The 115343-nt window shown below is 44.0% G+C and carries 94 protein-coding genes, 5 tRNA genes and 1 pseudogene (1 of these 100 only partly in view); 48 read left to right on the top strand and 52 right to left on the bottom strand.

Features of this window, described 5'->3' with window-relative positions:
• Window positions 1-17: 17 nt before the first annotated feature.
• From ACWYU8_RS05225 to ACWYU8_RS05205, 5 genes are all read left to right on the top strand, one after another.
• Complete coding sequence (locus tag ACWYU8_RS05225; protein ID WP_457517737.1) at window positions 18-902, top strand: LysR family transcriptional regulator; 885 nt, start codon at window positions 18-20, stop codon at window positions 900-902.
• Window positions 903-943: 41 nt separating this feature from the next.
• The gene (gene fdhD / locus ACWYU8_RS05220; RefSeq protein WP_457517736.1) at window positions 944-1774 is read left to right on the top strand and encodes a formate dehydrogenase accessory sulfurtransferase FdhD; all 831 of its coding nucleotides are present in this window, start codon (window positions 944-946) and stop codon (window positions 1772-1774) included.
• Between the two features lie 195 nt (window positions 1775-1969).
• A complete protein-coding gene (locus ACWYU8_RS05215; RefSeq protein WP_457517735.1) occupies window positions 1970-3232 on the top strand; it encodes a hydroxymethylglutaryl-CoA reductase in 1263 nt (420 codons plus the stop codon).
• A 278-nt stretch (window positions 3233-3510) separates the two neighbouring features.
• Window positions 3511-5070 (top strand): DUF1800 domain-containing protein, encoded by a 1560-nt coding sequence (locus ACWYU8_RS05210; RefSeq protein ID WP_457517734.1) that lies wholly within the window; start codon window positions 3511-3513, stop codon window positions 5068-5070.
• Window positions 5071-5079: 9 nt separating this feature from the next.
• A complete protein-coding gene (locus ACWYU8_RS05205; RefSeq protein WP_457517732.1) occupies window positions 5080-6405 on the top strand; it encodes a DUF1501 domain-containing protein in 1326 nt (441 codons plus the stop codon).
• Window positions 6406-6692: 287 nt separating this feature from the next.
• Here the strand turns inward: ACWYU8_RS05205 and ACWYU8_RS05200 are convergent, their stop codons facing one another.
• Window positions 6693-7787: a beta-ketoacyl-ACP synthase 3 gene (locus ACWYU8_RS05200; protein WP_457517730.1), complete on the bottom strand. Its 1095-nt coding sequence runs from the start codon at window positions 7785-7787 to the stop codon at window positions 6693-6695.
• A 167-nt stretch (window positions 7788-7954) separates the two neighbouring features.
• Here ACWYU8_RS05200 and trxC point away from each other — a divergent pair, with 167 nt between their 5' ends.
• Both trxC and ACWYU8_RS05190 read left to right on the top strand, forming a co-directional pair.
• Window positions 7955-8389 (top strand): thioredoxin TrxC, encoded by a 435-nt coding sequence (trxC, locus tag ACWYU8_RS05195; RefSeq protein WP_457517728.1) that lies wholly within the window; start codon window positions 7955-7957, stop codon window positions 8387-8389.
• A gap of 172 nt (window positions 8390-8561) precedes the next feature.
• The gene (locus ACWYU8_RS05190) at window positions 8562-9722 is read left to right on the top strand and encodes an MFS transporter (RefSeq protein WP_457517727.1); all 1161 of its coding nucleotides are present in this window, start codon (window positions 8562-8564) and stop codon (window positions 9720-9722) included.
• A gap of 71 nt (window positions 9723-9793) precedes the next feature.
• Here ACWYU8_RS05190 and ACWYU8_RS05185 read toward each other — a convergent pair whose 3' ends face one another.
• Window positions 9794-10168 carry a nitrous oxide-stimulated promoter family protein gene (locus ACWYU8_RS05185; RefSeq protein WP_457517725.1) on the bottom strand — a complete coding sequence of 125 codons (375 nt, stop codon included), beginning with the start codon at window positions 10166-10168 and terminating at the stop codon, window positions 9794-9796.
• Between the two features lie 174 nt (window positions 10169-10342).
• Between ACWYU8_RS05185 and ACWYU8_RS05180 the strand changes: the two genes are divergently transcribed.
• Window positions 10343-10534, top strand: coding sequence for a DUF2986 domain-containing protein (locus tag ACWYU8_RS05180; RefSeq protein WP_457517724.1), 192 nt, complete (start codon window positions 10343-10345; stop codon window positions 10532-10534).
• Between the two features lie 22 nt (window positions 10535-10556).
• On the opposite strand, the gene ACWYU8_RS05175 is transcribed toward ACWYU8_RS05180, so the two are convergent.
• Window positions 10557-11261 (bottom strand): siderophore ferric iron reductase, encoded by a 705-nt coding sequence (locus tag ACWYU8_RS05175; RefSeq protein ID WP_457517722.1) that lies wholly within the window; start codon window positions 11259-11261, stop codon window positions 10557-10559.
• Between the two features lie 400 nt (window positions 11262-11661).
• Here ACWYU8_RS05175 and ACWYU8_RS05170 point away from each other — a divergent pair, with 400 nt between their 5' ends.
• The gene (locus tag ACWYU8_RS05170) at window positions 11662-12993 is read left to right on the top strand and encodes an anaerobic C4-dicarboxylate transporter (RefSeq protein ID WP_457517721.1); all 1332 of its coding nucleotides are present in this window, start codon (window positions 11662-11664) and stop codon (window positions 12991-12993) included.
• A 353-nt stretch (window positions 12994-13346) separates the two neighbouring features.
• On the opposite strand, the gene ACWYU8_RS05165 is transcribed toward ACWYU8_RS05170, so the two are convergent.
• A complete protein-coding gene (locus ACWYU8_RS05165) occupies window positions 13347-13835 on the bottom strand; it encodes a LabA-like NYN domain-containing protein (protein ID WP_457517720.1) in 489 nt (162 codons plus the stop codon).
• A 119-nt stretch (window positions 13836-13954) separates the two neighbouring features.
• Here ACWYU8_RS05165 and ACWYU8_RS05160 point away from each other — a divergent pair, with 119 nt between their 5' ends.
• Window positions 13955-14395 carry a DUF4174 domain-containing protein gene (locus tag ACWYU8_RS05160; protein WP_457517719.1) on the top strand — a complete coding sequence of 147 codons (441 nt, stop codon included), beginning with the start codon at window positions 13955-13957 and terminating at the stop codon, window positions 14393-14395.
• Window positions 14396-14425: 30 nt separating this feature from the next.
• On the opposite strand, the gene cobA is transcribed toward ACWYU8_RS05160, so the two are convergent.
• From cobA to nirB, 4 genes are all read right to left on the bottom strand, one after another.
• Window positions 14426-15199, bottom strand: coding sequence for a uroporphyrinogen-III C-methyltransferase (gene cobA, locus ACWYU8_RS05155; protein WP_457517718.1), 774 nt, complete (start codon window positions 15197-15199; stop codon window positions 14426-14428).
• A 156-nt stretch (window positions 15200-15355) separates the two neighbouring features.
• On the bottom strand, window positions 15356-16201 hold the full coding sequence (locus tag ACWYU8_RS05150) for a formate/nitrite transporter family protein (protein ID WP_457517716.1): 846 nt from the start codon (window positions 16199-16201) through the stop codon (window positions 15356-15358).
• A gap of 182 nt (window positions 16202-16383) precedes the next feature.
• Window positions 16384-16707 (bottom strand): nitrite reductase small subunit NirD, encoded by a 324-nt coding sequence (gene nirD / locus ACWYU8_RS05145; RefSeq protein ID WP_457517714.1) that lies wholly within the window; start codon window positions 16705-16707, stop codon window positions 16384-16386.
• 13 nt (window positions 16708-16720) lie between these two features.
• Complete coding sequence (gene nirB / locus ACWYU8_RS05140; RefSeq protein ID WP_457517712.1) at window positions 16721-19285, bottom strand: nitrite reductase large subunit NirB; 2565 nt, start codon at window positions 19283-19285, stop codon at window positions 16721-16723.
• Window positions 19286-19740: 455 nt separating this feature from the next.
• Between nirB and rnk the strand changes: the two genes are divergently transcribed.
• A complete protein-coding gene (gene rnk / locus ACWYU8_RS05135; protein ID WP_457517710.1) occupies window positions 19741-20148 on the top strand; it encodes a nucleoside diphosphate kinase regulator in 408 nt (135 codons plus the stop codon).
• A 293-nt stretch (window positions 20149-20441) separates the two neighbouring features.
• Here rnk and ACWYU8_RS05130 read toward each other — a convergent pair.
• Window positions 20442-20515, bottom strand: a tRNA-Cys gene (locus ACWYU8_RS05130).
• A 117-nt stretch (window positions 20516-20632) separates the two neighbouring features.
• Window positions 20633-20719: transfer RNA gene (locus ACWYU8_RS05125), tRNA-Leu, on the bottom strand.
• A gap of 734 nt (window positions 20720-21453) precedes the next feature.
• Between ACWYU8_RS05125 and ACWYU8_RS05120 the strand changes: the two genes are divergently transcribed.
• A complete protein-coding gene (locus ACWYU8_RS05120) occupies window positions 21454-24849 on the top strand; it encodes a prealbumin-like fold domain-containing protein (RefSeq protein ID WP_457517709.1) in 3396 nt (1131 codons plus the stop codon).
• Window positions 24850-24912: 63 nt separating this feature from the next.
• On the opposite strand, the pseudogene ACWYU8_RS05115 reads toward ACWYU8_RS05120, so the two are convergent.
• A pseudogene (locus tag ACWYU8_RS05115) lies at window positions 24913-25124 on the bottom strand (IS630 family transposase); the annotation flags it as partial.
• 552 nt (window positions 25125-25676) lie between these two features.
• Here ACWYU8_RS05115 and ACWYU8_RS05110 point away from each other — a divergent pair.
• A complete protein-coding gene (locus ACWYU8_RS05110) occupies window positions 25677-27917 on the top strand; it encodes a hypothetical protein (protein WP_457517707.1) in 2241 nt (746 codons plus the stop codon).
• A gap of 113 nt (window positions 27918-28030) precedes the next feature.
• Here the strand turns inward: ACWYU8_RS05110 and ACWYU8_RS05105 are convergent, their stop codons facing one another.
• Complete coding sequence (locus ACWYU8_RS05105; protein WP_457517706.1) at window positions 28031-30823, bottom strand: Ig-like domain-containing protein; 2793 nt, start codon at window positions 30821-30823, stop codon at window positions 28031-28033.
• A gap of 785 nt (window positions 30824-31608) precedes the next feature.
• Window positions 31609-32388, bottom strand: coding sequence for a thioredoxin domain-containing protein (locus ACWYU8_RS05100; protein ID WP_457517704.1), 780 nt, complete (start codon window positions 32386-32388; stop codon window positions 31609-31611).
• Between the two features lie 873 nt (window positions 32389-33261).
• On the opposite strand from ACWYU8_RS05100, the gene ACWYU8_RS05095 reads away from it, so the two are divergent.
• From ACWYU8_RS05095 to ACWYU8_RS05085, 3 genes are all read left to right on the top strand, one after another.
• Complete coding sequence (locus ACWYU8_RS05095) at window positions 33262-34632, top strand: sensor domain-containing diguanylate cyclase (protein ID WP_457517703.1); 1371 nt, start codon at window positions 33262-33264, stop codon at window positions 34630-34632.
• A gap of 133 nt (window positions 34633-34765) precedes the next feature.
• Window positions 34766-35695, top strand: coding sequence for a CHAD domain-containing protein (locus ACWYU8_RS05090; RefSeq protein ID WP_457517701.1), 930 nt, complete (start codon window positions 34766-34768; stop codon window positions 35693-35695).
• A gap of 137 nt (window positions 35696-35832) precedes the next feature.
• Complete coding sequence (locus ACWYU8_RS05085) at window positions 35833-36621, top strand: lipase family protein (protein WP_457517700.1); 789 nt, start codon at window positions 35833-35835, stop codon at window positions 36619-36621.
• A 79-nt stretch (window positions 36622-36700) separates the two neighbouring features.
• On the opposite strand, the gene ACWYU8_RS05080 is transcribed toward ACWYU8_RS05085, so the two are convergent.
• The 6 genes from ACWYU8_RS05080 to ACWYU8_RS05055 form a co-directional block, all read right to left on the bottom strand.
• On the bottom strand, window positions 36701-37501 hold the full coding sequence (locus tag ACWYU8_RS05080; protein ID WP_457517699.1) for a metal ABC transporter permease: 801 nt from the start codon (window positions 37499-37501) through the stop codon (window positions 36701-36703).
• A 2-nt stretch (window positions 37502-37503) separates the two neighbouring features.
• A complete protein-coding gene (locus tag ACWYU8_RS05075; protein ID WP_457517697.1) occupies window positions 37504-38430 on the bottom strand; it encodes a metal ABC transporter solute-binding protein, Zn/Mn family in 927 nt (308 codons plus the stop codon).
• A complete protein-coding gene (locus ACWYU8_RS05070; RefSeq protein WP_457517696.1) occupies window positions 38420-39562 on the bottom strand; it encodes a hypothetical protein in 1143 nt (380 codons plus the stop codon). The genes ACWYU8_RS05075 and ACWYU8_RS05070 overlap by 11 nt, the downstream gene beginning before the upstream one ends.
• A 480-nt stretch (window positions 39563-40042) precedes the next feature.
• Entirely contained in the window at window positions 40043-40297 is a 255-nt protein-coding gene (locus tag ACWYU8_RS05065; RefSeq protein ID WP_457517694.1) for a nitrite reductase, read from the bottom strand.
• A gap of 224 nt (window positions 40298-40521) precedes the next feature.
• Window positions 40522-40595 (bottom strand) — tRNA-Cys (locus tag ACWYU8_RS05060).
• Window positions 40596-40709: 114 nt separating this feature from the next.
• A tRNA-Leu gene (locus tag ACWYU8_RS05055) sits at window positions 40710-40796 on the bottom strand.
• A gap of 359 nt (window positions 40797-41155) precedes the next feature.
• On the opposite strand from ACWYU8_RS05055, the gene ACWYU8_RS05050 reads away from it, so the two are divergent.
• Complete coding sequence (locus tag ACWYU8_RS05050) at window positions 41156-41887, top strand: AzlC family ABC transporter permease (protein WP_457517692.1); 732 nt, start codon at window positions 41156-41158, stop codon at window positions 41885-41887.
• The gene (locus tag ACWYU8_RS05045) at window positions 41884-42192 is read left to right on the top strand and encodes an AzlD family protein (protein ID WP_457517690.1); all 309 of its coding nucleotides are present in this window, start codon (window positions 41884-41886) and stop codon (window positions 42190-42192) included. Before ACWYU8_RS05050 ends, ACWYU8_RS05045 begins: the two co-directional genes overlap by 4 nt.
• A gap of 97 nt (window positions 42193-42289) precedes the next feature.
• On the opposite strand, the gene dld is transcribed toward ACWYU8_RS05045, so the two are convergent.
• The 5 genes from dld to ACWYU8_RS05020 form a co-directional block, all read right to left on the bottom strand.
• The gene (gene dld, locus ACWYU8_RS05040; protein WP_457517689.1) at window positions 42290-43996 is read right to left on the bottom strand and encodes a D-lactate dehydrogenase; all 1707 of its coding nucleotides are present in this window, start codon (window positions 43994-43996) and stop codon (window positions 42290-42292) included.
• 395 nt (window positions 43997-44391) lie between these two features.
• A complete protein-coding gene (locus ACWYU8_RS05035) occupies window positions 44392-45294 on the bottom strand; it encodes a LysR substrate-binding domain-containing protein (protein WP_457517687.1) in 903 nt (300 codons plus the stop codon).
• A 179-nt stretch (window positions 45295-45473) separates the two neighbouring features.
• A tRNA-Cys gene (locus ACWYU8_RS05030) sits at window positions 45474-45547 on the bottom strand.
• Window positions 45548-45687: 140 nt separating this feature from the next.
• Window positions 45688-47142: an ATPase RavA stimulator ViaA gene (viaA, locus tag ACWYU8_RS05025; protein ID WP_457517685.1), complete on the bottom strand. Its 1455-nt coding sequence runs from the start codon at window positions 47140-47142 to the stop codon at window positions 45688-45690.
• A gap of 9 nt (window positions 47143-47151) precedes the next feature.
• Window positions 47152-48813, bottom strand: a complete 1662-nt coding sequence (locus tag ACWYU8_RS05020) for an ATPase RavA domain-containing protein (RefSeq protein WP_457517683.1) — start codon at window positions 48811-48813, stop codon at window positions 47152-47154.
• A gap of 259 nt (window positions 48814-49072) precedes the next feature.
• Here ACWYU8_RS05020 and ACWYU8_RS05015 point away from each other — a divergent pair, with 259 nt between their 5' ends.
• The 3 genes from ACWYU8_RS05015 to ACWYU8_RS05005 are packed head-to-tail and all read left to right on the top strand — an operon-like array spanning window position 49073 to window position 51663.
• Window positions 49073-49588 carry an NUDIX hydrolase gene (locus tag ACWYU8_RS05015; RefSeq protein WP_457517682.1) on the top strand — a complete coding sequence of 172 codons (516 nt, stop codon included), beginning with the start codon at window positions 49073-49075 and terminating at the stop codon, window positions 49586-49588.
• A gap of 15 nt (window positions 49589-49603) precedes the next feature.
• Entirely contained in the window at window positions 49604-50608 is a 1005-nt protein-coding gene (ltaE, locus tag ACWYU8_RS05010; protein WP_457517680.1) for a low-specificity L-threonine aldolase, read from the top strand.
• 59 nt (window positions 50609-50667) lie between these two features.
• Window positions 50668-51663 (top strand): succinylglutamate desuccinylase/aspartoacylase family protein, encoded by a 996-nt coding sequence (locus ACWYU8_RS05005; RefSeq protein ID WP_457517678.1) that lies wholly within the window; start codon window positions 50668-50670, stop codon window positions 51661-51663.
• 67 nt (window positions 51664-51730) lie between these two features.
• Here ACWYU8_RS05005 and ACWYU8_RS05000 read toward each other — a convergent pair whose 3' ends face one another.
• Window positions 51731-52252 (bottom strand): lipocalin family protein, encoded by a 522-nt coding sequence (locus tag ACWYU8_RS05000; protein ID WP_457517677.1) that lies wholly within the window; start codon window positions 52250-52252, stop codon window positions 51731-51733.
• A gap of 268 nt (window positions 52253-52520) precedes the next feature.
• On the opposite strand from ACWYU8_RS05000, the gene ACWYU8_RS04995 reads away from it, so the two are divergent.
• The gene (locus tag ACWYU8_RS04995) at window positions 52521-52901 is read left to right on the top strand and encodes a cystatin family protein (RefSeq protein WP_457517675.1); all 381 of its coding nucleotides are present in this window, start codon (window positions 52521-52523) and stop codon (window positions 52899-52901) included.
• Window positions 52902-52959: 58 nt separating this feature from the next.
• Here ACWYU8_RS04995 and ACWYU8_RS04990 read toward each other — a convergent pair whose 3' ends face one another.
• Window positions 52960-53811, bottom strand: coding sequence for an SDR family oxidoreductase (locus ACWYU8_RS04990; protein WP_457517674.1), 852 nt, complete (start codon window positions 53809-53811; stop codon window positions 52960-52962).
• A 131-nt stretch (window positions 53812-53942) separates the two neighbouring features.
• Here ACWYU8_RS04990 and ACWYU8_RS04985 point away from each other — a divergent pair, with 131 nt between their 5' ends.
• Window positions 53943-54359, top strand: coding sequence for a winged helix-turn-helix transcriptional regulator (locus ACWYU8_RS04985; RefSeq protein WP_457517672.1), 417 nt, complete (start codon window positions 53943-53945; stop codon window positions 54357-54359).
• Between the two features lie 29 nt (window positions 54360-54388).
• Here ACWYU8_RS04985 and ACWYU8_RS04980 read toward each other — a convergent pair whose 3' ends face one another.
• The 5 genes from ACWYU8_RS04980 to ACWYU8_RS04960 all read right to left on the bottom strand — a co-directional run bounded on the left by ACWYU8_RS04980 (window position 54389) and on the right by ACWYU8_RS04960 (window position 60791).
• Window positions 54389-54955, bottom strand: a complete 567-nt coding sequence (locus tag ACWYU8_RS04980; RefSeq protein WP_457517670.1) for a hypothetical protein — start codon at window positions 54953-54955, stop codon at window positions 54389-54391.
• Window positions 54956-54957: 2 nt separating this feature from the next.
• Window positions 54958-55653 carry an amidase gene (locus ACWYU8_RS04975; protein WP_457517669.1) on the bottom strand — a complete coding sequence of 232 codons (696 nt, stop codon included), beginning with the start codon at window positions 55651-55653 and terminating at the stop codon, window positions 54958-54960.
• Between the two features lie 43 nt (window positions 55654-55696).
• Entirely contained in the window at window positions 55697-56275 is a 579-nt protein-coding gene (locus tag ACWYU8_RS04970) for a DUF2589 domain-containing protein (RefSeq protein WP_444495379.1), read from the bottom strand.
• 316 nt (window positions 56276-56591) lie between these two features.
• Entirely contained in the window at window positions 56592-59648 is a 3057-nt protein-coding gene (locus ACWYU8_RS04965; protein WP_457517668.1) for an AAA family ATPase, read from the bottom strand.
• A 9-nt stretch (window positions 59649-59657) separates the two neighbouring features.
• Window positions 59658-60791: an exonuclease SbcCD subunit D gene (locus ACWYU8_RS04960; RefSeq protein ID WP_457517666.1), complete on the bottom strand. Its 1134-nt coding sequence runs from the start codon at window positions 60789-60791 to the stop codon at window positions 59658-59660.
• Between the two features lie 541 nt (window positions 60792-61332).
• Between ACWYU8_RS04960 and ACWYU8_RS04955 the strand changes: the two genes are divergently transcribed.
• The 3 genes from ACWYU8_RS04955 to ACWYU8_RS04945 all read left to right on the top strand — a co-directional run bounded on the left by ACWYU8_RS04955 (window position 61333) and on the right by ACWYU8_RS04945 (window position 65200).
• Complete coding sequence (locus tag ACWYU8_RS04955) at window positions 61333-63891, top strand: AAA family ATPase (protein WP_457517664.1); 2559 nt, start codon at window positions 61333-61335, stop codon at window positions 63889-63891.
• Window positions 63892-64636: 745 nt separating this feature from the next.
• Entirely contained in the window at window positions 64637-64984 is a 348-nt protein-coding gene (locus ACWYU8_RS04950) for an Hpt domain-containing protein (RefSeq protein WP_457517662.1), read from the top strand.
• Between the two features lie 24 nt (window positions 64985-65008).
• Window positions 65009-65200: a hypothetical protein gene (locus tag ACWYU8_RS04945; RefSeq protein WP_457517660.1), complete on the top strand. Its 192-nt coding sequence runs from the start codon at window positions 65009-65011 to the stop codon at window positions 65198-65200.
• A 185-nt stretch (window positions 65201-65385) separates the two neighbouring features.
• On the opposite strand, the gene ACWYU8_RS04940 is transcribed toward ACWYU8_RS04945, so the two are convergent.
• Both ACWYU8_RS04940 and ACWYU8_RS04935 read right to left on the bottom strand, forming a co-directional pair.
• Window positions 65386-65649 carry a hypothetical protein gene (locus ACWYU8_RS04940; RefSeq protein WP_457517658.1) on the bottom strand — a complete coding sequence of 88 codons (264 nt, stop codon included), beginning with the start codon at window positions 65647-65649 and terminating at the stop codon, window positions 65386-65388.
• A gap of 227 nt (window positions 65650-65876) precedes the next feature.
• Entirely contained in the window at window positions 65877-66491 is a 615-nt protein-coding gene (locus ACWYU8_RS04935) for a glutathione S-transferase (RefSeq protein WP_457517656.1), read from the bottom strand.
• Window positions 66492-66633: 142 nt separating this feature from the next.
• On the opposite strand from ACWYU8_RS04935, the gene ACWYU8_RS04930 reads away from it, so the two are divergent.
• Together ACWYU8_RS04930 and ACWYU8_RS04925 are read left to right on the top strand one after the other, a co-directional pair.
• Entirely contained in the window at window positions 66634-67209 is a 576-nt protein-coding gene (locus ACWYU8_RS04930; protein ID WP_457517654.1) for a TetR/AcrR family transcriptional regulator, read from the top strand.
• A gap of 1 nt (window position 67210) precedes the next feature.
• Window positions 67211-67615, top strand: coding sequence for a PPC domain-containing DNA-binding protein (locus ACWYU8_RS04925; RefSeq protein WP_457517652.1), 405 nt, complete (start codon window positions 67211-67213; stop codon window positions 67613-67615).
• Window positions 67616-67618: 3 nt separating this feature from the next.
• On the opposite strand, the gene ACWYU8_RS04920 is transcribed toward ACWYU8_RS04925, so the two are convergent.
• Together ACWYU8_RS04920 and ACWYU8_RS04915 are read right to left on the bottom strand one after the other, a co-directional pair.
• Entirely contained in the window at window positions 67619-68170 is a 552-nt protein-coding gene (locus ACWYU8_RS04920; protein WP_457517650.1) for a hypothetical protein, read from the bottom strand.
• 234 nt (window positions 68171-68404) lie between these two features.
• Window positions 68405-69148 carry a carboxypeptidase gene (locus ACWYU8_RS04915; protein ID WP_457517648.1) on the bottom strand — a complete coding sequence of 248 codons (744 nt, stop codon included), beginning with the start codon at window positions 69146-69148 and terminating at the stop codon, window positions 68405-68407.
• Window positions 69149-69988: 840 nt separating this feature from the next.
• Between ACWYU8_RS04915 and ACWYU8_RS04910 the strand changes: the two genes are divergently transcribed.
• Both ACWYU8_RS04910 and ACWYU8_RS04905 read left to right on the top strand, forming a co-directional pair.
• Entirely contained in the window at window positions 69989-70990 is a 1002-nt protein-coding gene (locus ACWYU8_RS04910) for a branched-chain amino acid aminotransferase (protein ID WP_457517646.1), read from the top strand.
• A 352-nt stretch (window positions 70991-71342) separates the two neighbouring features.
• Window positions 71343-72122, top strand: coding sequence for a transporter substrate-binding domain-containing protein (locus ACWYU8_RS04905; RefSeq protein ID WP_457517645.1), 780 nt, complete (start codon window positions 71343-71345; stop codon window positions 72120-72122).
• 109 nt (window positions 72123-72231) lie between these two features.
• Here the strand turns inward: ACWYU8_RS04905 and ACWYU8_RS04900 are convergent, their stop codons facing one another.
• Together ACWYU8_RS04900 and ACWYU8_RS04895 are read right to left on the bottom strand one after the other, a co-directional pair.
• Window positions 72232-73143, bottom strand: a complete 912-nt coding sequence (locus ACWYU8_RS04900; RefSeq protein ID WP_457517643.1) for a dienelactone hydrolase family protein — start codon at window positions 73141-73143, stop codon at window positions 72232-72234.
• Between the two features lie 207 nt (window positions 73144-73350).
• Complete coding sequence (locus ACWYU8_RS04895) at window positions 73351-74304, bottom strand: glycosyl transferase family protein (protein ID WP_457517642.1); 954 nt, start codon at window positions 74302-74304, stop codon at window positions 73351-73353.
• 784 nt (window positions 74305-75088) lie between these two features.
• Here ACWYU8_RS04895 and ACWYU8_RS04890 point away from each other — a divergent pair.
• Window positions 75089-76342, top strand: a complete 1254-nt coding sequence (locus ACWYU8_RS04890) for an aromatic amino acid transport family protein (protein ID WP_457517640.1) — start codon at window positions 75089-75091, stop codon at window positions 76340-76342.
• A 445-nt stretch (window positions 76343-76787) separates the two neighbouring features.
• Here the strand turns inward: ACWYU8_RS04890 and ACWYU8_RS04885 are convergent, their stop codons facing one another.
• On the bottom strand, window positions 76788-77717 hold the full coding sequence (locus tag ACWYU8_RS04885; protein WP_457517638.1) for an SRPBCC family protein: 930 nt from the start codon (window positions 77715-77717) through the stop codon (window positions 76788-76790).
• Window positions 77718-77931: 214 nt separating this feature from the next.
• Here ACWYU8_RS04885 and ACWYU8_RS04880 point away from each other — a divergent pair, with 214 nt between their 5' ends.
• Window positions 77932-78213 carry a hypothetical protein gene (locus ACWYU8_RS04880; RefSeq protein WP_457517637.1) on the top strand — a complete coding sequence of 94 codons (282 nt, stop codon included), beginning with the start codon at window positions 77932-77934 and terminating at the stop codon, window positions 78211-78213.
• Between the two features lie 96 nt (window positions 78214-78309).
• Here the strand turns inward: ACWYU8_RS04880 and ACWYU8_RS04875 are convergent, their stop codons facing one another.
• Window positions 78310-79365: a Preprotein translocase subunit SecY gene (locus ACWYU8_RS04875; RefSeq protein WP_457517636.1), complete on the bottom strand. Its 1056-nt coding sequence runs from the start codon at window positions 79363-79365 to the stop codon at window positions 78310-78312.
• 378 nt (window positions 79366-79743) lie between these two features.
• Here ACWYU8_RS04875 and ACWYU8_RS04870 point away from each other — a divergent pair, with 378 nt between their 5' ends.
• Entirely contained in the window at window positions 79744-80205 is a 462-nt protein-coding gene (locus ACWYU8_RS04870) for a hypothetical protein (RefSeq protein ID WP_457517634.1), read from the top strand.
• Between the two features lie 91 nt (window positions 80206-80296).
• Window positions 80297-80770, top strand: coding sequence for a copper chaperone PCu(A)C (locus ACWYU8_RS04865; protein WP_457517632.1), 474 nt, complete (start codon window positions 80297-80299; stop codon window positions 80768-80770).
• A gap of 71 nt (window positions 80771-80841) precedes the next feature.
• Here the strand turns inward: ACWYU8_RS04865 and yegD are convergent, their stop codons facing one another.
• The 3 genes from yegD to ACWYU8_RS04850 form a co-directional block, all read right to left on the bottom strand.
• Window positions 80842-82194: a molecular chaperone gene (gene yegD, locus ACWYU8_RS04860; protein ID WP_457517630.1), complete on the bottom strand. Its 1353-nt coding sequence runs from the start codon at window positions 82192-82194 to the stop codon at window positions 80842-80844.
• Window positions 82195-82266: 72 nt separating this feature from the next.
• Complete coding sequence (locus ACWYU8_RS04855; RefSeq protein WP_457517629.1) at window positions 82267-82893, bottom strand: hypothetical protein; 627 nt, start codon at window positions 82891-82893, stop codon at window positions 82267-82269.
• A gap of 51 nt (window positions 82894-82944) precedes the next feature.
• Window positions 82945-83265: a DOPA 4,5-dioxygenase family protein gene (locus ACWYU8_RS04850; protein WP_457517628.1), complete on the bottom strand. Its 321-nt coding sequence runs from the start codon at window positions 83263-83265 to the stop codon at window positions 82945-82947.
• Between the two features lie 655 nt (window positions 83266-83920).
• On the opposite strand from ACWYU8_RS04850, the gene pdhA (ACWYU8_RS04845) reads away from it, so the two are divergent.
• The 5 genes from pdhA (ACWYU8_RS04845) to ACWYU8_RS04825 all read left to right on the top strand — a co-directional run bounded on the left by pdhA (ACWYU8_RS04845) (window position 83921) and on the right by ACWYU8_RS04825 (window position 91994).
• Complete coding sequence (gene pdhA / locus ACWYU8_RS04845) at window positions 83921-85015, top strand: pyruvate dehydrogenase (acetyl-transferring) E1 component subunit alpha (RefSeq protein WP_457517627.1); 1095 nt, start codon at window positions 83921-83923, stop codon at window positions 85013-85015.
• Window positions 85008-85991 carry an alpha-ketoacid dehydrogenase subunit beta gene (locus ACWYU8_RS04840; RefSeq protein WP_457517625.1) on the top strand — a complete coding sequence of 328 codons (984 nt, stop codon included), beginning with the start codon at window positions 85008-85010 and terminating at the stop codon, window positions 85989-85991. The genes pdhA (ACWYU8_RS04845) and ACWYU8_RS04840 overlap by 8 nt, the downstream gene beginning before the upstream one ends.
• On the top strand, window positions 85988-87151 hold the full coding sequence (locus ACWYU8_RS04835; protein ID WP_457517623.1) for a dihydrolipoamide acetyltransferase family protein: 1164 nt from the start codon (window positions 85988-85990) through the stop codon (window positions 87149-87151). Before ACWYU8_RS04840 ends, ACWYU8_RS04835 begins: the two co-directional genes overlap by 4 nt.
• A 244-nt stretch (window positions 87152-87395) precedes the next feature.
• Window positions 87396-89057: an electron transfer flavoprotein-ubiquinone oxidoreductase gene (locus ACWYU8_RS04830; RefSeq protein ID WP_457517621.1), complete on the top strand. Its 1662-nt coding sequence runs from the start codon at window positions 87396-87398 to the stop codon at window positions 89055-89057.
• A 99-nt stretch (window positions 89058-89156) separates the two neighbouring features.
• Entirely contained in the window at window positions 89157-91994 is a 2838-nt protein-coding gene (locus tag ACWYU8_RS04825; protein ID WP_457517620.1) for an AMP-binding protein, read from the top strand.
• Window positions 91995-91998: 4 nt separating this feature from the next.
• On the opposite strand, the gene ACWYU8_RS04820 is transcribed toward ACWYU8_RS04825, so the two are convergent.
• The 3 genes from ACWYU8_RS04820 to ACWYU8_RS04810 all read right to left on the bottom strand — a co-directional run bounded on the left by ACWYU8_RS04820 (window position 91999) and on the right by ACWYU8_RS04810 (window position 96187).
• Window positions 91999-92739 (bottom strand): DeoR family transcriptional regulator, encoded by a 741-nt coding sequence (locus ACWYU8_RS04820; protein WP_457517618.1) that lies wholly within the window; start codon window positions 92737-92739, stop codon window positions 91999-92001.
• A gap of 77 nt (window positions 92740-92816) precedes the next feature.
• A complete protein-coding gene (locus tag ACWYU8_RS04815; protein WP_457517616.1) occupies window positions 92817-95240 on the bottom strand; it encodes a formate C-acetyltransferase/glycerol dehydratase family glycyl radical enzyme in 2424 nt (807 codons plus the stop codon).
• Window positions 95241-95242: 2 nt separating this feature from the next.
• Window positions 95243-96187, bottom strand: a complete 945-nt coding sequence (locus ACWYU8_RS04810; protein WP_457517615.1) for a glycyl-radical enzyme activating protein — start codon at window positions 96185-96187, stop codon at window positions 95243-95245.
• A 191-nt stretch (window positions 96188-96378) separates the two neighbouring features.
• On the opposite strand from ACWYU8_RS04810, the gene ACWYU8_RS04805 reads away from it, so the two are divergent.
• Window positions 96379-97053: a fructose-6-phosphate aldolase gene (locus tag ACWYU8_RS04805; protein ID WP_457517613.1), complete on the top strand. Its 675-nt coding sequence runs from the start codon at window positions 96379-96381 to the stop codon at window positions 97051-97053.
• A gap of 130 nt (window positions 97054-97183) precedes the next feature.
• Here the strand turns inward: ACWYU8_RS04805 and ACWYU8_RS04800 are convergent, their stop codons facing one another.
• Entirely contained in the window at window positions 97184-97942 is a 759-nt protein-coding gene (locus ACWYU8_RS04800) for a DeoR/GlpR family DNA-binding transcription regulator (protein WP_457517612.1), read from the bottom strand.
• A 328-nt stretch (window positions 97943-98270) separates the two neighbouring features.
• Here ACWYU8_RS04800 and ACWYU8_RS04795 point away from each other — a divergent pair, with 328 nt between their 5' ends.
• Both ACWYU8_RS04795 and ACWYU8_RS04790 read left to right on the top strand, forming a co-directional pair.
• Complete coding sequence (locus ACWYU8_RS04795) at window positions 98271-99314, top strand: oxidoreductase (RefSeq protein WP_457517611.1); 1044 nt, start codon at window positions 98271-98273, stop codon at window positions 99312-99314.
• Window positions 99315-99324: 10 nt separating this feature from the next.
• Entirely contained in the window at window positions 99325-99798 is a 474-nt protein-coding gene (locus ACWYU8_RS04790) for a heme-degrading domain-containing protein (protein WP_457517609.1), read from the top strand.
• 72 nt (window positions 99799-99870) lie between these two features.
• On the opposite strand, the gene ACWYU8_RS04785 is transcribed toward ACWYU8_RS04790, so the two are convergent.
• Window positions 99871-100833: a tetratricopeptide repeat protein gene (locus ACWYU8_RS04785; RefSeq protein ID WP_457517608.1), complete on the bottom strand. Its 963-nt coding sequence runs from the start codon at window positions 100831-100833 to the stop codon at window positions 99871-99873.
• Between the two features lie 4 nt (window positions 100834-100837).
• On the bottom strand, window positions 100838-101527 hold the full coding sequence (locus ACWYU8_RS04780) for a phage tail protein (RefSeq protein ID WP_457517607.1): 690 nt from the start codon (window positions 101525-101527) through the stop codon (window positions 100838-100840).
• 303 nt (window positions 101528-101830) lie between these two features.
• Between ACWYU8_RS04780 and acsA the strand changes: the two genes are divergently transcribed.
• The 5 genes from acsA (at window position 101831) to ppsA (ending at window position 109647) form a co-directional block, all read left to right on the top strand.
• On the top strand, window positions 101831-103567 hold the full coding sequence (gene acsA, locus ACWYU8_RS04775) for an acetate--CoA ligase (protein ID WP_457517606.1): 1737 nt from the start codon (window positions 101831-101833) through the stop codon (window positions 103565-103567).
• On the top strand, window positions 103564-105570 hold the full coding sequence (gene pdhA, locus ACWYU8_RS04770; RefSeq protein WP_457517605.1) for a pyruvate dehydrogenase (acetyl-transferring) E1 component subunit alpha: 2007 nt from the start codon (window positions 103564-103566) through the stop codon (window positions 105568-105570). The genes acsA and pdhA (ACWYU8_RS04770) overlap by 4 nt, the downstream gene beginning before the upstream one ends.
• Window positions 105571-105583: 13 nt before the next feature.
• Entirely contained in the window at window positions 105584-106927 is a 1344-nt protein-coding gene (locus ACWYU8_RS04765; RefSeq protein WP_457517604.1) for a dihydrolipoamide acetyltransferase family protein, read from the top strand.
• Window positions 106924-107169: an acyl carrier protein gene (locus tag ACWYU8_RS04760; RefSeq protein ID WP_457517602.1), complete on the top strand. Its 246-nt coding sequence runs from the start codon at window positions 106924-106926 to the stop codon at window positions 107167-107169. The genes ACWYU8_RS04765 and ACWYU8_RS04760 overlap by 4 nt, the downstream gene beginning before the upstream one ends.
• A 63-nt stretch (window positions 107170-107232) precedes the next feature.
• The gene (gene ppsA, locus ACWYU8_RS04755; protein ID WP_457517600.1) at window positions 107233-109647 is read left to right on the top strand and encodes a phosphoenolpyruvate synthase; all 2415 of its coding nucleotides are present in this window, start codon (window positions 107233-107235) and stop codon (window positions 109645-109647) included.
• Window positions 109648-109679: 32 nt separating this feature from the next.
• On the opposite strand, the gene ACWYU8_RS04750 is transcribed toward ppsA, so the two are convergent.
• From ACWYU8_RS04750 to ACWYU8_RS04735, 4 genes are all read right to left on the bottom strand, one after another.
• Window positions 109680-110504: an iron-sulfur cluster-binding protein gene (locus ACWYU8_RS04750; protein ID WP_457517598.1), complete on the bottom strand. Its 825-nt coding sequence runs from the start codon at window positions 110502-110504 to the stop codon at window positions 109680-109682.
• Window positions 110494-111561 (bottom strand): 4Fe-4S dicluster domain-containing protein, encoded by a 1068-nt coding sequence (locus ACWYU8_RS04745; RefSeq protein WP_457517596.1) that lies wholly within the window; start codon window positions 111559-111561, stop codon window positions 110494-110496. The genes ACWYU8_RS04750 and ACWYU8_RS04745 overlap by 11 nt, the downstream gene beginning before the upstream one ends.
• Window positions 111558-113750: a formate dehydrogenase subunit alpha gene (gene fdhF, locus ACWYU8_RS04740; RefSeq protein ID WP_457517594.1), complete on the bottom strand. Its 2193-nt coding sequence runs from the start codon at window positions 113748-113750 to the stop codon at window positions 111558-111560. Before fdhF ends, ACWYU8_RS04745 begins: the two co-directional genes overlap by 4 nt.
• 107 nt (window positions 113751-113857) lie before the next feature.
• Window positions 113858-114685, bottom strand: a complete 828-nt coding sequence (locus ACWYU8_RS04735; protein WP_457517593.1) for a formate/nitrite transporter family protein — start codon at window positions 114683-114685, stop codon at window positions 113858-113860.
• A gap of 203 nt (window positions 114686-114888) precedes the next feature.
• Between ACWYU8_RS04735 and ACWYU8_RS04730 the strand changes: the two genes are divergently transcribed.
• Window positions 114889-115343, top strand: the start of a protein-coding gene (locus ACWYU8_RS04730; protein ID WP_457517591.1) for a cation-transporting P-type ATPase. It continues 2269 nt past the right edge of the window; 455 of the gene's 2724 nt are visible here — the first part of the coding sequence; the start codon lies at window positions 114889-114891; its stop codon lies off the right edge, out of view.

Here is a 115343-nt window from a genome sequence, read left to right as displayed (position 1 = left end):
TCACAAGGCAAGGTTTAATGGATATAAAACAGCTGAAATATTTAATCGCGCTTGAGCAAACTAAACACTTTGGTCAGGCTGCTGCATTATGTCACATTACACAGCCGACTCTCTCGATGAGAATAAGAAGTTTAGAAGAAGAACTAGACTTAGAGTTAATCCAGAGAAGTCAAAGATTTGAAGGATTTACAGAAGCTGGCGAACGAATTTTAGCGTGGGCAAAAACGGTATTAGCCGCACACGATGGGTTGCAAGCGGAAGCCGCAAACTGCCGTGGACAGTTAGTGGGTTCCCTCAGATTAGGAATGGTGCCTCTGGCAAGTCAAAACCCGATGCAACTCCTTAAGCCACTCGCTCAAGCGTTTCCGGAATTACGATTTCAGATCCTGTCGATGACAACAGAACAGATCATAGACCAGCTCAATCGTAACCAACTTGATCTGGGTATGTGCTATGTCGATCAAGTGAATACTACCTACTTCGATATCATTGAATTGAATTCAACTAAACTCGGCGTACTGTTCGATGAGCGCCATTTTGATTTTGCAGAAAGCGAAGTGCTATGGGAATCACTGAATAATATTCCGCTCGGTTTGCTATCAAAAGGTATGCATTATCGTCACTCGATCGATATCAGTTTTATAAGTAAAGGTCTGGTTCCACAGACAGTCATTGAAAGCAATTCCACATTTCACTTGGTGCAGGCTGTGACCAGTGGCCTATGCTGCGCCATCATGCCCCTGAACTGCGGTCTTGAAGAGTTGAATGACACACTGAGAATTATTCCGATAGAAGATGCCGTCGTTAACGCACCTTTAGGTTTATTAAAGCGGAAGCAAGAACCTTTCTCAGCGCTAACCGATCAGTGCTTTTCTCAAGCTAAAACCATATTTAATCAATAATCAACACAGGCCAGTTATAGCAAGGCTTATGAGGTGAATTCATGAGATGTACCACTCAATCTTATTTTGAACTGTCTGATTTCAATCAGGCACCTCCTCAGCCGAGCGCATTCAACTATCGCGAAATGATTGATGGCCGTCCCTTACAACAGACACCGCTGGCCAGTGAATCTGCCCTTGCGATCAGTTACAACGGTATCAGTCAGGCAGTGATGATGGTGACGCCTGGTCACTTAGAAGATTTCGTCAAGGGTTTCAGTCTTAGTACTGGAATCATCAATGATTTTAAAGAGATCAAAGATATTGAAATTGGCGGAGATAAAGAATCTCACTACGCCGAAATCGAAATCAGCAACCGAGCGTTCTGGGCATTAAAAACGCAACGCAGAAACCTAGCGGGTACAACCGGTTGCGGCATATGTGGCGTAGAAGCCTTAGAGCAAGCACTGCCCGATTTAGAACCACTGACACCTTCCCTCCCTCCTCGCCCAAGCGCATTTGAAGGATTAAGAGAAGAAGTCGCTCTACATCAAAATGCGGCTCGTGAATCTGGGGCACTCCACGCCGCACTGTTCGCCGATCTACAAGGTAATATCGTTGCGTGTCGTGAAGATATCGGGCGCCACAACGCATTAGATAAACTGATTGGAGCTTTAGCCAATAACGGCATTGAACCACAAAGTGGCTTTGCCATTATGACCAGCCGTTGCAGTTTAGAGCTGATACACAAAGCCGTGCGGGCACGTATTCCGACTCTCGTTTGCCTTTCAGCACCAACCGCCCTGACGGTAGAATGGGCAAGAAGAAATCACCTTAATCTGATTCACTTGCCAAAGCATGGGGCGCCAAGGCTTTATAGTCCAGCGCCTTAACACGAGTTTGGGTAGTGCTTTTGACAAAATTAGCGGTGGATAATCATATCTGTGTGAGATTTACGCCTCAAAATATCAAATTAGCCCAATATCGGCGTATATTATCGCGATATATGTTGCAAAACGTATGATCAGCATTGTAATAAAGGCAGCAATCACTACAATCTCTGGTTCGATTTTTCAGTGAACGTTTGTATGCCGAAGTTAAACTTAGACAATACCGCCCAAAACTCCGCTCTTTCTTGTATTGAGACCCGCAGTAAAATTCAATCGGCATTAGAACCGAAGTTTCACAAATCCGAGAAACGTATCTGCTTGAGCCCGGGTTTGTCGGACAAGCATTTGTCACGCCGCTGGCAAGTCTTGGAACAAAGCACAGACAAAGATCTTCTGCTCGATCCTTTTACTCAGGATCATTGTGAGTCTTACTCCAACAACATCGAACACTTCATCGGTACGGTAAATGTTCCTGTCGGCATCGCTGGCCCTCTAAGAGTGAATGGCCTCTACGCAAACGACGATTTTTTGATCCCACTTGCGACAACAGAAGCTGCTTTAGTGGCTTCTTACAACCGGGGGGCGAATCTGATAACTGCTGCTGGTGGTGCAAGCGCATTATTATTGAGTGAAGGAGTGAGCCGCACTCCTGTTTTTGCCTTTAATAACTTAGCGGAAGCGGGTCAGTTTGTCGGTTGGGTCACGACCCAATTTGAAACCTTTCGCCATATCGCAGAGTCAACGACATCGCACGGAAAACTTAAAGACATCAACATCAATATCGAAGGTAACCACGTCTATTTGGTTTTCGAGTATGTCACCGGTGATGCGTCTGGTCAGAACATGGTGACCATTGCGACTAATCAAGTGTTCCACCACATTTTAGCTGTAAGTCCGGTTAAGCCTGTCGATGCGTTCCTTGATGGTAATCTTTCTGGTGATAAAAAGCCTAACGCCCATACCATGCGTTCTGTACGAGGAAAAAAGGTCTCAGCCGAGGTAACTATTTCTGCAGAATTGGTTGAGAAACACCTGCACACGACCCCAGAGTCTATGGTTAAGTTTGGCAAGATGACAACCATAGGTGGTTTGATGAGTGGCTCAATTGGCGTCAATGCGCATTATGCCAATGCCCTAGCTGCACTCTATATTGCCTGCGGTCAGGACGCCGCCTGCGTGGCAGAATCAGCAATTGGTATCACTCGAATGGACGTCGATCCACTAGGCAATCTGTACGCTTGTGTGACGTTACCGAACATCATGGTAGGGACCGTCGGTGGTGGTACCGGATTACCCACACAAAAAGCATGCTTAGATATCCTCGGATTACACGGAAATGGCAAGGCCAAAGCGCTGGCAGAAGTGACCGCAGCCTTGTGTCTGGCTGGCGAATTGTCGATTGTCGGAGCATTTTGTGCAGACCATTTCTCCCGTGCGCATCATAAACTGGCCAGAAATTAAAACCGACACATCAGAGGGAACCATCTCAGCGTTTTCTCTGATGTTTGTTTGCTCTAAACGTGACATGCACTTCTCGTCATCGTTTCTTCAATTTCTTGCTGACACAATTCAATTCTCTACTCATTTAAGACTGCGCGCCCTCAATTACTAAAATAGTACTAATTTCATCCTGCCTACTTTTTCTGGGTCATTTCTTCCCTCTATACTCGCACAGCAGTTGTTTGATTTTTTAACCTTTATATAAGCTTAAAGTCCTTCCTTCGGTAAGCGAGTCAACGATGATACGTCTGAAAAATAATGGAATATTTTATTGGTTACTAGGGTTCTTAACCGCACTATTGTGCTTGGTTCAGCCCGTCTATGCAGGAGATGATGATTCGGATGAGATAGCGCGTATTCTCTACCAAACAACTTTTGGCCCAACACCGATACTACAAAAGAGCGTCGAACGCCTGGGTATTGAAGATTGGATAACCAAGCAGATACTTCTTCCTCCTACTTATCACCAACCTCTCTATAACACCCCTTTTGCCAAGGGCGCACAAGCTAACCGTGAAAATGCGTGGTATCAAACGGTGATTACGGCGGATGATCAGCTCAGGCAACGCATGGCATTTGCACTTAGCCAAATACTAGTGGTTTCACGTTACGGTGGTGTGCTATCCAGCAAACCGGCTGGTTTAGTGAATTACTACGACATGTTGATTGAACACGCATTTGGAAATTATCGGGATCTGTTATTTGACATTGCGACTCATCCCGTTATGGGAAACTACTTATCAATGATGGGGAGTGCGAAGGAAAATCCCGCCACAGGAGCACTGCCAGATGAAAACTTTGCCAGAGAATTAGTACAGCTATTCACTCTCGGCCTTTATCAACTCAACCTTGATGGCAGCAAAAAACAAGATGATCGTACGGGAATCCCCTTGCCCACTTACAGCCAAAACGATATTCAGGAATTGGCTCGTGCTCTAACGGGTTGGAAAAACGCCGATCTTGAATTTGTAGAGCCAATGCAAGTCGTCAATAGTCTGCATGATTCTGGTGAAAAAGTGTTCTTGGGTACGACCATACCTGCAGGGTTAACGGGTGAAGAAGAACTCACAAAGGTCATCGACATATTGATGTCCCACCCTAATATTGCGCCTTTTGTTTCTAAGTTTCTGATCCAACGATTCGTCACCTCCAATCCCACCCCAGATTACATTAGCCGTGTTGCTGCGACTTTTAATGACAATGGTAAAGGTGTAAAAGGCGATTTAAGTGCCGTTATAAAAGCGATCCTGTTGGATGATGAAGCCCGAAAGCCAATCAAACATCAGCCTCAAAAAGTGAAAGAACCGATTTTAGTTCTGACTAATTTTCATCGAGCGGCGGGATTTACGCTAAAGGGCGTCAGATATGATGATGCAACAACCGTTATGAATGTCGCAAATCAAGGACCCTTGCGTTCACCTTCCGTATTCAACTTTTACTCTCCTGACTATCAACCGTCTAAAGAGTTTATGCAGCAAGCACTGGTATCGCCGGAAGCCCAATTACTTGATTGGTCGGTGTACACTGATCTTGTGAACTACATGCTGACCAGTATTCGTTCTGGAGGAGATAGCACCTATAGCCTTAACTTAGACGAATTTTATTCTCTCATTGACGACCACCAAGCCTTAGTCGAATTGGTCAACGAGCGCTTTTTTGCAGGAACTGCTTCAGCAGAGCTCATGGCACTTATGCTTGAAGTGCTAGACGATTATAAATCCGACTATGTACCAAAAGCTAAACTCGCAACGGTACTCTTCACCGCCATTTCAGGCGAAGAATTTTACCTTCAGTATTAGGAGTGAACGATGGATCATTCACGACGTAATTTTATAAAAGGTACGGTTTCTCTTGGCGCGATGGCATCACTTGGATTACCGGCTTATACACTCGCGGCGCCGAGTAACGATTTCCGCGCATTAATCTGTATTTTTTTAGTGGGTGGCAACGATTCCATTAATACCTTTTTACCACTATCAGATTTCCACTATAACCAGTACGCCAGTGTCAGAGGTTCACTTTCAGTCGCGAAAGGGTCGATCGTGCCTACTGGACTGAACGTATTGGACACCCAGGGTAACTCAGTCCCAATTGGTTTACACCCTCAACTTTCCGCGCTGTCACCTCTGTTTGAAAAAGGCGATGCCAACATCGTTATTAATAGCGGTATCCTCGATCAGCCACTGACTAAGCAAGATATAGAATCCGCAACATTGCCACTACCAGAGCAGCTTTTTTCTCATAATTCCCAGACAGATTCCTGGTTACTTGGTGGAATGGAAGCCGCTCACAATTTAGGTTGGGCTGGGCGTATGCTGGATGTGTTAACTTCCAATGCTGAGATAGCACCACTTTACAGTGTACATGGTGAATCGCTATGGTTGAGGTCGGCAGAGCACCGCCAAACTATACTGAAAAAGGATCGCGTCGTTGAACTCGCTGCGTTAAACAATCCACAATACAAAGAGATCTACGATCAAGTGCTCTTGCACAGTGTGGATAACCCATTTAGCCATCACTTTAATCTGATGCTCAATGACTCGATGCTGATGAGCAAAGTATTGACTGAACAACTCAACCAAATAGAAAACGCGCCACTTTTTACCACTTCAACGCTTGGGCAACAGATGCAAACGGTGTTTAAGCTAATCGCCAGCCAGAATGCACTGCGTCAACAGCGACAAATATTCTTTGTAAAACATAATGGCTATGATCTTCATGACTCTCAACTCACCAGGCATCCGGTATTGTTAGAGGATCTGGCAACGAACTTACATGCGATGTACCAAGCAGTGGATAAGCTAGGTCTGGCTAAGAATGTGACGTCTTTTACCATGTCTGACTTTGGTCGACGTATGACGAGTAACGGCAATGGTACGGACCACGGTTGGGGCGGACATCAATTGCTGATAGGTGGAGCGGTAAATGGTAATCAACGAATTGGTACGTGGCCAGAGTTGGTTTTAGATGGTGAAGACGACTATGCCAGAGGCCGGCTAATCCCTAAAATTGCAGCAGACCAGGTTGGAGCGACATTAGCTCAATGGATGGGAGTGAGTGACAACGCAGCATTGGAATATGTCTTCCCCAATATCCGTAACTTCGCTGAATCTAATCTAGGTTTTATGACTTAGTACTTAAATAAACAGAAATAAGGAGGGAGCGAACACGTTAAATGCCGTTGTTTAGTAGCTAACGGCATGTTTAACCCTCCAGTCATCCTGAACAACGACGAAGGAGTGTGATTCAGGATCGAATTTCCGCGCACTTTATGACCGAAATGATTACATTAACGGCTCAGCGCGCTGCTATTAGATTCCTAGTCTCGCTTGAGCTCGCTGGAATGACACAGATAAAATCGTTAAGCGATTGGCATTAAACGAACATGCTCCCTTCTTAAAATAACGGTACTCTACTTCGGTTACGCTTCGTCGCGGCGACGCTGGTTACAAAGTTTGATTGCACGCTCAAGCAGTTCCAGCGCTGGTTTGTCACATTCAGGCAGCACCGCATCACTTTCCGAGATAGGCGTGACTCGGTCACCCCATTTAATTGTCGCAGCGCCCCAGGTTAAACCAGCACCAAACGCAGCGAGTAGTAGATTATCGCCCGGCTTAACTCGACCTTGCTCCACCGCTTCACACAATGCAATCGGCACTGTTGCTGCCGAAGTATTGCCATATTTATGTATGTTCACAAACGCTTTCTCTTGTGGAATACCAGAAAGGTCACACAGCGTCTGGATGATGCGGATATTAGCCTGATGCGGAATAACAACATCAATTTCTTCTGTTGTTAACTGGGATGCTTTGAGAACATTTTTCGCCGCGAGGCCCATGCCTTTTACCGCTCGTTTAAAGATCTCTTGTCCGACAAAGTTGAAATCCCAGAATCCGTTGTCTTCAGCAAAGCGATCCATAGAGGTACCAAACATCGGTACAGAAAGAATATCACGTCCTTTCGCATCACATCCGATTTGAGATTGTAGTAGTCCGGTTTCTTTTTCTGTTCGGGATAAGACAACGGCACCAGCTCCATCGCCAAACAACACTGCCGTATCACGCATTGCCCAATCGATGAAAAATGACAGTCTTTCCGCACCAATGATGATTGCATGGCGGTAATTGCCAGACTGGATTAAGCGAGTACCCGTTTCAAGACCATAAACAAAACCAGTACAAGCGGCATTCAAGTCGAACGCAGCTGCAGCGCGGATCTCAAGATTTTGCTGAACTTTAGACGCGATATTTGGGATAAGGGAATCCGGAGAACATGTCGCAACGATAATGAGATCAACTTCACTTGCCTCAATACCTGCACGTGCCAGTGCATGTTTGGCGGCAACGGTTGCCATATCGGATGTATTGACATGACTAATGCGGCGATTTTCGATACCCGTACGAGTTCGAATCCACTCATCAGAAGTATCAAGGAAAGTGCTAAGATCATCGTTAGAAAGCACCGTTGGCGGAATGCATTTCCCCCAACCCGTAATTTCAGCGTAGTAATTTGGCATCACAGACCTATTTATTGTTGTAATTTAATGGAATATCTTGGAACCTAGACAGGTTCAAATAGTGGCTTGTCAGTGAATGACGAGTCAAAAGTAAAGAAGAAATTATACGCTTTATGGAGCTGACTGGTAAGTCAAGTTATCACAAAGTTGTAATAAAGGAATAAATCATGACATCGTTTAAAACTCGCTGTCCGTCTTGTGGCGGTTTAAATCGTGTACCAAACGAACGCGTTGCTGAATCAGCAACATGCGGAAAATGCAAAAGCTCACTATTGGATGGTGCGCCAATCGAAGGTACGCAGGATAATTTTTCTGCACTATTGCAAAGCACCACACCCGTTGTCGTCGACTTTTGGGCTCCTTGGTGTAACCCATGCGTAGGCTTTGCTCCAGTTTTCTCTGATGTCGCTGAAGAACAATCAGGAAAGGTTCGTTTTGTTAAAATTGACACCGAATCGCAACAACAGCTTGCAGCACAATTTGGTATTCGTAGTATCCCAACCATCATGGTTTTCAAAAATGGGCAGCGTGTTGATATGATCAACGGTGCACTCCCTAAGTCTCAGTTTGAACAGTGGCTAAACCAAGCACTTACTAAGTAATTTATCAAGCCAGCTAGTTATTTCGCTGGCTTTTTTTAGCTTCAAAATTCCCCTTCAATTCGATAAATATAATTTATCGAAACGACTCAAATTAATCATTTTACTTAACAGATGATTAGCCTCATATTCGCGCCCGATCCCCCCAGAAAAACTAACTAATAGGCGCAAAGCAGTGGAAAACACAGCCTTTACTCCGGCTTCACCGAGAGTTACCGTTCCTGTCATTGCATTATCTTTATATGCAGTGGCTTCAGGCTATTTAATGAGCCTCATCCCTCTTATGCTTGGTGAATATAATATCTCAGCTGACTATGCGAGTTGGTTAGCGAGTGTGTTTTACGTTGGTCTATTAATTGGTGCGATATTTTTTGAACGCGTTGTGCGTTCTGTTGGCCATAGAAAAGCGTTTGTTGGATGCTTAGTCGGCTTCTCACTCACGATTATCGCTCTGCCTATATTCGCAAACGGCTTAGTCTGGTTATTCGCACGTTTCATCGCTGGCATTACCGTAGCGGGCGTTTTTGTGATCGTTGAGTCTTGGTTAATGTCTGGAGATGAATCATCTAGAGCAAAACGCCTAAGCTTGTACATGCTATCTCTATACGGTGGTTCTGCATTAGGTCAATTTGGTATTGGTTTGCTAGGCGTTAGCGGTAGCGTTCCTTTCATTGCAATCACAACCCTGATCTTAATGGCGGTTCTGGTTCTTATGTTTGTCGATTGTGAACAGCCAAATAGTCATGAATCAACAGCGTTGTCGTTTAAGCAGATCATGAAACTTAATCACGCAGCTATCATCGGTTGTATTGTGTCAGGGTTAACACTCGGTTCTATATACGGCCTTATGCCACTTGAACTCGTTAACCGACATATCAGCCACCAAGAAATCGGAACTTTGATGGCATTGGTGATTCTGGGCGGGATGGCAGTGCAACCGTTAGTCACTATGTTGAATAAATACATGAGCCGTACGGTGTTAATGGCGTTCTTTTGTCTGTTAGGCATGTTTTCTATTGGCCTGACACTTATTTCACAGTCGAATATTGTGTTGGCCGTTTCGCTTTTCCTTATCGGCGCAGCGACATTCGCCTTATACCCTATCGCGATTAATCTTGGTTGCGCAGGACTAGACGAGCGCTTTATTGTCTCAGCGACACAAGTCATGCTCTTTAGTTACAGTATCGGGTCAGTTGCAGGACCTGTGATTGCAGACAGTTTTATGGGGCAGCTACACGGTTTGCTCGGTTACCTGTTTGCCACTTTAGTTGCCACATGCATATATATGCTGCTCGCGGCAAGCAAAACCAAACACCAGATGGCTGCTGGCCTTTAGGCAACTTTTTCAGATTAGAAACGAGAGCGTCGGGCTCTCGTTTTTTATATAGGGAACCAACCAGTTATCAATCACCTGGTACGACGTTTGTAACGATTTGAAGCGTTAGCTGCTGGCTTGTCTGGCACACTTCGACGTTCATGAATCAAATGTCTGATAGCCAATATGGGGTGCTTGGTTAGCATTCTTGGCCCTGAATATCGCATTATTAAACGCATCTGCTCTTTTGGCTCTGGTTTGTAGCAGTGAATTGGGCATTTGTTGCAAGTGGGTTTATCCTCGCCATACGGACAGCGATCAAGGCGCACTTCTGCGTATTCCAATAACTCACGGCATTGTGCACACAGCTCGTTTGACGTGCCATGATGAGCACTGCAATACACTTCCACCATTGCTCTGACCGTTTTAAATTCAGTGGCAAGTTTACCTAATAAAATATCGCTCATGTTTTAGCCAAATTAAAAGTTGCAACAACAGACTCTGTTTATACTCTTTATACGTGGAACCAAACATGTACGGAGTCAAACATTCAATGGTAGTGTTTTCACAAGTCCCCCATAAAGGTTGTAACTTGGTGAAAAAATCACTATCCTGCCCCGCTAAATTTAAGGATCAGCACTATGAATCGCAAGAAGAAAATCAATCAGATTTTAAAATCAAAGCAGAAGAAACAAAACGCCAAATTACATAAGAGCAATAAGCCTCGCTACATCTCAAAAGCAGAGCGTGCGAAAATGGAAACCGAAGAACAGAGCCAAGTTTCTCAATTACCTGAGCAAACTGCAGAAACTGAAGTTCCCCTAGAAGCATAGAAAACAGGCTGATTAACGACTTTTAGCGAGCCATTCTAGGGCAGTTATCACAAAGCGTTTTTCCTCCACATCTATAAGCCAGACAGCAGCTTTTTCGAACCAATTTAAGTGGCTGGTCTATTGAGAGTTCGTGCAACGATTGTGCGTTTTCAACGTCCAAATCGAGTGATTGTAGCCAAAGTACTGCATGTTCTCTTATCGTCGCATTCGTCAATCCCGGAAAGTGCTGCTGTAGCCTAATCAAACCCGATAAAATCCCATCTGACACTAACTGCTGGGTAAAACCTGGTCGAATACGAATCCACTCACTCATCTGTGTTTGGTAATAGTCGAACAGCGCTTTAATCTGAGCTCCAGCGTCTTTAATCAACGTTTTGCTATCACCTTGAACCAGCGATTGATCTTCAAACTGATAACCTGTCACGAAGCATGGCTTGACGTATTGAGCCATATCGAAAAGGTTGGGCAGCGTGTTAAAACGATAGATTGAAACAAGTGCGACATAAACAGGCTGCCAACAGAGCAAATCCCAGGTTCTTGTCAGCCAATATGCCTTGCCCGCTTCTGGAAAACGCTCAGAGAGATCTTTATATAGAACTTGAATGATCGGGTTAATGTCATTTTTGGTGTGAATAGCGTCTTGACTTATGCCACCTAATCCTCCGTTCAGATACGGAGTTACTGCACTAGTAGCGTTAAAAAGTTGCGGAAAGAATGCCTCTGACATAGCTATAAAGTTCGATTAATTATGCGCAGAGCTCTTTATAATTAATTATCAATCTAAATGCAAACTATTCTCTTTTGTGTTTAAGAAGATAACGATGCTGTTCGAGGACATTCAGGGACCCACAGTAGCAACGACAGATACATTTAGTTACGAAAAAACCAGCTAGTCAACAACAATTCTTTAAAGTGCATCGCATTTTTATCCCCTTTAACGTCCAAACAGTACACACAAAGCAAACACGTTAGTAAACAGCGGTTAACAGATAGGCTTTGTAACGTGAGTTACTACTAATTCTTTGAAATTGCAGATACTTATCTAATGTAATGTGAACAACATGGCGTATTTTTTCCTTGAATATAGAAACAATGGAAGCAACTGTTTTGAATAAGGAAATCCTCTCATGTTGTATATAGAGTTTCTATTTTTGCTCGTGATGCTGTACATCGGCTCACGTTATGGTGGTATCGGTCTTGGAGTCGTCTCCGGTATCGGACTTGTCATCGAAGTTTTTGTTTTTAAAATGCCTCCTACGTCGCCACCTATCAACGTAATGTTGATTATATTGGCGGTGGTCACTTGTGCGTCAATTCTGGAAGCAGCCGGTGGTTTGAAATACATGCTGCAGGTAGCAGAGCGCTTGCTGCGTAAAAACCCAAAACGCGTGACTCTAATTGCACCATTTGTCACATACACTATGACGTTTCTGTTGGGTACAGGTCATGCGGTTTACTCGATCATGCCAATCATTGGCGATGTCGCGCTTAAGAACGGTATCCGTCCTGAACGCCCGATGGCTGCAGCCTCAGTAGCGTCTCAGATTGCAATTACTGCCTCGCCTATATCTGCTGCCGTGGTTTACTATCTGGCGCAGTTATCCGATATACAACATGAGATCACGTTGCTTTCAATCTTACTTGTTACCGTTCCTGCGACGTTGTTTGGTACATTGCTGATGTCACTGTACAGCTTGAAACGCGGGAAAGAGCTGGAAGACGATGAAGAATACCAAAACCGCCTAAAAGATCCGGTATGGCGCGAGAAGATCCTAACGACAACAGCAACGTCTTTGGATGAAAAACTTCCATCAAGTGCTCGTAATTCCGTGCTTCTTTTCATCTCATCCATCTTAATTATTGTTGTTATCGCGATGTGGCCAGAAGTACGCACTATCGTAGACGGTGATAAACCGATCAGTATGGCGGTAGTCATCCAAATGATGATGCTTTGCTTCGGCGGTATTATCCTTCTTGCAACAAAAACCGACCCTCGAAGTGTTCCTGACGGTGTCGTCTTCAAATCGGGTATGGTCGCAGCGATTGCTATTTTTGGTATTGCATGGATGTCAGATACTTACTTCCAATACGCAATGCCTCAATTCCAGTCCGGTATTGTTGAAATGGTAACGGATCACCCGTGGACGTTCGCTCTTGCCTTGTTCATCGTTTCTGTCGTGGTCAATTCTCAAGCCGCAACCGCACGTATGATGCTGCCAGTTGGTTTAGGATTAGGTTTAAGTCCAGCGCTACTTATCGGTTTGATGCCAGCGGTGTACGGTTACTTCTTTATCCCGAACTACCCTTCAGATATCGCGACTGTTAACTTTGATACCTCTGGTACAACGAAGATTGGTAAGTGGTACTTCAACCACTCATTTATGGCGGTAGGTCTGATAGGTGTGATCGGTGCATGCTGTTTAGGTTACGTATTAGGACAAATTTTCATCCCATCATAACTATACCCAAATAACCTCGAGATGCTTGGTTCAGCGAGAATGACTTGGCTCTCAGACGCGGCAACGATTTGAAGATCTAGTGGTTCTAAATCAAAAATCGTTAACAAAGACTGTGAGTCAAGACAACTCGCCCTTCGGGAGCGTGTCACTGACACAATTTCTGCGTCAAATAACTTGGAAAGAGCTTGCTCTTCCGCTGCGTTAGTTTCCTTGAACTAGCATCAGTGACAACGCTCTGAATCCGGCATCTTGAAATCATTTGGGTATATTTGCATCTGAATGAAGGGCGAGTCATTGTACGTTCGCGTGCAGCCTGAAATGACTCGCCTTTTTTTTGTCTACGTTTCTACAACTTAAAGTAAAAAGTCTTCATCAATTTCAACGAAGGTATCTGCACAATCAATAAGCGTTTGAGAGGTGAGCCGCGGAACGCCGTAAACCGTGACCTTTTTGTTAAAACGTTGTTGGATACGCTCTACAAGCATACTGAAATCACCATCGCCAGAGACTAGAATGACTGTATCAACGTCAGGTGCAATCTCGATCGCATCTAAAGTAATACCCACATCCCAATCCCCTTTTGCGCTACCATCTCGTCTTTGAATATAAGGCTTTAGCATTACCTCAAACCCTACGCCGCGTAAGATATGATGAAACTGGCGCTGCTTAGGGTCGTTACTCGCAATCGCATAAGCTTTAGCACTGACCACCTCTTTTCCTTGCGTGGCCACATACCAGAATTGGTTATAATCAAAGTTGCTACGATAGGCTTCACGACAGGTGTAATACACGTTCTGCACATCGACCAGAATCGCGATTTTTTGTTTGCTTTCCGAAGTCATCTATTTCTACATGTTATTTATTTTCTGCCTACCCTAAGCCAGTTTGCCAAAAAGCACAATGAGCCATTTCCACTAAACTTAACGTATAAGCGATTTTTAAACTTGCGTGGGAAACGGCCATGAGTAAACGGTTAATCTTGATCTTACTTTGTTGCTTTTTATCGTCGCCAACATTTGGTTATCCCTCGTACGCCCAATATTGGCCGCATCGAAGCGTACTATTCTTTGCACCAGAGAATGACGCCCGCGTGAAGCAGTTTCTTTTAGAAAGTCTGATGAACGAATGTGATCTTGTAGATCGTGACGTGGTCACGCTGGTCATCGCTGAAGATGGTTACACCTTTCCTGCATGGCTAAAAGACGAACTGGATTTACATAATCTGGCTGAACAATACCAAGTGATAAAGGGCGAATACACGGCCATTTTGCTCGGTAAAGATGGCCAGGAAAAGTTTCGGTGGGGAGCTGAAACAGATTGGCAATTCATCAAAGAGTTGATTGATGAAATGCCAATGCGTAAACAAGAGATGCAAAGAGAAACGAGCCCTTGCAGGATTTAATCATTTATTGCTTTAGATTCGTTTATTGCTTTAGGAAAACAATTGAACTTTAGGAAACCAACCCAGCTTGTTATGCAATTGGGTAACGCTACCCACGACAATTAACGCAGGGCTCTTCGCTTGCTCCGCCATAGTGGACAGCTCGCTCAATTTACCCTGAAAGACTCGTTGTTCAGGGCGAGTACCATTTTCGATGATTGCACATGGCATTTCAGGCTCTATCCCATGGGTAATAAGCTTATCCATGATATGGCCACTTTGTTTCAAGCCCATGTAGAACACAAGCGTGTTGTTTGATTGCGCTAGCGAATGCCATTCAATTTCACGTCCATCATTCTGCACATGTCCGGTAATAAACTGAACGCTTTGTGCATGGTCACGGTGAGTGAGTGGAATCCCCGCATAAGCTGTTGCCCCCGCTGCTGCGGTAATACCTGGAACCACTTCGTATTTAATTCCATGTTCAGCAAGCTCTTCCAACTCTTCACCACCGCGACCAAAAATAAACGAGTCACCGCCTTTTAAACGTACAACACGCTTACCTTCCTGCGCTTTCTGAACCAAAATCTGGTTGATTTGTTCTTGCGGTACACAATGGAAGTCTAACTTTTTCCCCACATAGATCATCTCAGCTGACTTGTCCGTTAACGCCAGAATTTCTTGAGAAACCAATCGGTCATACACCAAAACGTCTGCCGCTTGAATCGCTTTCAGCCCCTTTACGGTAAGCAAATCTGGATCACCAGGCCCTGCACCGACAAGTGATACAAATCCGCTGTTTAATGAGGTGTTAATGGTAGTCATAGCAATGCCTGTTGGAAAATTTAGTGATAAAAAGTAACACTCGTTCTGCTCACTTAAGGCACATACTATGCCTGAGGAATCATTACTTTTTATAGCTAAAGATTGGTCCCACCTAATTAAAAGTGGGACCTCCTATCTAAAAGTAGGACCAGCGAACTATTTAGCCGTTACTGGTTCTGCTGTTACTTCTTCCGCGTTTAACGCAGGCGCAGTTTTAGCATGAGTTAGGTACAGCGGGATAGCCGTCATTACAAGGCCACCAACAATGTTACCCAGAATGGTTGGAATAAGGTTGAAGTTCAACCAAGTCGCGATACCAAAATCAGCACCCAAGATCATACCCAGCGGGAATAAGAACATATTCACTACGGTATGTTCAAATACAAGCGCGAAGAAGATGAAGATTGGCAACCACATCATCGCTACACGGCCTGATACAGAGCGCGCTGTCATATTACCAATCACGCCTAAAACAACCATCAAGTTGCAAAAGATACCGCGAACAAAACACGTAATCCATCCGTCCATTCCCATATTTTCGAAACCAAGGCTACGCGCCGTTGATACTGCGACGAACTTCTGCGCGACTGCGTTTAGCTCTAATGAGAAGTTTCCTGTCAGAGAAATCGCAACCAAGTACGCCACAATAAGCGAACCAATCAGGTTACCCAGACCAACCAGACCCCAACAACGTAAAATACGCCCCCAGGTAATACCAGGACGGTTAGCAAATTTAGCTAACGGCGCAAGACCAAACACTCCCGTCACCAGGTCATAGCCCATCACACTCAGAATCACGAAACCGACCGGGAACACCAAAGCCCCAACTACACCCATGCCGGTCTGAACGATAGTCGTAATCGCAACAACAACCGCTAAAGAAAGAATAACGCCCGCCATCGTGCCGCGAAGCAGCAGATCACGAGTACTTGTGTTTGTTTTCGCTTCACCAACGTTGATCATGGTTTGCACGAACTCAGCAGGTTTAAAGTCTGTAGACATGAATGCGTCCTTATTCAAAAAGTAAAAGTTAAAAGTTGAAAATCGAATAGAAAAAGGCTCCCCGAACACGACTCGCGGTTGTCATGATCATTGCTGACAGCTCATATCTTAAATGACTCCGGAAAACCTTTATCTATTTGATCTCGAGAAAATTCCCTCCTACGCAGAGGAGGGAGTGATATTTACGCGGAAACTTCAACTTCTCCATTGGTTACGCGCGCTTTGTATGCTTTGACATTAAAGCGTTCGTCTTCCATGCAAGTACCTGTTGTTAAATTGAAGCGCTGCTTCTTAAGCGGACTTGCAACCCAGAGCTCACCTTGGTGCTGACAGATCAAACCACGAGATAACACGTTTGACTGAAAGAACGGATCTGTATTGCTGATCGCCAGAACTTCTTCAGCTTCAGTCGGACGGAATACCGCAACTTGCTGACCAGCCAGGAGCGCGCAAACGCCAGTGCCCGGTATGATATCGTTAATGTGACAGATTTTTTCAAATGACATAATCCAACTTCCCTTATGCTTCAGTAATCGCTACGTGTAGGATGTCGCCTTTTGCTTCAGGGTGTTTCTCCGTGAAGGTTGCCGGGCGGTGTTGAGCGCGCTCTGAGACAAACATAACGTTGTTGTCGCGTTGGTCAGAGTTGATAAAGTGAGCAAAGCGAGTCAGTTGTGATTCATCATTGATGGTCGCCGTCCACTCACACTCGTACTCATCGACAAGCTTCGCGACGTCCGCTTCCAATTGCGCATTGATGCCGAGCTTATCGTTCACAATCACTTCGCGTAGGTAATCCACACCACCTTCCATGTTTTCCATCCAAACTGATGTACGTTGTAATGGTGCAGCAGTGCGAATGTAGAACATCATAAAGCGGTCGATGTACTTGATTAGGGTTTCTTTATCCAGATCGCTAGCTAGCAGGTCTGCATGGCGTGGCTTCATACCACCGTTACCACACACGTACATGTTCCAGCCTGCATCCGTTGCGATGATACCAAGGTCTTTACCTTGCGCTTCTGCACATTCACGAGTACAGCCAGATACACCGAACTTCATCTTGTGAGGCGTACGGATGCCTTTGTATCGGTTCTCAATGTATGAACCCAAGCCGACAGAATCTTGAACTCCGTAACGACACCAAGTTGAGCCGACACAAGTCTTCGCCATACGCAGTGCTTTTGCGTAAGCCTGGCCTGTTTCGAAACCCGCATCGATCAGCTTGCGCCAGATCTGTGGAAGATCGTCTTTTTGCGCACCAAACAGACCAATACGCTGAGCACCTGTCACTTTGGTGTACAGATTGTATTCTTCAGCGACAGCAGCGAGAGCACCTAAGGCTTGAGGCGTTACTTCACCGCCTGCCATACGAGGAATTACCGAGTAAGTCCCGTCTTTTTGGATGTTACCCAGGAAGTTGTCGTTGGTATCGTGCAACTTAACCAGTTGTGGCTTAAGAATATGCTCACCCCAGCAAGAAGCCAGAATAGAACCAGCAAGTGGCTTACACACTTCACAGCCGTAACCTTTGCCGTATTTCTCCAGAAGCTCATCAAACGTTTTGATCTCTTCGATACGAATCAGATGAAACAACTCCTGACGAGAATACGCAAAATGCTCACAGACGTCGTTCTTCACTTCGATTCCAGATTTCGCCAATTCTGCGTTAAGAACAGAAGTGACCAGCGGGATACAACCACCACAGCCAGTGCCTGCACCGGTTACTGCTTTGATGTCTGCAAGCGTATGGTGACCGTCAGCAACCGCTTGAGCGATCTTGCCTTTTGTCACGTCGAAACATGAACAGATAACCGCACTTTCTGGTAGCGCATCTGCACCTAATGCTGGCTTCTCAGCCCCTGCGTGAGCCGGAAGAATAAGCGCATCAGGGTGTTCCGGCAGGTCAATTTCGTTGAGCATGAGCTGAAGTAAGTCACCGTAATCGGATGTATCTCCAACCAGTACAGCACCAAGCAGTTTTTTGTTGTCTTCAGAAACGATAAGACGTTTGTAAACTTCTTGTTCTTCGTTTTGATAAACGTAGCTCTTAGAACCTTTAGTACGTCCATTCGCGTCGCCGATTGAACCTACTTTCACACCAAGTAGCTTGAGTTTCGCAGACATGTCCGCGCCCTGGAATTTGATATCGTTATTACCTAGCAAATGGTCAACCGCAATCGTTGCCATTTTGTAACCCGGAGCCACAAGACCGTAGAACATGCCGTTCCAAGAAGCACACTCACCGATTGCGTAGATATTCTCATCTGACGTTTGGCAATGGTCATTCACTGCAACACCGCCACGAGCCCCCACTTCCAGCTCCATTTGGCGTGCCAATTTATCTTGAGGTCGTATACCCGCAGAGAATACGATGAAGTCGGTTTCTAGTTCAGTGCCATCAGCAAAACGCATCACGTTACGCGCATTTGTACCCTCAGGAGCAATTTCAAGCGTGTTTTTACTGGTGTGAACATTCACGCCCATGCGTTCGATCTTTTGGCGCAGTTGATTGCCACCAGCCAGATCAAGTTGCTCTGCCATTAGCTTTGGTGCGAACTCAACAACGTGGGTTTCCACACCGAGTGCTTTAAGTGCACCAGCAGCTTCAAGGCCTAGTAATCCACCACCGATTACAACACCTGATTTGCTGTTCTTCGCACACGCTTCAATTGCTTTAAGATCTTCTATCGTACGGTAAACAAAACAATCTTTGCTTTCACGACCTTTAATCGGTGGTACAAATGGGAATGAGCCAGTCGCCAGAACCAGCTTGTCGTACTGAACTTCGCGACCGGTATTTGAATAAATGATTCGGTTTTCGCGGTTAACATTGATGGCGCGTTCACCAATCAACATTTTGATGCCATGTTTCTCGTAAAAGCCTGCTTTAACCAGAGAAAGTTCATCGGCGGTATGGTGAGAAAAATAAGAGGAAAGGTGGACACGGTCGTATGCAACTCGCGGTTCTTCGCAGAAAACGGTGATATCTAGTTCAGAGACATCCGTTTTCTCAACCAAGTCTTCAATGTAACGATGCCCTACCATACCGTTACCGATGACTACTAGCTTCAACTTGCTCATTATAATTCCTAAGGGTTAGGTTCTTATCACTGAGCGCATTGTTAATTGTGAAAGAAAATTAATACATGATGTAAATCAATTACAATTTTAAACTACCCTAAAGGGGTAGATAGATTTATTTTAGCTAATTACCGATAAAACAACGTAATTTAAAAACGAACCTCCGTCTTTTAACAAGCAAAGTTTCGTCGTTTTAATAAAAATTTGACGCATTTTATCTGTCACATAGTTAATTTTTTCCGTTACTTTTTCTGTGGATTTTTATCTTACCAAGCCACGTGGTTGGCATATAAAAATCAATCCTATCAATAAAAATCTTTTACTAGCCAATAGATTGCATAAAGACTAGAATCGGCTTTCATTCATGTGGTTTAACCCATTTGATATAAACGTATTCGACATATAAAAAGCCGTCCCATTTTTATGAGGCGGCCTTTTGTTTTGGGAGTCATAAAATGTCAGGAAGCAATCCTATCTATATATCAAACATAGATATCAATAGAATCACAGCCATGCTGGATAAAATGCCAAGTGTCGCTGCAGAATTGGCAAAACTGGAAGAAGAGCTTGATAGAGCAATCGTTCTTGAGCCTGAAGAAATGCCAGAAAACGTAGTTAGAATGAACTCAACAGTAGAATTTAAGTTCTCTGGTGATGAAAAAGTACTGACCAGAACGCTTGTTTACCCACAAGATCTGAAAAGTAGTGACGGTATTTCGATTTTCGCTCCAGTTGGTAGCGCATTAATCGGTCTATCTGTTGGACAAAAGCTCGACTGGCCAATGCCAAATAAACAAACGAAAACCATTGAGATAGTCAATGTCACCTTTCAATCTGAGCAAAGTGGCGCCCTAACCCGCTAGACTCAGTCGTCCCGGTGCAAAGAGTTCGGATAAGACTTTGCACCAGGAGAGAAACCCGCTTCATTTCAAACCTCTCCTATTACGCCTTTATTTCTTCTCAAAACAAGCAAAGATCGATTTTCCCCGAAACAGTGAAGATGAAGTCGTCTCAGTAAAAACTTTTCTCGAATATCTGATTGCGCTAAATATGGAATGGAAAGGTATGAAAAATAAGAAAATAGGAGCAGTGCCGTCACAATTTCGAGCCAAGCAGATACTAAAAAACCAGTCATCAAGACTGGTTCTAAGAATTTTGGAGGCGCCTCCCGGAGTCGAACCGAGGTCCACGGATTTGCAATCCGCTGCATAGCCACTCTGCCAAGGCGCCTTTTAAAATTGTTTGTTCTCTAAAAGATATTAGATGGTGCCCCGGGCCGTGCTTGATGGTCCGACACTCGGCCGGTCAGCTCGACGGCGGGATTTTATATCCGCACATCTTTCTTGATGGTGCCCCGGGCCGGACTTGAACCGGCACAGCGCGAACGCCGAGGGATTTTAAATCCCTTGTGTCTACCAATTCCACCACCAGGGCAACGCAATCATGCGATGGGTTAGACACCATCTTTCTCAACGACCTTCGCCGTGAGAACGAGGCGTACTTTAACCGATTGAGATTAACCGTCAACAAAAAAGTTATCTTTTTGATTCAAGCGGTTAAAATCCGTTCCGAACAGATTAATAGACAAACATTTCGAACAATGAATAAACACTGACAGAAGATGTATTCTCATTTTTGATACTCAATCATCAAATACTTGTTTATCTAACATCTCCACGCTCTTCCCTTAAAAAATGGCACGCAAAACTGTAAACCAAGTGTACACCTGTCCACTCAGTACACCTATTAAATGTAATGTTTTAACTCTACCCCAACCTATTGAAGTTTAAACGTATATTCTCTACCCCGACAAATATCGCATAACACTAGGTTAACAAACTGTTCACCAGAGCAATATGAAACACTCCTACAAAAATTATTTTTTCTTATATATCAGATAGATAACATACGGCTTATTTATTGCTTTTATGTGCAACTGACAGAGACTCCGAGTTGTCACTATTTACGAATCATTTGGGGAGCATCTGTCTTGGGACGGGGGCAAAAAAGTTTAGTGTATTCAATGATGCCGGATCCAGTGTTGGCATCAGTGAATACTTACATAGCCCCTTTATCAACTTTCAATGAAAAAGAAGGTAGATGATGGAACATTTAATCAATAGCCGACATAAAAGTTTGCTCAAAGATGAAATTCAAGGAGTAACTTTATGAAATCGTACACTAAACTTTCGGACGCAGCAGCAAGTCCGAGAACATTGGTGAGTGGAACGCTAGTAGCCGCTGCGTTGACCGCTTTTTCTCTCTCTTTTCCCGCATTCGGTTTTATCGAACCACCTAACACCGTTAATCTAACTCATGAGGGCTGTCGTAACAATGGTGATATTATCTTGCCTAATGGCGACGGTAACTTCATTTGTCCTGATGCCGCCTATACCACTGGTAACTTAGGTAAAGGCTGGAATGAACTCGACCTTGTGCCCCACAGAATCACGCTCAGAAATGGTAACAGTAATGGCAATATTACTTATAACCTTCGAGCTGCAGCGAATAATATAGATCAAGATAAGTTAGGATATGATGCCATTTCTCCCGCTGATGATATTGTTGTCATCGGGGATTGTACGGTATCTACAGCCTTCAATGATCCACTGCAACCGTGGGACATCACTAATGAAAACCTTAATGGGGCAGATCAAAGCCTGTTCCAGGAGTTTGAAATCACCCAAGGCCCAAATACTTCTTGTGAAATTAACTTTTATTATCGCCTTGCAGTGGGTTCCAACGAATATCCAGGCTCATCATTGCAATCCTACCTTGCAGATCAGAGCGTATTTCAAGGTGGCCTTCGCACTATTTCACTTCCTGTAAAAGAAATACTGCCGCAAGACATCAGTAAAGATATGGATGCTAGGCAAGATACCGACTTTACTTGGAACCTTACCAAGGAATCAAACAAGGCCAGTATCAACCTCGGCGATACTTGTGATGTCGAAAATCCTGCATCTGAGGATGTGGCTATCACCCTAAAATGGCAACTTCTTGATGGGGTCTCTGGCAAGGTAACGGTGAAAACCAACATCACCTTAACCAACCCAGCTAGTCGACCTATCGATGTTGATGTCACTGATATCATAAAAGGTAACCTTGGCGGAGGATTAATCGTTCTGGACACCAAAAACTTTGATACCGTCACTGTGCCTGCCAATACCATGCTGCCACTAACAGTGCATATGTATATAGCTGAGTCCGATGTCACAGAGTTAATGGATATCGCCACTGCCACCTATACCGACCAAGCAACAGGTATTCCTGTGCCAGGAGAAACAGTCGCGAAGTTTGATCTTACTACCGATGGTATGGGCATTCAGCCAGGGGCTTCGACCAATACTACGGCCGTCGTCACCGATGAAGAATACATCACAGGTAATTATTTGCAGTACAGTGCTGACAGTACGGCAGTTGGCAGTGCAGCAGGTAATTTCACCTATGGCGGACTCGAGTACACCTTGGGTACTCTGCTAAACAAATTATTACCTAACCTACTGTGGACATCTGGTACTCAGCCAGAGGCGCCTGCAACCTGTACTATCGCGGGTGAATGTTTTGTCACTATTAACAAAACGGTTTCTGTTACCCAAAGACCTATCGTGACCAGTGGTATCTTGTCGGATCAAGCACTCTTAGTTGCAAGTGATGGCTTTAGCGTAAGTTCGCCTGCATCAGGTCCACTTAACATTGCTATCAACTCTAGTGCTTTAGTGGATTACAGCATAAAAGGCACCTTCTCTGATGATATTTTACAAGGCAACGAGGAGGTCACCTGTCAGATTGTGGTGAAAAACAGCAGCGATGTGGAGGTGTTAAACACAGATTACACCTTTAAAGAGGGTCAATTAGAGATAGATAAAACCTTTGAAAATATCCTTCCCGACAAATACGCTGTCACTGTCGGTCCCTGTGATCCTAATATCTTCAAAGCAGACTTTGACCCAACTACCCCTGAACTTGATGCAACGACCACGATAGATCTTACTCTAGATGCTAACTCAACGATGGATGATTGTAGTAAAGGCGTAGTCTTCATTGTACGTACGTCTGTACCTCTTGGGGCTGTTGCAGAGGTTAATAAGGTAACGGAGCCTGCTGGTTTGGAAGATGGCTGGACGATGACTTTACAAGGTCCAGGCTTACCTGCTGAAGGCCTATCTCTCGTAACCAGCGATAACGATGCTGTTACGTTTGAACGATTCCAGAAAGATCTAGCAGACTTCTTGTTGCAAGAGGGCACCTATACCATCACGGAAACCCTGAAAGAGGGCTGGACACAAGTGAGTGCCGTCGGTGATTGTCAGTTTACTATCAACTATCCTGCCGATTACGGCGTAGTGAAAAAATGTGAATTTACTAACCGAAAACTAGGGACAGTGATCATCAATAAAGAAACCCTGCCTGACGGCGATACAGCCACAGCCTTTGCCTTTACTGATGATATCTCTGAACCTAATACCTTCGATCTCATGGATGATGGCACCAAAACCTTCTTGAATATTGCCCCTGGTAAATACACTGTCGCTGAAACCGATCCTCATCCCGATTATGATCTCAGTGAGCTGGTATGTACCGACGATGCAACCCAAGAAGGCTACAACGTGCTTGACTCTGGTGTCGATGTCGCCAACCTCACAGCAACCATTAACTTAGATGCAGGTGAAACGGTTGAATGTACCTTTACCAATACCAAACGCGGTATGGCGATGGTCAACAAATTAACCGACGGTGTTGCCAATACCAGTATAAATTGGGTATTTACGTTAAGCGGCCCTGGGGTCAATGCTAGCGACCAAACGATCCCTCAATCTGGCCCAGCCAATACCTTGCTTGACTTTAATAATGCCAAGTTGATTCCTGGTGAAACTTATCGTCTCTGTGAAGTCGATATCCCTGTTTCTTGGACAACGGTGTGGACTGTGGGTGGTGTAACCATTCCTGAGGTACTAGATAATGCCGATCCTGATCTCCTCTCAGGTGAGAACTACAGCCCTGTGTTTAACCCTAACTATGTTGCAACAGGAGAAGCTGATAACTCCACCTTGTGTGTGAAATTTGTTGTTGAGCCAGGTCAGACTCTATCGTTTGAAGTCAATAACATCTCACCACCAGGAGGTGATCAACGTACTATCGGTTATTGGAAAAACTGGAACACCTGTAGTGGCGGTAGACAGCAGTACAAGGCTGCAGATAATGGCTTCTTCTTGTTAGAAGATGCACTACCACTCACTATTGGTAGCCTAGTGGTGAGTACTTGTGACGTTGGCCGTAGCTTGTTGGATAAACGAGATATCGACAGTGGGAAAAAACGTGCGGGTGATCCTGCTTATGGTTTAGCTGCACAGCTTCTCGCTGCTAAAGCGAATGTAGCTGTTGGTGCTGGTACTTGTGCTGCCGTTACCAATGCAATAACAGAAGCTGATATATTACTCACAGACATTGGCTTTGAAGGTAAAGGCGATGTGCTTAAGAAAGGTAATCGTCAGCTTAGGATCCAAGCCAATGACTTAGCAAGTAAGCTGGATGATTACAACAATGGATTGCTATGTCCTTAATCTGAGTTAAAGGCTCATATGAGTAATGCCAGTCAGTTATGCTGACTGGCATTTTTCTAATTGTATGGCAATAAATAGCTCTGAGTTCTTGCTGGCACTGCCAACATACGAGACTTTTCCCGTCTTAGCATGTAGAGCACCAGCTAGATAGTGTTTGTCATTTTGCCCAGGTGTCGCCACTTTCTTCTGCTGACCTTAGAGTTTAAGTGGATATCGACTTCATTTTCATAAAACACTGGATTTTCAGCATCGCAACACTCCAATGCCTTTTTGATTCAAGTGGTTAAAATGCGTTCCACAAAGATTAATAGACAAACATTTCGAACAATGAATAAACACTGACAGAAGATGTATTCTCATTTTTGATACTCAATCATCAAATACTTGTTGATCTAACACCTATGCTACCTTCCCTTAAAAATGGCACGCAAAACTGTAAACCAAGTGTACACCTGTACACTTAGTACACCCACAAATAGTAATGCTTTAACTCTACCCCAACCTATTGAAGTTAAAAGTATATTTTCAACCCCGACGAATATCGCATAACACCAGGTTAACAAACTGTTCACCATAGTAATATGAAACACTCCTACCAAAAAGTATTTTCCTTATATATCAGATAGATAACTTTTGGTTTGTTTATTGCTTTTATGTGTGCAACTGACAGAGACTCCGAGTTGTCACTATTTACGAATCATTTTGGGAGCATCTGTCTTGGGACGGGGGCAAAAAAGTTTAGTGTGTTCAATGATGCCGGATCCAGTGTTGGCATCAGTGAATACTCACATAGCCCCTTTATCAACTTTCAATGAAAAAGAAGGTAGATGATGGAACATTTAATCAATAGCCGACATAAAAGGTTGCTCAGCGCTATGCTAATAGGTGCAGCTAGCCTTTATGGGCAAAGTGCATTCGCTCAGATTTACGATACTGGTGTAGACGGTGCCTGTCTGGAAGATGCATTTGGTAAAAAAGCGGTGTGTACCGCTAACGACGTAAGGGTTGCAAAAGCCGATAATATTGAGGTCCTCAAAATTGGCGAGGACGACGCTGAACCAGGTACAACTGTCTGTGTAGCTGAACGTGATGTTACTTTTTCAGGAGATTTTTACATTGTTACTGGCCCCGAACGTTTTGACATCGGTATGTATTATCAAAATGATGGAGGGCCAAACGCAAAGAACGGCTTTTGTACGGTTTATACTTTAGATAATACATATTCAACTAATGCATGGAACGGAGATGGTGATGCTTGTCTGGATATAGCAGCAGAGCAGACTGTTATTCATGCAACAGAGCTCACCGTACTGTGTGAAGATACCGACGGTGATGGACAACTCAACCTACCAAACTGTGTAAGCTGGCGCCAGCCAGGGCAAAATCCAGTTTGTAGCGATGAATCTGATTTGGCTGCTGGGACTCCGTCAAAATGTAATTGTGACGATACCTTCAACATTCCAATTTTTATTCAACCCGATCCACCAACCATTACTAAGGATGTCACACCTTTGACCGGTGAAGAACCGGATCAAGTCTTTACTTATTCAGTAAAAATTGAACCTGCTGCGAGTACAGGTAATGACGTATACGTCACTAAGATTGAAGACACTATTTCATCAAGTACTAATGGTGGTTCACCTGTCACTTTCGTATTAAACGATGGCAGTTCAAGTGATGTTGGTATGACGTTGGGCTATTACACTTTAATAAGTAGTGGTACGCCAGTAGAAGCTCCGGAAGCGTGTGAAAATATCCCTTTACCATATAAGATCCCTCCTGAAGTAACTGGTCTAGAATGTACATTTAAACTTAAAATTAGTGATGAGGATCTTCCAAATAAAGACGGTGAATCTTTCCCTCCAGAAAAATTCGAGAACTTTATTAAAGCAACCATCGTTGATGAATATGGTGATCCAGTAGGTGATAATAGCTGTTCTGCACCTAGTACTGGTAACTGTAGTAACGAAAAAACAGTAACACTAACTAACGTAGCACCAACAATTTCTGTAACGAAATCTGCCAATCCGGATTCTATTGTAGAAAACACCGTTGGTATTCCTGTCACTTATACTGTTCTCATAAGAAATACCTCGCCGGTAGATGATGTGAAAATAACCTCAATTAGCGATGTTCCATATAATATTGCCACTGAGGCCGCCACATGTATCGGTCAAACACTAGGTAGGAATTTTGATGTTGATGATTACTGTACGTTCCAATATACACGAGACGTTACTGGTAATACTGGCGACCCTGCGTTTGCTAATACCGTAACCGCTTATGCTATAGATAATGAGAACGACACTGCGCAAGATTCGGATAGTGCTAGTGTTGCATTCACTGACAGCCCAGGGGATATTTTGTTAGTCAAAAAACCTGATGAGAATGCTCCTGGACAAGTCCCTGAATCTGGTGGCGATGTTCAATTTACATTTACTATAACCAACACATCTGCTGTGGATTACATTACTCTTACTAAACTAGAAGATAATAAGTTTGGTGTTCTGTTCGATGAAAATGATTACCTAGGAACTTGTAATTTCTATGGTCACGTACTGGCTCCTACAGAATTTAGAGAGTGTACTTACCTTGCAGAAAATCTCAGTGGTGAACCTAGTGAACCACATATGAATACAGCTACAGTGACAGGTATAACTGATGACGTAGTACCTGAAACATTGACAGATTCAGACGATGGTAAAGTTGTGTTTATCGATGAGCCTGCTGATGTCGACTTAGCCGTTGATCTTGAGATAACTGTGTTCTTGGAAATTGAAAATGCGTCTGACTATGAACCAGTTAACTTGAACTTCGTGAAACTTGGTACAGAGATTGTTAGCACTGCTCTAGCTACAACAAACTATAAGGTCACAGCAAACAGCTGTTTCCCTACTGTTATTGCAGCAAGCGGTACACACACTTGTCAATTTACCGTAGATATCTTAAATTTTGCCGGATTAAGTGATGTCGGAACTGCGCTACAAATTTCTGTAACAGACGGAGATGGTGGTGTTGCAGATGAGGAAGCAGTTACCGTAAAAGCTCAGTTAGTTTCAGGGCTTTAAATATTCTGTAATATTTTAAGGAAATGAAGTTTATCTCATAACTAAAAAGGTGCAGTGACTTCAATATCCATTGCACCTTTTCATTTATAAATCGCGTTACCTTTTTAGCTGAATTATCTTTGTCCTTTACCTTTGTTACTTTCAGGGCCAGATGAACTTGTCATACTAATATTAACGGAGGCTGACGCAGTAAGATCACCATCGCTGATGGCATAACTAAAACTGTCACTACCTTTAAAGTTTTTCGCTGGTGTATAAATCAACTGACCATCATCCGAAACTTGAACCGTACCCTTAGCACCCTGTGTTACAGAGATAACCGTTATGATGTCCCCTTCTGGGTCACTGTCATTTGCTAGTACATTGATAACCACTGGGTCTTTCGATGCCAGAGTAACAGTATCATCCGAAGCTATAGGCGCACTATTTGGTTCAACCTGGTCTGCAATCACAACGCTCTCCACCTGACTAACACTCAAGTTTGAATCTAGCGTATGTTGTACAGAGACCGTTACATTGTAACTGCCATCTGATGCATCTGCACTCGCTATTGTGTCTAGTGTTACCGATTTGCTTTCGCCTGGAGCCAAAGTTACTGCTCCGTTCTCTCCGTTCCAACCATTAGGAACGTTTAGCACTACATTGAAAACAGCAGAATCACAATTAGCACTGTCCTGACTGGTTACTGTCGCTGTGTAACTGATTGTACTACCCGGTTCAAGTTCACCACTTTGATTTGGAACCACGGTCAATAGCGGAGTACCCATATCGCATACTTCAACTGGCGTTTCGACTAAGTAACTCGAAGTCATACTCGTGTTGTAGCTGCTATCAACACTATTAAACGCGTTGAAAGTAAGCGTATAAGTACCATCCGTAGCAATTTCATCCGAAGTGACATCAAGCGTTACCATATCGCTTGCACCCGGAGCTAAATCGATATTGGCTGCCGTTGTTGTCCAGCCTGCTGGAGCTTCCACTTCAATTACGAAATTAGAAGATGAACAGCTATCACTATCGTTATTGGTCACAGAAACCGTGTAGCTTAGAGTACTACCTGACACCACACCCGCTGTTTGGTTTGAAGATACACTAATATCTGGCACACTTAACGTACATGTTGGTTCCGCGAAACTAACATGAACGCTTGCACCAGTGCTATCTGCCCACTCAGTAGTGATTGTGATGCCTGCGTCGGTGTCCGTATAGCTTGAACCTACAGATAAAGCTGAGTCATTCCAATCTGTAATTTGGCTTGCAGGAGTTAAATCGATAAGTTGGCTACTGCTCATATCAGATTCTGTAGCTAAACGTATTGTCACACCGGAAATAAGAGCTGGATAACTGGCAAGATAGCTATCAAAACCTGTAGGTTGGCGGTATTCCAAATAATACCAAAGCTTTTGACCTGTTTCTGTATCAACACCACGCTGAATTTTAATCGCTTTAGCTTCACCTTCTGGTGATGATTCATAAGGCTCTAGTATGTAGCTACCATCAGTACTCGCTTCAATAATTTTACCTGCGACGGATGATGAGTCAGTTGTGAACCAGCCTAAACTGTCTTTATTAAAGGCGCTGAAATGGCCCGTAAACCCAGGGTTTCCCATTATCTCCAAACTGTCACCATATTCAATGGTGTAACAGTCTCCATCAATTACACCCACACCACATTCAAGCTTTTTAGCATGGTGTAATCCTAAGTTATGTCCCAGTTCGTGTCCTACCGTTCTTAGTGTCAGAGAGCCATTAATCCATGCTCTGGATGGAGAACCTCCCACCGTACCTTTTCCAGACCACCCACAATTTGGGATGTCCGGAATTACAAAAACTAAACGACTGTAACTGTCGAGATTAAGGTTGTTAGCATCGGCAACTTCCAAAGTTGCAGCATATATTTGAGCTGTGTCGCACACCGCATCAATAGCTAATGTGTAATATCCTTGTACATCTCCAGAGAACCACGTCTGACCGTTAGAATTTTCATTATAGTATTCATTGACAGTGCCAAAGACCATGTCTCTGACCTCATCGACAGTCCACGGTTCCTGCACATCATCCTGAAAATTAATCAACATGACCAATGTGCTTTGCTCGCCAAGAGTATTGGCCAATGTCGATGTAGAACTGCTACTTGTAGTGGTTGTAGACGTACTGCCATCAGCTAATACGGTCAGATCATCCTGCTCACTACCTAACACTAAAGAGTCTGTACTTTCATCACTCTCAGCAAAATTCCATCCTTTGGCACGCACTTTCATACCAGATTGCAGTGACTTGATATTTGCATTATCTGCCGTATACAGTTCAACACGACCAGTGGCAGTTTTTAAAACATGGAGCAGACGGCTCTTGTTGTGATCTTCATAGTCTTCGTAAAAAACTTCAAGTTCACCTTCAAGCACTTGTTCTTGCTCTAGAAGTTTCTTAACTTCCTTTGGCATACCTTGTTGCTCTTCGGTGGTAATCGCAACACTAGCCACAGATGCTGGAGATGATTTTACTAGTTCAGTTAACAGTTGCTGACGCTCTTCTGCTAGTGAAATCATCTTATTTAGATAGTTACTTTTTTCGCTTTTCGTAGCGTTTTGGTAGGCAGCCATCGCATTCGTCAATGCTTTGGTATTTGCTTGAGCATTTTGACGCTTCTCTGAAGCTATATTCTTCGCTTTTTGTGCATAGTTATGATGGTGATTTGCCTCTAAACCGATACCATAAGTATCGTCTTGAGATACAGCCGATGCATTGAAAAAAAGTGCAGAAGCCCCAAACAGCGTTGTTATGGAAAACTTAAAAGCATTAGTAGCCAATATTTTTGAGTTATAGAGGATATTAAACATACGTAAAATTTTCAGGTCCGTTTCGTTTTGGAAGTTAAATTTCATCCAGCGTAAAATGACAGCCACACAATGGCTGCCGGATCATTAGCCAGCAAGCATTTATTTTTTGCATATATTTAGTTTTCTTTTGTTTCGAAAACCATCAAAGATGAGCAATTCCACAATCGTTGAATACAACAAAATCGTGAGTGATAATAGGAAGCTCTAGGGGATAGTAATATGATCTTCAAGTATCAGTGCAAATCTATCAATGAAAGGTTTCCCTTAATATTGATGGTTGAATTAAAACTAAATCACATTAGTATCTCACCAAAGGTGTCATTTAATAATATTTATACCACTAGCCTAATATCCTCCACTGACATTCGAATTAGTATTTAATTTCTATTAAGCAGGTCAAAATACTAGCAAATACACAGATTGAATTTCAACCAAATTGATAACAAAAACAATAAAATTTAAATAATGCCATTAAAATCATGAATGTAGGAAAACATTACGATTGTTAAAATACTTACTCTAATAATATGAAATAAGAACAATATTAAAAATATGGCGTGAGCGTAATTTTATTTTATTTCTTTCAATATTAACATCTTGTCATATTTATGACCTTTATCTAACCAAATAATGACAATTTAAATTACACACTATATTTTAACAAAATAGCTACAACTTATTATCAACTAGAGTGATTTTATAAGACGCTTACATATCATGTTCGGATAGCTTAGCGCTAATTACCTACTCTTTAAGTATCGAAAATAATTTCACGATTTTACTTTAAATAGACTTTTTAGATATTAAAAAGGCAGCTAATTAGGCTGCCTTTTTAATATTCGTGTGTGTTTTTATTCTTCAGATTCTTTCTTTTCTTTCCCTAATTCATTAAGTACTGATTCAAAAGCTGGATAGCGCTGAGCACCCACTACGATTTGTGGCTCAATAAGTTCACCGTTTTCAACACGACCAATCAAAAAGCTAGGAGTACCTCTTACGCCCAATGATTGTCCTAGCGCCATATCTTCCTTAATTTTGTCAGCGACCGCAGGGTCCTTCAAACAGTTAGAAAATGCATCCATATTCAATGACAAATCTGTAGCGGCTTTTTGATAAAACTCGTCACCCAACTGTTTTACGTTATTGAATAACATGTCTCGCATTGGCCAATAAGAATCTTGTTTGAGACTGCACGTTGCTGCGATGGCGGCTGGCATTGCTTGAGGGTGAAAGTTAAGGGGGAAATCTCGCGCGACATATTGCACTTTCCCTGTGTCAATGAAGTTTTCTTTTATCTGTTTAAAAGCATCATCAGTAAAGCGTTTACAGTATGGACATTGGAAATCTGAAAACTCGATAATCGCGATTTTTGCTTCTTTACTTCCCAACATCGGAAGGTTACCGTCATCAGTAAAATTAGGTTGATTGGGTAAAATTACTGGTTCTTTTTTTGGCGGTTTGAATGCCAACTCTTTCATGTCTTTAACTTCTGTCTCAATCTTTCCAACGTTCTCAGAAAGCTGACGGATCTCTTGCTTTAATGACGCTATCTCTGCTTTTAATTGCTCCGTATCTTCTGACTGACAGCCAGAAATTAATGGCAGTAAAACGACTGGCACTGCCAATTTCATTATGTGCCTTAACATGTTATGCCCCCACTATGAAACCGTTTAGATACGCTTCAAACGTATCTTGTCTTCACCAAATGAAAGGTATACCGCTAAATTCTATAAAGATAAGTTGTTTATATACAACACTAATATCAATATTATTAGTAACTATATATATACAAAGCCACTTTGGCCCATATTGTCATAAGTGCATATATAAATCTGCATAAAATAATACACAACTTATTGTTAAACAGTAATTTCTTTCAATTTGTAAAAAGTATCGTAAAGGAGTTCTTATTAGTCAATTTGGTAAAATGTGATTGAATCTGATATATCGATATATATGTCTATGAATCAATATGATAATAAACATGTAGCAAAAATAAGAATATAACTAGAAATATAAATTATTCTTGAATAGGGATATTTTCATTAAACAGTTGACCTAAATCAACTATCGATTGAATTCTCTAACTCGCTAATTTTCTTAAACTAAAATTACTATAGAAAGATAATTTTTAGGCTGAATAGCAATATATCAACATCACATGGAAAGGAGGATTCGTTATGACCATTCGCAATAAAGAACTTACCCTCTTAGTCATTGCATGTATTGTGTTTCTCGTTTGTATTACGCTCGGACGATAAAAACACATAACAATGCCAAATATCGAGCCCTCAAATTGAGGCAGTTCATCTTAGATCGCCTCCGCTACGAAGCAAAAAAGTGGGCTCGAACACCTCAATGTGCAACTAACCACTCAATTATGCACCTAGTTTAATTTCAGTTTTCAATATTAAATAGATGTATGATTCATATGGAAATTAAACAATACGCTGTGCTAATGTAGTACCTCAACCATAAATATAGCCCCCTATCCTTCAACAGATATGATGAAACTGAATACAAGGACATTTTTACCCGCTAAATCATTGCGATATGCCATAATCTGGCTTCTATCCGTGATGGTAGTTTCCATTTTTACTTGTCTTGTCTATTTTTTAAACTCATTAGATGACCTGGCCGCTGACGAGCTGGGGCAAAGGATTCATCTGGCTAGAAAGCTCGAGTTTCGGACTGCGCGCGATTTGCTCGAGCAGTATACGTACTGGGATGAGGCTTACGAAAAAATAATTGTTAACCTTGATCCCGACTGGGTCAAAGATAACTCCGGTGACTATTTAATGAGTAAAAAGGATTACGATTTTAGTGTCGCCGTGGCACAAGGAAACATAGAAGCCTACTTGATTAAAAGTGATGATATCCAAAACCTCTCTTTTGACGATCTACAGCAGCCACTGTCAGAGTTAATGGGCGCATCAAAACAGCTAAATACTGATACTCAAATTACAAATGGATTTTTGCGCATAGAAGGTGACGTCTATCATGTCGTTGGGGGGCCTTTGATAAATGAGGAATCAGGGCTGTCGCGCCAGGGCACCTACTTAGCTTTAGGTAAACGAATCGATAAGGAGTACCTGAGCATACTTGCGAGTGACTACCAATTATTTGGACTGAGTTTAACAAGCACCTCAGAAGGTCTAAAAGACTACATGGCCTTATATTCTCCTTCCGGAAGTATCGTGGGTTATATAACCTGGCATCCACACTCCCCGAGTAAAACAATCATCCCGACCATTACCCTGATTACTGTACTATTTGCTTTCATCATCACGGCTGTGACCACTTATATCCTCAAGAAAGAACAAATGAGCCGCGAAGAGTATGAGAACCAACTGTTTATCGAGGCCACAACCGACTCTCTCACTAAAGTGAAAAACAGACGCTACTTCATGATGATGGGGGTTAATGAATTTAATACCTGTCAGCTTCTAGAAGAAAAATTACTTTCTGTTTTAGTCATGGACATTGACTACTTCAAACATATCAATGACCAGTTTGGACACAGCGTTGGTGATAAGGCTCTGACACACTTTACACAATTGTGCCGTTCAGGCCTGCGAAAGAACGATATTTTAGGCCGTATAGGTGGTGAAGAGTTTGCGATTATATTACCACTTACCAACACTAAAAAGTCTGTTGAGATTGCTAATCGTATCAGAGCCTTGATTGAGAAGAGCCCTTGCCTTTCTAGCGGTAAGCTCGTCAATTTTACCGTTAGTATTGGTGTCGCCTCGTATCAGGAACAAGATAATTTTGAAGCATTATTAGAGGAGGCAGATAAAGCGTTGTACGAAGCGAAACACAGAGGCAGGAATCGTGTCATCATTTATAACCATGACATGCAGACATTTACTTGAGACGTTTAATAATTTGGTTTCGATGATTTCGTTTCGATAATTGCGGCTACCATCCATCTCAATCTCGAAGAATTGGCTATTTGGGTATACGCTCAAGATAACCACATCAACTGGGTTTGGGAGTTCCACGAAAATGTCTCAAAAGTCTGCGTCTCGATTGCCGTTATATTTTGATTCTGATCTGTACTTTGTTTTACCAAATTTTCTTCTAAGCGAATTCAGCTATGTAAAATCGCTGGAAAAAGGTTTATCGCTTGGAAAAGATCCCGAATACAATCATCAGTACCGTGTCACACTAAGGCGTATTCGCTCTCTATCCCTGCTTTTAAAAGACATGTTGTCCCCATTCGAACAGAAAATCATCACGCCACACTTGAAGGTATTGATGAAACAGACCAATCTGTTGCGTGATTTAGATGTATTTATGATTGATAAACCTCGTTATATGACCATGCTCCCAGAGCACAAGGCGTCATTGGAAAGCGTGTTTGCGGTTATAGAAGCTCGTCAATGTAACGAGCAACAACGCGTTAGCCATTGGTTAAATAGCCATGCGTACCGAAGCACTATGGTAATTGTCGAAAATAGTCTACTTCGTGCACAACATTACGACCTTCGAACCAACCATCCTTCTCCACTCAAATATGCAAATCAAAAAATTGTGAATCAATTTAATAAGGTCAACAGAGCAAGTAAGAAGATTGCAGAGGACAGTGAAGACAGCATCATCCATTTATTACGCATAAAATGTAAAGCACTTCGGTATCTTCTTGAGTCGTTTTCTGCGCTCTATTCCGCTGAACAGCATAAAGAAAATGTAAAACACCTTAAGTTTTTGCAAGACCAGTTAGGTGACTTTAACGACACGTCGACCCAAATCGACTTTTTTACGCATCTCAGAAAGACATCAACGATTCAAAAAACAGACCGTAAAGCACTCAAACAGCTGATCAAAGAGATAGAGGAGCAGCACGAAAAGTCACGTCGTTCTGTATTTTTGCATATAAACCAATTCGATCAGTTTCTGAAAGAATCGTCTGCTTTGGAAATGTATCGCTCTTAGCTCTTAAGGAATAGAGAAAATAAACAAATAAGCAGCAACCTGATTCTCTCCATCCCTGCTCTGCAGGCATTTGGGTTCACGCATTCTTCATATTTCAGATCTAGAGTATTGTGCTGAACAATACTAAGTAAGATACCGTGAAACCACTCAAACGCTACCAATACGAACGTTACGCTGTTTTATGTAACCTGGCGTACCCTAGAGTCTTCAAACAAACACGTTACGGGTTCGATCCAAATGGTCAACGAATCATCAGAAATGAGCACGGAAAAATCATGATTAGGGTACTCTGGAGTAAAAGTAAAGAAGAGGTCGTCGTGGTTGTAAAAGGTTCTCATAGCCTTTCTGACTGGTTACTCAACTTTGCCATGTGGACAAGAAGCTGTCGCCGTCTCGGACTCCATTATCGTATCCACGCTGGCTTTTATCATTTGTTGTTTCAGGAAAGTATGCCAAGCAGAAATGAAGACCGGCTTGGACAAAGTGTTATTGAGCGTCTGGAATCGGTGGTTGTGCCACTCATACTTGAGGGCAAGCGTATTACCGTTACCGGACACTCATCGGGTGGTGCGATTGGTAGTGTCTTTGCTGATTATATTGAGACGAAATATCCCAAGAGTATCAAGCGAGTCGTGACATTTGGGCAGCCAGCGATCGGCGACTGGACATTTAAGAAACACTATAGTTTGGCTCATAAAACTTATCGTATCTGTTGTGACATTGATATTGTTACTTTCATGCCACCTGTTCCCTTCCTCTACTGGCACGTAGGCAAATTACTTTGGTTATATAACGGCAGGATCTACGAAAATACGCCGACAATGATCCGATTAGGACGTTCGTTGCTCAGCTGGTTATTGCGCCCTTTTTCTTACCATTTGATGAGTAAATATATTCGAAATAAAGACTTTTTTGATGACAGGTAATTTTTGATGGCAAGTGGGCAAAATGCGCGCCTGACAAACACGAGCTTGAACATATACTCCAATCCAATGCCTTATCCTTTTAAGATGTGGTTGAAGTTGGAACACCAGCTTTCTCGACTGCCATCATGGGCTGAACCAAGAGATTAAACAACATACCCGAGATGAATAAAGTAATCACAATACTCGCACCGCTTGGTAAATCGTAATAAGCGGATACCACAATCCCCGATAAAATCCCTACAATACCAATGCTGATACTGGCAATAAAAAATCGAGTCCCTTTCAAAGAAGTGGCGCACAGTGCAGGGATCACCAGCAAGGCAAACTCCAGGTAAATCCCCGTCAGTTTCACCGTAATAGGCATTAAGATTGCGAAGATGGGATAGAAACCACTGCCGAGCATAAATTCAGGTTTAAGCCAGACTAACATTAACATCGCAGAAGTGATAAGTGCTAAAGGCCAAACGTCACTCCATGTTGACCACAGTAGCTGTCCGTTCAGGATACCTTTAATAAAGTCAGCACCATGAGGGTCTTTACTCACAAGCAAAATGGCAAGTGATGCCGACACCACAAACAAGCTACCAATCATTGGTTCTAATTGATCTCGGTAACGTTTCTCCATCAAAGCAATCAGGCCACATAGCAACAATGACATCACCCAAGGCCCAAGCATTTCTCCAAAGAAGGAGTTAGAGAACAAAGTGTATTGGCTTAACCAATAGTGACTCAAAACAGCGCCGAGTGCCGCCACTTGTGCCACAGCCAAATCAATGAAAATAATTTGACGCTTGAGCACTTGTTGGCCAAGTACCACGTTGCCAACTAAAGCAATCAGTCCACATAAAACAGCGGGCAGTAGCCATACATAATCAGCCATATTTAGATCTTCTCAGAAACAGGCGGCGCTAAAACATCGAGCAAATTATCAATCACTTGGTCATACATAGCATCGAGACTTTGACCGTCAGTCACCGTCAACGGCAGTTCAATGACAGGCTTACCGGTATTTTGTTGTAGCCATTCAACCGGTCGTCGATCTTGATGAGACGAGTAAACAATCGCATCGAAAGTATCCGCATCTAACTCGGTTAAAGATTGAAGATGTGATGTAGTTGGCGATATGCCTGCTTTAGGTTCAAGGTCTGCGATTTGCTTTATCCCTAACCACTCGTACAAATAACGATAGGTTTCGTGATAGCCAATAACTTGTTTACCTTGCAAGGGAGCGGCTTTTTCGTGCCACTCATTGAGTTTTTTACGCCAATGAACTCGGAATTTAATGCCGTTAAGCTGGTAGCGCTGAGCGTTGTCAGGATCAATGATTATCAGCCGCTTTGTCATCGCCAGCGAAAGCGGAATAATATCATTAGCCGCAAATTGAACATGCGGGTTTCCGTGTGCGTGTATGTCACCCATGCTGCGATCGACATGGTCATGAGTGTCTAACATGCGCACAAAATCGGTCGCGTAAATCATGCTCGGCGCACCATTTTGTACTGCACCATTGCTGCTGCGAGTTTGCAACATGGGTAACCACCCCACTTCCAATTCGGCCCCTGAACACATTGCCATATCTGCTTGACGCATTTTCGCAATCAAAGATGGTCGAGCTTGCACATAATGCGGATCCTGTTTGGCTGTAGTCGCGGAATAGATTGTTGCGTCCGGAGCGTGACTCGCCAGGAACACTTTCCACTCAGGTTCGCAAACAAAAATGTTCAGTGCCATAGCTGGTGAAGCAATGAAAGCGACTCCCGCCGCCATCATTGCTAAACAGCTTTTAGTAAAAGTCAGCTTAGAACGCATGAGCACCGTGTGCTCCAAAGGTCATAACGTATTGCATCGTGAATACATTGTCTGTTTCGCTGTCTTGGTTCTCAACTCGAGAGTATTGGGCACGGATAGTACCGAAATGAGAAGAATCCCATGCTACCATTGCGTCGAATTCTTCGTCGTCAAGAGCAGTGAAGTGCATGTGGTCACCATGAGCATGGCCATCATAGCTTTCTGCTTCACCATAACGCACACCCGCAGACCAGCTTGGGTTAAAGCGGTAAACACCCGATACGTAATAAGCACTTAGATCGTCTGGTGATTCCGCGTCATCTTTGAATTTACTGTCGACGACACCATCCAGCAGCAAATACTCAGCCGATAGCGTGAAGTTGCGGTACTTGTAGTTGCCGTCCGGAGCCCACTTCCATACAAAGTCAGCGCCGTAAAGGTTAGATCCTGTCACTACCGCGCCATGGCTATGATCGTGATCGTGTTCTTCTACATGACCGTGATCATAATCTTCGAATTCTTTTACTTTGCCGTTTTCATTGCGCAAGTAGCTCAAGCCAAACTGCCAGCTCGATGATTCAGAAAAGTCATCTCCTAACTTAAACGTCGTGGTATAGACACCCACTTCAGAACCATCTTCAACGGAAGACATCTTATCGCCACTCAGGGCTTCCACAGCAAACTTTACATATAGGTTGGTTGGCAACACGACATTAGCACGTACACCATCATCGTAGTAATGTGAACCTAAGAACGTGCGGTAAGCAATTGGTCTCTCTACGAAACTGTCACTATGCATGTGTTGGTTGTTTAGATAGCCGAAGTCAGACAGGAATCGACCCGCTCGCAGATTCAAGCCGTAAGGCAGTGCCAATGTTTCAATGAAGGCTTCTTCAACCTCCAGTTCAGTTTCGTCACTATGGCTTTCAAGAACGGCCGTAAATGCACCATGAAACTTGTCGTCAATGTTTGCCGACAGATTTAGCTCGGTATGGCCAAGACCGAAACCTTCTTCTCGCTCAGAATGATTACGTTCACCATCTTGATAGTATCCATCCAGTACCACGCCAATCTGTGGATTCGAAAGCGTATCGGCAAACACAGGGGAGACAAACAAACTACCAACCGCCAAAGAGACCAACTTCTTATTCACTACAGCATTCCTTTTGTTATGTTATAACATTTATTAAATTGAGCGAAATGTTATATTATAACAATTAATAAGAAAAGCTGGACATGTAACAGTTTGTAAAACTTTCTTGTTGATATTATCATTAATAATCAGTGAGATAGCCGAAATTATCTATAGAGATTCGACTTGAAGACAGGTGTTTCTATTACCTAAATTCTTCCGCCAAATTACCTTCTAAAAAGGCTGAACACTCTGTTAATGTCGTAGAGAAAAAATGAAATAACCACTTTGTTGGATGAGAGACGAACAAGCTCGCATAATGTTGGTTACTCTATCTGAGATGTACGTTATATCCCCACATTTTTCAGAAGAGAATCCAGCATGCTCAGAGTTTATCTTGAGGATTTGGGACATAGTGGAAGCGTAAACAGACTGGGATGGAGGGTAAAATAGTAGGCATTAAAAAGCCGAACTGAATCGGCCTATTTAACAATATCGGGATTACAAAGATGCGATTTCTTTCTCAAGTTGATATTTACTGTCAGTGACGATTTTTTCCAGAACTTCAACACGCCCCTTCAATTCAACAACTTGCTTTTTGAGACTGTCTTGCTCTTCTTGGTTCATTGCATTACGTTCAGATACCTCTAATGCTCGCAATTCCTTTTTATGGTTCAAGACAAGTTTGATTATCCCGCCACCAAATAGAGAACCGAACACAATAGCAACAACCAATACATCAGCAAAAGATTCCATTCTTATATTCCTTTCAATTATGCTCAGATAAAGGTTACTCACTAACCGAACAAATATCAAATAACCCATTGATAAAACATATGGTTGTAATGAAAACTGCGTGTGTAATATTAAAATTACGTCGAGTTTTTTATCGTATAGTGTTGATGCTGAATAAGAATGAAAAAGGTTTTAGGGTGTTCAGAAACGCAAAAAGCCAGTCCTAAGACTAGCTTTCTAAATAATGGAGGCGCCTCCCGGAGTCGAACCGAGGTCCACGGATTTGCAATCCGCTGCATAGCCACTCTGCCAAGGCGCCTTTTTGAATTGTTGTTCTCTCAAAGAGTTAGATGGTGTCCCGAGCCGTGCTTGATGGTCCGACACTCGGCCAATCAGCTCGACGGAGGGATTTTATATCCACACATCTTTTTGATGGTGCCCCGGGCCGGACTTGAACCGGCACAGCGCGAACGCCGAGGGATTTTAAATCCCTTGTGTCTACCAATTCCACCACCAGGGCAACGCAATCATGCGATGGGTTAGACACCATCTCTCTCAACGACCTTTACCGCGAGAACGAGGCGTACTTTAACCGATTAAATTATCTGGTCAACAATAAATTTTATGCTTTTGATTTAAATGATTAAAAAGCGAGCCAGCCAGTACAATTGACGTTCAATCTGAACATGAAATACTCTGACTCTCAGCAATTAAATCCCTAATAAACAATAAGCCAAAGCGACGTTCGATTTAGCTTTTCACCATAATCTCTTAGTTGTATTTGAAAACGCCCGTAATTGATGATAGAGATACGGTTCACAAAAATATAACAACAATCTTGTTTGGAATATTCCCTATTCCGGCTGGCTAGGTATTTCTATGACAGAAAATCAACAACAACTCTATCCTTCTTCTAAAGGACTGCACGAGTTTACCCGTTTAGATGTATGGGGTGGGTTTACACAACTATTACCTCTTTCCTTTTTCGTGGTGATATTCGGCCTCGCGTTTGGCGTGGCGGCGGCTCAAACTGGCTTAGACGCTTTTCCGACATTATTAATGAGCACACTCGTGTTCGCGGGCGCTTCTCAATTTGCCACTCTGGAAATGTGGGGGGCCGAAGTCCCGTTAATTCCAGTGCTCATCACCGTGTTTGCCATCAACGCGCGCCACCTGCTAATGGGCGCAACACTTTATCCATGGTTACACCAACTGCCACCAGCTAAACGTTACGGTGTCATGTTAGTTGCATCAGACGCGAACTGGGCGATGGCTATGAATGCATTCGGAAAAAAAGAGCCTGGTTTGGGCTTGTTAGTTGGCGGCGGCCTTGCGCTTTGGGGGTTCTGGATTGTCGGAACCTGGATTGGTATCTACTTCGGTAGTGCGATTAAAGATCCAGTCAGCCTTGGACTAGATATGGTGATGGGCTGTTTCTTACTTTCTATGGTCGTTGTGGGGCCTAAAAACCTGCGTGTCTTTGCCATCTGGGGCGTTGCTGCGGCTTCTTCATTACTGGCTTATTGGTATTTACCTGAAAACAGCCACGTTGTTGTTGGCGCAATCACGGGAGGAATACTTGGGGCGTTCTGGAAGGAGAAAAAAGCATGAGTATTGAAACGACGTTTGGTGGCACGCTTGTTATCATTATTGCGATGGCTCTGGTTACACTAGCGACTCGCTGGGGCGGCGTGTTTGTTATGTCATTCATTCCGATCAGTGAACGTATTCAGCGTTTTATCACGGCCATGTCAGGATCTGTATTAGTCGCGCTTTTAGCACCTCTTGCTGTTGAAGGTGACATCGGCGCACGCACGGCACTTCTTTCCACCGCCGTAGTGATGTTTATCGTCAAGAAACCACTTCCAGCCATCGCAGCTGGCATAATTGCAGCAGCAGCGGTACGTGCAATCTAAACTTCTTTTAGGCTAGCAATCTCTATATACAAAGCCCCGCCGCTAAATGAAACACGGCAGGGCTTTGGCTTGTATCTCGATCAGAATTCTTAATTTATCAAGCGCAACAGTTACAGTTACGCTTAAATTTATCCATTTTGCCAATTCCCGGGTTGAAGGTATTGGTTGGGTCTAGCTGATGATAGAACGTCTGCAGCGAGTTCTCTGCTTCATACAGGTGCCCTACGTTGTGCTCTGCCGGGTATTTCGCGCCGCGGCTATTCAGGTGCTCTAGCATCAGTTTCTTCATCAGTTTTGTATCCGTGCCCTTTTTGAACACATAATCCTGATGGAAGACATAGCACATGAAATGTCCATAGTAGAGAGACTGAACCAAGTTCTTACTCACCTCTTCAGGCAAGGTTTCCAGCCACTCTTCATCGTTACGACGTAACGCAATATCTAGTGCAACAATGTCTTCGACTTCTTCACGATGAATGGTTTCATAGCGAATAGCAGCGCCAGCCGCAGCAAAGCGGTGTAAAAACGCCTTTTTCCCTTCTTCCGGAGTACATTCGAAGAAATCGCAATCGCTTTCAACTGCCCATACTTCAGTCAGGTACTTCTGAGCTTCTGCGATACCGCCATCACTCATTTTCAGGATCAGGTGATGCTCATACTTATCACGGTAATCCAACATGCGCTCAGGCAAATGTTGTGGGAATAATTTACTCGCATAGTACAAAATCGAATCTGGCAGATATTTACTAACAAGCGGTAAACGTTCTAAAAAGTTTTCTACTTTCGCTTTTAGAGCAAACATCTTGGGTAGTCGATCCGTCCCCAGTTTGTCGATGGACAGGAATACGTCCTTGCCGTATTTCTCTGCCATATTGAAGATATCTCGATGCAGATATTCCCCCATTTCAGGCAGATTTTCGAACGTCGATAAAAAGTCTCTTCTTAGCTTGGTTAGCTTGGCTGGATCGTTAGTGCCCAGGTAGAAGACTTGTTCTTTTTCTGGCACTGGATAACTGTCAACACGAACGGCAAATACACCGAGTTTACCTGCACAACCGCTGGCTTCGAACAGGCGGCGCTCATCGGCATTAAATCGAGATGGAATATCTGAGGTAACGTCGCGAACACGCTCATCATATTCTTTATCTGAAGCCATACGATCATCATGAATGATCTTGGCAGGATCAAAGTTGCCTTCCTGCAAGTTTGTCAGGATTTCTTCTGGTGTATCACCCAAGCCTTCAATTCCAAGATGGTTAACGAGGTTTAGATTGCCCATTTTGTCTACCTGAGCATAAATCGCGAGTTCCGTATATGCCGGACCACGTTTGACTAACGCGCCACCAGAGTTGTTTGCAATACCACCCACTACGGTAGCGCCCAACGAAGAGGAACCGATGATGGAATGCGGAGCGCGATTTACCGTTTTCAGAGATTTTTCGAGCGAGTGCAAACTTGCTCCTGGTAAACAAACCGCCTGCTTACCACCGTCAATTAAATGAATTTTCTTAATTTTTGTAATGTTGATTACGACAACATCGCGGTCGTAATCGTTGCCACTAGGGGCGGAACCTTCTGTAAGACCGGTCTTGGCCGCTTGCATAATGATGATGCAGTTGGCCTCGACACACTGTTTAATGATCTTCCACTGTTCTAACAAGGTGTTAGGAAACACGACAGCAAGCGCTGTACCACTACCCGAGCGAAAGCCTGAGCGGTAATACTTAGTTTTAACTTGATCGGTCAGGACGTTTTCTTCACCGACGATCGTCTTAAATTCTTCTATCAGCTGCTTTTGTTTCATATCCATATCTCTAATTATTTTGCTTCACTCGTGTACCAGAAAAAGTTGCAGGAAGTTGAGTTTGGGTCACTATAAGCAGTCCATTTACCCGCGTCTATCGATGTAATTTGACTTGTCCGAATTCAATGACAAGCATTTATCATTAAATTAATATTTTTCAGATAGTTAATTAGTAAAAATGTAAAATTTAACTAAAGAAACAGATTGTTTCCCAAAAGAAACAATAACAAAACCAATTATTAACATATGTGCGCAATATCGAGTTATCAGATTCATTGATAATTTGGATTAGTCACGTAACTTTCTAAATAGGAAGGATATTTGAGATCTGTGCAGAACACATAAAAACAACATCATACACCCGACAATGTTGCATTTATGTTCAAATAAAGGAATTAAAAACGGTGGCTCTGGCTTTGAAAGCTGGCGTATAAGTGATCGATAAAGATCTTAACTTTCTCTGGCTGCTGCCGTGTATAAGGGTACACAGCATAAATACCAAGGCACTTTGCGGTTTCGTCCTTAAACAACTGGATTAAACGACCCTGTTTTAAATCGTCATAAACCAAAACTCGTGGGACGTAGATAAACCCCTGACCGAGTAGCGCTACATTTCTCAGTACGGACGAGTTATTGATACAGAGATTTCCATCAACCGTGACTTGATAAACGTTCTCCCCATCTTTGAAAGCCCATTCTCGAGCCCCCGACTCCTGATAGGCGTACACAAGACAGTTATGCTTGTCTAACTCAGTTGGTCGTTTGGGGATACCATTTCTGGCGAGATACTGCGGCGATGCACAGACTATCCAATTCGCATCGACGAGTTTTCTGGCTATCAGACTCGAATCTGGCAACACTCCGGTGCGTATTGCGAGATCAAATCGTTCATTCACAATATCGACGAAACGATTATCGAGTTCCATATCGATCTTGATGTCTGGGTATTTGTTATTAAATTCAGCAATAACGCCTGGCAGAATCAATTCACCAGAAATAGTAGGAACGGTAATCTTGATGTTACCGGATAAATTCCGACCCAAACCAATAATCGACTCTTCGGCGGTGGCAACAGCCTGATATACCGCTTTGGCATGTTCAAAGAAATACTGCCCCGCTTCACTCAGTGTTATCGTTCGTGTCGTGCGATAAAGCAGTTGAACTCCGAGATCTTGCTCCAACTTGGCAATACGTTTACTGACGACGGATTTTGTCAGTTCCATTTGTCTCGCTGCGCCGCTGAACGAGCCTTGTTCGACCAAATGGTAAAATATGATGTAATCGTCGGTATTTCTCATGCTACTTCGTTAAATCCTTTAGAAGAGCGTATTGTAGGTGGATTGAGCTCTAAGTGCTGAAAGTAGAGTCACACTAATCGTATCTAAACTGCAGATACAAAAAAACCAGCTTTCGCTGGCCTAGTGTGATGCTTTAAGCATCGAGATATCGCTGGAAGCCATACCTGATAAATTTGATATGGAGGCGCCTCCCGGAGTCGAACCGAGGTCCACGGATTTGCAATCCGCTGCATGGCCACTCTGCCAAGGCGCCGTCACATTAACACTTTAAGAGGTCTCCCCCTCTGCGTTGGTGGCTACTTTACGGATTCAGAAAAGATAGTCAAACATAAATCTACTTTTTGCTGTTTGTTTGCTTTCTTTTAAATCAGTAAGGTGAATATTCGATCAAAACTAACCGTTACTGACTCTTTTTAGCAGACGACCAACAACGTTAGGATGATATGACCAGACATGATCAAACATCGACATTAGCGCCGGGTTACCATATTTCGACAAGCTGATTGCATGAAAACGGTTTGTCTTCGCTTTAAGTGCATCGACTTTAGCAAGCAGTTCATCTTGTTGCTTTGGTGCGATAAAGTCAGAAATTACCACCATGTCGGCATTTTTGTATTTTTCACCGCTCATCAGATCAATCGATTTTATCAATGTTGGCTCTAGATCTGTGCCGCCATGAAAACTGTACGTTAAGAAGTCTGCGGCCTCACGCAGTCCATCTTGTTTAGTGAGTTCGTAAGTAATGTGTTCGGTCGAGAATATGATGACATAACAATCACGTTGCTCAGCCAAAGCAATTTGCATTAAAGCATACGCCATCGCCTTCGCACATTGTTCCGGAAAGCCACTCATGGAACCAGAAGCGTCCACACAAACAATGAAGGGGCCTTTTTCGATATCTACCGCTTTATTATCAGGGCGATGAGCTTTCACTTTTCGCAGCGTACGAGATTTGCCCTGAGTACGATAGTTCATTAATCGCTTGTCGATCAGGTGCTTATAGAACACGACTTCAAGCTCTGGATACGCCAGAAACATGGTCTCATTTGGGAGAAGTTTATTTAAATCGTCACTTTCGTGGATGCCAACAATGTCATCGGTCGCTTCGTCACTTTTCTCTTCGACCATTTGCAGCTCTTCAGCTGGTGCACGGTTGAGATCGGGATCATTCACCTGCCCAGCCATACGACCAAGTTGCTCAGCAATTTCCTGAAGTCCTTTGTGTTTTTTTAAGAGCTCAGCATGTCGCTTCATCACCGTGAGGTCAGTCTTACTAAGCTTAGCAGACGCCATGTCCCATAAGCGACCAACACTTTCCTCATCACCAGACTCAGTTACTTTATCCATATTACGCATGGTTTCCATACGCTGATAAAGGTCATTGAGCACTTTCTCTTTGTTTGCTTCCAGTTCGCTCACCTGAGCTTGTTTGATCGCATCAGCTAAGCTTTGATACCACTGGTCACAAAAGTAGTGTGGGAACATTGGGTTATTGACCCCTTTGTTCTTTTCCATCATGCGACGCGCTTGCATGTAAAACGCAGAGTGCCACTCGAGTTTTTTGATTACCTCTTCAATACGTTCAAAAAACTCATCTTCGTTCCAGTGAATGACTTCCTGATACAAAGCGAGTTCCTGCTGAAATCGCTCAGTTTCACAAACTTTCGTAATACGCTTCTTAACGTTACCACGCCATTTTAAAAGATGATTTTTAACCGAAGATTTAACGCCTCGGTTTTCCGCCATCATCATAACCTGAGAGCGCGCCAAAAGGTCGTTCACCGCACTGTCGATGATTCCAGAGTCTGCAATCATCAATGCTAAGTTGAATCCATCTGCACCTAACATGTTGTCTCCTTAAGAGAAAAACTGTTGTAAGTTCTTAAAGCGCTGAATAATTTTCTCGCTTTCACCCTGGATAGATTCAAGCCTTTGACTCACTTGTTGCAGACTCGATTCCATTAAACGCGGTAACTCTGGGTCCACAAAGCTGTGTGGCAGAGCAGCATGGAAGTTGGCTTTCACTTTACGCATGTGATGTTCCGCTTCACTCAACTGGCTTACTGCTTTCTCACTTTGAGTAAGCCAATTTTCGTAGCGTTCCATATCCAAACCTTGCTGCGTTACTAAACCAACAAGAATACCCCGGTTGGCAATATCACGAATAACCAAGTTATTCTCTGCATCGATATCAAAACGTAAGCGGCACATGTTGGTGTTTTGGTTAACGTAACCATACACATCTCCGTGTCCATCTTTAATCACGCGATCCAATTCGTCTTTCGGCACATATACCCAGCGGCTGTCGCCTTTTTCTGACTCTGAAACTGACATGTTGCTTTGTAGAATCACGAGTTTGACTAAGTTGACTGCGGCCCCCACTTTGTAACTTTTGGCTTTTGAGGTGTCGAAACGCATGGTTTCTTTACGTAGTATGCCTGTCGCCGCCTCCGTCGTTAGCGTCATACGATAGGTATCTTCAAGCTCGTGTTGCACGTCTACAAGTGTCTCTCGGCAGTATTCGATTTCTTGTTCAGCGTCTTGCTGATCGAAAGCATGTTTAAGCGCAAACTCTTGGACGACATCGCGAACTACGTCTCGGGACTCAGGACTATTCCACAGACAGTCTTGCAGAAGCAACAGGTCAAGCGGATTGATCTCATCGCGGCCATTAAAGAACGCACTCGCTTTAAGTAGTTTCACCGCTTTTTTCCAGCGACGGTCAGACACATACATGTCCGTATTCGCGACGTCACCAAATTGTGCCTCAACCTTGCTCTCTAACATGGTCTTGAGCTGGAATAGCTTTTCGAAGGCGTTGTCGGTAAGAGACAGTTTGTCAAACTGCTGCTGCCAGCGATGATATTCTTCATCCGTAATAGCCAACCCATCCGGAATTTTCGCTTCCTGTGACGTACCTACCGTTAGCATCGATTTAAAATTCTGTTTATTCTGAATTCGGTTTACAAATACACGCACCAACATTCGGTCATAAAGTGCATCTAAACCACTGTCTTCATCTGGCAATTCATTCGAAGCTGAAATAAGTAAGCGCATTGGAACGCGTTCAATGTCACTGCCGTTCTTAAATGTTTTTTCGTTTACGACCGTAAGCAAGGTGTTCAAAATCGCTGGACCGGCTTTCCAAATCTCATCTAGGAAAACAACTTGAGCGGTAGGCAAGTAACCTTTGGTCAAACGGACATAACGGCCATTATCTTTAAGTTCTTGAATACTAAGTGGGCCGAATACTTCTTCCGGCGTCGAGAACCGGGTCATCAAATATTCAAAATAGCTACTGTTATCAAACGCCTGAATCAAACGCTTGGCAATTAAGCTTTTCGCAATACCTGGAGGGCCCAACAGGAATACACTTTCACCCGCAAGCGCGGCAAGGAGACAAAGTTTGATCGTATGTTCACGTTCATAAACGCCATCAGTCAATGCTTTCGCCAACTTATTGATTCGCTCTGAAAGGAGTGCTTTATCGGCATTTGATGCAAAAGAGGGTTGTATCATGAGAGCTCCGGCTGCTGAACTGATGCGGTATACTTATTTTTATACATTTGTTATCACAATGTTACAAGTGTAATTTATTGTAACTACCCTTATATCAGATGCTTCCCCAGCACATTGCTAAGAAATCAAAGTTTCCATTTATGAGATGCATCTCACTGAAAATGCAAACGCTTTCGTGATCGAAATATACTTTTACTTTTGTTTGTCGACGAATGTCGTTAATGTTCAAGCACGCCTTTATCTTTAGGATTCACACTTCATGACGAAAACCATTCATAAATGGAAGCAGATTGCATTGGTAGAAAAAGATGTTGAGCTGCCAACAGGTCAGACAATTACGCATACCACTATCCTTCACCCCGGCGCTGCGGTAATTTTGCCCATCAACGATAACGGTGAAGTAGTACTTGTAAATCAATTTCGCCCCTCTCTTAACAAGTGGCTGCTAGAACTTCCTGCGGGAACCCGTGAATGTGATGAAGATCCTCTCTCTTGCGCTCAGAGAGAACTGGAAGAAGAAACGGGGTTTAGCGCACAGACGTTTACCTCTCTTGGTCAGGTTACGCCATTAGCTGGTTTCTGTGACGAGATTCAATATCTGTTTGTCGCTAGGCAGTTAATTAAAACCAACCGTTACCAATGCGATGAAGACGAAGTTATTGAGGTTGTGACATTGTCACTAAAACAACTAGAAGAAAAGATCATAGATGGCACAATTACCGATGCCAAAACTATTGCCTGCTTAAGCAAAGCTCGCCTTTGCGGATATATTTAGACCAAGGAGATATTCATGGATTTTCGATCAGATACAGTTACTCAACCTACTCAGGCCATGCGAGAAGCCATGTTTACTGCGCCCGTAGGAGATGATGTCTACGGAGATGACCCAACGGTTAATGAGCTGGAACAATACGCTGCAGAACTTGCTGGTTTCGAGGCCGCTCTGTTTACCACTTCAGGCACGCAAGCCAATCTTTTAGGTTTGATGGCGCACTGTGAACGCGGTGATGAATACCTTTGTGGTCAACAAGCGCACAACTACAAATATGAAGCGGGAGGCGCTGCGGTACTCGGCTCGATTCAACCTCAGCCGATCGAGAACAATCCCGATGGTACTCTGCCGTTTGATAAGCTTACAGCCGCTATTAAGCCTGACGATATGCACTTCGCTCGTACGCGTTTGCTCAGTCTGGAAAATACCATTAACGGTAAAGTACTCCCGCTTTCTTACCTTGCCGAAGCTCGCGAATTCGTTAATAAGCATGGTCTCAAGCTACATCTTGACGGCGCAAGAGTGTTTAACGCGGCAGTGGCATTGGAAGTGCCAGTTAAAGAAATCGGCCAGTATTTTGATTCGATGACCATTTGCCTTTCAAAAGGATTAGCCGCGCCTGTGGGATCACTGCTACTCGGCAGCAATGAATACATTGCAAAAGCGCGACGCCTGAGGAAAATGGTCGGCGGTGGTATGCGCCAAACGGGTATCTTAGCAGCAGCGGGAAAACTTGCGCTTACCGAACAAGTCTCGCAGCTAAAGCAAGATCACATCAACGCAAAAAAATTAGCAGAAGGGCTGGCAGAGCTTGCTGGATTCTCAGTAAACCCGGAGCTTGTTCAAACCAATATCGTGTTTGCCAAATTGGACCCGCAAGTTGATATCTATGGCATCGCAGAACAACTGAAGCAGCAAGACATCATTGTTTCACCCGGAAACCCTATCCGCTTTGTGACGCACAAAGACATTTCAGAACAAGATGTTACTACGTTATTATCTGCCCTAAAATCTCTGCTTTAAGTTAGTTTTGAACATAGTGAATAAGAATCAAAATTGATGTTTTGGGAGTGATAACTTTAATGGCAACACAATTTTCCGGCGACATTATTCAAGGACATCAGGCCATTCAATGTCTTGATGTCTCCGACATCCCCTCGGGTGAGCATAAGTTCTGGTTCCGCATTGCAACCAACGCCCTTTCTCAATGGCAACATTTGCCTGTACTGGTATTTAAAGGGCAAAAGCCTGGTAAGAAGATCGTGATTACGGCTGGTGTTCATGGTGATGAATACAATGGTGTTTTGGCTGCACAAAAAACCGCCAGAGAACTCATTGGATCGGACCTTGCCGGCACAGTAGTCATCGTACCTGGAATTAATCTGACAGGTATGTTGAATAAAAGTCGCGACTTTTGCTCCCCTGATCCGGACGCTGCGCGTGCGAACTTAAACCGATTCTTTCCGGGCAACGAGTTCGGAAATGAAGCCAACCGTTACTTACATACGTTGTGGAATAAACTGTTAAAGCCAAATGCAGAGTTAGCGATTGACTTGCACACTCAAACCAGCGGCGCTGCCTATCCACTTTATGTATTCGCTGACTTCCGCATTGAAGATTCTCTACAAATGGCACGCTTGATTAATCCTGATGTCATTTTGGATGATCCGGGCGATAACGGAGTTCTAGAAACGGTATGGAACAACTGTGGCGTTCCCTCCATCACTGTAGAAGTCGGTACGGGTCGTTATACCGATGAAGCCCTGATCAATCGTACAGTAAAAGGGATTTTCAACATCCTTAAACATTACGAAGTTATATCTGGGGTTCCAGAAACAATTCACCCCTGCGTAGAAGGTCGCGAGATTGTAACCATTAGAGCTGAGCTTGGTGGATTTGTTCTGCCACAAGTCAGTATTTTGGAGCCTGTCGTTCAAGGTCAACTGGTTGCGATCCAATATGATGGGTTTGGTGACGAGATACAGCGCTACAATGCTCCAACGTCTGGCACTGTCATCAGCCATAATGTTGAATCTATACGAGCCGCTGGTTCATTACTGGTACGCCTGATCAAATAGCCTGTGTTAAATATCCTGTGTTAAATATCCCCTTTTAAAAGGGGATATTTTGTTTTTAGCAGTCAGTTTATTGGTTTTGTTCAACAAGTATTAACTCGTCAATATTGAAACCTTTTTCTGCGGCAATCTGCTTAAATCGTTCAAGCGTTGCTAATTCCACCTCGGGCTTACGCGATAATAACCAAAGATAGCCATGATTAAAGCCAGATATAAACGCGTAATCGTAGTTTTCACCGAGGTCAAACACGATATAGGAAGCGTAAAACGGACCAAAGAAAGAAACTTTTAAATGGCCTGTCGACATATCATCAACAAAATACGCTTTGCCTTCTGCTTGCTTCCAACTCTGATTTTCTTTTGAATAGCCACGGTTTATCACCTTCACACCACCATCTTCACGCAACTCATATTCCGCCGTTACATTGGATAGTCCCCGCTCAAAAGAGTGATCCAGCCGGGCAATTTCATACCACTTACCCAAATAAGGATTCAGTTCAAAATTCTGTACAGGCTCTACACCTTCAGGTTTTGAAGTACAACCAAATAAAAAAACGACTGACAATAGGAGCAGTGACTTTAGTGATTTCATTACGAGTTCCCGGTTTATGTTACTTACTGATTTTACAGTATAAGATCAAAAACAGATCATAAATCCAGATCCGTTTATTCATTAAGGACGATCGTTCTTCGTCATATGAATTTTTGATATAAAAACTATCGTTCCTACAAATATTCCTACATAATCAGAAAGTTATTCCAGAAATTAACTTTATGCATATCGAAACTTTGCACAATATAGACATTTCTCGCCTTATCACCTTTTTATAATACTGCTCGATATAAATTGAGGTTATGTTATGAAGTTAAAGACAATGTCAGCTTGTGCACTTTTGGTTTTGCTAGTTGGTTGCCAACCAAACAGCCCAGAAGACGTGACAGAAATAACGGCCTCAGCAGACATCTGTAATACTCAGAGAAACATACCAGGTGGGTGGAAAAAGTTTGAAGCTACACCCGATGTTCAAAAGGCAATGGCGTTTGTACTGAAAGAAATGGATATGATTTCTTCATTCAAACAAATTGTTAATGTCCATGCACAAATCGTCAGTGGGGTGAACTACGCGATTGAGTTTGAAATGGATGATAGCTCGGTATGGCATACGATTGTATATCGTAATCTAGATGGTAACTACGCCGTCACGCAGCAACCCCAAAAAGGGACATTCTGCGAGAATTAAAGCCAAATCAAGTAGAAGCCCCTATTCCGGGGCTTTTGAGGTTTTGTGGCTTTTCTATTTAAAGGTAATCATCAATCAATTGCTCTAATGACTTGGTTGGATGACCAATCAACGAGCTTAGCGTTTTACTATCGTCGTATAGGGCTCCATTAGATGCTCCTGTATCTGAGTTCGCGAGAACAGCTGCAAATGGGCCTGGTAATCCAGCGCCTTCTAGTGCTTTGGCAAAATCCGCTTCTTCCATATTAATGTAAGGAATCACTTTTCCTGACTTTTCACTGATTAGCGTACTTAGCTCAGTCAGTGTGTACGCTGCATCACCCGATAGCTCATAAACTTTGCCACTTTGCGGCTCTTCGCTAGTCAGTACTGCGGCTGCCGCTTCAGCATAATCTTCACGAGCTGCTGAGCTTATTTTTCCATCTTTTGCACAGCCAATGAATCCTCCGTTCGCCAAGGCAGGCGCGACACTCGCTAAATAGTTCTCCGTGTACCAACCATTTCGCAGAAGCACATAAGGTACGTTTGCCTGCTGTAAATACGCTTCTGTTTCGACATGCTCTTCTGCTAATGCCAGCGGTGATGTATCAGCGTGTAAAAGGCTGGTGTAAGCAAGTAATTCAACGTTTGCCTGCTGTGCTGCATCAATAACATTTTTGTGTTGAACTGCACGCTGACCTACTTCGCTAGATGAGATCAGCAGTAGTTTAGTTACGCCATTCAAAGCATCGGCTAATGTGTCAGGTTTTGAGTAATCGGCTTGACGAACCTGAACTCCTAATGATGTCAGTGAACTCGCTTTATCTATATTGCGAACTAAAGCCACTAGTTGCTGAGGTTCAATTTTGTTCAATAAATGTTTAATGACTAATTGGCCTAATTGACCGGTAGCGCCTGTAACTGCAATCATTGTACTTTTCCTCGTCTGTTAATAATGAGCCCGTTTGTGTATAATCTGCCACACTAACTTACTTTTAGTAAGTACATACTTTTTGGTAAGTATAAAATAATGTGTCATTTTCAGAAAAGGCGATCGAAATTATGAGTGAAAACACGAGCAAAAGTATGGGTGGCTTATTATCAGAAAAATTCATCCGCGGAAATGTACTCGCGAAGGAGTGCCCTTCTCGCAGCATATTGCAAGATGTCACCAGTCGTTGGGGCGTACTGGTGTTGTTCGCTCTACTTGGCGGAACACATCGATTCAGTGAACTTCGAAAAAAAATCACAGGTGTCAGCGAAAAAATGCTTTCGCAAACCTTACAAGCATTAGAGGCAGATGGATTTGTCTTGCGTATTGCACACCCTGTGGTTCCACCGCATGTTGAGTATCGCCTGACAGACAAAGGCATAGAAGTTGCTCATAAAGTAGAACAGCTAGTGGACTGGATTGAGTCAAACCTGGGAGATATCTTGAACTCGCAACAACGTTATGATGAGGCCAAATCAAGTAATTGAGTAAACACACGCTGAATACACATGAGGCACTAAGCGGTTTCAGGAACCATATTTAACAGCAAATGCCTCAAAAGATAGCGCCTGTCAGTCGCACTCATACGCGCTTGCAGGTATAAATACATGGATTTAGTTTCTTCGTGCTCTCCCAAAGTTTTCCAAATTGAATCCAGATATCCAGTCGTAATATTTTGCACAATTGGTAAAGGTTGATGGGCGAATACCAATGCGAGCAATTGTGCTAGTTTATCGTTAACTTCTGAAAAATGATTGTCGATACGTTGCAGTTCAGCATTGAGAATCGTATCGGCTCTCGTCAATAAAGACGCAGCCAATGCACGCTTACCTTTGCGTTTACTTCGACTTGAATTAAGTACCTTATCATGTTGATACCCATCATCGCAGGCCTCCAGCAGCCCACGCAATGACGCGAGCGTCGACACCATCGGGCTGCGCATCGGCTCTAACTTTTGCTCGGTTTGTTTTAGCCAAAGCGCAACGTCAAATACATAGCTCGGGTCTTGCGCAAGGTATTTATCGCTGAGTTGTGGCAAAAGTAATAGCCTTGCGATAATGGTTTCTTTTAGCACCGATTTCATAATTACTCCGGTAAAAGTTTGCTTTTCGTTTTTCCATTCTCAATGCTGGTCGCCCATTCCAGGCCCTCTTCACGAATCGTGATGTTTAAGCGAATAGCATTGTACGGAGTCGCGCTTTCTTTTACCTGAGAGGTAACCACACTGGTTTGAAGTGCTGGCGGAATAGATTGAGACTTAAGCGCGATTGCGGAAATACGGTGTCGCAATTGCTTACTCACAGACTCTAGTCGCTCATAAGGGATTTCCTGTACAGAACCACTTTTCTTTAGTGCTTTTTGAAACGCACCATCTACCGCGCGAACCAGACTTTCCTTAGTAATCCGAACGTCACCACTACGCTGACGTTCGGTTACATTTTCCAGTGCAAGTTTTACCTCTCTATCAAAGTTATTTTGAAACGTTCTAGTTCGGCTGAGTATGTCTTCATCGTCTAAAGACTTAGTTAGCTGGGTCATTAGGGCTTGGTGTAAAACACGCGGACTATCTAGCTCTGCAGATTTTGCAGGGACTTGTTTGTCAATCGTCAACGGCATATCAATAGTTAGCTCAGGTACCCGCACTCGCGGGAGACTCATACCTTCGAGCAAAGGATGATCTTTATAATACTCAGCAACCGCTGCCGTCTCTTCATCGGCAAGCCTGCGCGCGTGAACCAAACTGATCATCAACGCACCTAAGACTTCACTTAACTCAGACATACAACCTCCCTATTCATTTTTCAAAACATGTTAGCCATGTGATTTAAGCTGCTGATTCAACTTCTGTTATCGAGTTTTCAAGAATGCCGAGTAATTTCTCCGTACCTGCAGGCAATTCATCTTGAACGGCTCGTACATTAACGGACAGACTGTAGGTACGTTCAATTTTCGATGAACTAGACGTTGATTTTTTATACGAGTAGCTCGCGCTCAGTTTGGCGGATACAGGACCCCAACCCGCTTTGACCGAAAGTTTCGTGTTTAAATCGTGTGAGGAGGAGGTTGTCGACTGTTGTACCGAGTTTATTTTTGCATTGAATGCAATCGTGGTTTCTTCAACGCGAATAAACGGAATGGGCAACATCGTCAAGATAGGAACTGTCAGGTCGAACTTTTTCGGTTCAGTACCTGTTACTTCCCCTTGATCATTCCTTATCTCAACTGCCTTCATGTAACTGAAGGTGATCATCGTTGGTTCATTGCTTTCGGCGTCAAAACCGACAGACTTAATGAAGTCAACAGATGTTTGTGCTGATTGGGCTTGGGCGCGAACCACTGCATTGAGTGGGCCGCCTATCATAGATTCAAAATCTATGCTGGATAGCTCGTCGCCGATGGCCATAATTACGCTCCTTTTCAGGCGAAATATGAACCCGAATATGACTTCTTTATCGGGAGATATGTGTTATGAAACACGTATAATATATAGCTTCAGGTCATGCGCAATACAACCATTTGCATAAATATTATTGATGTTTTTATCAAGCATAATGCTAAGTGTTTAAAATTACTTAAAGTTCCTAGTGACTTTAGTTAACTACTGCATCGAAGAATTGCTCGGTTCAAAACTGTGGAAATGAAAAGGCTGGAGAGAAGACGCTTTGCCGCACGTGTTGGTGATTGCGACAAAGCATTCGTAGGTAGGATTGGAATATTTGTTAGTCAGCGAAGGCCATTTGAGATCTCACCGAAACCGTTGAGCCAACTCGCGACGGTTCTACATCAATTCGCTGTGCCATCTGCTCCTTGAGCTCTGATACATGTGAAATAACGCCGATCATACGACCCGTTTGCTGCAAATCAACTAAGGTTTGAATCGCAAGATCCAACGACTCTGGATCTAAGCTGCCGAAACCTTCATCAATGAACAACGTATCTAAGCGAATACCGCCACTGTATGACTGCACGACATCAGACAAGCCGAGTGCTAATGCCAATGCGGCCATAAATGACTCACCACCTGATAGAGTCGCAACATCCCGCGTTTTACCGGTGTAGCCATCTTCAACCACGAGATCAAGGCCACGCCCTGCAGCACCTTTAAACCCTTCCGTTTTACGTGCAAGAATGTATCTACCTTTGCTCATCAAACTTAATCGCTGCGAAGACTGAATCAAAACATCATCCAGAAGCACACCTAGCACAAAACGATGCAGACTGATACGGCTACCTGTTTTGCCACTCGCCACGTCATACAGCGTACCAAAGACTTTGTACTCTTCTTCTAGCTTGCTGTTCTTCTCATGTAAGCTCGCAATATCACTGCGTACCTTTTCAATACGTTCAAAAATAGAACGCACAGAATCCAGATTGCTTCTCGCTTCAACATACAGTGCTTGTTGAGTGTTTAAGCTGGCATTAATCGCTTCAAGGTCGGGCTTTTCGAGATCTTTGAGTGCTTGATTTAAGTCGCTAAGCGTTTGCTCAAGTTTGATTTGAGTTTGCTTAAATTCATCTATTTCTTTCTGCCAAGCCTGCACTTCTTGGTCTGTTGCTTTGCTCTGAACGTAACTCGCTTCATCGTCAAAACGACTTTCATTCAGCGCCTTTTGCCAATTCAATTGTGCTTCATTAAGTTTTTGATCTGATTCAGCTAACCATTGCTTGTTGGTAGCTAACTGACTTTCGATGTTCGATTTAGACAAGATTGCTTGTTGTAACTGATTTTGCGCGAGTTCCAAACTGGCATTCAAATGCTTAATCTGCTCCTTGATTTGTGTGATTTCGAGCTCAAGTACGTCTACCGAACTGTATTTCGGGTCGAGGTTTGCCAACAATTTATTTAACTGCTCTTGATTCGCCTTGATCGTCGATTCATTTGCGGCCATTTGATTATGCAACTCGTTAATCTTGGTTTCGCCAACGGTGCAACGCTGGTTGAGTTGTTCAACATTCTGTTCCAACTTCGGGATATCAATAGCAGTCAGCCTTTGTAGCTTGTCATTAAGAGATTGAAGCTCAGCTTGTATTTGCGCTAGTTCAATTGTGGCATGGTCTCCAAGCTCCCTAGCAAGCTCATCCACTTGCATTTGGTATTGTCGAACGACAATGTAATGCTGCTCTAACTGGTTATTAAGCTTATTGTAAGCCGCCAGAGCATCACGCTCCTGTGCGCGAGCAGCCTGTACTTGTTCTTTCGTTACCTCATCCTCGCTAAACTGCGCAAGATGAGGATGCTCAATACTGCCACAAACCGGACATGCTTCTCCTGCTTGAAGTCTTTGAGCTAAAACCGCAGCTTGCGCGTTGTGCCATTTCAGTTCTAATCGATCAGCGGCTTGTTGCGCCTGCACATACCATTGATTCGCTTGCGCGACCTCTTGTTGTCTGCCTGCAGTTAAAGCATCATGTTTCGCCAACTCTTGCTTCAAACCAGATAGTTTTTGCACATCTTGTAAAAGGCGTTGCTTTTGCTTGATTTCAGCATCAATTCCACCGACTAAAGCGACATCTACACGGGCTTGATCGAGTGCCTTTTGCCCTTGCTGCGCTTCCAGGGTCAGCTTGTCTTTCAAAGTGATATATTGCTGTAGTTTCGCGTCAAACTGCTGCTTTTCTTGTAACCCATTGGCTATTTTTGCTTCCAAGTCCGCTTTTTCAATCAGCTTCTCTTTCATTCCTTCGAGATTAAATTGTGACTGTGTTAATTGAGGAACTTGTTCAGCATTCTGCTTAGCGTTTTTCAGCTCAGTTTCTTTGCCCGTTACAATGTTCGCGGCGTCAGTTAAATTCTGACTTAGCGCTGTAATCTTGTGAGTTAACTCTTGTGATTGAGTCTTGGCGTTCTGGAGTGAGACATACTGCAACTCAATTTTACTCGCGCTCTTGGCTCTATCTAGTTGCTCATGGCGCGCGTTTATCCCTTCCGTATTCTCTAAATGCAATTTTATTGACGCTTCCGCTTGCTCCCGACGAGTAAACTCCCCAGAAAGCGCTTGGGCTTTTTGTAGTTCCGACTTAACTCTGTTGAGCGTTTCCAGAGCGGCTTGTTCACTCTTTGTCTCTGCTTTAAGCTGCTCAGAAATGACGTCTCGTTGCTGAACTAGTTCTTCTTCAGAACTCACCCCTGCGACTTGCAACGCGCCGCGAATCTGGTTATCAAACTCATTCTTTGCTTTACTGATCGCACTCGCTTTATCCTTAAGCGCGTACTCGATCTTCTTGTAGATATCCGTCTGGAAAAGCTGACCGAAAATCTCTTCACGATCTTTCGAACTCGCCAGCAGTAGCTCACGAAACTTACCTTGCGGCAGCACCATCACTTGGCGAAACTGCGTTTCGGTTAAGCCAATAATGTTAGTAATCTCGGTTTTAACCTGCGTGGTTTTACTGGTAATCAGTTTCTCGATATCGCCGAGCTCATAGAGTGATGCCATGTGCTTTCGCACCGTCATGCCGTCGCCACGTGCTTTCGGGGCTTCTTGTTCCGGAGAGCGAATAACTCGGTAAACCTTGCCATGTAATGAAAATACCAGCGTCACCTCTGTAGGCAGATCCGACGCCGACAAATCACATCGCATCTGTGTGCCCTGACGCTCATTACCTGTGGTTTCACCATAAAGAGCGAAACAAATCGCATCTAGGATCGACGTTTTTCCCGACCCAGTTGGACCATTTATTAAAAACAGCGGGTTGCTACCTAGCTTCTCGAAATCGATGGTTTCCGTTTTTGCGAATGGACCAAAAGCTTGCATTGTGAGTTTAATAGGCTTCATCTTTGGTCCTTACTGCTGTGAAAGTTGCTTGATGATGTCATTGACGGCTTGCTCTTGTTCTTTTGATAACTCGCTGTCCTGCGCTTCAATAAAGAAATCACGGAACATATCAATTTCGCTGCGAGCAAGTTTGGCTTGCGCCATTTCTTGTTCTACTCCGATCAGCATACCTGGCTTCTCAAGGTGTAAAACATTTGGGTAAACCGCGCGGAGCTTTTCCATCGGGTTTAAAATGGCGTGTTTATCCATAAGACGAACAAGCAGATAATCTTCATTCTTAGGATCCGTTTTCCCTTTCTCGATGACCTGTTCTAACTCACCTTCAATAATACGCATCTCATGAGGCGCAATAAGCTCAACATGCTCAGCAGAATCAAAGCCATTCTCATTAATCTCCACCAGCGTGAACCCTTTCTTTTGGTTCTGTTCGCCAAAGCTGTATTTCATTAGAGAGCCAGAGTAGCGAATGTACTCTTCTCCCTTTTTCTGAGGCTGGTGCAAATGTCCAAGAGCAACGTAGTCGAAACCTAGGAAATGTTCATGACTGACGCGATCAGAACCACCGATAGAAAGTGGGCGCTCAGATTCAGACGCAATCGCCCCATCAACAAAACAGTGGCTAACGAGTACGTTCTTTTGCTCTGGCTGAAACTGTTCGGTAATCTTCTCAACCAAGAGTTTATGCGCTTCATCATGAGTTGATACTGGTTCTTGGTAAGCAAATCTCACTTGCTCAGGATCGTTATACGGCATGCCGTAAAGTGCTACTTCACCCGCTGATTTGGTCGTAATCAACACAGGAGAAAGCATGTCATCGAAATTGCTGATGATGTGTAAGCCTGCATTCTTCATCTGTTCAGACCCAAAGCCCAAACGTTCTGCACCATCGTGATTACCAGAAATCAAAATCATCGGCGTTTTCAGCTCAGTACAAATTCGATTCACCACCCGATCCAATAATTCGATTGCGACCGTAGGCGGTACAGAGCGGTCATATACATCCCCTGCTACCACGACCGCATCGACAGGGTTATTTTCGATGTATTTGATCAACTGCTCGAGAACCGCTTGTTGATCTTCTAATAATGAAACGTTGTGGAACTGTCGGCCTAGGTGCCAATCTGAGGTATGGATAAACTTCATTCGAATTCACTTTCTGCCATAACTTTCTACTGTAACTATGGGGGGCTGTCTCAACCTGAGCTCAGGTTGCTTTATTATGTTGCTAGGATATCGTGACTTTGTAAGCTTTTCATTTAGTTTGTGCTATTTGATTGACAACTGGCTATTCAGCACTCCAGCCAAATAAGACTCCTGCCACATACCCGTTAGGTTCGATATCAAGTTGTAACGCTTGAAAAGCAGAGTTGGGGCACTGTTTTTGTTGATGATAAAGGCTTAGGGTTTTGAGGAGGGCGTCGTAGCTCTATCAAGGAGCTGATGAAAGCCTTTTGCCCCGAAACTTGTCAGATCTAATACTTGATTATGAGGAGTCAAACACAAGCTCCCATAGAAAATCTAATCTTAGGCATTCACTATACCTTTGATGTGAAAAATCGGATTTATTGATTGTTCAATATGTGTCGAAGGCGTTCTCAGTTGGATTTATTTATTTGAGCTATAATCAGTTTTTCATAAATAATATGCAATATCATGGATATTCACATCAGCGAAGGAAGTATCTATGCCAATTGCAACAAAAATCTGTGAGCTAATAAACAATAAAGGAAAGCCTGATTGGTGGAGGTACACTCTAAACCAAGCATTGGTGTTAGGCGAACTATCACATCAAGAACTCGAAACTGCTTACATACTTGCAAAGATGGAGTTTGGTTTAGAAGACAAAAGTGCAGATTACGAAATATTAACTCAGCAAGCTAAAGCAACTGGATATCATGCAGAAGCTGAAGAAAACAAACTTATTTCTGTTGGTAATGCTTTAAACATATCAACACTTGCTGCGGAGAAAAAAATCGAGTTTTCACCGAAAGGGTTAACTGTCATTTATGGTAATAACGGAGCTGGGAAGTCGAGTTATGCCAAGATATTGAAGAATGCCTGCTTAACAAGGGGGGAAGCTCCTGCTCTAAAACATAACGTCTTCGCTGCCAAAATTGGAATACCATCGGCAGAAATTCAAATAGAATCAAATGGTAAACCAGAACTGGTGACATGGAACAATCAATTGGAGCCAGACCCTCGTCTTAAGTCTATTCGAATATTTGACTCACAATCATCAATTCACTATCTGTCTAAAACTGATACTTTGGACTTCAAACCAGCGGCTTTGAAGCTATTAGATGAGTTGCTCAAAGTGAGTAGCTTCATCGCGGATAAGGCGAAAAAGGAAGAGACCTCTTATCTACCTGTCCATGTTCTTCCACAAATGAATATAGGCACAACACCAAGCAAACTCGTCATAAGCTCACAGTTAAAACCTGAGAACGTAGATTTATTGTGTGCTACTCAAAAAGAACTGTCTGAATTACAAGAATTGAGAAAAGAAGTTATTGAACTGACTAATAATTCTCCTCAAACACTTAAAGACCGATATCAAAAAAGAAGACTTCGGGCTGTGCCGCTTCAAAAGTTCTTACAAAATCTAGTTGATACACTAAATCTAAAGTCGGTGGAACACTATAAGGCTGTATACAGCAAAAAAGAACAAACCAAGTTAGCTGCGGCTGAGTTAAGTTCTGTAACATTTTCTCAACTACCAGTATCGAATATAGGTTCCGAACAATGGCTTACGATGTGGAACGCGGTCAAACTATTCATTGAAAATGCAGAACAAAAGAAGACATTTCCTCTACAGGAAGGTGACCACTGCCCAACATGCCTACAGGAAATTGATAATACAACTGCATCTCGGTTAGCTTCTTTCGATACTTACCTTCGCAGTGAGTTGCAAAAAGAAGCAGATGCTGCATTGAATAATTGGAATACAGAACTTAAGAAAATTAAGGATTTAAGTTTTTCTACTATTCCATATGACGCCATTCTCAATGAAATCAAAGAGAAGGATGCAGAGTTAGGTACGCAGTTTGATACGCTGATTCTAACACTTAAAACTAGATCTGATAGCTTGTTACAAGACATCCCTGTATTTAAACAAGAGGAAATAAATTCAGTAGCGCTGACACGGTTAAACTCCTACATAACTAAATTGGAGGAAGCAGAGAAAGCGGTACTGAATGACGAAGCAAAAGCTGCTGCAATTAAGGTTAAACAGCAGAGAATCTTTGAGATTGAAGACAAAGAGAAAATCTTAGCGGTCAAAGAGCAAATTAAAGCTGAAATTGCGAAAGCTAAGCAAAGAGACGCCTATGATAAGGTTAAGCGCTCCACTTCTACAACTGCTATCACGAGGTTAAATAACGAGATATGTAGCTCTGGTTCGATAGGACGGATGCAAGAGTTTTTCAATAGTGAGCTAGAAAAATTAGGTTTTAACCACTTCAAAATTAATGCCCTCACGAAAGGTGCTAAAGGGAACCAAAACTTCAGTATTCAGCTTTCAGGGAACAATACAAACATTATCGATATTGCAAGTGAAGGAGAGCAAAAGTGTATATCTTTAGCTAGCTTCTTCGCGGAGTTAGCTACCGATAGCAGAAAGTCTGCAATCATCTTTGATGATCCCGTAAATTCTCTTGATCACATATGGAGGCTGAGATTCGCAACAAGAATCGTTGAGGAAGCAAAATCAAGACAAGTAATCGTATTTACTCATGACTTACCTTTCATGAAAATGATTCAAGAGACTGCTGACGATGTAACTATTAGAGCTGTTACTAGAAATAAGAATGTTACAGGCATTCCTCTCGATGCTCCACCTTGGGACGCTTTAAAAACACAAAGCAGAATAGGTTTTCTCAAAGATAGGTTAGTCAGAGCTAGAAAAGCAGCCAACGAATCCATAGAAGACTATCAGCATCAAGCAGGCTTTATCTATGGGAAAATGCGAGAAACTTGGGAAAGGCTTGTCGAAGAATGGCTGATTCGTGGTGTTGTTGAGCGTTTCAATAGGGAAGTAAAAACCCAGAGTTGCAGATACCTAACTGATATTACTGACCTAGATGTTGAAACCATTAATACTGCTATGAGCAAGTGCAGTACATATATGCACGGACATGATATGGCAGAGGAAGTTGCTGGTGCATTTCCAGATATTGATGAATTGGAAAAAGATGTAGCAGACCTTGATGAGTACTTTACTAACCTGAAAAAACGAAGAAAATAAATAAATGTTTGAACAGGAGATATAGCCCCCTATGTCTCCTGTAATCACCTGTCTTGTTTTGATCTGCACCAGTATAGTGGCATAGTTAATTTGGTCACTAGAATAGATATTTTGTAATACCATTGGTAATTCATGAAGTGCTAATTTATGTAAAGGGGTAACTCAGAAATGTCCAAAAGTATGTTGTAGTGCGGAAAATATAATGTGTGGAAAATATAATGCATTTACTAGATACGACTGACTTCACTACTCAGTTGAGTATTCACGCCCAATCGATCCTAAATACGCTACCAAACTTAACCATACGACTGCTTATAAAATGTGGCTAAAGTCCCCTTTTCCTTACTAACGCCTTGCTATTATGCAGTCAGGTTACTAGCTTAAAAGTAATGCTCTGCAAGGAAGAAGAACATTGAATGAAGATAGATTGGATGCTGGTGATACAAACACTTTAGTCGTTGGTGACTCTCCGACGTCTGTAATGACGAGAAATCACCAAGCGATTTCATTAGACTCAAAGACGACTAAGATCGTTTGCCTGATATATGCGCATTGGTCGCAGACTAAGGCTACACGGTCTTATGGCTCTTGTTTATCCACTACTCTTCGCCTTGTAATCACATACCTCTTACAAAGTTCGTCACCTTCAAATTGGTCTCTCTGGTTGAAAGACTATCTTTCTGGTTTTTACCTAACCCGACTGCCTGCACCTTTTAACTATCATTTGCTATATAGGGATTAAGAGATGATCAATTTCACCTTGTTAAACAAATATATGGATAACGATGTAGAGATAATTATCACCGTGCTGTCTACATATTTAGAGGAGCACGTTAATGGTTTAGAGCGTATAAATGAGCTGTATGCCAATGAAAACTGGCCAGAACTACACTTGCTAGCACATAGTTTAAAAGGAGCATTAGAAAGTTTCGGAGAAGATACCGCGGTCACGGCATTGCAAGAAATTGAACAAGATACGCGCAACAATATTGCACCGGATGCGTCAGATATCACTATAGTTAATAGGGAACTGTTAACGATCAATCAGCAGATTTTTGCTTACTTAGACAACATGAATAGCAAGTCTGTATAGGTTTAAACGGGGGGATATATGGCAATGAACAACAGCAACTTTAGAGATCTTATCGACTCACTCAAGGATTTAACGCCAACTCAGAAAAGATACCTGATTAGCCGCACAAAAATGTCGCTGGATGATGAATACGGAATGTTCAGAACAGAAGAACTTCTCACTCAAGAAGAGTTGGAGGCGTTACTGTCGCCAACACAAACTGCCGAACCAAAATAATAAAAGCCGTCAGTTGTATTAGGAACCAGGTAAAGCGATAACGCTTTGCTTGGTTTTTAGATACCTTTTTGTTGTGATACTAAGAAAACGTGATATACCCAAAACACAAAAGGCTTCGTTAACCACTCCCCACCTCACACCAAAACAAGGCTACTTTGCTAAATCTGGCTAATGGCCCTGTCTGATTACTGACGTAACACGTTGTTCATCGATTGCTCATCTCTGAAGCGATTGTAATCTTCTGCCAGTAATTGATGTTGGTATCGTGTATAGGATAGGGCTTCATTAGATACGACTATTTGGTTTTCTTTTTCTATCAACTGCTCACGTAACTGCTCAATTTCCTGATTTTGTTGGCTGTTACTGTGATACAAAGCAATTAATGCAAAAACAGACATCATCAACATTGCAATTAGTACGTTATTGATGGTTTTCACTTGAATATTCATAACCCTCTCCTTTATTGTACTTCGCGTATCGAAAACAACGTCTACAGACCAAAAACAAGAGGCTTTGCGATACACAGAAAGCCAATTTCTATCGATATAAGTATAGATTAGAGATGGAAAAAGAATAGAAAATCCAACAAATTGCGTGTGTTTGATTCCAAAACAAAAAGCAGCAAACGAGACAAACGCTTACTGCTCTTAATATCCGGTACAAATATTATTGTTAATTAGCTTTGGAATGCTTCGCGAGCTGAAACTTGTTCGAACCAACGCGCAATATTTGGCGCGCTAGAAAGCACATCGATCTCAAGAGCATTGATTGCAAAGCCAACGAATATAAAGCCTGTAATATCAACGATGGTGTAACGATCGGCTGCGATGAATTCGCTTTCCCCTAAACGTTTCTCCAGAACCGGTAAAAACGCTAGTACGCGAGACTTAGATTCCTCACCCCACTCTTTAACACAGTTCTCACGGTCCTTGTAAATCGCGGTGATGTTTCGAAATGCCTGAAACGCTGCATACAAGCCTTGAAACTCGACAATACGATGCCACATTTCAACTTGGGCACGCTCTCGTTGACTATCTCCAAATAAGTTCAGGTCGTTACTAAACTCCTCATCGAAATAACGACAAATCGCAACACTTTCACAAATTGTAGTTCCGTCATCCAATTCTAAAACTGGTACCTTGCCGTTCACGCTTTTTTGTTGGAAAGAATCGGTGAGGTTTTCACCGTCACGTACGTTTAAAGCAACTCGCTCTACGTCGCCACCGATTTCTTTAAGAAAAATGTTAACTCGCTTACAACTTGGTGTCATTGCGGTTTCATACAATTTCATGTTACACCCTACTCCTTTATCTAACTGTTCGGTTAGGTTATACTGTAGCCAGTTTATAAACGATCAGTCAAGAATTATAATTACGAGTCAGTTCATAAGATTGGAAGACGTTTTAAGGCAAAGATTGTGGTGGGTACCTAATATGGCAAGAAAAGCTAACTTTGATAGAGATGAAAAGCTCCTAGTCGCTATGGATGTGTTTTGGCGCAAGGGTTTTGCAAATACGTCCATCTCCGATCTAACTGATGAATTGAACATCAACCGATTCAGTCTGTACAATACCTATGGTGACAAGCAGCAGCTCTATTATGAGGCGCTTGATGCATACCTTAAAAAGGTATCGTTACCCTCACTGACAAATTTGCAAAAAGACGGTGCTTCATTACGGGAAATCGACGCTTTTTTGACTTCCTTTGCCGCACTGCAACACAAAAACAGTTGTGGCTGTTTTATTCAGAATGCCTTGGTCGAACACGCTGGTGAAGATCACGATGTTCTGCGTATGGGGCATTTCTTGTTTGACCATCTACTCGACATTCTGGCTGAAGCAATAGTAAACGCCCAAAAGGAAACGTTGATTCCTAAAACGCTTAAACCAGCACAACTGGCGTGTTTTATTCTCAATAACATGCAAGGTATGAGGGTTCTCGGTAAGGCCAAGCGATATAACGATTTAGACACTGCACTGTCGTGTCTGCTGGTATTAATCAGGAAGTAATATGTCATTAAACGTAATTGCAATTCGGCTCACCAAAGGCATGGACCTCAAACACTGCCTTGCGAAGATCGTGCAAGATCATAACGTCAAAGCGGGCACCATTGCTTCCTGTGTAGGATGTATATCAACACTCAAGCTTCGACTTGCTGGCGCTGAAAGTACGCTATACAAAAATGAGGCGTTTGAGATTGTCTCTGTAATGGGTACTCTAACCCCTGATCATCAGCACATACACATTTCCGTTGCTGACAAACAAGGTCACGTTTGGGGTGGCCATTTGATGGAAGGAACCCTTATTGATACTACCGCAGAGCTGATCATCCATAGCTATCCTAAACTAAGTTTTAGCCGTGAGATGGATGACGAGACAGGTTACACAGAACTCGTCGTAAATGAATCTGAATGATGTTTAGTGTTTGGTGGAGTTAAACCTCTCTTCCGCTTCTCGGAAAATGGTTTTAACATGATCTACATCCCAAGGGCGTTCTACCAACGTTTCATGATCCCATTCACTTCTTGGCTCTGTCGGGGCAAAAAAGTCCCCACCGTAGACATGAATAGCGCCAGTCATTTTGCCTATTGGATTAAGAACGGAATGGATAGCGGTTTCGTCAAGTACGCATAGGTCACCTGCCCCAAGGGATTTTGCTCCGGAAGCTTGAATTCCTGTCGAAGTTTTTTGCCAGAAAATATTGTCTTCTCTTCCTGTATAAATACCCACAACCGAAAACATCTGGTGGTTATGTGGCATTAAGTTCATGTACGGAGCCCACGCAAAGTTAATGATCGTGAGAGTAGGCGATCGGTGCAGCAGATGTATACCTGCATGTTCTTGGTTCCCAAGTACAGAGATAATCTTCTCTTTGTCGGACACTGCTTCTGAGACAACTTCACGAACCGCATCTTTCCCCTCGGCGACTGCTTTTATACAATTTTCGATAAACTTGTCAGTGCTAAACATGACGCTATCCTTCTTTATCCCTATATAGTTACAGCATAGTACAAACATAATTGTTCAAGATGAAACATCTACAGTCACGTTATTTTAAAATGATAAAACTCATATAGATATAGCAATGATTAACATCCGAAATTTATCCTGTACTTTTATATTAAAATAAGTAAACACTCTAATCCATTTCATATTTATATAAAATTAAGCGAAAAATCACATATGAAACTCGCGCCTAATTGCTTATAATTTCCTTAGAAATACTTTTGCAATTTCTGCAATTTCATGAGCTTTATCACTACCATTGATACACCGTCTTGCCCCAATAAAGTCTGTTTTGGTTTCATTAATGTAATCTGCTATTTTTCGTCCCGTGAAAGTCCCTGTTTTAAATCCATGAATCAAAATAAATAACGCGATATTTGGCTGCATTGCTATATCGGGTTGCGCCACCATATCTACATCAAGTAATTGAGAATATGTCTCGTAGTTATTCTTCCAAGTAAGTTGTACAAATCCCCGCCCATAAAATGGGAAATATCTGAGATTTTTTTTGCGCCAGTTCTCACTGAGCCAATAGGCTTCCCTAACGGGCATAAAGGTTTGATTGGTCTCCCACTGAGTGGTCGCTAATACATAGGCTTTCTGTGTATCTAAAGCTAACCCCTGCATCATACATTCATGCTTAATAGCTTCTATGACGCCATCTTTACTCGTAAAGTCATCTGAATCATTCACTGTGATATTTGCTAATTTCACCTGCAAGCGTTCAACAGACTCTTTACCGATCAAATCAGGATTACCAGGCAGTTCATCAGTTTTAAATTCTGCCCAAGCATTTCGTGTTTTGGGACCAATTAAGCCATCAACGGTTCCTACTGGATAACCAAGAATACATAAAACCTTCTGCAACTCTTCAACTTGTTTTTCAGTGAGTTCACTGATAGGTAATGGACCTTGTATAGAAACTAACTCCGCGATTTTCATTGTGATAACCCTCTAATACCAAATTAGAAATTTATATACAATTCAACCAACTGCAGAACTTATATTTAATTGATAATATAAATAGTACGTATAATTTTAGTCTACTAGTTGAATAGTGCACTAACTTTATACAAATATTGACATTTAATTCAATTAACCTATTAATTTTATTTGAAAATGAATAATAAACCACTGTTCGTATTTCATCGTGAAAAACAAACTAATAATACCAATCCTATGAAAATTAAAGATTTAATAATATACAGTGTTATCTATATATTTAATCTGAACCCCAAAAGTACTTCATATAAAGTTTAAGCCAACTAATTGGTCGTAGAAGCCCTCACAAAGCCATACTCTATGCACACCCAAGCGACTTCAGACTCAGGATTGAGAGCGTTCATTTTGACCGACAGCTTTTGCATTGTCATCTTCGGTAACAACAACACAGAACAGAAGCTATCAACCCCAGTAGCCAAGCTAAGCAACCCATTCCATTGCGTTAATAATGAGCAATGCCCCCCTAAGTTTTCCGACTCGTTTTTTAGGCAAAGCGACTTAACTATAGGTCACTCGATAAAATTGCTTGAGAGTAGGCTACAAATAGCTTAAAAAGAAGAAACGCTCTGACCCAACACTTTTGCGTGACACTGATAACACTCTGATTGAAAAATCTTTATACTGATTTTCTGCCGATCGACGGTCATTCTAACCGCTCTTGATCGAACACAATTGTTACCTGGTGATTAACGTGACACTGGTAAAGAACATACAATGCAGACTTGCATATCACACATGGCAGACCTATCTGCTTCATAATTTTCTAAGAAGGGAGTCATAATGGCGGCTTTTGGTACAGTGTTTATGCCTCGGATGGCATTAGCAACATTTGAAAATAATCAATGGACTGATACACAGATCGTTTCAAGCGATAGTATTTCGCTACATCCCGGCGCTCACGTATTACATTACTCCAGCACTTGCTTTGAAGGCTTAAAAGCATTTCGCCATGAAGATGGCAGCGTACACGTTTTTCGAATGGATCAAAACGTAGCGCGCTTTGCTCAAAGCAGTCAGCTACTTTCTTTGCCTGAGATTGACAAAGAACAAGTATCAAAAATGATCGTTGATATCGTTTCTGAATTCGCATCAGAGGTACCTGCACCTCCTGGCTCAATGTACATTCGTCCGACTCACATTGGTACGGAAGCAGCGGTAGGTAAGGCAGCAGCGCCATCGCTATCATCAATGCTCTATATTTTGCTTTCACCAGTTGGTGATTACTTCGCTGGTGGTGCTCATGCATTGCGCTTACTGCTGGATGAAACTGGCCAACGTTGCGCACCACATATGGGTATGATCAAAAGTGGTGGTAACTATGCCAGCGCTTTATCTCCAACACTGGAAGCAAAACAAAAATATCAGGCAGACCAAGTGCTGTTCTGTCCAAATGGTTACATTACTGAAACGGGTGCGGCAAACTTCCTGCTAGTCGACGGCAATGAAATCATCACTAAAGCACTGGACTCAAGCTTCCTGCACGGTGTGACACGCGCAAGTATCCTGACTCTTGCAAAAGATCTGGGTATGACAGTATCAGAACGCGAAGTATCGGTTGAAGAGTTACTGGAGCGAGCAGCTAAACCGGGTGTAGAAGCGATGCTTTCTGGAACTGCGGCGGTATTGACCTCTGTGGGTACGTTGATTCACAACGGTCAGGAGTTTAAGGTTGGTTCTGGTGAAATGGGCCCAGTTGCACAAAAACTACGTCAAGCACTGAACGATATTCAGTGGGGTAAAGCGCCTGATACACACAACTGGCTAACGAAGATATCTGACTAACTACGATATCTGACTGACTAAGATAACAAACTGTTAATCGGATACAAGTAATACCCTCTTAGACAACCAGTCATAAACCGCCATACATTGGCATACAATGAGAGACAGTATCGAGCCAGAATGCACGCAACAGTGCTTTTTCTCCAGGCAAACGACTGTCTCTTTTTATTGAGCGAAAAACACAAAATTGTGCTCCCTCTCCTCAAACAATTCTTTATATCCTTAGCGTGTTTTTGTTAAAAATGTGTATCCAAGCTATTGAATGGTCGTTGCACTTACTCTAGCCTATTCGTTTGGTTGAATAGGTCAAAATCCTAATCAGGGAAGAACACTAGATTAAACGGATCCTAAAATGAAAAAAGTATTGTTTGCGCTAATTGTCTGTTTTGGAATATCAAGTAATGCGGTAGCAAAGGAGTGGAACACGATCCGCTTCATGGTGGAAGGGGCGTACCCTCCTTTCAACTGGACAACAGAAGATGGTGAACTCGTCGGTTTTGATGTTGATTTGGCTAACGCTCTATGTGAAGAGCTTCAAGTTAAATGCGTTATTCGTAAACAGGATTGGGACGGAATTATCCCTGCACTCCTTGCAAGAAAGAGTGACGCAATAATTGCGGCCATGACCATAACAGAAGCGAGAGAGAAAAAAGTCGCTTTTACCGCACCATATGCACTCGTCCCACAGCGATTCGTTATGCATAAAGACCGTGAAGTCGACGCCACAGAACAAGGCATGAACGGGGTAGTCGTTGGCGTACAACGCGCGACTGTTGGTGATCTCTATCTGAGTAATGCATACCCAAATATCGAACTTCGCCGCTACAGTACATTCGACGAAGCTTTTACAGATTTAATTAATGGTCGACTAGACACTGTTTTCGGGGGCGCGATTGGCCTACGCAGCGGTTTTCTGGACACAGAGCAAGGCCAGGATTTTCACTTTACCGGTCCCTCTTACACGGAACCAAAGTGGTTTGGTAAAGGTGTAGGCATCGCGATACGCAAGCAAGACAAAGAGTTGAAAGATCTGTTGAATAAAGGTCTGGAAGCGCTTATTGAAAACGGTAAGCATAAAGCCATTGCAAGCAAGTACTTCCCTTACGATATTTACAATGTAGAAAGCATGTAGATTTGAGCCAGACTTAATTCTTGTCTAGGTAACAAAGGCCAGTTTTACGCTGGCCTTTGTTTTTTCGTTAAACCGTCACAACACACGCTGTTAGATGTTTAGACGTAAATCAGGCCAAGTGTTCTCGAAAGAATGTAACTGTACGCTCCCAGGCTAACGCAGCTTCTTCAGGGGCATAGCGACCAGTTGAGTCATTATGGAATCCGTGATTAACGTTCTCATACATAAACGCAGTGTAATTTGCACTATTCGCTTTAAGCTCTTGCTCATAAGCAGGCCAGGTGTCATTAACACGTTGATCTAGTCCGGCAAAATGCAGCATTAAAGGACCTTTAACGTTTTTACGAATCGACTCTTCTGCTGGTGTTCCATAAAAAGGTACGCCCGCATCAAGTTTGTCAGGCATAACCGCAGCAAGCATGTTAGTGATGTAACCACCAAAGCAGAATCCTACCGCACCAAGCTTGCCGGTACCGTGTTCATGCTGCTTAAGGAAGTTGGCCGCCGCAATAAAATCCTGCTCAATCTTGGCTCTGTCCATATTTTTCTGCATCTCCCGGCCATCATCATCATTACCGGGATAGCCACCAAGTGGATATAAAGCATCAGGGGCAAAAGCGATAAAGCCATCTTTTGCCAAACGTCTTGCGACATCTTTGATGTAAGGGTTTAACCCTCTATTTTCATGAATGACCAAAACCGTTGGAGACTTGATTGTTTTCTTATTAGGCATCACCAGATAACCACTTCCCTCACCGTGTCCAGTCGGGGAAGGAAAGGTTTGATAAGTTGCTTTGATGTCGGGGTCGTTGAAAGACACTTGTTCCGCTAAAGCGTAGTTAGGGGTTAATGCGTCCAGTAATGCTGTCACACTAAAACCTAAAACGGCCAGACCACCTATTCGATTAATAAACTCTCTGCGCGATATCTTGCCGTGAGCGTATTCATCATACCAGTCAAATGCTTCCTGGGGGATAGGATGCGAAACCGTTTCAACGGAAGTTGCTTGCTTTTGAACCATTATCCTTGTCCTCTGTCTCGTTTTGAAAGCCGATTAATACCCTTGAAGACGTTTTACGCCGCAATGGGGGGAAACGCATCCGTCATGGGGAAATCTGATGTGATGAGTAGACAACAAGCTACCCATCACTCTAAACAAACAATAGATAAGGGATTCAGATTTAACAATTTAAATACAAAAGATTACCGATGAAAGTCGTTAAAATGGTCACTCACCCCGTACATAAGCCTCCCAGAAAGAAAACGCACGTTCGTAGGCTTTTTCTCGATCTTGCATCTCGGCAAATAGCACAACGGTTATGGTTGCGAGCACCGTATTGGCCATCTGTATTAAGTCATCTTCTGTAGTCTCAAAAGGACACGATTTCGGCATCGGCACCTCCGAAAGCATTTGCTCTGTCCAGTAATGCGATGTGACACCACTGGTTTGACTTAACCACACGGTTTGGCTCACTTTAGGGTTGTATTCAGACTCACCAGACTGACCTTTGAATGAGACGACGGCATGACGAGTCTGACCAATCTCATGTTCCACTTCAGCATGGAGTTGCTGGAACCCTGGATGAAAACTGCCACGAATGCCTATTTCCGCTTGCCCGGGATTCAGCGCACGGACAACCGTATTAATTGGTGTTCTTAGACCATAACGGTTTTTCCAGCCAATCATCTTTTCAGCCTGAGGAGCAAATACACTTAGCGGCAGATAAACAATATTCTGAGTTTCCATTACGCGCTTCGCTTCTTCTGTTGACTGCGCTTTTACAATGCCAAATTTGTCCAGATAGTCCTCCGCATGACAACGCCCTGACTGACGATCATGGTAGCCATGCAATAACACCTTATACCCGTTATCAGACAGAATTTTTGCTGCAAGAAGATGCCATGGCTCCCCCGCTGCTTTGCGCTTTCCAGCATAACAAGGCCAGTCAATATCAGCGCCGATAGCGGGCATACGTGACTGGAATGCTTTAACAAATCCGGCGATTTCTTGCTGCGTTTCATTCTGTACACGAATGAGCATCAGCAGCATTGCCATTTGGTCGTCCTCAAACTCATCATTTAGATATTCATCCATAACTCGATAAGCTTGTTCAAAGTTAAGTGGCTTTCTACCCCGCTCTCCGCGACCTACCGTTCTTATACATTCCTGAATGCTGCTCATATTCCCTCGTTTCCCGCGACTGACTCTACGGTTTTTAACAATAACTGCCTCTAGTTTTACCACTTATCCTATAACAATCAATGCTGAGCTGATTCCTTTTCGTTTAGTTGCCAGATTATTAAACAGGCTCGTGCCCTACTGCATTCAGGCTTCCAGAAAACAGGCAAAAAAAAACCTCTCCCGAATCGAGAGAGGCTGCACTGCCATAAACGCTGTTAGTACATATATAACAAAAAAGTAATACCCTATCCCGCATCTCCGCCTGCTAAGGAGAGCGGTGCATCGAGTTAACGATGAACAATTACATTATTGCAAACACGATGCCAACTTTTATACTTCTTTATTAACAATGACTTATAAAAACCCGCCATTTTTACAACATTTCAACTCGCACCAATGGCGTGCAAATTACATTCATTTTCGTGCAAAATAACTGGTCCGGTATCATAAGTGAACCCGATAATAGCCGCAAAATCGTTCTCACCATCAACTTCAAAAAATAGATCTGTAAATCCCGGATATAAGTTAGGGGTGTAGCAAATTCTACTTTGTTTAAAGTTTAATCACAAAAATCAAAAACCATTTTAACGCTATAAATAAGATAATAGTTTCAAATATAAAACATTATTCAGATGTAATTAACTAGTTTTTTAAAATATTCATGGTTTGATACGTTACGATATTGCCTTTTAGTCAGTATGAATCACCACCTTACTCATGTGATCAAAATCACTAATAAATGTACCATCTGCAAAATTATTTATTATACAAAGGCAATTCTTAAGTGAAAGAGTCTCAAAAACCCTTAAGTTCTAGCGAGTTAAGCACAGCGACCTGGTCAAAACATGATACGCATTGGGTACTGAGTTTATTTGGCACTGCTGTTGGTGCTGGCATTTTATTCCTGCCAATTAATCTCGGTATTGGTGGTTTTTGGCCTTTAGTGACAATGGCTATCCTCGCTTTTCCGATGACATATCTGGCACACCGAGGCTTAGCAAGATTTGTCCTTTCTTCAAAAATTAAAAATGCCGATTTTACGGATGTGGTAGAAGAGCATTTTGGTCCGAAAGCTGGACGTTCAATTTCATTACTTTATTTTCTTTCCATTTTCCCAATCCTTTTGATCTACGGTGTGGGTATTACTAACACGGTTGATAGCTTTATGATCAATCAGGCAGGACTGGAACCACTACTTCGACCACTATTATCAGGCGTGCTGGTTTTTGGCTTGATTGCCATTATGATGGCCGGAGAGAAAGTGATGCTGCGTGCATTTGCCCTTATGGTTTACCCATTGGTCGCTATCCTTGCTGTGCTATCGTTTTATTTGATACCGAACTGGACTGTACCAGTGTTAAACGCGCCTGAAGCCGCATCTTTTGCGAACACCATGTGGTTCGCAATACCTGTTGTCATTTTTTCTTTTAGTCACGCTGCAGCCATTTCCAGTTTTGCTAACGTACAGCGTCGTCATTACGGGGAGGATGCAGATGTCAAAGCTGAGCGCATTCTGCATCGCACAAGTATTATGCTGATTGCGTTTGTCCTGCTGTTTGTCTTCTCATGTGTTTTGGCACTTTCGCCACAGCAACTAGCCGAAGCTAAAGCGCAAAACGTATCTGTCTTGACCTATTTAGCGAATGCTACAGATAACCCATTCATTGCCACTTTGGGGCCTTTAGTCGCATTTGTGGCAATTACTTCATCTTTCCTAGGCCACTTTCTGGGCGCAAGAGAAAGTCTGAATGGTTTGCTGACTAAGAACTCAAACTTGTCTCAACGACGTGTTGATATGATAACCGTTGTCGTGCTGTTTTTGTCGATCTGGATTGCGGCCATTCTGAACCCAAGCATTCTAGGTATGATGGAAGCACTTTCGGGGCCAGTAATCGCTCTTATCTTGTTTATCATGCCGATGATTGCGGTATACAAAATAGAAGCTCTGAAGCAATATCGTGGAAAACTATCCACTTACTTTGTACTAATGACGGGTGTTGTTGCAGTGAGTGCTTTGGTTTTTAGCCTGTTAAGCTAATATGCTTTGAATTTGCGTTACTTTCAGGGGAATACCTTATATAAACTTAAGGTAATTCCCTGAATATTGCCTCGTTTTCAATGTAGAGACTGATGCTCTACAACTCTGTTAAAGAAGAGTGAAAACACCCGCCATCATTAGCAATGATGCGATACAAGTACGACTAATGATGCCGAAGTGCGAAGGTTGAATCATTTCATTATGCATATGTAATCTCCTATTCCCTGTCTAAAGCCGCTTTTTTCGGCTTAATAACACTATGTCCAATATAAAGTTTCTTGGCAATACATAGTAAGATTAAATATTTATGACAATTAGTTGTACATTTAAATATTGAATCGATTAAAGTGACACGCATCACACTTAATTGTTATTGAAAGAATAAATAGTATTTTTGAACATACTCATTAACGACTAGTCATACAGCAACTCGGACGGACTTAAGTTACTTTTGGAAAAGAATGACCTCAGTACGAAGTTCTGCCTGCTCCGTCTGTTCTGAGCTATTTAAATAGCGCTCAATTCCAAGCGGTGAAGTCTTCACCTTAATGCCACTATACCGGGTTAAGTTCATTGCCAGTGCCCAAGCGTTTCCCAGCAGTTGGTACTCTCCTCGATGTTCGACCACAAACGTATCACATTCACCAATAGTGCCTGCAACAAACCCTTCTGGTGCAATAACCTCCCTCTCTAATGGCAGACAAGTGATAAATTCGAACTGACCTGTATTCACATCGATTGACTGATAGTAACAAAACAGTTCGCCGTTCACGGGCAAGTTTTCACTAGCGGCTAACTCTCTCAATCGCTCCATATGTTCGTTCAAGATAGAGCCCAGTTGGGGAATAATGCCAGAGCCTCTGATACCGACATAATGGATAGTTGGTTGCTTGCGATTAGATATCTCCACTAGCTCTGACAGAACTTGCCCTGTTTCTAATTGTCTTTTGAGCATTTTTAACCCACGTTCAAAGTCCATCTCGATGTTCGACTTAGATACGCTCTTAGCAAAAAACTGATACCAAGGCACAGATGAATGCATTTGCCACTCGACCAAACAGCCATTTTGTGACGGAGTCACTATAAACGTCACTTTACCGTTGCTTTTCATCGGGCGAAAAAAATGGAGCTCCATATCCAATCGATGTTCTTGAGTACTTTCTAATACAACAGAGCCCGCACCTATGCGTTTACCGTCCCATTCATAAGCCGCTCCGACATGCCCTTGTTCTCCGAGATAATCGAGTTCACAACCCGGCTCGAGAATGACCCACGGTGACCAGACTGGCCAGTTTTTAAAATCCTTAAGATAGTCGATGATCTCCTTTTGAGACTTTTCGATTTCAATACTTCGGCTGACCATATAAGCAAGCATATTCTCTCCTTGAATTTCCCTTTCGCTATATTCAGTCTACTGCAAATTCCTATTTTTTCTTGTTTCACTGGAGGTTAGGAACAACTTTGTTTTTAGAATCACGCTCTATCACTGGCACGCCACTAAGCTGAATAGCAAAACAACGTTATTGCCTAACAAATTCCCATAACTCAATTACACTTTATCTATATTTTCAGCCCATCGGGGAACAGCAATGAAAAAACGTAACTTAGCTCTACTTCTACTTCTTTTTGGCTCAACAGCAGCTTTTGCTGGGGTCTTGGATCCAGATTGTGATGCAGAAAAAGCCGCCAAAGCCGCTGCAACCAAAGCAGTGGTTGGTGTTGGCGGACGCTGTACACCTAAAGAAGCACTAAAAGATACCGCTGCTGATAAGATTCCGGACGACGGGATAGCAGGTAAAGCCGTAGATGCTGTCACTCCGGATAAAGAAAAGAAAACGGTGAAAGATGTCACTAAAAAATTGAGTAATTAACCTGTCGAACACTCACCAGAAATTCCAAGTCTATAGATGGCAAAAGAGCGTCAACCGACGCTCTTTAATATACGAGATTACTCAAAACATTTAATGTTAAGCCGCTTCTTTTTCACCGATCCAGTGGTAATGGTGGTTTGCTTTCTTCCCAACCAATCCTTCCTCAGCAAGCGTTTCAAATACCTTATCAACCTCTTCGGCTGACAATCTAAACTGCTTCGCTACCGCTTTTTTAGTACAGGTTACCTGACGCGTACTCAGGGCATCACTCACTTGTACCATAAGAGGTTTAGGTTCTTCGGGCTCTTTAGCCTCTTCAACTTGCTGCGCTTGCACCACTTGCTCTGGCTCTTCTGAAATGTGTGGAAGATAACCCGCAGGTTCTGGTTCTATATCGCGAATTCGTTCTAACCTAACCCCGTCGTAACGACGATGGAAATAGCGGAAACGTTGCTCTTCACCAATCAAGCCAACAAAAAAGGCAGCAAAGAAATCAAGTAAAATCGATAAAAACACCACTAATCCAAGCTGAGCCTGCTGAGAAGTCGTCCCGAATGCATTCGCTAAGCTATCAATCAATCCTATCACTGAACCCTGAGTGACTGGAGGTAGACTGTCACGTTCCATCGCCAAACGTTGTTGCTCTTCACGTAGCGTATTATTCTGCTCTTGGATACGGGTTACCCCTGTGGCGATACGCTCCATCTCGATGTATTTCTGAGCAGCAATATTATTGAGTTCAATTTGCTGATCGATGGATGCGATCTGACGATTGAACGCCTCTACTTTCGCTTGCTCAACTGAGATATGGCTTTGGGCACTGTTAGTCGCACTGTTTATGCCACCAACACTACCACCGATAGAGATCGCAGCAAGCACGGAATAAAACACTAACGCGGTAATTGCACCCATATAGTTTTTGTGGGCACGGCGCTCACCGTACTCATACCACGCATAGAATTTCCCCGCTTCAAAAATGATTGCCAGACCACCAAACAAGGTCTGCATCATTGGGTCTTCGTCAATCGATAAAAAAAGCAAGAGTGAAAAAATGGTCGACGCTAAAATAGCCGCGCCAGTGAATGCATAAACACTCACCATGGCAAAGCGGCCTTTAGGGTATCGAAATTCGATCTGTTGTTCGTATTTCATTGCAGAATTTCTTTAGAATGCGCCCCCTACGTTCAAATAAGGAGACGCTCAGGCATATAAAGGCGTAAGAGAATACCGTATCCTTTATTAAATTACTGTCATAATTCCGTTAATGGAAAACAAGTGCGGAAGAGATGTTCAGTTTGAATTAATATCCTGCAAATCTAGCACGCAAATTCATCAGCGCTTTTTCCTGAAACCAAAGCCTACAACGAATGGAGCACTAGCTTTGGTCGATCATTGGGCTTACTCTCAAATGTAACGCTGAAAAATAATACAAACCAACTACACTTGTATCACTTTATATAAATCTAACCGTTACATATACAAGGTTATTTGTTAGTATTCTGCCCCGTCGTCAACCAGCCCTCAAACCGCATGGAAACCATTCATCAACAGCATCGAATTCAACGAACAACAGCTCTGGCGATTATTCTCGCGGTGTTGTTTCAGCTGTATCTTGCGTCCTCTGCGGTAATTAACCCAACTCAAGTCCACAGCAAAAACTGGCTCAATGAAATTCAGAACGAACAAGTGTTGCTGTGTACCGCCGACGGTTTTAGGTGGGTCAACGTGAATACATTGATTGCCGCCAACCAAGAAACTTCTTCAGAGTTTATTAAAAGCCTTCATTTACATGATGGTTTCCAGTTTGAGTGTCCTCTGCTCCAATCAGTGCAGTTCTTCCTGCTGATAGCTATTGGCTTCTATCTGGGTAAGATACATTGGTTACGACGGTTCAAACAATCGCTGGTTTTGTATCAGTTTACTCAATCCGGTAAGCTGGTTTACAAGTATGTCGCACCAAAGCAATCACCTCCGTGTACCTTTCCTGCCTGAGTTCATATTGAACAATCAGGTTTAAAAATAACAATAACCCCGAGCCAATCCTGGATATGGGGAACCCAATATTTTCAAAAGGAAAACACGTATGCTTAAACAGTTCAAAACCCTTGCTATCACATTAGTTGCTTTAATTGCGAGCCCAATGAGCCTTGCTCACGAATATGAGGCTGGCAAGATCCACATAGCGCACCCATGGAGCCGTGAAGCGCCACCGAATGCACCTGTTATTGGCGGCTTCTTACAGCTTAAAAACAACAGTGATATAGAAGACGCATTGATTGCAGCAGAAAGCCCGGTTGCAGGACGCATTGAACTGCACAATCACATTATGGAAGACGGTGTGATGAAGATGGTTAAGGTTGATGAAATTACTGTCCCAGCAAACGGAACTGTGGCACTGGAGCCGGGAAGCTTTCACTTGATGATGTTTAACCCGACACAGACCCCGAAAAAAGGTGATCGTTTCCCAGTGACACTTACGTTTAAACACGCAGGTAAAGTGGACGTAGAAATGGCGGTAGAAAGCAAAGATCACATGGAAAAACACATGAGCCATTAATCGCTCGGTTGATTGATGATAAAGATAGCCCGACCATTTTGCCGGGCTATTTTTTTAACTAGTGTTATGGATTACTTAAAACACACCTCAGCCCAACGAGCTAACCCTGCGGTAACGGAGCCAAAATAGTTACCACTGACCACAGGAATATTCGGCAGCACTTTCTGTACCGCATCGCGCAGAATTGGTGAGCGAGCCGAGCCGCCCGTCATAAAGATCGCGTCTGGTTTCACACCCGCCTGCTCTACCGCTTCGGTGACTAACGCCGTCATCTTATTTTTCGGCGACTGAATAGCTTCTATCATATCGTTACGCTGGACATCCACTTCGATTAATTCCGAAAGTAAGTTAATACCAGCTCGGTACGAAGCTTGATCCGAGAGCGCGACTTTCGCCTCTTCAGCGCGTCGAACGATGTTGTACCCCAACGACTCATGATAAACCTCAAGCAGGCGTGCAAGCTTGTTTGGTTCTTGCGCCTGTTTATACAGCAGTTTTAATGCTGCCAGGTTTTCACGAGAATAGAAGTCACTTTGAGCTTCTACATTATTAATCGCAATGGGATTCCAGAACTGCGTTGTTGGCATAACAATACCCGAATCCATTTTGCTTTCCATGCCAAACGGAAACATCAGTTGTTTAAAGGCCAGAGCAATATCCAAATCATTTCCGCCAATACGCTGACCACTGTGTGCAAGCAAACTCGCCGTTCTGTCCGCTTTACCGGCCCAGGATGGTCCCATCTGAATCAATGAACAGTCCGTTGTACCACCACCGATATCGACCACCAGAATCGTTTTGTCTTCCGTCAGTGTCGCTTCATATTCTAAGCCAGCAGCCACAGGTTCAAACTGGAACTCGACATTTTTGAAACCAGCCCGCTTGGCCGCTTTCAAAAGGATACCTTCCGCCTGAATATTGGCTTTATCGCCTCCGCGGCCATGGAAGTTAATTGGGCGACCTATCACTGCATCGGTAATCGTCTGCTGTGCATCATTTTCTGCCTGTGACTTGATGTTATCCATCATGGCGCAGACCAAATCCTCAAAGAAAGCGATTTGGACATCACGCAAGCCAGATGCTCCCAAAAATGACTTCGGTGATTTCACATAATATATATCGCAAGGATCTTCTAAATAACGATTAAGCGCAGCCTGACCGAAATCGATGTCTTCAGGCTCCAGTTCGATACTCTCTTCGCGGTTTAAATTAATCGCGCGGCGAAGAACTTGTTCGCCCACCTGATCTGACGGTTTGATATCCCGATGACGAAATAGATGCTCAGACACCGACTCACGCGTCGGAGCCGCAAGTGTGGAGGGAATGTAAGGGTTACTCTCTTCAAGCTTGAGCAAGACTGGCTCACCTGATTCCATTTTTGCCACTGAACAGTTTGCAGTGCCATAGTCAAAGCCGATATACATGGATCCTCCCACTGACGAAAAAAGGTCGGCAATGCTAACTCAACAATGTATGAATTGCTACTGTACTGGGCTTTATTCTTTTCCTTCGGTCTCCTTTTTCCTCGACGGTAGCGCGAAAACGACCAGCAAAGCCAAAATCACAAAAACCGGCGTGAGTTTTAGCCCTTGCCAGATGGAATAACTATCATGGAACAACCAGAAAATACCGACCGTGAGTAAATGCGCAAAGTAACTACAGAACACTAAACTGATAGCGGCAAATCGTGCTCGATTAATGATTAAAATACGAACCAGATACTGGCTAAGAATACCTGCACAGTGCATCGCTAGTTGCCAATTAATCACAAAGAATGCTAAGGCTACGAAGCCAGCCAGCAGCATGGCATCATAGGTATTGATTTCAAAGTAGCTGCCAAACCGGCTAATAATGAAGTGATATTCACCTTCGTAAACCGTTGACCATGAAATCGCATTCGCGGCCGAAACGAAATTAGCGAAGTATGCAATAGCATAAAAAGAGGTCTGGGAACTGAACGGCTGAAAGACCTTAAAACGGTAATCTTGCCACTCTGCCTGATCGTCTGTCGGGCCAACCCAATGACGCATTTTGTCCCGCGCTGGTTCTTCGAACGCGGGGCCATTACGAAAGAGTAACCAAAAAATATACAGTGAAAGTACGATCAGGAGTATTGTCAACATACCCTTCCTCCGCTTAGTTACCAATAAGCTAAGTCATCGGCTAAACAGACACTACTTCCCCAATTTGTCTTCAAAAACGCCAAGTTCTCGCCCAAGCCAGATAGCATGCTGCGTATAATCAAGCCGCTCTTGTTCACTCACCGGACGAATAAGCACTGAAAAATCACCGCGAATGATATCTAGCCAAGCGATAAATTCTTCGCTAAGCGATTCAAGATGTATCTCAAACATCGGCATTTTGTGAGGACCTTGCAACTGACCGACTAAAGGACAAACACGCAGAACATCCTGACGTTCCTGACGGATGATCTCGTTTAACGCTTGAGCTTTATCTTGCTGTCGCAACGGGAAATAAACGTGGGCGCGATACATAACTTCTCCATAATGCACTCTGTCTACACCCAAAAAACTCCCTGTTACCGTAAGATTCTTGAGCATAACAATCTAAACAATCCATTCTTTTGCTAACGCAAGTTGTTGGAATAAAACTAATTTACTGAGCCGCAACACTACCTCGATTCCTCTCCAGAGGGAAGACATTACCTGTTCCCTGTATCCTCAACGATTAGGTTTCAGTAATAATGGTCCAGTTTGTTAAATTTTACAGCCTAATTTTGTTACAAATAGTCACCAATATTTAGTGATTCCCTTCAGAAATCAAAATTCCGACCTCAAAAAACCAGCATATAACTCTATAAAACCTCAGTGTACGCAAAACTTTACTGTTGGATAAAAGTCAAATTAAAGCATAATTTAACATTTTGTTTACACTTACTATGTCTGGTTATACCAAGATTGAATCAAAAGGTTAGGCGCTCAGTAGCAGTATCTCTAGCGCTTTGTGTTTCAACTAAACACAGCGTTGTTAAAGGAATAAATGACTGAAAGGATGATAACGGTCATTAACAAACGCAACCTGAGGCATAACCTTTTACGCTGATGCCAAAGTTTGAGTACCCATACAAACTTTGGTTTGATAATGAACAGCTGCAGTCCAAAAGACCCGCGGCGTCAAAAGGAGCTTGAGATGAACGTTCAGGCATTACCCATGCACCGGTTTATCGACCATCATGGGAACCTAGTCGGCCAACTACCCAACTGGGCTGACATAGAAACATTGGTCGGGTTTTACCGAGACATGGTATTAACTCGTACCTATGATAACAAAGCCGTTGCTCTGCAACGCACAGGTAAATTAGGAACCTATCCTTCTCATCTTGGCTCTGAAGCTATTGGGATCGCAGTCGGCCGCGCACTTAAAGCCGACGATGTATTCGTACCTTATTACCGCGACATGCCTGCTATGTGGTGTCGTGGCATTGGTATGGAAAAGAATCTTCAATACTGGGGGGGTGATGAGCGCGGTAGCGATTTCGCACCAGAAGGGAGCCCTATTCCAAGTCGAGACCTGCCATTTTGTGTACCTATAGCGACTCAATGTACCCACGCGGTGGGTGTTGCTGCCGCACTGAAGATCCAAGGCAACCACGAAGCAGCTTTGGTCATGTGTGGCGACGGTGGTACCTCTAAAGGAGACTTCCTGGAATCCATTAACTGCGCAGGTGCGTGGAATATCCCTCTCGTATTTGTTGTTAACAACAACCAGTGGGCGATTTCTGTCCCTCGTAGCCTGCAATGTGCCGCTGAGTTTTTATCTGAAAAAGCAAAAGGCGCTGGTATTCCGGGTATTACCGTCGATGGCAATGACGTTGTAGCTGTTTTTGACGTCACCATGAAAGCGCTTGAAAGAGCGAGAAAAGGTAAAGGTGCGACACTGATAGAAGCCGTCAGTTACCGTCTGAGTGACCACACGACGGCTGATGATGCGACACGTTACCGTAATGCAGACGAGGTTCAGACCGCATGGCAGTTTGAACCTGTTAGCCGACTTAAAGCCTTCTTGATCAACCAAGGTGCCTGGAGTGATGAGCAAGAACAACAGTTACTTGCTGAATGCAAGGAACAAGTCGAGTTAGCCGTAAAACGTTACTTGAACATGCCAGATCAGGCTCCGGAGTCTGGCTTTGATTATCTTTATGAGTCTCTTCCTCATGAATTGCATTCACAAAGAGATGAACTCATCAACAAGGCAATGCGAATGCAGGGAGGCAAACATGGCTGAACTCACGTTAGTTGAAGCAGTAAACCTCGCACTGCATCACGAAATGGAACACGACCCAAATGTTGTCATTCTTGGCGAGGACGTTGGCGAAAACGGCGGTGTATTCCGCGCCACAGTAGGGCTTAAACAGAAATATGGATTGAAGCGGGTCATTGATACACCATTGGCAGAAGCCCTAATTGGTGGTGTAGCTGTTGGAATGGCAACTCAGGGGTTACGTCCGGTTGCAGAATTCCAGTTCCAAGGCTTCGTCTTCCCAGCAATGGAACATTTAATGTGCCATGCAGCGCGAATGAGAAACCGCACTCGCGGCCGTCTTAGCTGCCCGGCCGTATTTCGTGCGCCATTCGGTGGTGGTATTCACGCGCCAGAGCATCACTCAGAAAGTGTGGAAGCCCTTTTCGCGCATACGCCGGGGCTCAAAGTCGTTGTCCCTTCGTCGCCTCAACGTGCATATGGACTGCTTCTGGCCGCGATTCGCAGTAATGATCCAGTCATGTTCTTTGAGCCAAAAAGAATCTACCGCACTGTGAAATCTGAAGTGATCGATAACGGTGAAGCCTTACCTCTGGATACTTGTTTTACTCTACGTAAAGGCCGCGACATCACATTGGTTACCTGGGGGGCTTGTGTCGTCGAGTCCTTACAAGCGGCTCAGACATTGTCAAAACAGGGCATTGAAGTAGAAGTTCTTGATCTCGCCAGTATCAAACCAATAGATACCACTACCATCTTCCGTTCACTGGAAAAAACCGGACGCCTGCTTGTCGTTCACGAAGCGAGTAAAACATGCGGTGTCGGTTCTGAGCTTTTAGCACGTACCGCTGAACACGCGATGTGTTTATTGAAAGCGCCACCTAAACGAGTAACCGGAATGGATACCATCATGCCTTACTATCGTAACGAAGATTATTTCTTAGTTCAGGAAGAAGATATTGTGAACGCAGCACGCGAACTCGTGGAGGATTGGAAATGAAGACGTTTAACTTACCCGACCTCGGCGAAGGTCTCGCTGAGTCAGAAATTGTAAAATGGCACATAAATGTGGGCGACACGGTCGAGGTGGATCAAGTCATCCTGACCGTCGAGACAGCGAAAGCGACCGTAGACGTTCCTGCACCTTACGCTGGCAGAGTCGTCAGTCGCCATGGTGAAGAAGGTGACATCGTCAACATTGGTGCCCTACTTCTGGAAATCGACGAGAGCGGCGCGGAACATCAGCCATCCTCTGAGAAGAAAAAGGTTGAGCAAAGACAGACTGCAGACGCTGCAACGGTTGTAGGTAACGTGTCGCAAAAAGCACAAAACGTAAACGTTGACGACTTTTGGGTTGGAAGCACCGACGGTACATTGAACAACAACCTGATCACTGCTCTCCCTTCTGCTCGCTTGCTCGCGAAGAAACTCGGTGTGGATTTAAATGCCTTAGCTGGTAGCGGGCCAAAGGGTTTGATCATCGATTCCGACATCTATGATGAGGCAGGTAAGCAACGTCCGGGGACTGAGGTACTTAAAGGGGCACGTCGCACTATGGTTTCTGCCATGGCGGAGTCTCACCACAACGTTGCTGCGGTGACCATCACCGAAGAAGCATTGCTTGAAACCTGGGGACCAACGGAAGACATCAGTATTCGTTTGGTTCAGGCCATCGTCCATGCTTGCCAGGAAGAGCCTGCATTAAATGCGTGGTTTGATGCTGAAACCATGACGCGTTGTGTTCATACTACGGTTAACCTCGGTGTCGCGGTCGATAGTCGTCATGGTTTGTATGTTCCGGTTCTGCGTCACGCCGACGAGTATGAACCCAATGATGTTCGTCGATGGCTAGATCAAACCGTGGAAGGTATTCGCGAAAGGAAGGTCAATCGAGAAGATTTACAGCACGCAACCATTACACTGTCTAACTTCGGCGCAATCGGCGGTATATTTGCAACGCCCGTTGTTTCTCCTCCTCAAGTCGCCATTGTCGGTGCTGGTCGCATTATAGAACGAGTGGTGATACGAAACGGAAAAGCAGTCGCGGTCAAAGTGATGCCTCTATCAATTACTTTCGATCACCGAGCGTGTACCGGAGGCGAAGCTGCAAGGTTTACCAAAGCGCTGGCTGAGCATCTACAGAGAGCAAGTACTAAATAACTTTTAACCAAGTTCAGAGGCTTCCAGTATGGGAGCCTTTTTATTTGTACGCCCAATAAGCCCTGATATAAGGGATATCGATTGTAAAGCCCCTATAGAAAAGTGACAATGTAACCCAAAATTACTACAACCACCGTTATCCAGCCTGAATATCTTTTGCCTTTGGCTCACGTTTACGTTAACTGAGCTATAGTTCTTTATATGACAGTAACATAGATGAACTTGATAGAAAGGAAACAGACACATGGAAAGAGAACGCATGGAGTTTGACGTCGTGATCGTAGGTGCTGGCCCAGCAGGTTTAAGCACCGCTTGTCGGTTAGCTCAACTCAATCAGCAACGCCAACACGACCCTCTGTCTATTTGCGTGGTTGAAAAAGGCTCCGAAGTCGGCTCTCATATTCTTTCTGGTGCCGTATTTGAAACCCGAGCTTTGGATGAGCTTTTTCCTGACTGGAAAACGATGGACGCACCAATATCCGCGTGTGTTCAGAGCGATGCATTTCTCTATCTGACAACACCACTCAATCATGTTCAAATTCCCCATGCCCTTACTCCGAAACCAATGCACAACGATGAAAGCAACTACGTCATTAGCCTTGCAAACCTATGCCGCTGGCTGGCTAAGCAAGCAGAAGAACTTGGCGTAGAAATTTTTCCTGGCTTTGCAGCGGCCAGTATCAATTTTGATCAATCCGGTGCTGTCACTGGCATCAACACCGGCGATATGGGTCTGGATAAAAACGGGCAAGCGAAACCCAATTTTGAAGCAGGCATCGAGCTGAAAGCGAAATACACAGTATTTTCCGAAGGGTGCCGTGGCCATTTAGGCAAAGAGCTAATTCAAAGATTCGACTTAGATGCAGCAAAACAGCCACAGCATTACGCGTTGGGAATTAAAGAGATTTGGCAGAAGGAAGACAGTACAGACGAGCTGGCCGGAACTGTAATTCACACAGCAGGCTGGCCATTGAGCGAGACAAAAACGACGGGGGGCGGCTTTCTTTACCATATGGAAGATAAGCAGATTGCCGTGGGGTTAATCATTGATCTCAACTACGACAACCCATATTTGAGTCCATTCGACGAATTCCAGCGTTTTAAACATCACCCTGCCATCAAAAAACAGCTCACAGGCGCACAACGTGTCGCGTACGGTGCCAGAGCCATTGCAAAAGGTGGATTGAACTCTCTGCCCAAACAGCAATTTCCCGGTGGTCTGTTAATTGGTTGCGATGCAGGCACACTAAACGTGGCGAAAATCAAAGGCAATCACACTGCAATGAAATCCGGTCTATTGGCTGCCGAAGCGATCACCCATGCGCTGTCGCATTATTCATCAGAGCCAGATTATCAATCACTGTTTGAGGAATCCTGGCTGTATGAGGAATTAACGGAAACACGTAATTTTGGTCCCAATTTTCATAAGTTTGGCAGTCTGTTTGGTGGTGCGCTTTCCACCTTTGAGCATAACGTTTGGCGGCCACTGTTTCACAAGCCGCTCCCTTGGAAAATTGATGACAATTCACATGATGATGAGCAGATCAAACCGATTAGTGAATGTCAGCCAATTGAGTACCCTAAGCCAGATGGTGAAATCAGTTTCGATAAGCCTTCTTCAGTTTTTCTGTCAGGTACACAACATGAAGAAAATCAACCATGTCATCTTGTACTAGCCTTCCCTCATATTCCGATAGAGGTCAACCTGAAGTTGTTTGATGAGCCTAGCCAACGCTATTGTCCTGCGGGGGTGTATGAAGTGATTGAGGTGGCAGGAAAGACAAAGTTTCAGATTAATGCGTCGAATTGCGTGCACTGTAAAACCTGCGATATTAAGGATCCATCGCAGAATATTACCTGGAAAGCACCTGAAGGCGGTGGTGGCCCGAACTATCAAAATATGTAACGTCTTAATATGTCATTAGTAGTCTAAGCTTTAATCACGGTAAACGTTTATGACTGAATAAATCGAGTCGAAACTTTTCTTTGATCAGGAAGCTTCAGCATGTCTGACATTAATGGCAGAACAAGTAAAGATTCTGAGAATGTTACACGGACTGTTTTGGAGATTGTTCGGGGTTTAGCGCTTGAAATGGATCCTGAAGCCCTCTCATCCGTTTCTGTAAACATAAAGAGCGACCTTGATCGTGACCTGTGTTTTGACAGTCTCACTCGTGCCGAACTACTGACCCGTATCGAAAACCGGTTTGACGTTTCACTTCCCGAAAAAGCACTATCGACCATCTCATCGCCCCAAGATATTGTCCACGCGGTCTTACAAGCGGTTCCTGCAGATAAAGCCGCTCTGCTTGGTATGTCAACGAGTGAAATTAAACTCGATTCAGTCAATCACCTGCCAACAGAAGTCAATACGCTGCAGGCTCTACTTGACTGGCACGTGGAAACTCACCCTGATCGGCCACACCTTTATGTCTATCAGAATGCAGATGAAGTGGTCGAGGTTAGCTATCAGAAACTGAAAGATCAGGCTCTGCAAGTTTCCGCAGGACTTATCAGAGCGGGCATAGAACCCGGCGATTGTGTCGCGATCATGCTGCCAACAAGCACTGATTACTTTTACAGTTTCTTCGGCATACTCTATACTAGAGCTATCCCCGTACCCATCTATCCACCAGCGAGAATTCAACTAATTGATGATCATTTAAACCGCCATGCCAGTATCTTAAATAACGCGCAAGCGAAGTTATTAATCACCGTTCCAGAAGCGAAACCCCTAGCTCACTTACTCAAATTACAAGTTCCTTCCATCAATGCGGTTGTGACCGCTCACGATCTTGAGAACGCATCAACGGCTCCCGATGTTGGTGTGGCAAACAGTGATGACATCGCTTTTTTACAATACACATCAGGCAGTACCGGCGTACCAAAGGGCGTGACACTCACTCATTCGAATTTACTGGCCAATATCAGAGCAATGGGAAAAGTCATCAACGCAAAGTCTGACGATGTGTTTGTCAGTTGGTTGCCTGTCTATCACGATATGGGGCTAATCGGTGCATGGCTTGGAAGTCTTTACCATGCGATTCCTTTGGTGATCATGTCACCGCTGCTCTTTTTAACCAAACCTCAACGTTGGCTGTGGGCGATTCATCGACATCGGGGAACGCTCTCTCCTGCTCCGAATTTTGCGTATGAACTCTGCGTTGCTAGGGTGAAAGAAAGCGATCTGGAGGGATTGGATCTCAGCAGCTGGCGACTGTCGTGGAACGGTGCTGAACCAGTAAGCCCGAAATCAATAAAGAACTTCACTGAAAAATACGCCAAGTATGGTTTTAAGCCAGAAACTATGTCCCCGGTTTATGGATTGGCTGAATCCTCTGTAGGACTGACCTTTCCTATAAAAGTCAGAGAACCTCGTGTTGAATATTTCGAGAGAGAGACATTAAGTCAGTTTGGACGAGCTGTACTTGCAAAGGAAGAAGATAGTGATGCGATCCCTTTTATAGGTCTAGGATATCCGCTGCCCGAACATCAAATTCGTATTGTTGATGACCTTGGTAAGGAACTGCCAGAAGGCGAAGAAGGTTCACTTGAATTTCAGGGTCCATCGGCAACCCAAGGCTATTATCGTAATCCAGACCAAACTAAAACGCTCTATCATGACGACTGGCTGGTGACGGGTGATCGTGCCTTCACACTCGGTGGTGAACTGTTTATCACCGGACGCAGCAAAGACATCATTATCAAAGCAGGACGCAATATCTACCCCCATGAACTGGAACAAGCGGTAGGCAGCATTGATGGAATACGTAAAGGTTGTGTCGCTGCATTTGGCTGTCACGACTGTCGTTCAGGCACTGAAAAATTAGTTGTCCTTGCGGAAAGTCGAGAGACCGATAAAGGAAAAATAAAACAGCTCAAAAAGAAAATTAACAAACTTTCACTGCGCTTACTTGGCAACCCAGTAGACGATATTGTGATTGGGCCTCCTCACGCCATTCCTAAAACCTCCAGCGGTAAAATTCGTCGTAGTGCATGTAAAGAGCTGTATGAGAGAGGGTCATTTTCAAAGCGACATAGAGCGTTATGGCAACAAACCTTGAGTTTAGCCGCTGCGGGGATCATGCCACAATTACGTAAATACACGCGCACTCTATTAGATGTAGGATACGCCGCTTATGCTTGGTTAGTTCTGGGATTACTATCTGCTATCGTCTGGACACTTGTCGCTATACTTCCTAACAAGGTGATGCGCTGGAAAGTTACCCAGTGGGGCGCGAAAGCGTTAATCAAACTGACAGGTACAAAGTGCACTGTGCAGGGAAAGGAACACCTACCGAGACAGAACTCTCCCTCCATTTTAGTCGCGAATCACTGCAGTTATCTCGATGGCCTGGTGATTGTGGCAGTGACAGGCTTACCGTGTCGCTTTGTAGCAAAAAGTGAACTTTTGAATAACCCGTTTACCCGAATTTTCTTAACTAAACTCGGCACAGAGTTCGTTGAACGTTTTGACGTAGAGAAAAGCGTTGTGGACGCGAAAAAGCTTGCTGTTGATGCCAATGATTGCCAGCCGCTGGTTGTTTTCCCTGAAGGGACGTTATACAGAATGGCTGGTCTGCATCCATTTCATATGGGCGCATTTATTACCGCCGCAAATTCTGGGGTACCCATCATCCCTGTAACCCTGTGTGGCACCCGCTCAAAACTCAGAGGTGATTCTCTGTTCCCACGCCGTGGCGATATTAGTGTGACCATTAGTCAGCCGCTCAGTCCTCAAGGCAATGACTGGAATGCGGCGCTAGAACTCCGGGAACAATCAAGAGCAGAAATCCTTAGCCATTGCGGTGAGCCTGATATGTCGCATAACTCGATACAGTGAGACTTCAGCCAAAATAAACGGTTATCCCATTATTCTTTAGGAAATCAATATCTGCTTCCGGAGCCGAGCTGTCGGTAAGCACAACAGAAATCTGATCAATGCGCCCTATCGTTGAAGGAAAGATCTGTCCGAATTTACTCGAGTCAGTCAGCACAATGTTTCGACGATTCTTAGATAAAATGGTTGCCGCAATCTCAGCACGCATCATATCGCGGCTGGTAAATCCTGTATCCGGTTGAAACCCATCAATACCAAGAAAAGCGGTACTAAAGTGAATATTTTCAATACAGAGTTTCGTCAGCGGACCCACTAAGCTTTCACCTTGATGTTGATACACACCACCGAGCAGAATGATGTTTGCTGCAGTGTTACGTATCAGGTGCGCAATATAGGCAGACGGCGTAATGATAGTCACATCGCCTCGTTCGGCTAATGTTCTTGCCAGTAACGCATTGGCACTCCCACCTTCAATTAACACCGTTTCATTTGGCGCGACTAAGTCAGCCGCTTTATTCGCGAGCGCTTGTTTGATATCGAAACGCACTTCCAACCGGTTATCGATATCATCACTTTGCAAAGCCATCGCCGCCCCATGAACGCGCTTTAGATAGCCCTCTTTTTCGAGAAAATTGAGATCTTGTCGTATCGTCACCCCGGAAACACCTATGGCTTCCGATAACTCAGTAACCTGAACTCGCTTCCGGTCATTGACGAGTTGTAGAATTTCATTTTGTCTAGGATTCATAAGTCCATCTTCAAAAAAGAAAAGAGGCACAATTATAATGCCTCTTCCTTTCATTTGAAACTAAAGTGAAAGATTAATCACAACTCATGCTCTGTGCGTGCAATGATGTCATCCTGTGCATCTGGGGACAACGCGGTAAAGAAGGCTGAGTAACCCGCTACTCGAACCACAAGGTCACGATACTGTTCCGGGTTCTTCTTAGCAGCCAGCAAGGTTTCTCGGGAAACAATGTTGTATTGTACATGCCAACCTTTGTGGTGGTTAAAGAAGGTACGAATCAACATCGAAAGCTTTAGCTTATCTCCTTCCGAAGCGACTGCTGCTGGGCTTAACTTCTGATTAAGCAGCACGCCACCCAAGATTTTATTGGCCTGGATTTTACCTACTGAGTTGTACACTGCCGTTGGCCCTAGTCGGTCTGAACCAGACGCCGGACTCGCACCTTCTGCCAGTGGTGTTTTCGCTTTACGGCCGTCAGGCGTCGCCATGGTTGAAGCACCAAATGGCACGTTCGCAGAGATACTTGATGTGCCCGCGTAGTAACCACCGCCGATAGGACCACGACCATGGCGGGTATTGACAAACTGCGCTAGCTCATCGATGTACACTTGGTAAGCATCGGCCAGTAGTAGATCGACATAATCATCATCGTTACCGTATTTCGGCGCGAAGTTAATTAAACGTTGGCGAAGTTGCTCGTTCTCAATACCTTCGAAATCTTCCGCCAATGCTTTTGCCAACTCAGGTTGGGTGATCTGTGCATCTTCAAAAACCAAATGTTTAATTGCCGCTAAGCTATTACCTAAATTGGCGATACCCACTTGCAGGCCCGATACCCAATCGTATTTCGCACCGCCCTCTTTGACCGTTTTACCACGAGCCAAACAATCATCCACCAGTGCAGAACAGAAAACATCGTGCGCTTGATGTTCGAGTACGCTGTCAACAACACAATCAATCTCTATCGATTTTCGAGTGTAGTAGCGGATCTGATCCGCCCACGACGCGGTTATCTCTTCGAAGCGAGTAAAATTACCTTTCGCTAAAGACTTAGCATGTGGAAGGAAGGCTTTACCTGTTGTCGCATCCACACCTTCGTTTAGTGCAGCAAGCAAGATGCGCGCAAAGTTAATGAAACTCATACCTGTACAACGGTAGCCCCATTTGCCTGGGACTGCGGTTTCAATACAGCCAATAGATGCGTAGTTGTAAGCGTCTTCTTTCTCTACCCCTAACTTAATGAACTCAGGAATCACAATTTCATCGTTGTTGAATGCTGGCATACCAAAACCGCATTTAATCACTTCGATACAGCCCATCAAGAATTCTTGGTTCAAACCTTCGTGATAACGCACACTTAAGTTAGGTTGTGTAGAACGAAGCTGACCGCAAGACTCAAGAATCGCCCACGACAGTGGATTCACCGCATCTTCTGGTTCGCCATTTTTATTTAGCTTTTGACCACCGATACAGACGTTTTGGTACAGAGGAGATCCCGCCGACGCTTTTGAGTGCGCGCCAGAGCGGATTTTGTTTACTTCCAGCAACTTCAACCAGCAACTTTGCAGCAGTTCTAGCGCAAACTCTTTGTTCATCACTCCATTTTCGATGTCACGCACGTAGTACTCATTGAGGAATTGGTCCATTCGACCAAATGACACCGAGTGGCCGTTGGACTCAATTTGCAGCATCAACTGAACAAAGTAGCTCAACTGCAGCGCTTGCCAAAAGTTAGTCGGTGCGTGGAAAGCAACATGACGACAGTTATCAGCAATCGCCTCAAGTTCAGCTTTACGCTCTGGACGCGTTTCTTCCTGTGCCATTTCAAGAGCAAGATCCGCGTAACTCACTATATGGTCCTGAATCGCGATTAAGACGATTTCCACCGATTTATAGAACTGCTCTTTCTTCAGACCCTCAAAGGTAGACACATCATTGTTGGCTCGATGCTGGCGAACTTCGTCCAGCAAGCCATTCATGCCGATCTTAAGAATTTTTTCGTTATCGACGGCTAAGTGTGCATCGCCAGAGGTCATATTACCTTCGGCTTTGATGATGGTACTGGCTAAGATCTCCTGCTGCTCATCAGTAAACAGACCATAACAGCGATCTTGTACTGTTTTGCCTCGCCAATATGGTGTGATTGAATGAATGCTCTCTTTATCTTCTTCAGTTACGGCAAAGCCCGCTCCCGGTCGGTCTGCCAGATCATCAATTTCGGCTTCAATCCAGCGTACCGTGTACTCAGGAAAAATCGGCGCTGCACGTACTTTGCTTGCCTGGTTGCCAATAATGAGCTCATCGTGCTTTATCCAAATAGTACGGGTACGCAAATGCTCTTGTAGTGCCAACGCACGCTGAACAATTACAGGCTTGTCTTCGTTCGCCTGATATGCACGAGTGTACGCCTCTGCACGTTCGGTACAGACTGGTGGAGTAACGATGTTTACCAGTGCCGATTTATGCGCTTTGATACGCTCAGGAAGGGTGTTCAGGTTCATGGTTAACCTCTTACAATCACATTGAGTTTGGTATGTTTGCTTGCGTATTGCGTTGCGCTTTCGAGCAGCTCTGGATTATTCAGGGGCTTGTCAGAACACTCGTAAGGCATATCGAGCAAACGGTATTTGTTGATGCCGAGGGTGTGGTACGGCAACAAGTGAAGTTCTTGGCAGCTTTCTAATGAAGCGGCAAAATCAATAATCTCTTTAAGCTCTTCGATAGTGTCATTAAAGCCCGGAACCACAGGAACACGAATGACAATACGTTTTGCTATCGGAGCTAATTTACGCAAGTTGTCTTTGATGCGTTTTAGTGAGCCTTTCGCCCAACTTAGAAACTTCTCTTCGTCGGTGTGTTTGAGATCAGCAAGCCAGCAATCAATATGTGGTGCCACTTTTTCTACACTTTTCCACGGCGCATGCATACACGTTTCCATCGCCGTAGTAACTTGATTTTGTTGTAGTCTCTCTGCAAGTTCAGCGACTAAGTCAGCTTGCATCAAAGGCTCACCACCAGAAAAAGTGACGCCACCTTCGCTCTGTTGATAGAAAGGCTTATCCTTCATAAGTTCTTCAAACAGCAGATCGGATTTCGCTTCTTGCCCGCATACGGTCAGAGCCTGAGTCGGACAAACGTTCTGCATCGCAATCAACTGATCCTCATTAATGGCTTTCCGGTTGATAGTGATTTGGTTGTCTACACGTTTGATTCCGTCGCATACCCTTTCTTTATCGAGAATGCCTTGAGAAACCATCTCATCGTATGCAGAGACACAGAGTTGGCAGTCTTCCAGACAGATGCGTTCATCAAATAGCAGTGAACGTTTTTCACTGCGGCTTTCCGGATTCTGGCACCAAGGGCAAGACAGACTGCATCCTTTCAAAAACAGGATGGTGCGAATGCCATCTCCATCGTGAGTCGAGAATCTCTGAATATTGAAATACATCGCTGTTGGCCTCTTGGTTTATGCCACTTTTGTGCTTCATTTAAACTTGCACTTTCGAACTAAATTTTCGTTTAATGAAATTATTATACTTTCAAATGAAATTTGATTTGATCAAAATCAAGATCTGAATCGATTGTCAGATCTATAGTGTCACCATCGTCAAAACAAATACGTTGTTTAAGGTAAACACCATGATTGAACTCTATTTAGATACTGCAGATGTAGAAGAAGTGAAACGCTTCAACCAATGCCTACCACTAAAAGGCGTAACCACAAACCCAAGCATTTTGGCGAAGTCAAAACAAGGACTGAATGAAACTTTACAAGGTATGCAAGAAGTATTGGGTGGTGCTCCTCGCTTTCACGCCCAAGTCGTCAGTACAACGGTCGAAGGAATGGTTGAGGAAGCACGCCAAATCAATGAATTGCCTTACGATATGGTAGTAAAAGTGCCAGCCACAGAAACGGGCTTATCAGCTATTAAGATAATGAAAGAAGAAGGAATTCCTGTACTCGCTACCGCAATTTACTCTGCGCAGCAAGGCTTCCTCGCAGCACTGTGTGGCGCAGATTATTTAGCGCCATATGTAAACCGTATTGACGCGATGAACGGTAACGGAGTGGAAGTTGTTGCTGACCTACAATTGCTGCTCGATCAAAACCAGCTTCCAGCCAAAATATTGGCAGCAAGTTTCAAGAATACTCAGCAAGCAATGGAAGTGATGAAACTCGGTATTGAAGCGATTACATTACCAGTAGATGTTGCAGCGCAAATGTTCGCTCACCCAGCGGTTCAGCCTGCGGTGGATCAGTTCGAAAAAGACTGGAAAGAAGTATTTGGCAATAAACTTTCATTTGAAAGCTGATGGAAAGCTCACGTTTGGCGCGCCCTTGTGACAATGTCACACTTTAGGGCGCATTAATCGTTCTACTCTGTCCTTTACAGACGGTGATTATTAACCTAGATGGTCGAGCGAATTTTCAACGCGAAGCAAATTACTGTTCTGTGTTCACCACAATCAATTCGACGCCATGCACTTCCATCTGCTTCGCAATATTTTCTGGCGGTCGACGATTTGTGACAATGAAATCGATATCTGACCATAAGCAGGATTGAAACATCAGCTGACTATTAAACTTGCTGTCTTCCACAATGCAAATAACCTGAGTAGATTGCTTCGCCATCGCCAGCTTTAGGTTAGCATCAGATTCTAAATCGGTAGTTATACCCGCTTCAGATAACGCACTGACCCCAATGAAGGCTTTGTTGGCCTGATACCTTCTTATCTGCTGTGTGGTCATATCACCGAGTATGGCGTGAGAGAAATCATCGAATGTTCCGCCCAACACACATTTTTTGATGTTCGCTTTATCACGCAGTTCACTTAGCCCTTCAAGAGAGTTTGTTATCACGCTAGAGGACACATCAAGGTGGTGAGCAAGCGCGGCACATGTGGTTCCCGCATCAAGAAACACGATGTCATGTTCTTTCACGAGCGAAGCCCCAAAGGCAGCAAGCTTTTGTTTAATCGGGTTCGACTTGGCTCGCTGATTATAAGAAAGCGTCACTCTTTTATCGTCTAGGATAGCGCCACCACGTATCCGTAATATACCGGGATGGTTAGCTAACTTAACCAAATCACGCCGTGCAGAGTCGTAAGAAATGTCGAACTGTTGACAAATATCTTCTATTGTTATCTTTCCATGGCTTTTTATATGAGCTTCTATCTCAATCAAGCGTTCTTCTTGGGTCATTAAACACCACACCCTGCTTAGTTTTGTTTCAGTGTAACGTATTCCCCTTAAGTTAAACACTTGAATACGCGTAAATTCACTTATAATTATACGTGTTTATATTCGATTTGTAGACAAAGAATGCCTCTTTTTGCTTGAAAATACGTAAGTAAATGTGCAATATTTGGCTTTTAATTACGTATTGATACGTAAAAATAAGCATTAATGCGCGGTGCATAAGTGATTTTTAAAACCAAACACTGATGCTGAATCGCTATTCATCCGAACGAGATGATTCCAAATCAAAGGGATGAATCCTTTTGTGCCCACTAACTGAGAGTTGGACGTTATGACTTTTTCACCAATAAAAACCGCTGTTATCGGTTACGGGTTTTCCGCAAAAACCTTCCATATTCCTTTTGTCAGTGCACTAGATGAATTCGAGCTTGTCGCCATTAGCACCAGCAATGGAGAGGCAGTCGCGCAAGATTGGCCGACTGCCCAGCATTATACAGCAGCGAGTGATCTGCTTAACGAATCTGACGCTGAACTGGTCATCATCACTGCACCTAATGACGTGCACTTTGAACTGGCGAAGCAAGCGATTGAAAACGGCAAACACGTCATTATCGAGAAGCCTTTTGTCACCAATGTTGCGGATGGTGAAGCGCTTATCGCACTGGCGGAAGAAAAAAACCGCATACTGAGTGTTTACCATAATCGTCGTTGGGATGGAGACTTCTTAACAGCGAAAAAACTAATTGAAGAAAAACGTCTCGGTGAGCTAAAACATTTCGAATCTCACTTTGATCGCTTTAGACCAGAAGTACGTCAGCGCTGGCGTGAACAAGCGACAGATGGTGGTGGCATTTTATTTGATTTAGGCTCCCACTTAATTGATCAAGTACTCGAACTATTTGGTCTTCCTGACGCTATCAGCGCAGAATGTAAGATGATGCGTGAAGGCTCAACCAATGTTGACTATTTCGACGTGGTTCTGCATTACCCTAATCACTTAGCAATTGTACATGGTGATCTATTTAGTGCTGGTCCTAATAAACGTTTTACTCTCAAGGGCACAAAAGGCACCTACGAAAAGTGTGGGCTGGATTCTCAGGAACCACGTTTAATTGAGGGTATTCATCCGACCGAACCGAGCTGGGCAGATGAAACACCGGATAACTATGGTCGTTTTTATAGCGCGGATTCGAGCGAAATCATTGCCACAGAGAGAGGTGGCTATCAGCATTATTTCCTTAAAATGGCTGAAGCGATTCGTAATAACACCGCACCACCAGTTAAAGCTGAAGATGCTCTGTGGAACATCAAACTCATCGAACTGGCGATGGAAAGCAGCCGCTTAGGTCAAAAATTGCCCGTAAAGAATGTGTGAGGGCCTATAAATGAGCAAAGACATTTTATCAGAGCTATTAGAGCAAGAAGCGGAATTACAGCTAAATCATTTTAATCATGGAACCGCGTGGGAACTGGGCTGTGCACTAAAATCGGCAGCGGAGGAACGGTCTGCATCGGTAATGATAGAAGTGTATGCATTCGAGCAAGTACTGTTTAGTTACGCAATGGAAGGCAGCAGTAAGGACAAACAAGACTGGGCCAGACGCAAGCGTCAATCCGTTCTGCGCTTTGGCCACAGCTCTCATTATCTTGGTCACTACAATGCTTCTAAACAACGTGACTTTGAAAGTCAGCCTCATATCGATGCCAATGAATACTGCGCTCATGGTGGCGCATTTCCTATTCGCATTAAAGGAAGTGGACTTGTTGGTGTGATCACTGTGTCTGGATTGCCGTCAGAAGAAGACCACAACATGGTGATTGAAGTACTGAGAGCGCATTTAGATCATTATCAGCCATAAAGATCGTGATGGTTCGATTGGTTAAATAGTCGGTGACATAACGTCGCCGGCTCTTCGCCGTTTCTACTTAAATTACGGAACATTTTCATTAAACTGTTCAACTTGAAAATCTAACTCCTCCTTCCATTGTCTTGGTAACTCCTTTTCAATTTTGCCCAAGAAACGGGCCGTGTCAGCCGTTGGATTAACTTGATGTGCCGCTTTTGCCCACACATAGCTTTTAGCCAGCAGTTCAGATCTATCAATAGAGCTATTTTGCAACTTCTTCCAATACATCTTCGCCGTTGGTCCATATGCCTTTTCAATATGACGAGATGAGGCGAGTTCCATTAAATAAAGCGCTTTATTATTGGCGTATTCATCTCCACTTTTCTCACCGACAACTCTAAGGTAAAGGCTTGCAAGCTTATAAGCAGCCTCCCCAGAGCCATTGTTTATGGCCTGTGTATACCAAAACTCCACTTGCTCTAAATCGAATACTTCTGAGTTTGATATATAGATGTCTCCAAGTGTGACCTGAGCTTTGACTGCACTTATCTCGGCGGCTTGCTGACACCACTGTATTGCAAGCGACAAATTTCGTTCTTGCCAGTTAGTACCCAGGTATAAACGACCAATATCACAGGCAGCCTCGTAGACCCCACCCTCGTACGCTAACTTGAACCAATCGCTCGGATGCTCATTTGAATCAGGTGACTTGATTTGCATGATACAGTAGCCGTACTCCTGCTGGGCGACTGGTATCCCATTTTCAGCGGCATACAAAAATAAGTCACATGCTTTACCGATGTCTTGCTCTACCTTTCCCCAACCGTGTTTATAGAATAACGCTGACGCAAAGTTAGCCTCAGGAGAGCTTTGTTTAGCTAATCGAGTAAATATCTCAAACGACTGAGAATAGTCCCCACTCGCGAGAGCTTCATACCCCTTCGCCAGCGAATTGTTTTCATTTTCTGCAAAATTTTCAGATGGGTAACCCAGACTACAGATGATCAAAACAAGTCGTAACTGGCCCCAATTAAAACTGTTATACATTCAGTTAATTTCTCGATGGATAAATACCCTGAAGCGCAATCACCCAGCTTATTGCAATATATGGCATACGATTTTCATGAGACTGACTACCACCAGCACTAGATACTGTTGTCGAAGCATTAAGGTTGTTTGCCGCCACTAAACTAAAAGAAACCGAATCAGGGCTCATCATAATATTCGGCGCTTCAGTAGAGTATTTCGACTCGGCAAGCGAGCTGCCAGCTGGACTTCTTGTATTTGACTTATCATTAAATGCGTGAAGATTAATCACTCCGTCAATATCTATGTCACCAGATATTATCGTAGATGCCAAATGAGAGTGAGATGGCAACTGTAACTCCGAAAGGGTCACCGTCTCAGAACCACCACGCGCGCCTATCTGATAATTACTCAGACCGGGTCCATTTCCCCATCCTATGACGGCACGTCCGCGAGTGTCAGGCAAACCAAACGTTGTGCGGCCATCTCCGCCATACGTCGTTCCCAAAATAGAGAATAACGCAGTATATTGTGATATCGACAAAAGCTGACCATGGGCTAAGGTATATCCGCGTGGAGCAAAGTTTCCTGCGAATACACACATACTGCCAAGGAGTTGGTTGCCATCGCCGCTGCAAGCTAGCGCATTAGAACCGAACATTAATGATGGTAATACACACGCAGTAACCAGCAGCTTTCTTGTGAACATTTTCATAATCCGAATCCTTTAATAAAAAGGTGAGGAAGCAAAAATCATTGGAATGATGGATAGCGTCATGAATTCATGAATCGTTAATGACATTTTTGTTATTTATGAATCCTCACAGTATAGATTAAATTTGGAATTGGCATGCCAACTGGCCCAGTTTTATGCACCTATTACGCAGAGAATTGGGCTAGCTCAAAACATTAGTAAAAACTTAATTACTCGGTGGCAAACTTACTGCGATAAACCATACTTTTAGCAGGTCTATTTCCTATTCTGGAAATCGTTCACTTTTGTGCGGGATGCCAAATTATGGTTAAAACAATTTTTCACCAAACGCTGGCGGACAATGCCAACCTGCAATTAGAACCACACAAAGCAACACTCTCCCCTCCTTCCATTAAAGGATTGAGCTCTGGCGGCTTGAATATTGGGTACGAGGCATTAGACCGACACCTTAACCAACCCAGTCAAGACAAACTGGCTCTGCGTTGGATCAGCAAAGAGAATGACGTCGTTGATTTCAGCTATCGAGATCTCAGCGAGCAAACCAACCGTTTTGCAGACCTCTTATCAAAACTGGATTTACCACGAGGTAGCCGCGTTTACAGCCTTGCAGGGCGCAGACCGGAACTTTACGTAGCCGCAATGGGGACACTCAAAGCGGGCTGTGTCTTTACCCCACTATTTTCTGCCTTCGGTCCGGAGCCTATTCGCTCCCGAATGGAAATCGGTTCGGCAAATGTGGTCATCACCACTTGGAGTCTATATCGTAAAAAACTCAAAAGTTGGTGGCGGGAATTACCGCATATTAAAGCTATATTACTCATCGATGGCAGCCCGGATGACGAGCCTGGATGCTATGACTATCACAAGCTAATGGCTGATACTAACCCAGCCCATTCCTGTGAGCCGACGCAACCTGAAGACATGGCGCTACTGCACTTTACCAGCGGCACAACGGGTAAACCTAAAGGCGTTATCCATGTTCATCAGGCCGTACAACATCATATCCACTCTGCCTTTTACGCGTTGGATCTTAAGCCTGATGACATCTATTGGTGCACTGCCGATCCGGGCTGGGTAACAGGGACAACCTACGGCATCATCGCCCCGCTTTGTCTTGGGGTCACCATGATTATTGATGAAGCCGAATTTGATGCCGAGCGTTGGTATCAGATCTTGCAGGATCAGCAGGTCACCGTTTGGTATACCGCGCCTACCGCGATACGTATGCTCATGAAAATCGGTGATGCCCTGCCTAAGCAATTCGATTTGTCACACTTGCGTTTTATGGCCAGTGTTGGCGAACCACTTAATCCTGAGGCGGTTGAATGGGGTGAAAAAGTCTTTGGCATGCCATTTCATGACAACTGGTGGCAAACCGAAACTGGCGGCATCATGATTGCGAATGTTCCTTCAATGCCCGTCAAACCAGGTTCGATGGGTAAACCCCTTCCCGGTATTGAAGCTGGCATTGTCAATCAAAACGATGATGGCTCTTCACGTGAGGAGACCGAACCCATGCAAGTCGGAGAGCTTGCACTCAAATCCGGTTGGCCTTCCATGTTTCGCGGTTACCTGAATCAAGAAGAAAAATACCAGTCCTGCTTTAATGGTGAATGGTATCTCAGTGGCGATTTGGCGATGAAAGATGAAGAGGGCTATTTCTGGTTCGTCGGTCGTAAGGATGACCTTATTAAATCGTCCGGCCACTTGATTGGCCCATTTGAGGTTGAAAGTGCGTTAATGGAACACCCTGCGGTGGCAGAAGCTGGTGTTATTGGCGTACCCGACCCCGTCGCAGGACAGACCGTTAAGGCCTTTGTTGCACTTAAGCCGGATGTCAAAGCAGACGAAGAACTTCTGCAATCTTTGCTTGGTTTAGCTCGTAAGCGTCTCGGTGCTGCGGTAGCGCCGAAAGAAATCGTCTTTCGTAGCAACCTGCCAAAAACACGCAGTGGCAAGATCATGCGCCGCTTGCTTAAAGCACGTGAACTGGGCTTACCTGAAGGGGATATTTCGACATTGGAGAGTGATGAACAATGAACAAAAGACTCCATATCAATCGCGAACATTTACTCAGGCAGTTAGAACAGATGCTGCGTATTCGTCGTTTTGAGGAAAAATGCGCTGAGCTTTATGCGTTAGAAAAAATTCGTGGCTTCCTGCATCTCTATATCGGTGAAGAAGCCATAGCCGTTGGCGTAATGTCTGCACTCAATAAAGATGACCAAGTCGTGGCGACCTATCGCGAACACGGTCACGCACTTGCCCGCGGCATGAGCATGGGGAGCGTATTGGCTGAAATGTACGGCCGTACTAATGGCTGTAGTCATGGCCGCGGTGGTTCGATGCATCTGTTTGACAAGAACCTGAACTTCTACGGCGGCAATGCCATTGTTGGCGGAGGCCTGCCACTTGCTACTGGCCTTGCGCTTGCGAATAAAAAAATGCAGCGCGATGCCATCGCGGTATGCTTTTTTGGCGAAGGCGCGGTTGCCGAAGGTGAATTTCACGAAAGCCTTAATCTCGCTGCCCTGTGGGAGCTTCCGGTCCTGTTCATCTGTGAAAACAATCGTTACGCGATGGGAACGGCGCTCGCGCTATCTGAATCCAACACCAATATTTCACAAAAAGCCCGAAGTTACGGTATTGAATCGACTCAAGTCGATGGCATGAATGTGGTTGATGTGGAAGCCGCTGCTCTTGAAGCCGTTGATTTTGTCCGCGAGCAGAAAAAGCCCTATTTTATCGAGTGTCAAACCTACCGCTTCCGTGGTCACTCTAGTTTCGATACTCAACTATACCGAGATAAAAGTGAGGTCGCACTTTGGGAAGAGAAAGGCCCCGTTAAACAGCTTATCCATTGGCTGCAAAAAAACAGCCATTTTCAGGATCAAGAACTCTCGGACATCGAAGCTAACATTGCCGATGAAATAAGCGAAGCGATTACTTTTTCAGAAAATGGCGAATTGGAGCCAGTCGAACAACTCACCCGCTTTGTGCATAGCCCCGGAAACCAGTCACAACCGGAACATTATCCCTGTAGTCAAGCCCCCGACAAAGTGACCTATCGAGAAGCACTCCGGGCAGGGATCATCGACGTACTGAATAATGATCCAAGGTCTTTTCTTATGGGAGAAGATGTCGGACGTTACGGCGGTTGCTATGCCGTCAGTAAAGGATTGCTTGAACAATTTGGCCCGGAGCGAATCATTGACACACCGCTTTGCGAGTCAGGTTTTGTCGGCGTAGGCGTGGGAGCTGCACTTGGTGGTATGCGCCCTATTATTGAAGTCATGACCGTAAACTTTAGCTTACTCGCGATGGATCAAATCATTAATACCGCTGCGACTCTTCTCCATATGTCTGGGGGACAGTTTAATGTTCCAATCGTTATTCGTATGGCTTGCGGCGCAGGTAAACAGCTCGCAGCTCAACACTCACACAGCTGGGAGAACTTCTACGCTCACGTTCCCGGACTAAAAGTATTGAGCCCAGCAACCCACAATGATGCCTGCTATATGCTCAGTCAGGCGATCCAAGATCCCGACCCGGTCATCATTTTTGAACATGTCATGCTGCTCAATGAAGAAGGCCAAATCACCGAAGTACCTGATGCGCCAGTGGACAAAGCATTGGTTCGTCGTGACGGTAAAGACATTACCCTGATCACCTACGGAGGCAGCCTTGGAAAAACTTTACAAGCCGCGTATCAGCTGGAAACAGAGGGCATTGACGCCGAAGTAATTGACCTGAGATCACTCAGACCGCTGGATGCCAACACCATCATTACCAGTGTTTCGAAGACTCACCGTGCCGTTATCATTGATGAGGGTTGGTACACCGGAAGTCTGGCTGGAGAGGTCAGTTCGATCATCATGGAAAACGCGTTTTGGCAACTGGATGCTCCTGTCGGCAGAGTTTGTACGCAAGAAGTGCCGATACCTTATCCCCACCATTTAGAGCAAGCCGCCATTCCTCAAGTGGACAAAATTGTCCGAGCCGCAAAAGCGGCACTAATAGCGCCTGATTGGCAGGAAAAATAAGGAGAATCAGCTCATGGGAAATAATAAGCACGATGACTCCTTAATTGATATCACCATGCCTGCGCTAGGTGCCGACATGCGGGATGGTACGCTGATGGAATGGCTAGTAAAGCCAGGAGATCGAGTAGAGAAAGGCGACATCATTGCAGTGATTGAAACCAGCAAAGGTGCGATAGACATGGAGTCTTATCATTCGGGCACAATTACCGAGCTTCTGATAAAGCCGGACATCAAACTGCCTGTCGGCAGCGTTATCGCTCGAATGGAAAGCGACACACCCGTTTCCCCTGTTGCAGACATTAAGTCGTCCGCAATATCGCAGGACTCATCTGAACCTTTAACTGGTGCAACCGATGAAGAGTTACCTCCCTACTTACCTCCAAACATAGCTCCTAAAACAGATAGAGCAGCTAACTTTGAACCCGGTTCGAGACGTGAAACCCTCCTAAACCGTGACATTGTAACTAAGTCAGAACTATTAAAGCACATCGACGTGACCGCCAATGCTGCTGACAATCAGCAACGTCAGTACGCATCACCCGTCGCGCGAAAAACCGCACATTTATCTGGAATTGAACTTTCAACACTGACTGGCAGTGGTCCATACGGCGCCATTCTCTTGCGTGATTTGCCTAAAGATGCCTATTCTCCAACTCCACCACCTGTGGTTAAAAGCGCATCTGAAAGACAAGAGATGTCACCAATGCGGCAAGCCATCAGTGATGCTATGAGTCGCTCGAAAAAAGAGATTCCGCACTATTATCTCTCATTAGACATAGACCTGACTAAGGTACAAATATGGTTGGCCGAACAAAATCAACAACGCGAGCCAGAAAATCGGTTGCTACTTCCCGCAGTTATTCTTAACGCCATTGCTCGTCAGCTCGTCAAATTCCCCGATCTCAACGGCTTTTATCAAGATGGACACTTCACTCCTTCTACAGAAGTGAACATCGGCAATACGATCAGTCTGCGTGAAGGCGGTTTGGTTATTCCGAGCATTCTTAACGCTGACCAGCTAACCGTCGATCAAACGATGGATGCATTACGTGATTTAGCGCAGCGCAGCCGACGCGGACGACTTCGCAGCTCCGAGATTAGCCAGACCACCATAACGGTAACCAGTATCGGGGAACGGGGAGCCGACAGTATTACCGGTGTCATTTACCCACCTCAGGTAGCTATCATAGGACTCGGCCGCCAGCGTCAGGCCCCGGTAGTAAAAGACAACCAAATAGAAATCGGCGAGATCATGACAGTCACACTGGCCGCAGATCATCGCGTAAGTGACGGCGTCACTGGAGCGCGTTTTCTGCAGGCTCTGGCGAAGCAACTGCAACATCCGGAGGCTTTATGAACAATATCAATATACCAGCCACGATTGCCGAAGCGATAAAACATATCGCGCCTGAAATTGAAATGGACGAAATCGATCTGGATGAAGATTTGCGCGAAGAGTGCGATCTCGATTCGATGGACTTTCTTAACCTCCTTTCGTCTCTGAAAAAGACTACCGGTGTCAGTATTCCGGAAGGAGACTACACCAAGGTCCGCAGTTATAACCAACTGAAAAACTATCTGCAGGAACGATGTCAGTAAGCGCTGCAATTTCGCGTCTATGACGGCAGACAGAACCTTACAACAGAATAAAGGACGCTGACCATGTCTACACAAAATGCGCAACCGTTGATATATCGCTATCAACAACTTCATGCTACAGATGTCAGCCTCGTCGGAGGCAAAAATGCCAGTTTAGGTGAAATGCTCAGCCAGCTTAGTGAAAGTGGTATTCGTGTGCCAGATGGCTTTGCCACCAGTGCGCAGTTTTTCCGGGATTTTTTAAAGCAAAATGAGCTTAACGACCCTATTGCGGGATTTCTCAACCGAATGGATCGCGAAGAGATAAGCCTTGCTGAAGCCGGACGAAATATACGTACACTCATCAGTCAGGCGAGCTTTACCCCAGAACAAGAGAACGCTATTTTGGATGCGTACCACGCGCTATGCGAACAAATTGGGTTGCCTTTAGCTTCAGTCGCAGTTCGAAGTTCCGCCACCGCTGAAGACCTGCCAGAAGCCAGTTTTGCTGGCCAGCAAGAGAGCTATCTGAATATCCGTGGTGACCAACAGGTGCTTGAAGCCTGTAAGCAATGTTTCGCTTCTCTTTATACCGACCGCGCCATTGTTTACCGTCAAGAGCAAGGATTCGAACATCAACAAGTCGCTTTATCTGTCGGTGTGCAACAGATGATCGAATCGCAATGTGCGGGGGTAATGTTCAGTCTGGACACCGAAAATGGTTTTCCGGATGTGGTAATGATTAACGGCAGTTGGGGACTGGGTGAAACCATCGTTAAAGGCTCGGTCACACCCGATCGATTTATGGTTTATAAACCAATGCTTGAACAGCCTGACAAACGCCCGATCATTGAAAAGCAGCTCGGTAACAAACTGGAAAAAATGCTGTTTAATGACCCAGGAAAAGTAGAACAGCCGACCATAACCTTGCCAACCACACGCGAAGAGCGCAGTCAGCTTGTACTGAGCGACGATGAAATACTGCAATTGAGTAACTGGGCAGTGATCATCGAACGCCATTATGGCTGCCCTATGGATATGGAATGGGCAAAAGACAGCCAAACTCAGCAATTGTTCATGGTTCAGGCAAGGCCAGAAACGGTGGAATCACACCGCGATGCGGCTCTGTTGGTCAACTACAAACTGGAAAAAACCAATGCCCCCGTGCTACTCGAAGGTGCCAGTGTTGGTGGTGCAGTTGCAATCGGCCAAACCTATACCGTGTTGTCACCCGATGACATAGACTCATTCCCTGAAGGTGCGATTCTGGTCACTGAACGCACAGATCCGGACTGGGTACCGTTAATGCGCAAAGCGGCAGGTATCATTACTGACTCAGGCGGACCAACCAGCCATGCGGCAATTGTCAGTCGTGAGCTTAAAGTGCCCGCGATTGTCGGTACTGAACACGCCACACACAAACTCCAATCAGGACAAGTCGTGACACTCAGCTGCGCTCAGGGTGCTGTTGGTCAGGTGTATGATGGCGAGGTCAACTACACCACTCAAGAGATTGATCTCAAAGCTCTGCCTTCAACCAAAACGAAAATCATGATCAACGCAGCGATGCCTGACGGTATTTTCCACTGGTGGCAACTGCCTACTGCCGGGATTGGTTTAACCCGTATCGAATTTATCATTTCCAGCCATATTGGGCTTCACCCGATGGCCCTGTTACACCCAGAACAAATCACCGACCCAGAGGTAGAAAACGAAATCCGCACCCGTTGCCAGGGATTTGCCACACTGGCGGATTATTTCGTGGATAACCTTGCACTTGGCGTCAGTAAAATCGCTGCAAGCCAATATCCTAAACCGGTTATTGTGCGCATGTCTGATTTCAAATCGAATGAATATTGCGGTTTACTTGGCGGAGACTTCTTTGAGTTGCATGAAGAGAACCCGATGCTGGGTTTACGTGGTGCATCTCGCTATTACCACCCTCGTTATAAAGAAGCGTTTCAACTAGAATGCAAAGCAATCTTGAAAGCCAGAGAAGAGATTGGCTTTGATAACATCATCGTTATGATTCCATTCTGCCGTACCGTCAGTGAAGCCGACAAAGTGCTAGAAGTGATGGCAGAAGCAGGACTCAAACGTGGCGAAGATGGGTTGCAAGTCTATGTGATGTGCGAAATTCCGTCGAATGTTATCCTTGCCGACCGATTCGCTGAGAGGTTTGACGGTTTCTCGATCGGCAGTAATGACTTAACTCAATTGGTGCTAGGGATTGACCGTGACTCTGCTGAACTCAAACCAATGTTCGATGCTCGGGATGATGCAGTTAAAAGCCTCATTGAGCAAGTAATCCGTGTCGCACACAGCAAAGGATGCAAAGTCGGTATCTGTGGTCAGGCACCTTCGGATCACCCTGAGTTTGCCGAATTTCTTGTCACTTGTGGCATCGATTCGATATCACTCAACCCTGACTCCTTTGCTAAAGGTTGCACCGTGGTCGCCAAAGCGGAACAAGAAATTTCGCAAAGCAATAAGCTTTAACGGAATTAGATTTAACGCAAAGCTAACCAGCACTATACAGTCAGAAATTCACTTACTTCGGCCCAACGTAATGTTGGGCCATGAGTGCAAATATAATGGTTTTTCAGATAGCAATGTCCGCATAATCCCACCGCGCAATGCATTCTTCTCTCGACAGAAAGATAGATGTCTTTTGCGTCAATGCCATAGGAAACCAAATATTCACTTACCACACTCATCATGGCCTCTGGTCCGGCAACCAATACACAGTCTGGCTGTTCTCCAAACGATTGTAAGACTTTCGGTAAAACACCTATTGCCGTACCGGGATAGTAATCTTGCTCATCCAGTCCCGTAATATCTTCAACCACATTGAATATAGGAACACAGTGTTTCCAGTGTTCTCGTTCTGGTGTTAGCAACAAGGTTTGCTTACTGCGTGCTGCATACACGACCTCTAGCTGAGTAAAATTTTGCTGGTCGATAAGTTGTTCAACAACGCTCACCAGAGGGGCAAGGCCGCATCCTCCACCGATAACAAGAATCTTTTTGTCTACCAAATTGTCGGTTTGCCAACCGTGGCCAAATGGACCTCGGGCGCCAATGATTTCGCCTCGATATTTAGTAAACAGAGACTCAGTAACTGCGCCCACTTTACGAACTAAGGCCCGAAAGTGACCAAACTCGTCAGGTAACTTCGTAAAGGTAAATGGCGCTTCGCCCACTCCGGGCACACAAAGCATGAAAAACTGACCACTGGTGGCTTTTGTCCATTTCGGGTTTTGCTCTAGTAAGCGAAAATTGTAATGACGGGTATCTTCCCCATCATCGTAATAATCGATAATTTCAATGCTGTCTGGAGTTAAACTAAACATCATCGACAATCCTTTTCATTAATGAATGTACGCCAATAACTCCGGGACACGTCTGTTCACAACGACCGCAACCCACACAACCATAACGTCCAAATTCAGGTACAAAATCAATACTGAACTTGTGATACCAAAAACGCTCGACCCTTTTTCCAGCTTCCTTAGAAGGATTATGAAAACTGGCTACGCGTTGAAATCCTTCGTATAAACAGGAATCCCAAAACCTTACCTGAGAAACAGTGTCGTCTCGGGAAACATTGGCGTCTTCAGGGTTCTTGTCCTCAGTGATACTGCTCTTTGTGATTGAGCAGGTACCATAGCAAGAGCATGTCGGACAAAGCGTTGTGCATCCGGAACATCCTAAACACTGAATCCCGACTTGTTGCCAAAACGCCTCTGGCACTCTGCCCTCACTGACTTTTTCGATCCCTTCGATGAGATAACGATCATCAGGAAAAGCCTGCTCACAATGCGCGATGTTCTCCCAACGTTTACTCCGATGGTGAGTCGAGGCCACCTTAAGATCTAACCCTTGAAGCGACTCTTCTCCTAGCTTTGTCAGGACCACTAATAGCCAATGATCTTCATCGAGAGGGTGAAGCGTTAAATCTGCCGTCTCGTCGCGAACACTCGGGCCAGCATTTACCGTCGGACAGAAGCCATTCTCACAAGGCATCGTGCAATCCATTCCGATGAGTAAGGCTTGTTTTCGTCGAGTCTGGTAGTACGGATCTTGTTCAAAGAACTGATCCTGATAGTGAATCGCCACCAAATCACAGCTTTGGACGCCGAACAAAACAAACGGCTCAACGTTTGGTAACGTCTCTTTAAACATTTTGCCATCGAATACATACAGAGGCTCGTGTTCAGTAAAGAAGAATCCCTTTGCCGAATGGGTAGGCTTTTGATTCACAATGGGCTGCAAGTTATGCGCAAGCACACGCTGCCAATAGTAATCCTCCGCTCCCTGCTCGCTATTGGCTACAACCTGATAAAGCGCCCGACTTTGCAATAAGTGCAATCTGAGAGCATCCAATGAGTCTAATAAGTACGTCTTAGTCATTTTAACTCTCCCGGTCTTTCCCAAGCAGCGAGCGGTTTATGCCCTGCTGGCAGCAGTTCAACCTCCACTGCGCAGGCTTTTAATTCGGGCATTTTGGTAACCGGATCTTGCGCAGTATTAGTGAGCTGGTTAGATGGAGCCTCTTTAAAGTGATAAGGCATACTAACCACGCCAACTGGCACATCATCTGTGATGATTGCCCGCGTTTCGATGTAGCCGCGTCTTGATCGAACGCTGACCGGGCTATATAAAGAAATTCCCAATAGGTCAGCATCTTTAGGGTTAATAAACAGAATGCCCGGTGGGTTTTCCCGCTCCAATAAGGGCGATTTGCGTGTCATCGAACCACACCCATAATGGAAGTGCAGTCGATTGGTGGTTAACAGTAATGGAAAGTCAGAATCCGGAGACTCATCTATCGGAACGTACCGTACTGGCGTTAAACGAGCACGCCCGATCGGAAACTCCTTCTCGTGGAGAACTGGTGTTCCTTCAGGAGCAGAATCGTTACAAGGCCACTGCAAACCATGATGCTTATCCAACTTCGAGTAAGTCATCCCTTGGTACTCTGGCGTAATGGCAGCCATTTCATCGAACACTTCTTCACTGCTTTGCCAATTCAGGGCCTCACTGCCCATTTTTTTGGCGAGTGCTTGCAACCACTGCCAATCGGCCATCGATTCACCGAGTGGAGACATCGCAGGATTGATTAGCTGGACCCGGCGTTCACAATTCGTAAAGGTGCCCAACTTTTCCGCAAAGGAAGCAGCAGGAAGAATATAGTCAGCCAGCTTAGCGGTCTCTGTCATCGTCAGTTCCGCGACCACCAGCAAATCCAGTGACCGGTAAGCGAGTCGAACATGGTTTTGATCAGGATCCGTAACCACCGGATCCTCACCAAACAGGATTTGTGCTCGAAAGTGTCCTTCCATTGCGGTTTTGGTCATACCTAATGATGTTAAACCCGGTGTCGATGCAATATCACAGCCCCAGTAGTCAGCGAACCGCAGCTGGATATCGCTATCGTCCACAGATTGGTATCCGGGGTAGACGTTAGGCAGACAACCCATATCACAGGCACCTTGAACATTGTTTTGTCCACGTAATGGGTTAATACCCGTTCCCGGTTTCCCAATGTGTCCGCAAACCAACGCCAAATCAGCCAGCGCAATAACATTGGAGGTACCGCTAACAAATTGGGTAATGCCCATCCCATACAGAATCATAGCTCGGTCGGCTTGACTATAATATTGAGCTGCCCGTCGAATCAGGTTTGCTTCGACACCAGTAATACGTTCTACCGACTCCGGTGTAATACGCTCTACGTGCTCTGAGAGTTCATCAAAGCCCTCGCATCGATTTGAAATGAAATCCTCATCATGCCAGTGATTACTCAAAATCACATGAATCATGGCATTGATCAGCGCTATGTTGGATCCCGGAGTCAGTTGCAAATGTAAATCCGCTAACTTAGCTAAACGGGTTACTCTGGGGTCGATAACAATTAACTTCGCACCTGCCAGTTTGGCACGTATCACCTGCCCACCAAGGACACTGTGATTTTCTGTCGGATCAGCCCCAACAACCACAATAACGTCCGCTTCAAACAGGTCCTTGGCACTGTTGGTCATCGCACCAGAACCAAGCACTTGCTTCAAACCTGCCACCGTCGGGCTATGACAAATTCGAGCACAATGGTCGATATTGTTGGTACCTAAAACTGCGCGAGCGAATTTCTGTGCGGCATAATTGTCTTCGTTGGTTGCTCGGGCGCTGCTTATCACCCCTGTCGCGTCAGAGCCAAACTCTTCAATAATCTCTAAAAGTGTTGAGCTGATTTCTTCAAGTGCTTCATCCCAACTTATTGGAATGAATTGATCTTTACAGCGCTTCAAAGGTTGAGTAATTCGATTTTCTGGCGAAATGGCGTAGAGGCTGTTCCACCCTTTTTCACAGAGCTGACCTTGACTAATTGGATGCTCTTTCAAGGGGCTGATCCCACAAACCTGACCATGTTCATCACAAGAAAGCAGCATCCCACAGCCAACACCACAAAATGGGCACACCGTTTTAGTGGGTTTAGGTCGAATAGCAATATGATTAAGCAGTGGAGGCGAAGGTTCTGCTTTTAAGTCACCCGATGAAAGAAGATCAGGTGCTTTTGGTGAGTTTTTTCGCTGAGAGCTCATAACCTTAACCTTGCTACGTAAACCTACATAAATTATAGCAGTCCTCAGTTACTCGTTAGGCTCTTAGCGCGAGAAGTGGTTTCGATCTATTGCTTTCAGTTGGCAACTTATTGTGCATCTTCGGAGTGGCCACGCTGATAGATTATGTGATAAACCAAGCCGACGAATACACTGCCTCCTACAAGATTACCTAAGATCACAGGAACCAAGTTACTAAGAAAGCCCGCCAGGCCCACTGAGCTAGAGACCTCTACCGAGCCATAACTTTGCAGCATCATCGCCAAAGAAATAAAGTACATATTCGCGATACTATGCTCAAAACCAGCCGCAACAAATGCGGAGATAGGAAAAATTATCGCCACAACTTTATCTACAACCGTTCTACCCGCTAATGCCATCCAAACCGCCATACATACCAATATGTTACACAGTACTCCGCGGAAAAATGCACTCCAAAAAGGCATATCGCACTTTGCTGCTGCTATCTTTGCATACGTCATTGCAATGGCTCCCTGATTCATTTCAGGATGCCCGGAGAAAAAAACCAAAGCAGCCACCCCAACCGCACCAACAAAGTTTGATAAACAGACAACGACCCAGTTTTTTAGCAATTCAGCCGTCGTGATTTTGTCGTCGGCCCAGGCCATCGCCAATAAGTTATTACCTGTAAATAGCTCTGCTCCGGCGATGATCACCAAGATCAAGCCCAGAGAGAACGTCACCCCACCAAGCACTTGCTGGGTAGCAAAACTAAGCGCTGCATCCGATTTGACGATAGTAAAATACAATCCGCCCAGACCAATAAAAGCTCCGGCTAATATTCCGAGCATAATCATTGTCAGCAAAGGTAATCGCGCTTTTGTCACACCAATCGAGTCAACTTTTTCAGCGATTTGCTGTGGCGAAAAAGAGTCAAAACCATAAATGTCAGCCACGAGCGCACCTCCTTTCGAGTTCCTCCTTATAAACTAGTAGATATTGCACGACTAACTCATTTTTAGCCGCAGGATTCAGATCGTTGTCACGCTTACAAGTTTCAGAAAAGTAAAGAAGCGCATCACGCTTCAAAAGATTATTTGGGGCTATAATTATCAATCGATGAGCATATGCCCGCGTGCCACCATCAGGAGGCTTACACATGGAAGAGACAAGTGACCTTTGGCACAACAAATCCGTCGAAGATACGTTTTCTAAGCTTTCCAGCCTGCCAGATGGACTGACTCCTCAAGAAGCGGCGCTACGTCTCTCTCAGTTTGGTGCAAATAAACTCCCGACCAATCATGGACGTTCAGTATTTCAACGCTTGCTTAGTCAGTTTAACAATGTGCTGATTCATGTGTTGCTAATCGTTATGGTCGTCACTGCTGTTCTTGGCCACTGGGTGGATGCAGCTGTTATCGGGGGCGTGGTGATAATTAATGCCATCATTGGCTTTCTTCAGGAAGGCAAAGCAGAAAACGCACTGAATGCGATTCAAGCCATGCTTGCCCCTAGTGCCTTGGTTTTACGCGAAGGTCATCAAATTAATATCGATGCAGAAGAATTGGTAATTGGTGATGTCGTTATCCTTCAATCAGGTGACCGCGTCCCTGC

This window comes from Vibrio limimangrovi, assembly GCF_054064025.1.
The sequence above is the reverse complement of the archived record's forward strand: the minus strand, read 5'-3'. Positions and strand labels throughout refer to the sequence as shown.

Coding starts and splice junctions, on each gene's coding strand:
- ACWYU8_RS04945 (WP_457517660.1), top strand. CDS start 65,009: ATGAACAACAGCAACTTTAGAGATCTTATCGACTCACTCAAGGATTTA.
- pdhA (WP_457517627.1), top strand. CDS start 83,921: ATGAACGTTCAGGCATTACCCATGCACCGGTTTATCGACCATCATGGG.
- ACWYU8_RS04965 (WP_457517668.1), bottom strand. CDS start 59,648: ATGAAGCCTATTAAACTCACAATGCAAGCTTTTGGTCCATTCGCAAAA.
- ACWYU8_RS04780 (WP_457517607.1), bottom strand. CDS start 101,527: ATGAAAATGTTCACAAGAAAGCTGCTGGTTACTGCGTGTGTATTACCA.
- ACWYU8_RS05045 (WP_457517690.1), top strand. CDS start 41,884: ATGAGTATTGAAACGACGTTTGGTGGCACGCTTGTTATCATTATTGCG.
- ACWYU8_RS04915 (WP_457517648.1), bottom strand. CDS start 69,148: ATGAAAATCGCGGAGTTAGTTTCTATACAAGGTCCATTACCTATCAGT.
- ACWYU8_RS04820 (WP_457517618.1), bottom strand. CDS start 92,739: ATGAATCCTAGACAAAATGAAATTCTACAACTCGTCAATGACCGGAAG.
- ACWYU8_RS04765 (WP_457517604.1), top strand. CDS start 105,584: ATGGGAAATAATAAGCACGATGACTCCTTAATTGATATCACCATGCCT.
- ACWYU8_RS04950 (WP_457517662.1), top strand. CDS start 64,637: ATGATCAATTTCACCTTGTTAAACAAATATATGGATAACGATGTAGAG.
- ACWYU8_RS05090 (WP_457517701.1), top strand. CDS start 34,766: ATGTCTCAAAAGTCTGCGTCTCGATTGCCGTTATATTTTGATTCTGAT.
- ACWYU8_RS04900 (WP_457517643.1), bottom strand. CDS start 73,143: ATGGTTCAAAAGCAAGCAACTTCCGTTGAAACGGTTTCGCATCCTATC.
- trxC (WP_457517728.1), top strand. CDS start 7,955: ATGACATCGTTTAAAACTCGCTGTCCGTCTTGTGGCGGTTTAAATCGT.
- ACWYU8_RS04800 (WP_457517612.1), bottom strand. CDS start 97,942: ATGACCCAAGAAGAACGCTTGATTGAGATAGAAGCTCATATAAAAAGC.
- ACWYU8_RS05185 (WP_457517725.1), bottom strand. CDS start 10,168: ATGAGCGATATTTTATTAGGTAAACTTGCCACTGAATTTAAAACGGTC.
- ACWYU8_RS04955 (WP_457517664.1), top strand. CDS start 61,333: ATGCCAATTGCAACAAAAATCTGTGAGCTAATAAACAATAAAGGAAAG.
- ACWYU8_RS04960 (WP_457517666.1), bottom strand. CDS start 60,791: ATGAAGTTTATCCATACCTCAGATTGGCACCTAGGCCGACAGTTCCAC.
- ACWYU8_RS04995 (WP_457517675.1), top strand. CDS start 52,521: ATGAAGTTAAAGACAATGTCAGCTTGTGCACTTTTGGTTTTGCTAGTT.
- ACWYU8_RS04855 (WP_457517629.1), bottom strand. CDS start 82,893: ATGTTGACAATACTCCTGATCGTACTTTCACTGTATATTTTTTGGTTA.
- ACWYU8_RS04920 (WP_457517650.1), bottom strand. CDS start 68,170: ATGTTTAGCACTGACAAGTTTATCGAAAATTGTATAAAAGCAGTCGCC.
- ACWYU8_RS04970 (WP_444495379.1), bottom strand. CDS start 56,275: ATGGCCATCGGCGACGAGCTATCCAGCATAGATTTTGAATCTATGATA.
- nirD (WP_457517714.1), bottom strand. CDS start 16,707: ATGTCATTTGAAAAAATCTGTCACATTAACGATATCATACCGGGCACT.
- ACWYU8_RS05110 (WP_457517707.1), top strand. CDS start 25,677: ATGATGGAACATTTAATCAATAGCCGACATAAAAGGTTGCTCAGCGCT.
- ACWYU8_RS05035 (WP_457517687.1), bottom strand. CDS start 45,294: ATGAGAAATACCGACGATTACATCATATTTTACCATTTGGTCGAACAA.
- ACWYU8_RS05100 (WP_457517704.1), bottom strand. CDS start 32,388: ATGAAATTGGCAGTGCCAGTCGTTTTACTGCCATTAATTTCTGGCTGT.
- yegD (WP_457517630.1), bottom strand. CDS start 82,194: ATGTATATCGGCTTTGACTATGGCACTGCAAACTGTTCAGTGGCAAAA.
- ACWYU8_RS04805 (WP_457517613.1), top strand. CDS start 96,379: ATGATTGAACTCTATTTAGATACTGCAGATGTAGAAGAAGTGAAACGC.
- ACWYU8_RS04895 (WP_457517642.1), bottom strand. CDS start 74,304: ATGAGCAGCATTCAGGAATGTATAAGAACGGTAGGTCGCGGAGAGCGG.
- ACWYU8_RS05075 (WP_457517697.1), bottom strand. CDS start 38,430: ATGCGTTCTAAGCTGACTTTTACTAAAAGCTGTTTAGCAATGATGGCG.
- ACWYU8_RS05000 (WP_457517677.1), bottom strand. CDS start 52,252: ATGAAATCACTAAAGTCACTGCTCCTATTGTCAGTCGTTTTTTTATTT.
- ACWYU8_RS05050 (WP_457517692.1), top strand. CDS start 41,156: ATGACAGAAAATCAACAACAACTCTATCCTTCTTCTAAAGGACTGCAC.
- ACWYU8_RS05020 (WP_457517683.1), bottom strand. CDS start 48,813: ATGATACAACCCTCTTTTGCATCAAATGCCGATAAAGCACTCCTTTCA.
- viaA (WP_457517685.1), bottom strand. CDS start 47,142: ATGTTAGGTGCAGATGGATTCAACTTAGCATTGATGATTGCAGACTCT.
- ACWYU8_RS05095 (WP_457517703.1), top strand. CDS start 33,262: ATGATGAAACTGAATACAAGGACATTTTTACCCGCTAAATCATTGCGA.
- ACWYU8_RS04825 (WP_457517620.1), top strand. CDS start 89,157: ATGTCTGACATTAATGGCAGAACAAGTAAAGATTCTGAGAATGTTACA.
- ACWYU8_RS04925 (WP_457517652.1), top strand. CDS start 67,211: ATGTCATTAAACGTAATTGCAATTCGGCTCACCAAAGGCATGGACCTC.
- ACWYU8_RS05065 (WP_457517694.1), bottom strand. CDS start 40,297: ATGGAATCTTTTGCTGATGTATTGGTTGTTGCTATTGTGTTCGGTTCT.
- ACWYU8_RS04785 (WP_457517608.1), bottom strand. CDS start 100,833: ATGTATAACAGTTTTAATTGGGGCCAGTTACGACTTGTTTTGATCATC.
- ACWYU8_RS04980 (WP_457517670.1), bottom strand. CDS start 54,955: ATGAAATCGGTGCTAAAAGAAACCATTATCGCAAGGCTATTACTTTTG.
- ACWYU8_RS04795 (WP_457517611.1), top strand. CDS start 98,271: ATGACTTTTTCACCAATAAAAACCGCTGTTATCGGTTACGGGTTTTCC.
- ACWYU8_RS05225 (WP_457517737.1), top strand. CDS start 18: ATGGATATAAAACAGCTGAAATATTTAATCGCGCTTGAGCAAACTAAA.
- pdhA (WP_457517605.1), top strand. CDS start 103,564: ATGAACAAAAGACTCCATATCAATCGCGAACATTTACTCAGGCAGTTA.
- ACWYU8_RS04815 (WP_457517616.1), bottom strand. CDS start 95,240: ATGAACCTGAACACCCTTCCTGAGCGTATCAAAGCGCATAAATCGGCA.
- cobA (WP_457517718.1), bottom strand. CDS start 15,199: ATGACTACCATTAACACCTCATTAAACAGCGGATTTGTATCACTTGTC.
- ACWYU8_RS05120 (WP_457517709.1), top strand. CDS start 21,454: ATGAAATCGTACACTAAACTTTCGGACGCAGCAGCAAGTCCGAGAACA.
- ACWYU8_RS04745 (WP_457517596.1), bottom strand. CDS start 111,561: ATGACTAAGACGTACTTATTAGACTCATTGGATGCTCTCAGATTGCAC.
- ACWYU8_RS04760 (WP_457517602.1), top strand. CDS start 106,924: ATGAACAATATCAATATACCAGCCACGATTGCCGAAGCGATAAAACAT.
- ACWYU8_RS04935 (WP_457517656.1), bottom strand. CDS start 66,491: ATGAAATTGTATGAAACCGCAATGACACCAAGTTGTAAGCGAGTTAAC.
- dld (WP_457517689.1), bottom strand. CDS start 43,996: ATGAAACAAAAGCAGCTGATAGAAGAATTTAAGACGATCGTCGGTGAA.
- ACWYU8_RS04875 (WP_457517636.1), bottom strand. CDS start 79,365: ATGAAATACGAACAACAGATCGAATTTCGATACCCTAAAGGCCGCTTT.
- ACWYU8_RS05150 (WP_457517716.1), bottom strand. CDS start 16,201: ATGTCTACAGACTTTAAACCTGCTGAGTTCGTGCAAACCATGATCAAC.
- fdhD (WP_457517736.1), top strand. CDS start 944: ATGAGATGTACCACTCAATCTTATTTTGAACTGTCTGATTTCAATCAG.
- ACWYU8_RS04880 (WP_457517637.1), top strand. CDS start 77,932: ATGAAAAAACGTAACTTAGCTCTACTTCTACTTCTTTTTGGCTCAACA.
- ACWYU8_RS04810 (WP_457517615.1), bottom strand. CDS start 96,187: ATGTATTTCAATATTCAGAGATTCTCGACTCACGATGGAGATGGCATT.
- ppsA (WP_457517600.1), top strand. CDS start 107,233: ATGTCTACACAAAATGCGCAACCGTTGATATATCGCTATCAACAACTT.
- ACWYU8_RS05080 (WP_457517699.1), bottom strand. CDS start 37,501: ATGGCTGATTATGTATGGCTACTGCCCGCTGTTTTATGTGGACTGATT.
- ACWYU8_RS05015 (WP_457517682.1), top strand. CDS start 49,073: ATGACGAAAACCATTCATAAATGGAAGCAGATTGCATTGGTAGAAAAA.
- ACWYU8_RS05205 (WP_457517732.1), top strand. CDS start 5,080: ATGGATCATTCACGACGTAATTTTATAAAAGGTACGGTTTCTCTTGGC.
- ACWYU8_RS04840 (WP_457517625.1), top strand. CDS start 85,008: ATGGCTGAACTCACGTTAGTTGAAGCAGTAAACCTCGCACTGCATCAC.
- ACWYU8_RS04750 (WP_457517598.1), bottom strand. CDS start 110,504: ATGATGTTTAGTTTAACTCCAGACAGCATTGAAATTATCGATTATTAC.
- ACWYU8_RS04790 (WP_457517609.1), top strand. CDS start 99,325: ATGAGCAAAGACATTTTATCAGAGCTATTAGAGCAAGAAGCGGAATTA.
- ltaE (WP_457517680.1), top strand. CDS start 49,604: ATGGATTTTCGATCAGATACAGTTACTCAACCTACTCAGGCCATGCGA.
- ACWYU8_RS04930 (WP_457517654.1), top strand. CDS start 66,634: ATGGCAAGAAAAGCTAACTTTGATAGAGATGAAAAGCTCCTAGTCGCT.
- ACWYU8_RS04865 (WP_457517632.1), top strand. CDS start 80,297: ATGCTTAAACAGTTCAAAACCCTTGCTATCACATTAGTTGCTTTAATT.
- ACWYU8_RS05210 (WP_457517734.1), top strand. CDS start 3,511: ATGATACGTCTGAAAAATAATGGAATATTTTATTGGTTACTAGGGTTC.
- ACWYU8_RS04940 (WP_457517658.1), bottom strand. CDS start 65,649: ATGAATATTCAAGTGAAAACCATCAATAACGTACTAATTGCAATGTTG.
- ACWYU8_RS04830 (WP_457517621.1), top strand. CDS start 87,396: ATGGAAAGAGAACGCATGGAGTTTGACGTCGTGATCGTAGGTGCTGGC.
- rnk (WP_457517710.1), top strand. CDS start 19,741: ATGTCAGGAAGCAATCCTATCTATATATCAAACATAGATATCAATAGA.
- ACWYU8_RS05175 (WP_457517722.1), bottom strand. CDS start 11,261: ATGTCAGAGGCATTCTTTCCGCAACTTTTTAACGCTACTAGTGCAGTA.
- ACWYU8_RS05170 (WP_457517721.1), top strand. CDS start 11,662: ATGTTGTATATAGAGTTTCTATTTTTGCTCGTGATGCTGTACATCGGC.
- ACWYU8_RS04975 (WP_457517669.1), bottom strand. CDS start 55,653: ATGTCTGAGTTAAGTGAAGTCTTAGGTGCGTTGATGATCAGTTTGGTT.
- ACWYU8_RS04835 (WP_457517623.1), top strand. CDS start 85,988: ATGAAGACGTTTAACTTACCCGACCTCGGCGAAGGTCTCGCTGAGTCA.
- ACWYU8_RS05005 (WP_457517678.1), top strand. CDS start 50,668: ATGGCAACACAATTTTCCGGCGACATTATTCAAGGACATCAGGCCATT.
- ACWYU8_RS05215 (WP_457517735.1), top strand. CDS start 1,970: ATGCCGAAGTTAAACTTAGACAATACCGCCCAAAACTCCGCTCTTTCT.
- ACWYU8_RS04985 (WP_457517672.1), top strand. CDS start 53,943: ATGAGTGAAAACACGAGCAAAAGTATGGGTGGCTTATTATCAGAAAAA.
- ACWYU8_RS04850 (WP_457517628.1), bottom strand. CDS start 83,265: ATGTATCGCGCCCACGTTTATTTCCCGTTGCGACAGCAAGATAAAGCT.
- ACWYU8_RS04905 (WP_457517645.1), top strand. CDS start 71,343: ATGAAAAAAGTATTGTTTGCGCTAATTGTCTGTTTTGGAATATCAAGT.
- ACWYU8_RS05200 (WP_457517730.1), bottom strand. CDS start 7,787: ATGCCAAATTACTACGCTGAAATTACGGGTTGGGGGAAATGCATTCCG.
- ACWYU8_RS05165 (WP_457517720.1), bottom strand. CDS start 13,835: ATGACTTCGGAAAGCAAACAAAAAATCGCGATTCTGGTCGATGTGCAG.
- acsA (WP_457517606.1), top strand. CDS start 101,831: ATGGTTAAAACAATTTTTCACCAAACGCTGGCGGACAATGCCAACCTG.
- ACWYU8_RS04885 (WP_457517638.1), bottom strand. CDS start 77,717: ATGCTTGCTTATATGGTCAGCCGAAGTATTGAAATCGAAAAGTCTCAA.
- ACWYU8_RS04910 (WP_457517646.1), top strand. CDS start 69,989: ATGGCGGCTTTTGGTACAGTGTTTATGCCTCGGATGGCATTAGCAACA.
- ACWYU8_RS04870 (WP_457517634.1), top strand. CDS start 79,744: ATGGAAACCATTCATCAACAGCATCGAATTCAACGAACAACAGCTCTG.
- ACWYU8_RS05160 (WP_457517719.1), top strand. CDS start 13,955: ATGAGTAAACGGTTAATCTTGATCTTACTTTGTTGCTTTTTATCGTCG.
- nirB (WP_457517712.1), bottom strand. CDS start 19,285: ATGAGCAAGTTGAAGCTAGTAGTCATCGGTAACGGTATGGTAGGGCAT.
- fdhF (WP_457517594.1), bottom strand. CDS start 113,750: ATGAGCTCTCAGCGAAAAAACTCACCAAAAGCACCTGATCTTCTTTCA.
- ACWYU8_RS04990 (WP_457517674.1), bottom strand. CDS start 53,811: ATGATTGCAGTTACAGGCGCTACCGGTCAATTAGGCCAATTAGTCATT.
- ACWYU8_RS05180 (WP_457517724.1), top strand. CDS start 10,343: ATGAATCGCAAGAAGAAAATCAATCAGATTTTAAAATCAAAGCAGAAG.